This window comes from Pseudomonas putida W15Oct28, assembly GCF_000708715.2.
GTDB classification, from domain to species: Bacteria; Pseudomonadota; Gammaproteobacteria; order Pseudomonadales; family Pseudomonadaceae; genus Aquipseudomonas; species Aquipseudomonas putida_R.
The window spans coordinates 1-84,576 of the sequence record NZ_JENB01000026.1 but is presented as its reverse complement, the minus strand read 5'-3'; the positions used below and the strand labels follow the sequence as shown (position 1 = coordinate 84,576).

The 84,576-nt window shown below is 58.9% G+C and carries 69 protein-coding genes and 2 pseudogenes; 23 read left to right on the top strand and 48 right to left on the bottom strand.

Translation table 11 applies throughout. The features are described from left to right. Positions 1-110 (bottom strand): annotated as a pseudogene (locus tag AK81_RS30840) (helix-turn-helix domain-containing protein); the annotation flags it as partial. 228 nt (positions 111-338) lie between these two features. On the opposite strand from AK81_RS30840, the gene AK81_RS18520 reads away from it, so the two are divergent. The 3 genes from AK81_RS18520 (at position 339) to AK81_RS18510 (ending at position 1,946) form a co-directional block, all read left to right on the top strand. Next, entirely contained in the window at positions 339-899 is a 561-nt protein-coding gene (locus tag AK81_RS18520) for a Smr/MutS family protein (protein WP_043201135.1), read from the top strand. 70 nt (positions 900-969) lie between these two features. Continuing rightward, positions 970-1,515: a GTP cyclohydrolase I FolE gene (folE, locus tag AK81_RS18515; RefSeq protein WP_012271077.1), complete on the top strand. Its 546-nt coding sequence runs from the start codon at positions 970-972 to the stop codon at positions 1,513-1,515. Between the two features lie 59 nt (positions 1,516-1,574). Continuing rightward, a complete protein-coding gene (locus AK81_RS18510) occupies positions 1,575-1,946 on the top strand; it encodes a glutaredoxin family protein (protein ID WP_043201132.1) in 372 nt (123 codons plus the stop codon). A gap of 130 nt (positions 1,947-2,076) precedes the next feature. Here AK81_RS18510 and AK81_RS18505 read toward each other — a convergent pair whose 3' ends face one another. Beyond that, positions 2,077-2,679, bottom strand: a complete 603-nt coding sequence (locus AK81_RS18505) for a glutathione S-transferase family protein (protein WP_043201129.1) — start codon at positions 2,677-2,679, stop codon at positions 2,077-2,079. 145 nt (positions 2,680-2,824) lie between these two features. On the opposite strand from AK81_RS18505, the gene AK81_RS18500 reads away from it, so the two are divergent. Further along, positions 2,825-4,015: a benzoate/H(+) symporter BenE family transporter gene (locus tag AK81_RS18500; RefSeq protein ID WP_043201126.1), complete on the top strand. Its 1,191-nt coding sequence runs from the start codon at positions 2,825-2,827 to the stop codon at positions 4,013-4,015. Positions 4,016-4,173: 158 nt separating this feature from the next. Here AK81_RS18500 and AK81_RS30835 read toward each other — a convergent pair whose 3' ends face one another. The 3 genes and pseudogenes from AK81_RS30835 to AK81_RS18490 all read right to left on the bottom strand — a co-directional run bounded on the left by AK81_RS30835 (position 4,174) and on the right by AK81_RS18490 (position 7,629). Next, positions 4,174-4,878 (bottom strand): methyl-accepting chemotaxis protein, encoded by a 705-nt coding sequence (locus AK81_RS30835; RefSeq protein WP_430298391.1) that lies wholly within the window; start codon positions 4,876-4,878, stop codon positions 4,174-4,176. A 204-nt stretch (positions 4,879-5,082) separates the two neighbouring features. After that, positions 5,083-5,562 (bottom strand): annotated as a pseudogene (locus AK81_RS30830) (methyl-accepting chemotaxis protein); the annotation flags it as partial. A gap of 669 nt (positions 5,563-6,231) precedes the next feature. Further along, on the bottom strand, positions 6,232-7,629 hold the full coding sequence (locus AK81_RS18490) for a PLP-dependent aminotransferase family protein (protein ID WP_043201120.1): 1,398 nt from the start codon (positions 7,627-7,629) through the stop codon (positions 6,232-6,234). Positions 7,630-7,836: 207 nt separating this feature from the next. Here AK81_RS18490 and AK81_RS18485 point away from each other — a divergent pair, with 207 nt between their 5' ends. Then, on the top strand, positions 7,837-9,012 hold the full coding sequence (locus AK81_RS18485) for an MFS transporter (RefSeq protein ID WP_043201117.1): 1,176 nt from the start codon (positions 7,837-7,839) through the stop codon (positions 9,010-9,012). Between the two features lie 49 nt (positions 9,013-9,061). On the opposite strand, the gene AK81_RS18480 is transcribed toward AK81_RS18485, so the two are convergent. Continuing rightward, positions 9,062-9,823, bottom strand: a complete 762-nt coding sequence (locus AK81_RS18480; protein WP_043201114.1) for an SDR family oxidoreductase — start codon at positions 9,821-9,823, stop codon at positions 9,062-9,064. 174 nt (positions 9,824-9,997) lie between these two features. On the opposite strand from AK81_RS18480, the gene AK81_RS18475 reads away from it, so the two are divergent. Together AK81_RS18475 and AK81_RS18470 are read left to right on the top strand one after the other, a co-directional pair. After that, a complete protein-coding gene (locus AK81_RS18475) occupies positions 9,998-10,999 on the top strand; it encodes an NADP-dependent oxidoreductase (RefSeq protein WP_043201111.1) in 1,002 nt (333 codons plus the stop codon). Positions 11,000-11,161: 162 nt separating this feature from the next. After that, complete coding sequence (locus tag AK81_RS18470; protein ID WP_043201109.1) at positions 11,162-12,187, top strand: acyltransferase; 1,026 nt, start codon at positions 11,162-11,164, stop codon at positions 12,185-12,187. A gap of 96 nt (positions 12,188-12,283) precedes the next feature. Here the strand turns inward: AK81_RS18470 and pyrF are convergent, their stop codons facing one another. Further along, complete coding sequence (pyrF, locus tag AK81_RS18465; protein ID WP_043201107.1) at positions 12,284-12,985, bottom strand: orotidine-5'-phosphate decarboxylase; 702 nt, start codon at positions 12,983-12,985, stop codon at positions 12,284-12,286. Between the two features lie 183 nt (positions 12,986-13,168). Here pyrF and AK81_RS27675 point away from each other — a divergent pair, with 183 nt between their 5' ends. Next, positions 13,169-13,336 (top strand): DUF2897 family protein, encoded by a 168-nt coding sequence (locus AK81_RS27675; protein WP_016500979.1) that lies wholly within the window; start codon positions 13,169-13,171, stop codon positions 13,334-13,336. A 258-nt stretch (positions 13,337-13,594) separates the two neighbouring features. Here AK81_RS27675 and AK81_RS18460 read toward each other — a convergent pair whose 3' ends face one another. Beyond that, on the bottom strand, positions 13,595-13,930 hold the full coding sequence (locus tag AK81_RS18460; protein WP_043201105.1) for a ComEA family DNA-binding protein: 336 nt from the start codon (positions 13,928-13,930) through the stop codon (positions 13,595-13,597). Between the two features lie 685 nt (positions 13,931-14,615). Here AK81_RS18460 and wecB point away from each other — a divergent pair. The 9 genes from wecB (at position 14,616) to AK81_RS29675 (ending at position 27,980) form a co-directional block, all read left to right on the top strand. After that, a complete protein-coding gene (gene wecB / locus AK81_RS18455; RefSeq protein WP_043201102.1) occupies positions 14,616-15,758 on the top strand; it encodes a non-hydrolyzing UDP-N-acetylglucosamine 2-epimerase in 1,143 nt (380 codons plus the stop codon). Beyond that, positions 15,755-17,017, top strand: coding sequence for a UDP-N-acetyl-D-mannosamine dehydrogenase (gene wecC / locus AK81_RS18450; RefSeq protein WP_043201101.1), 1,263 nt, complete (start codon positions 15,755-15,757; stop codon positions 17,015-17,017). The genes wecB and wecC overlap by 4 nt, the downstream gene beginning before the upstream one ends. Positions 17,018-17,185: 168 nt before the next feature. Next, positions 17,186-18,421 (top strand): glycosyltransferase family 4 protein, encoded by a 1,236-nt coding sequence (locus tag AK81_RS18445; RefSeq protein WP_043201099.1) that lies wholly within the window; start codon positions 17,186-17,188, stop codon positions 18,419-18,421. Further along, entirely contained in the window at positions 18,418-19,665 is a 1,248-nt protein-coding gene (locus AK81_RS18440) for a glycosyltransferase family 4 protein (protein WP_043201097.1), read from the top strand. Before AK81_RS18445 ends, AK81_RS18440 begins: the two co-directional genes overlap by 4 nt. 133 nt (positions 19,666-19,798) lie before the next feature. After that, positions 19,799-21,892 carry a CgeB family protein gene (locus AK81_RS28510; RefSeq protein WP_081042103.1) on the top strand — a complete coding sequence of 698 codons (2,094 nt, stop codon included), beginning with the start codon at positions 19,799-19,801 and terminating at the stop codon, positions 21,890-21,892. Further along, entirely contained in the window at positions 21,892-24,051 is a 2,160-nt protein-coding gene (locus AK81_RS18425; protein WP_206542915.1) for a glycosyltransferase family protein, read from the top strand. The genes AK81_RS28510 and AK81_RS18425 overlap by 1 nt, the downstream gene beginning before the upstream one ends. A 17-nt stretch (positions 24,052-24,068) precedes the next feature. Continuing rightward, on the top strand, positions 24,069-25,661 hold the full coding sequence (locus tag AK81_RS28505; protein ID WP_081042102.1) for a heparinase II/III family protein: 1,593 nt from the start codon (positions 24,069-24,071) through the stop codon (positions 25,659-25,661). 49 nt (positions 25,662-25,710) lie between these two features. Beyond that, complete coding sequence (locus AK81_RS18415) at positions 25,711-26,148, top strand: hypothetical protein (RefSeq protein WP_043201094.1); 438 nt, start codon at positions 25,711-25,713, stop codon at positions 26,146-26,148. 74 nt (positions 26,149-26,222) lie between these two features. After that, the gene (locus AK81_RS29675; protein ID WP_154100813.1) at positions 26,223-27,980 is read left to right on the top strand and encodes a hypothetical protein; all 1,758 of its coding nucleotides are present in this window, start codon (positions 26,223-26,225) and stop codon (positions 27,978-27,980) included. A 47-nt stretch (positions 27,981-28,027) separates the two neighbouring features. Here the strand turns inward: AK81_RS29675 and AK81_RS28500 are convergent, their stop codons facing one another. The 3 genes from AK81_RS28500 to AK81_RS28495 form a co-directional block, all read right to left on the bottom strand. Further along, the gene (locus AK81_RS28500; protein ID WP_160325560.1) at positions 28,028-29,503 is read right to left on the bottom strand and encodes a heparinase II/III domain-containing protein; all 1,476 of its coding nucleotides are present in this window, start codon (positions 29,501-29,503) and stop codon (positions 28,028-28,030) included. Positions 29,504-29,678: 175 nt separating this feature from the next. After that, entirely contained in the window at positions 29,679-30,767 is a 1,089-nt protein-coding gene (locus tag AK81_RS18410) for an acyltransferase family protein (protein ID WP_043201092.1), read from the bottom strand. Positions 30,768-30,961: 194 nt separating this feature from the next. Then, the gene (locus AK81_RS28495; RefSeq protein WP_081042100.1) at positions 30,962-32,869 is read right to left on the bottom strand and encodes an acyltransferase family protein; all 1,908 of its coding nucleotides are present in this window, start codon (positions 32,867-32,869) and stop codon (positions 30,962-30,964) included. Between the two features lie 308 nt (positions 32,870-33,177). Here AK81_RS28495 and AK81_RS28490 point away from each other — a divergent pair. Next, positions 33,178-34,034 (top strand): IS5 family transposase gene (locus AK81_RS28490; RefSeq protein ID WP_154100812.1). Its coding sequence is split into 2 segments (ribosomal slippage): positions 33,178-33,516 and positions 33,519-34,034, totalling 855 coding nucleotides; the frame shifts between segments, so codons are not numbered across the junction. Between the two features lie 1,136 nt (positions 34,035-35,170). Here the strand turns inward: AK81_RS28490 and rfbA are convergent. The 28 genes from rfbA to mtnA all read right to left on the bottom strand — a co-directional run bounded on the left by rfbA (position 35,171) and on the right by mtnA (position 68,748). Beyond that, positions 35,171-36,046, bottom strand: coding sequence for a glucose-1-phosphate thymidylyltransferase RfbA (gene rfbA / locus AK81_RS18390; RefSeq protein WP_043201141.1), 876 nt, complete (start codon positions 36,044-36,046; stop codon positions 35,171-35,173). Between the two features lie 5 nt (positions 36,047-36,051). Then, positions 36,052-36,948 (bottom strand): dTDP-4-dehydrorhamnose reductase, encoded by an 897-nt coding sequence (gene rfbD / locus AK81_RS18385; RefSeq protein WP_043201086.1) that lies wholly within the window; start codon positions 36,946-36,948, stop codon positions 36,052-36,054. Then, entirely contained in the window at positions 36,945-38,015 is a 1,071-nt protein-coding gene (rfbB, locus tag AK81_RS18380; RefSeq protein ID WP_043201084.1) for a dTDP-glucose 4,6-dehydratase, read from the bottom strand. Before rfbB ends, rfbD begins: the two co-directional genes overlap by 4 nt. A gap of 102 nt (positions 38,016-38,117) precedes the next feature. Then, entirely contained in the window at positions 38,118-40,115 is a 1,998-nt protein-coding gene (locus AK81_RS18375; protein WP_043201083.1) for a polysaccharide biosynthesis protein, read from the bottom strand. A 58-nt stretch (positions 40,116-40,173) separates the two neighbouring features. Next, the gene (locus AK81_RS18370) at positions 40,174-41,187 is read right to left on the bottom strand and encodes an MraY family glycosyltransferase (RefSeq protein ID WP_043201081.1); all 1,014 of its coding nucleotides are present in this window, start codon (positions 41,185-41,187) and stop codon (positions 40,174-40,176) included. Continuing rightward, a complete protein-coding gene (locus AK81_RS18365) occupies positions 41,184-42,173 on the bottom strand; it encodes a UDP-glucose 4-epimerase family protein (RefSeq protein WP_043201080.1) in 990 nt (329 codons plus the stop codon). The genes AK81_RS18370 and AK81_RS18365 overlap by 4 nt, the downstream gene beginning before the upstream one ends. Then, positions 42,173-43,282, bottom strand: coding sequence for a DUF1972 domain-containing protein (locus tag AK81_RS18360; RefSeq protein WP_016500996.1), 1,110 nt, complete (start codon positions 43,280-43,282; stop codon positions 42,173-42,175). Before AK81_RS18360 ends, AK81_RS18365 begins: the two co-directional genes overlap by 1 nt. Then, positions 43,272-44,363, bottom strand: coding sequence for a glycosyltransferase family 4 protein (locus AK81_RS18355; RefSeq protein ID WP_043201078.1), 1,092 nt, complete (start codon positions 44,361-44,363; stop codon positions 43,272-43,274). The genes AK81_RS18360 and AK81_RS18355 overlap by 11 nt, the downstream gene beginning before the upstream one ends. Next, positions 44,360-45,067 (bottom strand): acyltransferase, encoded by a 708-nt coding sequence (locus AK81_RS18350; RefSeq protein WP_043201077.1) that lies wholly within the window; start codon positions 45,065-45,067, stop codon positions 44,360-44,362. Before AK81_RS18350 ends, AK81_RS18355 begins: the two co-directional genes overlap by 4 nt. Further along, entirely contained in the window at positions 45,064-45,912 is an 849-nt protein-coding gene (locus tag AK81_RS18345) for a hypothetical protein (RefSeq protein WP_043201076.1), read from the bottom strand. The genes AK81_RS18350 and AK81_RS18345 overlap by 4 nt, the downstream gene beginning before the upstream one ends. Beyond that, positions 45,872-47,137 (bottom strand): hypothetical protein, encoded by a 1,266-nt coding sequence (locus tag AK81_RS18340; protein WP_193393771.1) that lies wholly within the window; start codon positions 47,135-47,137, stop codon positions 45,872-45,874. Before AK81_RS18340 ends, AK81_RS18345 begins: the two co-directional genes overlap by 41 nt. A gap of 2 nt (positions 47,138-47,139) precedes the next feature. Beyond that, complete coding sequence (locus AK81_RS18335) at positions 47,140-48,573, bottom strand: hypothetical protein (RefSeq protein ID WP_043201073.1); 1,434 nt, start codon at positions 48,571-48,573, stop codon at positions 47,140-47,142. 3 nt (positions 48,574-48,576) lie between these two features. After that, a complete protein-coding gene (locus AK81_RS18330; protein WP_043201072.1) occupies positions 48,577-49,848 on the bottom strand; it encodes an O-antigen translocase in 1,272 nt (423 codons plus the stop codon). Positions 49,849-49,855: 7 nt separating this feature from the next. Continuing rightward, positions 49,856-50,962 carry a DegT/DnrJ/EryC1/StrS family aminotransferase gene (locus tag AK81_RS18325; RefSeq protein ID WP_043201070.1) on the bottom strand — a complete coding sequence of 369 codons (1,107 nt, stop codon included), beginning with the start codon at positions 50,960-50,962 and terminating at the stop codon, positions 49,856-49,858. Then, positions 50,955-51,425: an acyltransferase gene (locus tag AK81_RS18320; protein WP_043201069.1), complete on the bottom strand. Its 471-nt coding sequence runs from the start codon at positions 51,423-51,425 to the stop codon at positions 50,955-50,957. Before AK81_RS18320 ends, AK81_RS18325 begins: the two co-directional genes overlap by 8 nt. Then, positions 51,418-52,389 carry a dTDP-4-dehydrorhamnose 3,5-epimerase gene (rfbC, locus tag AK81_RS30680; RefSeq protein WP_043201067.1) on the bottom strand — a complete coding sequence of 324 codons (972 nt, stop codon included), beginning with the start codon at positions 52,387-52,389 and terminating at the stop codon, positions 51,418-51,420. Before rfbC ends, AK81_RS18320 begins: the two co-directional genes overlap by 8 nt. A gap of 130 nt (positions 52,390-52,519) precedes the next feature. After that, positions 52,520-53,566, bottom strand: coding sequence for an LPS O-antigen chain length determinant protein WzzB (locus tag AK81_RS18310; protein ID WP_043201065.1), 1,047 nt, complete (start codon positions 53,564-53,566; stop codon positions 52,520-52,522). 221 nt (positions 53,567-53,787) lie between these two features. Continuing rightward, positions 53,788-55,218 (bottom strand): MBL fold metallo-hydrolase RNA specificity domain-containing protein, encoded by a 1,431-nt coding sequence (locus AK81_RS18305; RefSeq protein WP_043201062.1) that lies wholly within the window; start codon positions 55,216-55,218, stop codon positions 53,788-53,790. Positions 55,219-55,319: 101 nt separating this feature from the next. Next, entirely contained in the window at positions 55,320-55,583 is a 264-nt protein-coding gene (locus AK81_RS18300; RefSeq protein ID WP_043201060.1) for a lipopolysaccharide assembly protein LapA domain-containing protein, read from the bottom strand. A 19-nt stretch (positions 55,584-55,602) separates the two neighbouring features. Further along, positions 55,603-55,899, bottom strand: coding sequence for an integration host factor subunit beta (ihfB, locus tag AK81_RS18295; RefSeq protein ID WP_003252675.1), 297 nt, complete (start codon positions 55,897-55,899; stop codon positions 55,603-55,605). Positions 55,900-56,086: 187 nt separating this feature from the next. After that, complete coding sequence (locus tag AK81_RS18290) at positions 56,087-57,151, bottom strand: acyltransferase family protein (RefSeq protein ID WP_043201140.1); 1,065 nt, start codon at positions 57,149-57,151, stop codon at positions 56,087-56,089. Positions 57,152-57,232: 81 nt separating this feature from the next. Further along, entirely contained in the window at positions 57,233-58,909 is a 1,677-nt protein-coding gene (gene rpsA, locus AK81_RS18285; protein ID WP_003252673.1) for a 30S ribosomal protein S1, read from the bottom strand. 124 nt (positions 58,910-59,033) lie between these two features. Further along, the gene (gene cmk, locus AK81_RS18280) at positions 59,034-59,720 is read right to left on the bottom strand and encodes a (d)CMP kinase (RefSeq protein ID WP_043201059.1); all 687 of its coding nucleotides are present in this window, start codon (positions 59,718-59,720) and stop codon (positions 59,034-59,036) included. Further along, on the bottom strand, positions 59,717-61,936 hold the full coding sequence (locus tag AK81_RS18275) for a bifunctional prephenate dehydrogenase/3-phosphoshikimate 1-carboxyvinyltransferase (RefSeq protein WP_043201137.1): 2,220 nt from the start codon (positions 61,934-61,936) through the stop codon (positions 59,717-59,719). The genes cmk and AK81_RS18275 overlap by 4 nt, the downstream gene beginning before the upstream one ends. A gap of 197 nt (positions 61,937-62,133) precedes the next feature. Beyond that, a complete protein-coding gene (gene pheA, locus AK81_RS18270; RefSeq protein WP_043201057.1) occupies positions 62,134-63,228 on the bottom strand; it encodes a prephenate dehydratase in 1,095 nt (364 codons plus the stop codon). Beyond that, complete coding sequence (serC, locus tag AK81_RS18265) at positions 63,228-64,313, bottom strand: 3-phosphoserine/phosphohydroxythreonine transaminase (protein ID WP_043201054.1); 1,086 nt, start codon at positions 64,311-64,313, stop codon at positions 63,228-63,230. Before serC ends, pheA begins: the two co-directional genes overlap by 1 nt. A 227-nt stretch (positions 64,314-64,540) precedes the next feature. Next, entirely contained in the window at positions 64,541-67,306 is a 2,766-nt protein-coding gene (gene gyrA, locus AK81_RS18260) for a DNA gyrase subunit A (protein WP_043201052.1), read from the bottom strand. Positions 67,307-67,671: 365 nt separating this feature from the next. Beyond that, positions 67,672-68,748: an S-methyl-5-thioribose-1-phosphate isomerase gene (mtnA, locus tag AK81_RS18255; protein ID WP_043201049.1), complete on the bottom strand. Its 1,077-nt coding sequence runs from the start codon at positions 68,746-68,748 to the stop codon at positions 67,672-67,674. A 110-nt stretch (positions 68,749-68,858) separates the two neighbouring features. Between mtnA and ubiG the strand changes: the two genes are divergently transcribed. The 3 genes from ubiG to AK81_RS18240 all read left to right on the top strand — a co-directional run bounded on the left by ubiG (position 68,859) and on the right by AK81_RS18240 (position 71,115). Next, complete coding sequence (gene ubiG / locus AK81_RS18250) at positions 68,859-69,557, top strand: bifunctional 2-polyprenyl-6-hydroxyphenol methylase/3-demethylubiquinol 3-O-methyltransferase UbiG (protein ID WP_043201046.1); 699 nt, start codon at positions 68,859-68,861, stop codon at positions 69,555-69,557. A gap of 2 nt (positions 69,558-69,559) precedes the next feature. Continuing rightward, entirely contained in the window at positions 69,560-70,231 is a 672-nt protein-coding gene (gene mupP / locus AK81_RS18245) for an N-acetylmuramic acid 6-phosphate phosphatase MupP (protein ID WP_043201044.1), read from the top strand. 143 nt (positions 70,232-70,374) lie between these two features. Beyond that, complete coding sequence (locus tag AK81_RS18240) at positions 70,375-71,115, top strand: YciK family oxidoreductase (protein WP_012271032.1); 741 nt, start codon at positions 70,375-70,377, stop codon at positions 71,113-71,115. Positions 71,116-71,233: 118 nt separating this feature from the next. On the opposite strand, the gene AK81_RS18235 is transcribed toward AK81_RS18240, so the two are convergent. From AK81_RS18235 to AK81_RS18205, 7 genes are all read right to left on the bottom strand, one after another. Further along, on the bottom strand, positions 71,234-72,019 hold the full coding sequence (locus tag AK81_RS18235; protein ID WP_043201041.1) for a TenA family transcriptional regulator: 786 nt from the start codon (positions 72,017-72,019) through the stop codon (positions 71,234-71,236). Between the two features lie 30 nt (positions 72,020-72,049). Next, positions 72,050-74,506, bottom strand: coding sequence for an EAL domain-containing protein (locus tag AK81_RS18230; protein WP_043201038.1), 2,457 nt, complete (start codon positions 74,504-74,506; stop codon positions 72,050-72,052). A gap of 270 nt (positions 74,507-74,776) precedes the next feature. After that, positions 74,777-76,609, bottom strand: a complete 1,833-nt coding sequence (locus AK81_RS18225) for an ABC transporter ATP-binding protein (protein WP_043201037.1) — start codon at positions 76,607-76,609, stop codon at positions 74,777-74,779. Then, positions 76,602-77,234, bottom strand: coding sequence for a DsbA family protein (locus AK81_RS18220; protein ID WP_043201035.1), 633 nt, complete (start codon positions 77,232-77,234; stop codon positions 76,602-76,604). The genes AK81_RS18225 and AK81_RS18220 overlap by 8 nt, the downstream gene beginning before the upstream one ends. A gap of 3 nt (positions 77,235-77,237) precedes the next feature. Beyond that, a complete protein-coding gene (locus tag AK81_RS18215) occupies positions 77,238-78,170 on the bottom strand; it encodes a rhodanese-related sulfurtransferase (RefSeq protein ID WP_043201032.1) in 933 nt (310 codons plus the stop codon). A gap of 227 nt (positions 78,171-78,397) precedes the next feature. Next, a complete protein-coding gene (locus tag AK81_RS18210; RefSeq protein WP_043201029.1) occupies positions 78,398-78,694 on the bottom strand; it encodes a BolA family protein in 297 nt (98 codons plus the stop codon). A gap of 10 nt (positions 78,695-78,704) precedes the next feature. After that, complete coding sequence (locus AK81_RS18205; protein ID WP_043201028.1) at positions 78,705-79,229, bottom strand: DUF2059 domain-containing protein; 525 nt, start codon at positions 79,227-79,229, stop codon at positions 78,705-78,707. 154 nt (positions 79,230-79,383) lie between these two features. Between AK81_RS18205 and AK81_RS18200 the strand changes: the two genes are divergently transcribed. Then, entirely contained in the window at positions 79,384-80,778 is a 1,395-nt protein-coding gene (locus AK81_RS18200; RefSeq protein ID WP_043201027.1) for a class II fumarate hydratase, read from the top strand. 128 nt (positions 80,779-80,906) lie between these two features. On the opposite strand, the gene AK81_RS18195 is transcribed toward AK81_RS18200, so the two are convergent. Together AK81_RS18195 and pap are read right to left on the bottom strand one after the other, a co-directional pair. Next, complete coding sequence (locus AK81_RS18195) at positions 80,907-81,872, bottom strand: DMT family transporter (protein WP_043201026.1); 966 nt, start codon at positions 81,870-81,872, stop codon at positions 80,907-80,909. Positions 81,873-82,128: 256 nt separating this feature from the next. After that, positions 82,129-83,622, bottom strand: a complete 1,494-nt coding sequence (gene pap, locus AK81_RS18190; protein ID WP_043201025.1) for a polyphosphate:AMP phosphotransferase — start codon at positions 83,620-83,622, stop codon at positions 82,129-82,131. 214 nt (positions 83,623-83,836) lie between these two features. Here pap and mnmD point away from each other — a divergent pair. Further along, positions 83,837-84,576: tRNA (5-methylaminomethyl-2-thiouridine)(34)-methyltransferase MnmD (gene mnmD / locus AK81_RS18185; protein WP_043201023.1), on the top strand; the 740-nt coding region annotated here is incomplete at its 3' end.

Sequence of the window (84,576 nt, the reverse complement as noted above, 5' to 3'; positions counted from 1 at the left end):
CGGCTGATGTTGTACCGATGAGCAAGCTGACTCTTGGTGTAATCACCGGAAAGCCATTCGCCGATCAATCTGACTCGTTGATCCATGGGGGACTCTTGATTCCAGGGCATGATCAGATACCTCCTGATCATGCGTATTAGCCTGTAAACCATGTCCCCGGCTTGGAATGTAAACGATGTCTCCGGTTTGTACCGCGGGCAAGCCCGCTCCCACAGGGATATCACTGGGCCTGAGGGCTGCGGGGAACCTGTGGGAGCGGGTTTACCCGCGAAGAGGCCCGGCACAGGCTGCACATGGCCCCACAGTCGCGTAAACTACGCCGCCCACGTGGAGGCATCATGCAAGACGACGATTTTTCCCTGTTCAAGGCCGAAGTGCGTGGCGTAAAGCAAATTCGCCACGACCGCGCCGAAGTCGGCAAGCCCAAGGCCGACCGCCAGAAGCTGGCCGGCCTGCGCCAGGCAGCGACCGTGCGCAGTGACAAGGCCCTGGTCATCGACGGTATGTCTGACCAGTTCGTCATCGACGTTGGCGCCGAAGACGAGCTCATGTGGCGCCGCGACGGCGTGCAGGAAGGCCAGCTGCGCAAGCTGAAGCTGGGGCAGATTCCGTTCGAGGGCAGCCTCGACCTGCACGGCATGACCGTGGAAAAGGCCCGCGAAACCCTGTGGGACTTCATCGCCGAAGCCACCAAGCTGGAAGTGCGCTGCGTGCGGGTTACCCACGGCAAGGCCGCACGCCTGGACGGCAAGCGCCCGATGATCAAGAGCCACGTCAACACCTGGCTGCGCCAGCACCCGCAGGTGCTCGGTTTTGCCTCGTGCAGCGCCCGCCATGGCGGCACCGGGGCGGTGTATGTGATGCTCAAGCGAACCATGCTCGAAGGCCGCGACGAGTAACGCCGCGCTTGCAGCGCCGCCCTCACCGCCGTAACCTTCGTTTTTGCGATTTTTTCCCACAGGTAGATCCATGTCCCTGGAACAGAACTACACCGAGATCCTCAGCCAGATTGGCGAGGACGTCTCCCGTGAGGGCCTGCTCGACACGCCCAAGCGGGCTGCAAAGGCGATGAAGTACCTTTGCCGCGGTTATGAGCAAACACTGGAAGAAGTCACCAACAACGCGCTGTTCAGCTCTGACAACAGCGAAATGGTGCTGGTCCGGGACATCGAGCTGTATTCGATGTGCGAACACCACATGCTGCCGTTCATCGGCAAGGCACACGTGGCCTACCTGCCCAAGGGCAAGGTACTGGGCCTGTCGAAGGTTGCGCGCATCGTCGACATGTATGCCCGTCGCCTGCAGATCCAGGAAAACCTCAGCCGCCAGATCGCCGAAGCCGTGCAGCAGGTTACCGGCGCCGCCGGTGTAGCCGTGGTGGTCGAGGCCAAGCACATGTGCATGATGATGCGCGGTGTCGAGAAGCAGAACTCGACCATGATCACCTCGGTGATGCTGGGTGAGTTCCGCGAGAACGCCGCCACCCGCAGCGAGTTCCTCAGCCTGATCAAGTGATTGGCTGCTGACCCCAAGCCGACCCCGACGGGTCGGCTTTTGCATTTCAGGAGTTGCCCATGATCGTCAAAGCCCTGCGGGTTGGCCTCGGCCAGCTCATCGTGTTCGCTGACTGGATCAGCCGCCCGGCCAAGCGCAAGCGCGACGCCGCTGCCCAGGCCCGCGTCGAGCAAGCGGCCAAAGGCCTGGCGCTGTACCAGTTCCATGCCTGCCCGTTCTGCGTCAAGACCCGCCGCACCCTGCACCGCCTGAACGTGCCGGTAGCGCTGCGCGATGCCAAGAACGACCCGGTGCACCGCCAGGCCCTGCAGGAAGGTGGCGGCCGGGTGAAAGTGCCGTGCCTGCGCATTGAAGAAGCCGGCAAGGTGACCTGGATGTATGAATCCAAGGCCATCATTGCCTACCTGGATGAGCGGTTCGCGTCGGCCTGATGGTTTTTAATTGTCCTGTTCCGGCCCCTTCGCGGGCTTGCCCGCTCCCACAGGGTTATCACAGGCCCTGAGGGCAGCGGGGTACCTGTGGGAGCGGGCAAGCCCGCGAAGAGGCCAGTACAGGCTGAAACTAACCCACCATCGGCACATGCCGCGGGTGGTTGCTGACCCGCTCCAGCCAGGCCCGTACCGCCGGGTATTCGGCCAGATCGAACCCGCCCTGCTGCGCCACATGGGTGTAGGCATACAACGCCACATCGGCAATCGAGTACTGCTCACCCACCAGGTACGGCGTCATCTGCAACTGGCGCTCCATCACCCTCAGCGCCTTGTAGCCGCCCTTGTGCAGCTTGCGGTACTCCTCCAGGCGCTCGTCCGGCAGCCCCAGGTAAAACTGGATGAAGCGCGCCACGGCAATGTAAGGCTCATGGCTGTACTGCTCGAAGAACTGCCACTGCAACACCTGCGTGCGTAGGCGCGGCTCGCTGGGCAGGAACTCGCTGCCATCGGCCAGGAAGTTGAGAATGGCATTGGACTCCCACAGGTAGCTGCCGTCCTCCAGCTCCAGCACGGGCACCTTGCCGTTGGGGTTCATCGCCAGAAACTCGGGCGTTTCGGTCTCGCCCTTGAGGATATCCACCGGGTGCCATTCATACGGCCGGCCCAGCAGGCTCAACATCAGCTTGACCTTGTAGCAGTTGCCCGACTGGTAGTCGCCATAGACCTTGTACATTGCCCCTCCCCTTCCAAGCAGTTTCGCGTTTGCGCCCAATAGTTGGCGACTGTACGGCTAAAAGCAATGGCCGCTGTATGGCAAGGATCAATCTTGCTCGCTGTAGTCTGAAAAAACTGCTTACACCTTTACAAGGACTTTGTTCATGACCGATGCCACTTCCGCACGCCTGCGGCCCCTGGCAGATACCTCCCCGTCGGCGGTGGTCGCCGGCTTCATCGCCATGCTCACCGGCTATACCAGTTCGCTGGTGCTGATGTTCCAGGCCGGCCAGGCGGCCGGGCTGACCACCGCGCAGATTTCGTCATGGATCTGGGCCCTGTCGATCGGCATGGCGGTGTGCAGCATCGGCCTGTCGCTGCGCTATCGCACCCCGGTCACCGTGGCCTGGTCCACCCCCGGCGCCGCCCTGCTGATCACCAGCCTCGGCGGGGTGAGCTATGGCGAGGCCATTGGTGCCTACATCACCTGCGCCGTACTGGTGCTCATCTGCGGCCTGACCGGCAGCTTCGAGCGCCTGGTCAAACGCATCCCGGCCTCGCTGGCCTCGGCGCTGCTGGCGGGCATCCTGTTCAAGATCGGCAGCGAAATCTTCGTTGCGGCGCAGCATCGCACATTGCTGGTGCTGGGCATGTTCTTCAGCTACCTGCTGGTCAAGCGGCTGTCGCCGCGTTACTGCGTGCTGGCGGCGCTGCTGGTGGGCACGGCGTTGTCCGGCGCCCTGGGCCTGCTGGACTTCAGCGGCTTCCACCTGGAAGTGGCCAAGCCGGTGTGGACCACACCGAGCTTCTCGCTGGCGGCCACCATCAGCATTGGCATTCCGCTGTTCGTAGTGGCCATGACCTCGCAGAACATGCCCGGCGTGGCCGTGCTGCGCGCCGACGGCTACCAGGTGCCAGCCTCGCCGCTGATTTCGGCCACCGGCTTTGCCTCGCTGCTGCTGGCGCCTTTCGGCTCGCACGGGGTCAACCTGGCAGCGATCAGCGCGGCGATCTGCACCGGACCGCACGCCCATGAAGACCCGAGCAAACGCTACACCGCCGCGGTGTGGTGCGGGATTTTCTACGGCATTGCCGGGGTGTTCGGGGCGACCTTGGCGGCGCTGTTTGCAGCATTGCCGAAAGAGCTGGTGCTGTCGATTGCCGCACTGGCGCTGTTCGGCTCGATCATGAACGGGCTGACCGTGGCCATGAGCGAAGCGCGCGAGCGGGAGGCGGCAGTGATTACCTTCATGGTGACCGCCTCGGGGCTTACGTTGTTCTCGATTGGCTCGGCGTTCTGGGGGATTGTGGCGGGGGTGCTGGCCTTGCTGATCCTCAACCCACGCAAGGCCTGAGTGCGATGCGGTAAATGTGGGAGCGGCCTTGTGTCGCGAAAGGACCGCAAAGCGGTCCCGGCGATTTCAAGGCGCCTGCAATATCCTGGGGCCGCTTTGCGGCCCTTTCGCGACACAAGGCCGCTCCCACAAAGGCCGTATTCACGAAGCCTGCTGAATCACAACCTGAAATGCCCCACCATCCCCTTCAGGTCGGTGCCCAACTGCGCCAGCTCCACACTCGACCGGGCATTGTCCTGCATCGCCAGCGCCGCCTGGTCCGCACTGCCGCGAATCTGCGTGACACTGCGGCTGATCTCTTCCGCCACCGAGCTCTGTTGCTCGGCTGCCGCGGCAATCTGCTGGTTCATCTGCTGAATCAATGAAACCGCAGCAGCAATGCTGCCCAGCGCGCTTTCGGTCTGCAGCGCATCACTCACTGCCAGGCGAACCAGTTCAGTGCTGCCACGAATCTGCGCCACCGACTGCTGCGCGTTACCGCGCAGGCTGACAACCAGCACCTCGATCTGCTCGGTAGACTGCCGGGTACGCCGCGCCAACGCACGCACCTCGTCGGCCACCACGGCAAAACCACGCCCCTGCTCGCCAGCCCGGGCGGCCTCGATGGCGGCGTTCAGCGCCAGCAAGTTGGTCTGTTCGGCCACGCTCTTGATCACTTCCAGCACGTCGCCAATGGTGTGGATTTCGGCACTGAGGCTGTCGATGCCGGCGCTGGCGGTTTCTGCCGCCGCCGCCAACTGCTCGATGCGCTGCATGCTCTGGCGCACCACCTGTTGCCCCGACTCGACCTTGTCGTCCGCCGCCTGGGCCGCCTGCGCCGCTTCCTCGGCATTGCGCGCCACATCGTGCACGGTGGCAGTCATCTGCTGCATGGCGGTGGCCACCTGCTCTGTTTCCTCCTTCTGGCTGCCCACCTCACGGTTGGTCTGCTCGGTCACAGCCGACAACGCCTGGGCGCTACCCGCCAGTTGTTCGATGCCTTGCTGCAAGCCACTGACAATGCCCGAAAGGCCCGCGGCCATCTGCTGCATGGCCTGCATCAGCTGCCCCACCTCGTCACGCCGCGGTGCCTGGGCGTCAAAGCCCAGCTCGCCAGCGGCAATGCGCTGGGCGCGGGCGATCACATGCTTGAGCGGGCCGACCACCGCGCGAGTGATCAGCCAGGCGGCCAGCACACCCACCAGCAGCGCCAGGCCGGTGGCCAGGGCAATGGCCACGGCATTGCGTTGCAGTTCGCCCTGCAGGGCCTGCTCCTGCCCCAGGTAGGCCTGGTCGACCCTCCCGGTAGCTTGCTCGGCACTGGCCTGCAACTGGGCTTTCAGCCCTTGCTCGCGGGCCAACTGGTCGGTGTATTCGTTGAGTTTTTCCGAGAAGCTGCCGATGTGCCCCGCCACCTCGCCCAGCACGCTCTGGTAACCGGCATCACTGACCGCGCCCTGCAACTGGCCAACCAGGCTGGCGGCCTCCACGGTCTGGGCAATGCGCTCCTGGTTTACGCCCTCCTCGCCCTTGCGGCTTTTTTCCAGGCGCACCCGCGCTTCGTCCATGGCCTGCAACATCAGCCGCGACACCTGCGCCACCTGCGCAGCCTGCTCAAGAAACTCGCCCCCCTGCTGACCTTGGGACTGCTTGAGTGTGTATACGCCGTCGTCAGCCAGGCCGGCCTGCAGCACATCAAGGTTATTGGCGACGCTGGACACCGACCAGCTGGCCATGTCCAGCGCCAGCTCCTTGGCCTGCACCGCCGCGACAAAAGCCTCGAACGCCTGGCCGTAGGCAGCCAGATCGGTTTCGGCCGCCACCAGCGCCGGCAGGCCACGGGCGCGCTCGGCCAAGCCCTGCAGGCCGCTGCGCAAGGCCTCGGCCTGCTGGATGTCGGAGCGCAGGGCAAACGCCTGCTCATGCTGACGCAAACGCAGCAGGTCGGTATTGAACTGTGCCAGCTGGCGCAAACTGTCGAAGCGCTGGCCCACGCTGTGCAGCGCGGCGATGCCGATGGCCGCCACCGCCAGGGTCAGCACCAGCACCAAGGCAAAGCCCAGGCCGAGTTTGCGGGCCATGCCCAGGTTGGCCAGCACACTGTGCTTGCTCGCGCCCATCGCCGATTCCCCTTCTGCTTGCGAGGTTATCCCGAAGGCCAAGGGTGGCAACGTTGCCCGCCGATGAACAAGGGCTTGGCGTCAGAATAGTGTCAAATAGCTATGAGCGTGTCGTTTTCAGATTGCCGGAGGTCGCCCTGCATGCTGGAGGAAGGCCTGGGCGCGGGAATCCTGCCCGTAGGCGACATTGATGCGCAGCCAGCTGCTGGGCGCACCTTGATAATCGAATGCGCTGCCGGGGGTAAGCAGCACCGCATGCTCCCGCGCCACCTGCTCAAGGCTGGCGAAATCCCGCCCTGGCACCCGCGCCCAGACGAACATGCCGCCACAGGGCTCACAAAATACCTGCCAACCCGTCTGCTCCAGCTGGCCGAGCAGCTTGGCCATGTGCTGGCCCAGGCGCACGCGCAGGCGCTGCACGGTCTTGCGGTAGCTGCCATTGGCGAGCATCTGCCCCACCACCTGCTCGGCAAAGCGTGATGTGCCGATACCGCTGACCATCTTCAGCTCGGCCAGACGCGCCAGCAACGCGGGGTCGGCGACCAAGTAGCCGACCCGCAGCGAACTGCTGAGGGTTTTCGAGAAGCTGGCCATGTAGATTACCCGTTGCTCGCTGTCGAGGGTGGCCAGGCGGGTGGCCGGCCCCTCCTGGAAGTCGGCGTAGATATCGTCCTCGATTATGCGCAGGTCGTGCTCGCGGGCCAGCTCCAGCAGGCGGTAGGCGACTTTGGGTGTCAGGCTGGTGCCGGTAGGGTTCTGGTAAAGGCTGTTGATGAACAGGCAGCGCGGCTTGTGCGTGGCCAGCAGGGTTTCGACGGCGGCCAGGTCCGGGCCCTCTGCGGTACGCGGTACCGGCAGCATGTGCACCTGGTGCTGACGCAGCAGGTTGTACAGGTTGTAGTAACCGGGGTTTTCCACCAATACCGTGTCGCCTGGGTGCAGCAGGGTGCGCACCAGCAGGTCGAGACCGTGGCTGGCGCCGTGGGTGGTAAGGATGTGCTCGGGGCCGGCAGCGATGCCCAGCTGCCCCAGGCGCTTGTGCAATTGCTGGCGCAGGCTGGCCAGGCCCAAGGGTGGGCAGTAGTCGAACAGGTCCTGCGGATTGCCGCGGCTCACCTGCCGCACCGACTGGGCCAGCTCGGTGGCGGCGCGCCAACTGCTGGGCAGCCAGCCGCAGCCCAGCTTCAGCAACTCGTCATGGCCCTCGCGAAACTGCCGCCAGTCGCCGTCGCCAGCCTCGCCCCAGGGTTGCGTGTCGTCCATCACGAGCCCGGGCTTGCGCTCGGCGACAAAAAAGCCGGTGCCATGACGGGCCTCCAGCCAGCCGCTGGCGACCAGGCGGTCATAGGCCTCGATCACACACGACGCGCTGACCGCCTGGCTGCGGGCCAGCGCGCGGATCGATGGCAGGCGTGCGCCGGGGCGCAGGCGTTGCTGGTCGATCCAGGTTTGCAGGTGGTCGGTGAGTTGCTGCACCAATGGGGTGGGGCCGGTGCGATCGAGGGGGAGGTGCATGGGTGAGTGTTCGCTGATTTTGAGCGAACAGTTAACCATAAATGGGCGGTAGGTGTGTCTGGTGAGGGAATTGAGCTGATTGCAGAGTTGGCAGGCCCGGCCCTTTCGCGGGCACGCCCGCTCCCACAGGGACCATGCAATACCTGTGGGAGCGGGCGCGCCCGCGAAAGGGCCGGTACAGCCACTACATAACCAGGACCCCTCCCCATGCCTTCCGCCCCGGCCCGTCTGGCCTTCGCCCTCTGCCTGATCACCCTGGCCGTCAACCTGCAGGCCCCGCTGTACATCACCTACGCCGACCTTTCCGGCCAGGGCGCCGCTGCCACCGCGGTGGCGTTCTCCGGCTATGTGCTGGGCGTGCTGCCGGTGCTGCTGGCCTTGGGCGGCCTGGCCGACCGGGTCGGGCGCCGGCCTCTGATTGTGGCGGCACTTGCCCTATCAATGGTCGCTACCGTGCTGATGCTGCTGGCTCCCAGCCTGCAAACCCTGGGCTTTGCCCGGCTGTTCCTGGGCCTGGGCACCGGCCTGGCTTCGGCCACGGCCACCGCCTACATGAGCGAACTGATGGGCGGCGAGCACACGACTCGCGCGGCCAACTGGGTTACCGCCAGCACCTCGCTGGGCTTTGGCCTGGGCGCAGCATTGACCAGCCTGTTCCTGCTGCGCGGTCCCAGCCTGACCCCCGGCAGCTTCCATCTGCAACTGCTGTTGGCGGCCCTGGCCATCGTGCTGGTATGGCGCCTGCCCGACCCGCGCCCGGCACAGCGCAACCCCATGCTGCGCCTGCCCTGCTACCCGCGTGGCAGCGTGGTCTATGGCCTGGCCATTTTGCTGGCATGGGCCTGCGTGGGGCTGGTGATCGCCTTGCTGCCGGGCATCCTGCGCCAACATGGCCTTAGCGCCTGGTCGGGGTTCTCGACCTTCTGCGTCATCAGCTGCGGGCTGTTGTTCCAGCCGATGGCCCGGCGCCTGAGCAGCCGCACGGCCACGCTGCTAGGGCTGCTGATACTGCCGTGCAGCTATGCGGTGCTGGCCTGGGGTGCGGACAGCGGGCAACTGAGTGCGGTGTTGCTGGGGGCGGTGGCGGCCAGCAGTGCGTGCTACGGGTTTATCTACCTGGGTGGGCTGGCGGCGGTGAACCAGCTGGCCGGCAACGAGAAGACACGGGCCAGCGCCGGGTTCTTTTTGCTGGCGTACCTGGGGTTCAGCTTGCCGGTGATCTTTACCGGGTTGTTGAGTGACCGGTTGGGGTCACAGCTGGCTTTGCTGGCGTTTGGTGGGGTGTTGGTGGTGGGATGCGCAGCGGTTGGGCTGGCCTTGTGGTGGTCCGCCAGGGCCTCTTCGCGGGCTTGCCCGCTCCCACAGGAATATCACAAGACCTGATGCCAGCGGGTACTTGTGGGGGGGCGCGCCCGCGAAGAAGGCTATCGGCTCAGATCGCCGTGGCCCCGCCGTCCACCGTCAAGCAATGCCCGGTGGTGAACGCCGCGCCGTCGCTGCACAGGTAGAGCACGGCGCTGGCGATTTCCTCGACCTTGCCAATGCGCCCCACCGGGTGCATGGCGGCGGCGAATTCGGCCTTGCGTGGGTCGGCCTCGTAGGCACGGCGGAACATGTCGGTGTCGATCACCGCCGGGCATACGGCATTCACGCGGATACCCTTCTTGGCGTACTCGATGGCAGCCGACTTGGTCAGGCCGATCACCGCATGCTTGGAGGCACTGTAGATACTCATCTTCGGCGCTGCCCCCAGCCCCGCCACCGACGCGGTATTGACGATCACCCCACCGCCTTGGGCCAGCAGCAAGGGCAATTGGTACTTCATGCACAGCCACACGCCCTTCACGTTCACACCCATGATGGCATCGAACTCCGCCTCGCTGCCTTCAGCCAGACGGTTTTGCTCTATCTCGATACCTGCGTTGTTGTAGGCGTAGTCAAGCCGGCCGTAAGCGGCGATCAGGCGCTCGTGCAACTGGCGCACCTCAGCGTCGCGGGTAACGTCACAAGCGATGTACAACGCCTGGCCGCCGGCGGCGTGAATCTGCGCCACGGTGGCCTCGCCGCCAAGCGGGTCGAGATCGGCCACTACCACCTTCAGGCCCTCACGGGCGAACGCCAGGGCCGTTGCCCGGCCAATGCCGGCAGCGCCGCCGGTGACCAGCGCTACCTGGCCGGAAAAGGTCATGCTCATTGCGTGCTCCTGAGGGGATGGTGGGGTTCAGAGCATAGTCAGCCACCGTCTGGCCTGGCAGCATCATCACACCAACGGTTGGGCTACCATGCTTGTCAGTGATGTTAAGGACCTACCTACATCAACAAGGTAGATTGAACGCCTGTCATCTTCCACTGCCTCCAAGGACCTGCCATGACCCAGACCAACCGCCGCTTCCTGCTCGCCAAACGCCCGGTCGGCGCCGTGCGCCGTGACGACTTCACCTTCGAAAGTGTGCCTGCCGAACAACCCGGCGAAGGCCAGGTGCTGGTGCGCAACCTGTACCTGTCGCTGGACCCGGCGATGCGCGGCTGGATGAACGAAGGCAAGTCCTACATCCCACCCGTCGCCCTGGGCCAGGTAATGCGGGCCCTCGGCGTGGGCGAAGTGGTTGCCTCCAACCACCCGGCATTCAAACCGGGCGACCACGTCAGCGGCGCCCTTGGCGTGCAGGACTACTTCACCGGCGAGCCCCAGGGCCTACACAAGATCGACCCCAACCTGGCGCCCCTGCCCCGCTACCTGTCGGCACTGGGCATGACCGGCATGACCGCCTACTTCGCCCTGCTGGAAGTTGGCCAGCCCAAGGCCGGCGAAACCGTGGTCATCTCCGGCGCGGCTGGTGCGGTGGGCAGCATTGTCGGGCAAATTGCCAAGGTCAAAGGCTGTCGCGTGGTCGGCATTGCCGGCGGCGCCGAGAAGTGCCAGTACCTGAAAGACGAACTGGGCTTTGACGGGGTGATCGACTACAAGGCCGAAGACGTGCTGGCCGGCCTGAAGCGCGAATGCCCCAAAGGCGTGGACGTGTACTTCGACAACGTCGGCGGCGATATCCTCGATGCCGTGCTGACACGCATCAACTACAAGGCCCGCATCGTGATTTGCGGCGCGATCAGCCAGTACAACAACAAGGAAGCGGTGAAAGGCCCGGCCAACTACCTGTCGCTGCTGGTGAACCGTGCGCGCATGGAAGGGTTTGTGGTGATGGACCATGCCAAGGACTACGGCAAGGCCGCGCTGGAGATTGCCGGGTGGCTGGCCAGTGGGCAGGTGAAGAGCAAGGAAGATGTGGTGGAGGGGCTGGAAACGTTCCCCGAGACCTTGCTGAAGCTGTTCAGTGGGGAGAATTTTGGCAAATTGGTGCTGAAGGTTTAAACCCTGTAGGCCTGCGCCGCCCTCTGAGGCGCGGCGTAGGTCCTGAAATCGAGCGCCAGCCCTTTTTGTGGCACTTTCGCCGCTTGCAGTTTTCCCCTTCCACCGTACATTCAGGCATCGACAAACACCCATTACGCAAGGTAGCGACAAGGTGGGCAACCGATGCAGCAACGCTTGAATGCCGGACTCGACTTTTGCAGGCTCGCCGCCTGCTTCATGGTGGTACTTCTTCACATCGCATCAGCCGGGGCGATCCAACTGGATGACAACTGGATGTCCTCCAACATCTACAACTCCTTGGTCAGGTCATGCGTCCCGCTGTTCCTGATGCTGTCCGGTGCCCTGTTGTTGAACCGAACAGAGGGTGCAATCACGTTCTACCAGAAGCGCTTCTTGCGCATACTACCGCCGCTAATGTTCTGGTCAGTGTTCTATGCACTATGGCGGGACACCATGGGCGTCGGGCATGGCAGCTTGTGGCAAGCGACAGTGGCGATGCTTCACGGCCCTGTCTACTACCACCTCTGGTACCTGTACGCGATCATCGGCATCTACCTGTTCATGCCGTTCATGGCCAAGGTCAACCAACACTGCGGGCTGCAAGAGAAGCGGGTGTTCCTGAGCCTATGGCTGGTAATCAGCTGCCTGCTGCCCACCGCCGCACAGTTCAGCCCTGCACTGGCGAGCATGGTCCATACTTATGAGTTGTTTTCGTTCGTGGGGTTTGCGGGTTATGCATTCCTCGGGGCTTACGTCTACGAACAGATTCGGCAGCACGGCCCTGGCAACCCTTGGGTAAACCTTGGCGGCTTCGCCATTACCGGCGCCCTGACCGCCGCCGCCACACACACCATGTCCATGCAGCAAGGCGAGCCCAGCCAGATTTTCTATTCCTACGTATCCCCGTTGGTGGTACTGGCCGCCATCTTCGCCTTCCGCCTGCTGCTTGCACTGGGCGGGCAACTGGTACGGCACAGCAAGCTGCTGGCCGAGCTGTCTGGTTGCACGTTGGGCCTGTACTGCCTGCACGTTTTCGTCATGAACAGGGCCAGTATCTTCTACGGCCCGCTGATCGAGGGGCACTCGCTGGCGTGGTTGATACCGTTACTGGCGGTGGCTGTGTTCGTGCTGACATTACTACCGATCTACCTGATCAGGCTGCTCAAGCCGGTGCGCGCCGTGATCTGACCTCAGCAGTCGCACTGTGCGTATTCTGCGAACATGCAGGCGGAAATAAAAAAGGCCAGCACGCTCGTGCTGGCCTTTTTCATTAACGCGGGCTATTTAGCCACGGATTTCCGCCACCACAGCAGCCAACGCCTGCGCCGGGTCTGCGGCCTGGCTGATCGGCCGGCCGATCACCAGGTAATCCGAACCCGCATCCAGCGCCTGGCGCGGGGTGAGGATACGGCGCTGGTCGTCCTGCGCGCTGCCCGCCGGGCGAATGCCCGGGGTTACCAGTTGCAGCGACGGGTGCGCCGCCTTCAACGCCGGGGCCTCCAGCGCCGAGCACACCAAACCGTCCATGCCCGCCTTCTGTGCCAGCGCTGCCAGGCGCAGCACCTGCTCTTGCGGGTCGACGTCCAGGCCGATGCCGGCCAGGTCTTCACGCTCCATGCTGGTGAGCACGGTCACGCCAATCAGCAATGGCTGCGGGCCGCTGCGCTTGTCCAGCACTTCACGGCAGGCGGCCATCATGCGCAGGCCACCGGAGCAATGCACGTTCACCATCCACACACCCATCTCGGCGGCAGCCTTCACTGCCATGGCCGTGGTGTTGGGGATGTCGTGGAACTTGAGGTCCAGGAACACTTCGAAGCCCTTGTCACACAGGGTTTCGACAATGCCCGAAGCGCTGCTGGTGAACAGCTCCTTGCCAACCTTCACCCGGCACAGCGCGGGGTCTAGCTGGTCAGCCAGCTTCAGGGCGGCCTCACGGGTAGGGAAATCCAGGGCTACGATCAGGGGCGTCTGGCAGGCGGACATGGGCAGGGTCTCTTGGCAAGTCGAAAACGGCGCGCATTGTAAACGAAGTCACGCAGGCTTTGGGGCCCGCGGATCACCGAATTGGCCCGACGGCCGCTGGCTTCTATAATTGAACCAACGGAACGGGTTACTGCTCAAAATTCGTACAAGCACTGCCCCACCACCCGTTTAAGGAGAACGACAATGCCCTGGTATGCCTGGCTGATCCTCATCATAGCCCTCGGCTCCATCGTCGGTGGGCTGATGATGCTGCGCGATACGGCAAAAAAATTGCCACTGACTGACGAGCAACTGCGCAAGGTGCATGAGCGCAATGCCGAAGCGGATGCCAAGGATGCGCAAGACCGCTAAAAGATTTAAGCATAGGGTTTTACAGCCATTTCTTCAGACGGCTTTTTGACGCCTACTGAAAGCAACTTTTAACCCATTGTTTTATAGTATTTTTACTTCACCAAACGCTATCCCTTCTAAACACAAAGCCGCCCCTGCACAAACCACCCCTTCAACAATGAACGTGGTCCCTGTAGGAGCGGCCTTGTGTCGCGATGGGCTGCAAAGCAGCCCCAATTTCTGAAAGGCAACCCCACCCGCAGGCTGCCCTACTGCCCCTTACTCCACCATCACCTTATCCCGGTTCCGCTCCAGCAACGCGTTCCCGATTCCCTTGATCTCCAGCAGCTCATCCACCGAAGCAAACGGCCCATTGGCCTCGCGATAAGCCACGATGGCCTCGGCCTTGGCCTTACCTATCCCGTTCAGCTCCTTCTGCAAAGTCAGCGCATCGGCCTTGTTCAGGTCCAGCCGCGGCGCCTGCTGGGCCTGCACCTGGGCCACCACCGGCACCGGTTCGAGCACCGCAGCAGTGCTGGCAGGGGCCGCGCTAAGGGAGAAAGACAGGCTGGCGAACAGCGGCAGCAGCAGGTACGACAGAACGTTGTTACGCATTGATGAACACTCCTTGGGTTAGTCATTTTCCAGCAGCCGTTTTCCTTCGGCTGCGCAACAAACCCTAGCGGTTCTGCGATTCTGCAAACAGCGACTCGGCCCATTTAATCGTTACCGAATCCAACAGTAAAAAAAGCAACTTTGGCCACACGAAAATGATGGCGTTACGCCATATTTCAAGTTAACTTCATGAAAAAAAAGCGATAGCAAATCGCCGCCAGGTAAATTCCCGTTTAACCTGGGTTTCATTCAGACAAAACGCTGTTGTTTTTCCCACAAGCCTTGCCGGCCAAGGCCCCCACCCGTTCGTCGTATACCTTAGTGATATTGACTTCGTTGGCATGATGTCTGAATAACATCAAACAATCGTTTTTGTTGATCATTTAAACGAAAATAGGATCCAACCCATCGATACTTATCGGCATTTTCCTACGATCAGGGGAAAAAAACGTGCCAGATGGGATGTCATATTGATGACGAAATGATAAATTTGCGGACTTAGGACAACCGCTTCGCTTGAAGGATCCGAGCAGAATGAATTTTTTTTCATCTCCCCCACTGGCCTTGCCCGATTTCCATCGTGCTGCGCCAGCAGGCCACCCCCGGCCGACCTGAGTAACACCCGAGATCCTTACCGTTAGCACCAGTTCCAACCGCCTTCACTCTCATACAGAAGACCGTCGCCGTGTCCCTCAAGACCCTCATCGTATTTGGCACCCGCCCAGAAGCCATCAAAATGGCACCGCTGGCCCTCAACCTTGCCCAGGACGACCGTTTCGAGTCGCGCGTCTGCGTAACTGGCCAGCACCGCCAGATGCTTGACCAGGTTCTGGAACTGTTCGAGATCACGCCCGACTACGACTTGAACATCATGAAGCCCGGCCAGGACCTGACCGACGTGACCACTGCCATTCTGCAGGGTCTGAAACCTGTGCTGGCCGAGTTCAAGCCCGACGTGGTACTGGTGCACGGCGACACCGCAACAACCCTGGCCACCAGCCTGGCCGCCTACTACCAGCAGATTCCGATCGCCCACGTGGAAGCAGGCCTGCGCACCGGCAACCTGTATTCGCCTTGGCCAGAAGAAGGCAACCGCCGCCTGACCGGCGCCCTGGCCGCCCTGCACTTCGCGCCTACCACCAACTCGCAGGACAACCTGCTGCGTGAAGGCACCGACCCCGCGACCATCTACACCACCGGCAACACGGTGATCGATGCGCTGCTGGAAGTAGTCCGCAAGCTGGAAAGCCCGGCCCTGAAAAGCCAGTTCGAAGCCCAGTTCAGCTTCCTGAACCCGGAGCGCCGCATGGTGCTGGTCACCGGCCACCGCCGCGAAAACTTCGGTGATGGCTTCGAGCGTATCTGCCAGGGCCTGGTACAGACCGCGCGTCAATTCCCTGACGTGGACATCGTCTACCCGGTCCACCTGAACCCGAACGTACGCGAACCGGTGAACCGCCTGCTGGCCGACGTCAACAACATCCACCTGATCGAGCCGCTGGACTACCTGCCGTTCGTCTACCTGATGACCCGCTCGTACCTGATCCTCACCGATTCCGGCGGCATCCAGGAAGAAGCCCCTGCCCTCGGCAAACCCGTGCTGGTCATGCGTGACACCACCGAGCGCCCGGAAGCCGTGGCTGCCGGTACCGTGAAGCTGGTGGGCACCAATGTGGAATCGATCACCGAAAACCTGGCAAAGCTACTCACCGACGACGCGATCTACCGTGAGATGAGCTTCGCCCACAACCCTTACGGCGATGGAAAAGCGTGCACGCGAATCCTCGACGCACTCTCCGCATTCTCTAACTCCAAGGACGCAGCATGAGCTTCAACAAGATTTCCGTCGTAGGCCTGGGCTATATCGGCCTGCCAACCGCCGCCGTTTTCGCCGCCCGCAAGAAGCACGTGATCGGTATCGATGTGAACCAGCACGCGGTCGACACCATCAACCGCGGCGAAATCCACATCGTTGAGCCTGAGCTGGACATGGTGGTTCACGCTGCCGTAACCGAAGGCTACCTGCGTGCCTCCACCGTGCCGGAAGCCGCCGATGCCTTCCTTATCGCCGTGCCGACCCCGTTCATGGATGACCACCAGCCGGACCTGAGCTACATCGAGTCCGCCAGCAAGGCCATCGCGCCAGTGCTGAAAAAGGGTGACCTGGTCATTCTGGAGTCCACCTCCCCGGTCGGTGCCACCGAGCAGATGGCGTTCTGGCTGGCCCAGGCTCGCCCGGACCTGAGCTTCCCACAGACCCACGGTGAAGACTCCGACGTGCGCATCGCCCACTGCCCTGAGCGCGTACTGCCAGGCCACGTGCTGCGCGAGCTGGTGGAAAACGACCGTATCATCGGTGGCATGACCAAGAAGTGCTCCGAAGCGGCCGTACGCCTGTACCGCACCTTCGTCGAAGGCGAGTGCATTGTCACCAACGCCCGCACCGCCGAAATGTGCAAGCTGACCGAAAACAGCTTCCGTGACGTGAACATTGCCTTCGCCAACGAACTGTCGATCATCTGCGACAAGCTGGACATCGACGTGTGGGAGCTGATTCGCCTGGCCAACCACCACCCGCGCGTCAACATTCTGCAGCCCGGCCCAGGTGTTGGCGGCCACTGCATCGCCGTGGACCCATGGTTCATCGTCAGCCAGACTCCAGAACAAGCTCGCCTGATTCGCACCGCCCGTGTGGTCAACGACAGCAAGCCTGAGTGGGTAATCGACAAGGTCAAGATGGCCCTGGCCAACTTCCTGATCAAAAACCCGGGCAAGTCGGCCCAGCAAGTGAAAATCGCCTGCTACGGCCTGGCCTTCAAGGCCGACATCGACGACCTGCGCGAAAGCCCGGCCCTGAGCATTGCCGAGCGCCTGGGCAACGAACTGGAAGCCACCCTGCAACTGGTCGAGCCGAATATCGAAGCCTTGCCACAGCGCTTGGCGCACCACGAGCATGTCGATTTCGTCTATGCCCAAGACAGCGCAGATATTCACGTGCTGCTGGTTAAACACCGTGAATTCAAAGAAACCTTCAACGTTCGTGACGCTGCATTCGTAATCGATGCCGCCGGCGTTACTCAAAACTGAAGTCTTTGCTGCGATGGAACGTTTTGATCCCGCCCTCACGCTATACCGGTTAACCCGGCGTGCCGTGGTGGCTGGTCAAAATGTTCAAGCCTCTGCGTTGACGCAATGTGGCAGATCCCGTTCCTCAGTGCGGATTGTTTCTGCCACTTCGATGCAGGTGTCACGATCATGAAAAAAATTGCCATGATCGTATGGAATGAGTTTCTGAATGATGCCCGCGTGCTCAAAGAAGCTCAGACCCTTCAAAAAGCAGGTTATCAGGTTCGAGTGTTCGCACTGCACAAGCCTGGTGTTACCCAGCCACGTGAGACCCTGGAAGACGGCATTCAAGTAATACGCGTTAGTCCTGACATGGTCTCGCTCTGGCCAACAAGAAAGCAGGCCCCGCAAGATGCAGCAGCCAAGGCGCTGCCGCAAAAAGGCTCCCGCTCATCTGCACCCGTGCTGATGCTCCGCGCCTGCGGTAGAGTTTGGGCACATCTCAAGTTCTTTGCCAATGTAGTGAGCTATCGGCCAGACGCCGTTCACGCTCATGATGTGAATACATTGCCTACCGGCTGGCTAGCGGCGATCACTAGCCGGGCACCGCTGATCTACGATGCTCATGAAATAAGTACTAGCCGTGAAGGCTACAAGGGCATCCGGCGAATAGTCGGCTTCATCGAAAAGCATCTGATGCCTCGCGCCTCGGGTGTGATTACCACTACTGAAGCTCGCTCAAAATTCTTTGCCAGGGCGTATGGTGTCGTACGCCCTACGGTTCTTCAGAACAGACCACGCTACCTGTCGCGTTCTAACACCCACCGAATTCGCGATGAACTGGGCCTGGAAAAACAATGGCCTATCATCCTTTATCAAGGTGGCCTGCAGCAAGGACGCGGCTTGCACAAGCTGGTGCATGCTGCGGTGCTAGTTCCCGACGCCTATTTCGTGTTTATAGGCGGTGGTCGCTTGGCACAATCACTGATCAACCTGAGCCAGTCGCTGGGTGTGAGTGATCGTGTGCACTTTATTCCAACCGTAAAATTGGCTGAGCTACCTGAATACACGGCTTCCGCAGACATTGGTGTTCAGCCCATTGAAAATACTTGCTTCAACCACTTCACTACAGACTCAAACAAGCTGTTTGAGTATTTGATAGCCGGCCTTCCAATTGTCGCGACCAACTTGCCTGAGATCAGAAAAGTTGTTGAAAAACATGAGGTCGGTTTGCTCCTGAACGGAAAGGATATCCAAGCACTCGCAACCGCATTGAAAACCTTGATTGAAAACCCAGACATGCGAAAAATCATGGCGGGCAACTCAGATCGTGCGGCATTGGAACTTAACTGGGAAGAGCAGGAAAATAAATTGGTTGAACTGTACAACCAGTTACTGGGTAAAAATGTTGGGGTCCGTTCATGAACCCTAGAATCCTGATTCTTAGTTTTTATTACACACCTGATCTTTCCGCAGGGGCATTTCGGGCAGAAGCACTGGTGAAGTCGCTTCAGCATGAGCTTGGGGACAGTGCTCAGATCGATGTAATTACGACACGCCCGAACCGCTATCATAACTATGTAAAAGACGCACCACAATTTGAGCAAAATGGGGCTATCAGCATCCGCAGAATAGACCTTCCCAGCCATCAAAGCGGGATAGTTGATCAAGCAATTGCATTTGCTGCCTATGCTAAAGCAGTGTTTTCCTCGGTAAAACATAAAAAATATGATTTAGTTGTAGCTACTTCTTCTAGACTAATGACTGCCTCCCTTGGGGCTTTGGTAGCAAAGCGAGTTCGAGCTAGTCTGTACCTGGATATTCGCGATATTTTTGTCGACACTTTGCCAGAGCTATTCCCTTATCGACTTGGCAAGTTAGCCGCGACTGTTTTTTCGCCAATCGAGCGGTGGACAATTCGCCAAGCAAGTCGTGTCAACCTGATTTCACCAGGATTTCTACCGTACTTTTCAAGGCGATATCCGGAGCTTGAGTTTGCACAGTACACCAATGGTGTTGACGAATTATTTTTGCGAATGAAGCCCTCTGAGCCTCGCTCGATGGATACTGATGAGAAGACAAAGCTACGCATTGTCTATGCCGGAAATCTTGGCATTGGCCAAGGCTTGCATATCATCATACCTCAGCTGGCTAAGCGCTTAGAAAATCGTGTTGAGTTTCATTTGATCGGCGCAGGCGGGGCATCGGATCGATTGTTTCGAGAACTGCAGTTACATGGTGTTTCCAACGTTTTGATTAGCCCTCCAATGAAACGTGACAAGTTACTTAAGGCTTACGAATCGGCGGATGTACTATTCCTACACCTGAACGACTTGAAGGCGTTTCGAAAAGTACTGCCATCTAAGCTCTTCGAGTACGCAGCAACAGGTAAACCTATCTGGGCCGGGCTGACCGGCTATGCGCGTCGATTCGCCAACCACCGTATAAATAACATTGCAATTTTCTCTCCCGGCAATATAGAAAGCGCCATTGAAGCTCTTGAAAAACTAATTTTAGAGCCGGTTTGCCGGAAGGAGTTTGTCGCCGAATACTCCAGGTCATTTATCAAGCAAAAAATGGCGCAAGATATATACCAGACCCTCCCTGCAAAGCGCAAAAATGATCATGCATCGGAGAGCCCGAACAAGCTTGCGAACACTGAAACATGACTCAATTTTTTCATGGAAGATTATATAGAGCACATAAATTTATTAAATTGATTAGCGCCGAGCAATCAAGTAAATCTCAAACCAGTTTACACTTAATTAATATTTCAGTTTCTAAGTTTTACGGGGAAGGCAAATGAAAAAATGGGGGCGTCGATGGTTAAAAAAAATGGCGCAAAGTCTAGGTATCTACGAGTCTTTGGTGAAAAACCGAAAGGTAGCTGTTCGCATTGGAATGGAGAAGAACGAGCCGCTTCCAACTGTCGAAGTGGTTGAAAGCAACCGCATCACCTTGACTGCCTCCCCACAGTGGAACAGTGCCGCTGTCAAATCAGGTGATACCGTTTCCGTTCGGGTCGCAGTGACGTATGAAAATACTGCCGACGTAAACCGTAAAGCGCTGCTGCTGGTTAAACTGCTGGACCTTGATGGAGACGAGATTGTCGAGCTAGGCGGCAAGCTCGCACGCTCCAAAAAGCTGAACTCGTATTATAAATACCTGCCTTGCACCCTAGGTAAAGTAGTAACACTTCACGAATTTAAAGTACCTGATGGCGGTGTCAGCCTTGAAATTGGATTCTGCACCTTCAACGCAGCTGCTAACGATGCCATCCATATCGATCAGATTGAAATAATCTCTCGGCAACTCAAGGAAGAACTGATTCAACTGATCCCTCCGTCTGCTGAGGTTCAGGCTATCAGTATCTTGGGCTGGCCAGAATACCCAGAAAACGGCAAGCCATATGTAATCGGTGTCATGGATGAATTCACTACCGGTTGCTTTGAGCAGGAAGTTAATCTGATCCAACCACGGCCGGATAACTGGTATGCCCTGGCTGAAAAATACAAGCCTGCCGCGTTCTTTATCGAGAGCGCTTGGAAAGGTAATCAGGGCAGCTGGCAGTTCCGAGTCGCAGAATACTCTAACAAGCCTGGCCCAGAAATCGCGTTAATGTCCCAATACGCCAGAGAACGTGGAATCCCCATGGTTTTTTGGAATAAAGAAGACCCTGTACATCATGACAAGTTCATGTGCAGTGCCAAACTAGCCGATCATATTTTTAGTACGGATGCTAATACTCGCCCTTCGTATCGCAAAAAAACGGGCAATTCGAATGTTCATGCGCTCCCCTTCGCTGCGCAGCCAAAACTGCATAAGCCCGCACCTTTGGAAGGACGTCTTCCGCGTGCTTGTTTTGCAGGTAGTTGGTACGGAAATCGACATGCGAAGCGTGGCCGTGCAATGCGCTGGTTACTTCAAGCCGGCAACAAACACGGGCTGGATATCTACGATCGCAACTTTGGCACCGGACTATTTTCTTTCCCGGAAGAATATCAGGCTGGAATCAAAGGCAGCCTTCCGTACAAAGAGCTTTGTGCCGAGTACAGCAGGTATCGCGTGTTCCTCAATGTAAACTCCGTGACCGATTCACCTACAATGTTTTCCCGTAGGGTGTTCGAGCTGATGGCTTGCGGTACGCCTGTGGTAAGCACCTATGCTAAAGGCATTGAGGAACTTTTCGAGTCAGACGCTGTTTGGATGGTGAGCAGTGAACAAGAAGCTGAAGAAGCTATTCATACACTGCTGACGGATGACAAAGAGTGGCGCAGACGTAGCTTGCTTGGTATCAGAGAAGTATTCAGCAATCATACCTATGCACATCGAATCAACCAAGTATTCACGAGCGTTGGCTTGCCGCCCGTGAGCAACGTCAACCCCAATATTTTGTTGGTTGCGAAGGCGTACGATGAGATTGATGTGCACAGCTTGGTAAAATTGTGTGACCAACAGATTTATCGTGAATTTTCGATAATTATTGAGTGTCACGGCGGCCCAGAACTCCTTGGGCTACCAAGACCAAACGGTGTTGAACTGGTTCCACCAGGATATCTCGCTAGCGCTTCGTTCGAAAAGAAAGCACTGGAATTTAGCGCTCTTGGCTGGTTGAACCCGCTGGCTGGCTATGGGCGTTACTACCTGCGCGACTTGGCGAACGCGATGAGCTATCAACCGGATGCTAAAGGTTGGGCCAAGTCTCTCAATCGGGACACTTTTGATTTCAATCAAGAGGCCCAATTAGACGGTGCAATTTGGGACCCTAAAGCTTTCCTGGACAGCTGGCGTTTTGCCGAAGCAGGCACGGTAGTAACTGCACCCCAGCTTTATTGTGCCGACAGCAGAGAGTTTTACAGGGCCATGAGTAATCAGAAGGTATCGGGGTTTAAATAATGACCATCAACAAGCGTGTACTTGTCTGCGCCGCCCCCGACTTGAACTTTATTGACGGCTCTTCAATCTGGGCTCAAACCATCACACTGGCGCTAGCGAGCACCCAATGTGCCATCGTAGACTTCGTAGCAAAGAGCAGACCAGAGCGACACGAACTCTTTCAACCATTAATAGATCATCCGAACGTAAATATTATCGATGGCACGCACTCGAGTTATTGGAAGGGCTCTTCTAAGCGGCGCCTTGACTTTACTCAAATGGCGGAGCTTGCTGTAAAGCTCTCAATTGAAGAAAAATATGACGTTTGCTTGGTACGCGGCCTTGATATTGCAAGCAGCCTTCTGAAGTATCCCGAAATATTCAGTCGGACATGGGTTTATTTGACCGACATCCCACAGGATGCTGAGCTTTACTCGCCTGAGCAGCGTGACCTCATGCGCAATATTGCTGCCGGCTGCTCAAAGGTACTGTGTCAAACTGAAGGCTTTGCCGCCTTATGGAAAGCGCTTGCCCCAGACCTTGATGACAGCAAGATTGATATTTACACACCTGTTATCAATGACTTTGAAATACCATCGAAACCGGTTTTCGAGCGAAATCGTATTGCGATATATGCAGGGAAATTCAAAAGCCAGTGGAAAACACTGGAAATGGCTGAAAGCTGGCCGAAAGTTCACACTCTCGTCACCGGCAGCCAACTCATCGTTATTGGAGATAAAATCCACAACGACGCCAAGACGAAAGAATATAGTGCACGAATGAAACATGCACTGGAGAACACTGCGGCGCTCAACTGGATTGGCGCAAAAAGTCGCGAAGGTGTATTTGATCAACTAAAGTTGGCCAAGGTCGGGCTTTCATGGCGCGACGAGAGCATGAATGACACCGTAGAATATTCTACAAAGATTCTTGAGTATGGCGCCGCAGGCTGTGCAGCCATTCTGAACCGAAACCCTTTGCACGAGCAACTGCTCGGTAAAGATTATCCTCTATTTGCCAACAGCATCGAAGAGTTCGAATCGGCTTTGGAAGTTGCGTTGCTGGATGACGAGAAATCGCAGCTGGCAGCTGAACGCCTTCAAGCACTAGCAAGCCGACATACATTCTCGGCCCGGGTTAAAACGATTCATGAGTGGCTAATGACCAGTCAAACGACTACCGCTAAAAAGCCATCCAGCACAAAAAAGCTGAAAGTTTTAGTAGCTGGACACGACTTGAAGTTTTTTGGCCCCTTGCAGCAAAAGCTTCAAGAGTCTGGGTCTTTTGAATTTATCGTGGACCAGTGGAAGGGTCACGATCTGCATGACAAACAGGCCAGCCTGAAACTGCTTAAAGATGCCGACGTCATATTCTGTGAGTGGTGCCTTGGCAATTTGAAGTGGTTCTCAAACAATAAACTCCCACATCAAAAGCTGGTAGCGCGATTCCATGCTCAAGAATCGAAGCTTCCATATGTAGCAGAGGCTAACTGGAAGAACATTGACCATATCGCTTTCGTAAGCGAGAGCATTCGTACAATTGGACTAAGCAACCTCAAAGGTTTTCCAATTGAAAAAACCAGTGTTATTCCAAATATTTTAGATAATTCAAAATTTACCGCCAAGAAGAAAACAGGCGATGCAGCATTTACTATTGGCATGATTGGTGTAGCGCCAAAGAGCAAAAGACTGGATCGAGCTATCGACCTTCTGGAGATCCTTCTTGAGCACGACTCGCGCTATTGCCTCCGCATTAAAGGAAAGCACCCTCTTGATTATGGCTGGCTTTTGAAGCGCAACGAAGAGCGAAATTATTACTCTGCCCTATTCCAAAAAATTAACAGCAACGCAAAACTCAGACATAAAGTTGTCTTTGATCCTCCTGGAGATAATGTCAATGACTGGCTAACGATGGTTGGATATGTACTTTCCCCGTCTGATGCTGAGTCGTTCCATATGGCAGTAGGCGAGGGAATGCTCAGCGGATCAGTACCAATTATCTGGAACTGGCACGGTGCTTCCCAAATATGGCCAACAGAAAACATAATTAACTCATTAGATGACGCGAGAAACTTGATTATCTCAGAGCGAAACAATATCGGCACAATCAAGCATGAGATGTTATTGAGGAACTATTCACCAGAATTGGTATCCAATCAATGGACAAATATTCTTCAATAATTCAATGAGCTGAGTTAATGCTTATCAAACGCCCATCCGATCTGACTTATCTAGCCGAAAAAAGCGCGATCGATTTTATTAAAAAGAATCTTACGACCAATAATCGTAACGATCTAAAAATACTCGAGTCCTGCGCAAAAAATAACGTAGTGGAGCTGCGCGGATTCGCGCGCGAGACTATTAATCTGCGTAATTTCGACTGGAATGAGTTTGGAAAAGATCGCAGTTGGTGGTGGCAAATTCAAGCATTGCCATTCTTAACCTGGTTCATTTCAAGCTATGATCTTCAGACACCCGAAGAGCGAGAGATATATTACAGTTACTGCCTTGATTGCCTGAACAACTGGCAAACAAATAGCATGACCAATAAAGCTTCTCCACTCGCCTGGCATGATCATGCCGCTGCGTTTCGGGTACGTAACATCGTAAATTGGGCGATATTCACTTCGTATGCAGGTCTCGTCCCTTCAGATGAGAGCATCAGAAAAAATATTCTGAATTTGATTGAGAAGCATCTGAAGTGGCTGGCGGAGAGCAGCAACTATTCCAAGCATACAAATCATGGGTTTGATCAGTCCTTGATAATGTATACAATCGCAATGTATTTCGGTGGCAATTATCCGAAATACATAGAGCTTGGTCAAAGACGCTTGATTGATGAGCTTGACTTCGCCTTCACTGAGCAAGGTGTGCATAAAGAAAATAGCCCTGGCTATCAAAAATTTATGCTGTCTCGACTTAATAACCTCTTGTCGCTCGCCGACCTTGGGGACCAAAAGATTTCATCGCGCGCGGAAGAGTTTACCGACAAGGCAACTGCATTTTTAAATGCAATTACGATGCCCAACGATTTACTCCCAATGATTGGAGATACTCGTTGGGATGATAAAAGCGAAAGCGAGCTCCTTTCGGAACATTTAATCGTCCACGATTATTCAGCCTCCGGGTACCTGATTGCCAAAGGAAAAGACTTAAAGTCAAAGGACTTCTATCTCGCCTTTAAAAACTGTCATGATTCAAACTATCATCGCCATGACGACGACCTCTCCATCATATTCTACTATGATGGAAAAATTGTATTTGGGGACGGCGGGCTTTTGAGCCACAACGAAAAGGATGAGAAGAGGATATTTGTAAGATCTCCTCTCGCGCATTGCCTGCCAATATTGCCATTCAAAGCTGAACGTGATCGCTCAAAATTAGTTTCCCCCCCAACACTCAGGATCGATGAAAAGGGACGATTCTGTGGCACAAGCCATATGTACGGAAAAAAAGTTCAGCGCTCAATTGATATTTCTAAAATCCAATTGGGACAGATAGTCATTAAAGACTCGAGCTCTACGGGCGTACCAATAAATTCAAATTTTCTTATCCCAGAACAATCCAGCATGCTGTTCAGAAACAGCTCAGTGACATTAAACTTTGATAACTTTGAAGTTCACTTGGACACAGGTGATAAGCACCTCGAAGCGTCCACATGCCTTGGATGGAATGCAAACGCCCCTGAGTTTAGTGCCATTATCTCTAAACATCTCGGTGTAACTGAAGATGTTAGTCGCCTATGGATTTCTACAGGGGAAGAAAATATTATAACAATAAATTTCAGATAATTAGTATCAACCTTTAACGCCAACTTAACTACTAAATAGCGTAAACATCATGAAAAAACACATTGTACCAGCCCTTCTCGTTGCCCTCTTCGTTGCCGGTTGCGGAGAAACCAAAGCTCCAGAGACTACTCAGCATCAAGAATCTAAATCAAAGCAGTCACTGGTTAGTGGGCCGGACAGCAAGCAAACCTTGACGCTTGCAGACGGTACTGTACTGAACTTCAATGGTAAGCTCATTCGTGAAACCGTGTCGAAAAAGGAAGACGGTGATTTTCAACGGTATATTTTCGAGCTGCCACAGGATTCTATGGCTGTTGAAGGTGAAGTCTTCGCCGCTCTCGCAAAATCTGGTTACGCTCGGATTGTAAAAAGTAGCGATAAAGACGTGTACTCCGTGCATTACAAGAAAAAAGGTCAAGCCCCTATTGGTGCAACATACACAAGTGCTGATAAAAGCACTCAGTTGATGCTGCTGTGGAAAATCTGAGCTAAATCTAGTTCTAGCAAGGTCGCGCATAAAGCGCGACCTTGCCATAATACTTACACACAACCAGGAGCTGAGTGTCTGGTATGTTTTCATTTTATGCAGACGCAAAAAACTTTATTTTCTGGCTTAAATCTGTAGGCCTGAAACTTACACGGATCGTTCCACTTCAGACCCTGATTGTGGTTACTGCCACACTTGTTTCGCAAGCATCATTGCTTATTTCATACTTCCTTCCACTAAAAGTAATTATCATAATAGGGTCCGGCAAAACACCTAACTATTTCCCTTCTTACTTTCAAAGCGTTGACCATAAACACTTGGTCATAGCACTAAGCATTGCGACCGTCTTTTTCTACGGCCTCTATGCGTTAGCGGAAAATATTATTGTGAAATTTTCCGAACGCGGAGCGTTACAGTTAATTCAAAGAAGCCAAAAGATTATTTTATTTAATAATCAAGACGAACTGGCTGCACAAGCGTATCAGCGTTACTCCCGGAGCCTGGCAGCGGGAATATTTATTTCCGCCGCAAGCACAGGCCTTTTAATTATCAACCCATATCTCTTCGCCACTTTAGCGGTCTACGGCATAATTTTTACAATCATAATAGCTTTCACTTATCATAAGTTTGAATTTTTTAGCTCCATCGGAAATACAAGCAAGCTATCTAATCTTGCCGCTTCACTCGGCTTCTTGCTAACTTTCTTCTACATCGTTGGGGAATACCTTACCTTAGGTAACTCGAGCGCTTTGATCGCAATTGTTTCAATTCTAATTGTTAGGCAAACACTACAACGCCTCAGCAACTTAATAGTTGACCTCAACTATCTACACCTAAATCGCATACAGGTGAATGCACTATTCTTCCACGGACACGCGCTAGCGTCACCTGACCAAGTTAAAGATCAAGATTTTTGGAAAGCCTTAGAGTTATCTGAAAGAAACACTTGGATTCAAAGCGCACTGAATGAAATCACTGATGATTCTATTGACGTACTATCATCCAAATGGTTTCAGGTCGCCACTACTGACACAGCGGCCTTTGAGGTCACTGCTCGCTCAGCGAAGAACAAAAACGATAGCGTGTATCTTGTTAAACTTTTCAATAAATCAAGAAGAGACTTGGCGCTACAAGAGGCTACCATCTTGGCGGCATGCAGAGATCTTAAACTTCCAACCCTGCAGTTTTCTGGTACCACGATGGTCCAGGGCTTTCATTGCATAGTTTTTCTCATGGATGGTGAGAGTTCAATTACATTCCGGGAAGTTAAAGCAAAAAAGCTAGAGCTGTTTGGAAGTCTGCTTGCTATTGAGCCCCCTGCGTCACTTATTTCTCGGTTCTTACGTTCGAAACCTTTGCTCTGGGACCGTTTGAATGATGCAATGATTGACAGGATCATTGTAGCCGCCAGTGATGAATCTACACGCGAGAATATCAAGGTATTCAAATCAGAACTGCCAATCATCAAGGCCACCCTACAAAGGCTGCCGTTACAGTTTATAAATACAGACATTACGCCTGACACAGTAAGAATAGACTGCAGTGGCCATGCAAAGCTAAGCCAATGGGGAAGGTGGACGCTAGAACCTATCGGTGCATGCTGGCCTGTAACGGAAAGCGAGCTTAAATGCATTTCACCCTGGATAAAGAAATCTAGGGCATCTAGAAAGTCACTAGCCAATATTGATAACAAAGAGATTTTATTGGCTGCTTTTGTACACTCATTTGAACGTTGCGTAGTACGTCAACAATTTTTGGCAGCTAACGAATTGGTACCGGACATATTAAGAATCAACTCCGAAATCCAAGCTCTGGCGCCCTCGCTGGCTTGAGATAGCAAATTTGGCAGAAAGAGACTATCTCTTTCTGCCAATACTGCTCAGAAATTAATACCCGAAAAATTGAATGCAAACTTACGTTCGAACTTTATTGGCGCTCTGTATGCCAGTCGTAAAGTCTGCGCTAGATTATGTCTATCACTGCCAATGTAGTGAATCCTGGTAACAACCCATTCGCCATCAAGCTCGTCGGGCTTTATTATTCCCAAAACGGAATAGTCTCGGTATAGCCACACCCCCCCCCCTTCAAAGCGAACATGGATATCTGGCGCAAGCACAAAACCATGCTCACCAACTGATTTATCAGCTGTAGAAATCTGATCAGAAATTCGCAGGGAATTGTTATTCAACTCAAATCGGCGACTAAATTTCACACCCGGCATGCGCTGCTGTTGCCCTTCAAGGACAAAGCCTTCATCTGTTTCACGCCATTCGGTAAACTTAGATTCACCGTTAGTTCTACCACGATTTGAGTACTGAACGCTATCTAAACATACCGTGCTATGGTGGTCGGCATTCCTAAGTGCGTTAGTTGTCTCTTTATCCACTTGATCCGAATACCCAGGGTCATCGAAGATCATTTGGCCGTCAAGCTCAAGACAGAACGATAAATCATCATCCTGTTTGTGGTTCGCTGAATGCCAGGCGCAAACAGAAACAAAATGAATACGGCGCCTTGAGTCTGCCTGTTTCACATAAGAGAAAAAACCATTTTCACAGAACAGCCTATTGTTTGGCATCCCTAAAGAAACAACGTCTTCTTCAGACGGTACCATTTCAGGGCATAACTTCCGAATACTTGCATTCGGACGCCTAAAGGAATCACCAACTGGAATATATTCATCGTTTGTACGAGTAAAAAACTTAAGCAGCTTCTGTGTCGCACCCGACAAATCTATATTGCCAAAGTTTTTGTCAAGGCCATCAAATTTCGATGCTGCCTTTAAAAACTTATTAGCAACAGGATAATTATACTCCTGATATGATATAGAATGCTCTTGAGTCAAGCCGCCGGAATCAAATATACTCTGAAGCGACTTCATCCCCCTACTCACAACGTACTTCGGGATACTCTTATCTGGATGACCGATAATCGAAATTGCGTTGAGAAGCGATATATCTGCCATCACCCCGTGGTTATGCCCGCTCCGATATACTTTTTCCGACAAAAGCGTTGCCATATCAGCACGCAGTATCTCTTCGCAAAGCGCTGATACTGGATGGTCATCTGCCGCTAGGAATTCATATCTAAGCCGTAATAGTTCATCAATGCGTATCGACGTTGTGTGGTCACCAATGCGTGAGCCAACCATATCGTTAGCTTGCCTTGCCTTACAATGGAAGTCATAAAAACTAACAATTACCGCTCGCTTGGTTTCCAAAGGCACGCTTTTGATCAACCAGCGCAAGCTCAGAAAATTGTGACGCCAGTTAAGCACTTTGAAAGGGTCCATAGCCCAATCTATGGGCTCAACCAACTGAACGTTATCAAACTTTCCATATTTAAGTAAATGCACAGATCCATCCACACCGTTGCCCACTAATTTAACCCCACTGATTTCGCAAGCTGAACACACACCATGCAAACTCAGATTTTAACTCATGCAGAGATCAGATAACACTCCACACATAAACAATTGAGCAAAATTTGATATTATATCAGCCCAATCATTTGAATTCAGCCAACCGGACTCAAGTCAACTGAACCTTTCCTTCAACCATCTCACGACGAAAGTACTTATTGTGCACATTTTTACCAATCCTGATGAACGGCTTCTCCACAAAAGTATAAATCATTGTAGCCACAAAGATCGTGATCACCGTGGCCAAGAGCATCCTTGAGAAGCCTAACGTCTCGCTCCAAACCGGGGGGTTGTACTTCAATAGGATTTTAATAATCAGGAAGTGCGATATGTACATCGAATAGGAAATATCACCCAAAAAACTCAATATACTGCTCTTGAAAATTTCAACATTTGCCTTTTCTAAGACGACAATACCCGAGACCAAAACCAGTGCTCTTATCCCATATCCCTGCGGACCAAACCCTGGCTTATAGTTCGCGGCGAACATAACTAGGAACAAACCGAGGCAGCTCCAGAAATAGATCAATGCGGGCGCTCGAGGTATACTGATGCTCTTATTCATGTAAAAACTAGCAAACATCATACCCACTACAAACTCAAGTAAGTAGGTTGAAGAAAGCATTTTGAGAATCCCAGTCCACTGAGATGTTGTTTCTAAATCTAATGTTTTGGCGGCGCTGATTTCTACAGAACCATTAAAAATAAGATTGAGCGAAACAATACTCGCCACCAACAACGCCGAAGCTACTAACGCCCGATGTTTGTGGCTTATTGAAATGGCTAAGCAAAATACAGCATAAAACAAAATCTCATAAGTCAGTGTCCACGGCGGACCCATTAGGTTAAATCCAAATGTGGGCGCCGGCATGTTATAGTCTTTATTAAGGGGTATAACTGCTTTCAGCAGCTCTACGACCGGCTGATTACTGTAGATTGTGAGACTACCCACCACCCAGCATATAATCAATGCGGGGTATATTCTAAACACCCTTCGCGTGAGGAAGGAGCCTGGTTTATTTGCTTTTTCATTGGCGGATGCAACCATGATAATGAAACCGCTAATCATGAAAAATATATCAACGCCTGACGCACCCGACTGTAACAGGCTCCTGCCTAAGTTTGCATCAGCATAGACATTGTTCAATAATCCACGAAAGTGAAAAAGCACAACAATAAGCGCAGCTATGCCACGCATGTAATGAATTCCAAGAAGCACTCATTTCTCCCCAAGTTTCAATCGCACCAAAATCCCACAGTGCCAATTATTGTATTATCTGGGCTGCAACTGCATCTACACCGTCCAGACAAGAATCAAAATTCATATTCGCGTACAAGGAGACGACCAGGTTCGGCATACCCCTTAACTCCAATATGCCGCCGCGCTTTCCTTCAGCTTCTATCCAAACCAGTCAGCACATTTGGAATTTTTTCATAGAGCTTAATAGAACCCACTTTACTCAAGTGACCACCATCTCTATAGAGCGGCACACCATCCAGGCTGGTTCTGCAAGTTTCCTTGTCACAGATATAGTCAGATAGATACACAACTTTCACACCATAGTTCTTTTCGACGTCCTTTAGCAGAGCATTGACAGCCCTGTGTGTACGTTCAAATGTTGGTCTGTCCGCAATACACTTAGCTGACTGCAGCGTGGAGACCCCGCTTGCCACCTCATTTTGGAGGCATGAAAGCGTTTTTCTGCTAATAGACGGCGGCGGCGAAATGACCACGACCTTTTTCCCCATCGCCTTTAGCTTGGATACGATAATACCCATATCTTTCTTCGCTCGCGCAAGCCCTGACTTCTCAACTTGCATCCTACCATCAGCGCCAAAAGAAATTGTTTCATAGGTGTCAACTGTATACTGCCAGTATGAGCCAGCCAGAATTACAGTATCAATAGACTTCGTCTTTTCAATAAACTTTAGCGTGCTATCATTAAATGCCACACACTGACGAGCCTCGCTTTCAAACTGAGCTCTTTTAGTATTTGGCGCGGCATTTAAAAAAGGCGCACAAAAACTTCTCGTGGCCTGTCGAATATCAATCTTTTGCGACAATGAAATACCAGGAACATTATGCATTGCAAACGAATCGCCCCAAACAATCACGGACGGATCATCTGAAGTCTTGCAACTTGCAGAATCCGTGTAGACTCGCGCACCGCATTTTTTATCCAGCCCGTAGTTCGGAGAAAATATTTCACTTACCCTTTCTGTGGAGTTGGCCTGAAGAAAGAAGTGCATGCAGAGCACCAAAACAAAAGCAGAAGATGGAAATATCATTAACGACGGCTTTATCCCGTAGTTAAACTTCCTGAAAGGCTCTTCTACTAAGCGATACATAGCAATTGCCAGAACCAAAGATGCGGCCAGCAATGTAATCTTAGATGACAGACTGAGACTATCGCTTGAAACATTGACAAAAGCAATCAGAGGCCAATGTACTAAGTACAAGGAATAGGATAAATTACCAAGCCTGTTCACAAATAGCATGCGCCCCTCAATATTCAAGAGACGATGATTTGCGATTAACACTACTGCAGTAGCAAAGCACACAACTAGCGCATCGATACCTGGGTGTGGCAAGTTAGAATTAACGAACGGCGTTGCAAGCAAAATAGCAAAAGCAGGCAAGGCCAGCTTTAAACAACAACGCTTAACGTAATCATTAGACACCAGCATGGATGCAATGCTACCAATCAGTAACTCCCATGCCCGGGTCGGAAGCAAATAGAATGCCACCGACTGATTACTGGCTGAAAGATACAAGCAGCCAATAAAGCTAGCAGTAGCCAAAACAACAAGCGCATTTCTTCTATATTTTAGAGAAACACATGCAAGCAACGCAGGCAATACAAAATAAAATTGCTCCTCCACCGCAAGTGACCACATGTGTAGAAGCGGCTTTGTCGCAGACTCAATATCGAAATACCCGGCTTGGCTAAGCAATACAAAATTAGTCGAGAAAGTCAGTGCACCGATGACTTGTTGCTTCATCGACTCGACTTGCATGGCCGGAAGGAAAAACTTTGCTGCCACTATAGTCGCAAGAATAGTGACGAATGAGGCAGGCAGTAATCTTTTAGCCCGACGGAGGTAGAACTGCCTGAACGAAAAGTCATTTCGCTCCAACCCCTTGGATACAATCGATGTAATCAGAAATCCTGAAATTACAAAGAATATATCGACACCCAAATATCCATATTTAAATCCAGGCAACGCCAAGTGCTCAAAAACTACAAACGCAACTGCCAGCCCTCGAAGAACTTGTATATCAACCCTGACTGTAGACATCGAAATCCCGATTTGTTTTTTTGCGATAGGCGCGAATTATATATCTAAAGCTCACGGGAACCAAGGGCACGAAAAAGGTGTCACGTGGCATGCATCCACTCCGAACGGGCTCTCATACCTACAATGGGGACATCGGACAGACAATTGAAAAAACTTTTGCGCACAGCATGGAGTCCAGGCTTCAAGCTAACCTCATTTGGCTTTTCGGCGCGCTAGGCTCTGTACGAAATCCCGTGAAATCCAATCGCGGCGCCGCGAACGCTGAGGTTTTGTAGAGTCCCACGCCATCGACGGAAAGGAATTCTGTGATGGCAAAGCGTTATGAACTCTCGGACGAGGCCTGGACTGTGGTCGCCGATCTTTTCACTGAAACCCATAGTCGGGGGCGGCCCCGCCTGAGCGACCGCCTGATGCTGGATGGCGTGCTCTGGGTGCTCTGTTCGGGCGCTGCGTGGCGAGACATGCCCGAGCGCTTCGGACCTTGGTCAACGGTGTATCAACGGTTTCGCGGCTGGCGAAATCAGGGGACGTTCGATCAGATGCTCAAACGCTTGCATCTGAGACTGAATGAGGAAGGCTTGATCGATCTGCAAACCTGGATGATCGACTCAACCGCAGTACGCGCAACCCGAGCCTCATCTGGCGCTCGGAAAAAAGGGGGCCTGACGAGCCTGCCGATCACGCTCTAGGCCGCAGTCGCGGCGGCCTGACAACCAAAATTCACATGCTCTGCGATGCCAACGGAACTCCGTTGCGCTTCCTTCTCTCTGGCGGTCAAGCCAGTGATATCAGCTACGCCCAACCACTGTTGGATGGGGTCAGCATTCCGTCGAGCCAACGAGGCCGCCCGCGTAAACGCTGCAAATGGCTACTTGCCGACAAGGGCTACGACGCTGAAGCGCTACGCCGCTACTGCGACCAATATCGAATGCAGCCCGTCATCCCGATGCGCTCAATGAAGCGCAAACCCAAGCCTGGCTTACCCAGACTGTTTGATCGGCCCAAGTACCGACAGCGCAACATCATCGAGCGCATGTTTGGCTGGCTGAAAGAGAACCGCCGCATCGTGACACGCTTCGACAAGCTCGCAAAAAGCTATGCCGCTATGGTCTCGCTGGCTTGTTCCATGCGGTGTTTGCGACATCTCTTTTCGTACAGAGCCTAGGAAATGGGTTGACGCAGCCTAGCAGGCAGCTGACCTTACGCCGTAAGCAAGCGCGCCTTGTCTCTCACGAAGAGCTAGGTGCAATGAGATGGCTATGGGTTGTCTAGCAGATTCTCGCCACGGTGATGTGACTAGCTTGGCTGCCAGCAAGCAGAGAATGCGATAGGGGGCTCCCGTTACGCGACTGACCGACCCCCTACACTCGGCCATTACATGACGAAAAGTGCATTTATGACCAAAAAAAGACGCCATCTTGGGGCGCGGCACGAATTCCTCGGTATCTCGCGCGAACTGACGGCTCAGTTTGTTAACAGGCCGATGAGCGCTACAGCTATCTAAAACGCCTTGTAGCGTCTACATTGTCGACCGTGAAAACGACATGCTCATACCTCCGAACAAGCCACCGACAACCCATGCCATCGCTCACTCGTCGCGATATACAACTGGTCTACAGCACCGAGTACAGCCAGAGGTACCAACACCATAGATCGCCACTGCCACCCGGTTACGCTGGAAGTGCTGTATGCCCGCCAGAATCATCGCTCAGTTGATCATCGGAACGGCGTGCTGTTTATCGATAACTTCGAAGCTGTCAACGCCCGCAGTCATACGCAGTGTCGCCTTGGCGACGTGGTTGCTACTTGTGTCCCATTAGCAGGTGCGAGGGCGCAGTCGATAACAGCGGACCCTCTGGAGAGTCTGCTCATCACCCCACACCAGTGCCACAATCAGCTTCTGTCTTCATTCTGTATCCAGCTAGCCCAGGAAAATGAAGATGGCCTCAGGTCATACACCCTGACCGTGCCGCATGGACTGCCGTCAAGCTTTCCAATAATGAAATAGAACTACTTGTTCGCCACCTCGTCCTGTTTGTTATTTCTTATCTTCTGCCGCTGCGCCTCAACGTCATCGCCAACGAATACAGGTGCTTATTGTACTTGTCGCCAGTACGCAACTGGATGATAAAGGCTGCATCAACTTCGTTAACCAGACGAATCAAATAGTTTTTCTGGTAAAAATTATCAATAATCCCTTTCGTGGATATTGACATAGCCAATGAGCTGTTCAATACCCACGAAACGTACGCAGTATTTACGATGGCAACGGGTGCCATTTGTCCAATCGCCGCTGCTAACTCATTGCTGTTTCAGCAAGCCCATCAGGTACTGGCCGTAACCATTTTTCGTCAGCGGCTTGGCCAGGGCTTCCAACTGCTCAGCGCCGATCCACTTCATACGGAAGGCCAACTCCTCAGGACAGGCGACCTTCAGCCCTTGCCGATGCTCGATCGTGGCAATGAACTGGCTGGCTTCGAGGAGCGATTCGTGGGTACCTGTATCCAGCCAGGCGTAACCACGCCCCATGATTTCAACCGACAACTTGCCCTGTGAAAGGTAGGTCCTGTTGACATCAGTAATCTCGAGTTCGCCGCGGGACGAGGGCTTGATGTTCTTGGCTATGTCCACAACTTCGTTGTCATAGAAATACAGCCCGGTGACCGCATAGTTCGATTTAGGTAGCGTGGGCTTTTCTTCCAGGCTCACTGCCGTGCCCGCCCCGTCAAACTCCACGACCCCGTAACGTTCGGGATCATGCACATGGTAAGCAAACACGCTGGCGCCTTCTTGCCGCACCATTGCGCTGGCCAACAACTCGTGGAAGTTGTGCCCGTAATAGATATTGTCACCCAACACCAGCGCGCTGGGATGGCCAGCAATAAACGACTCCCCGATGATGAACGCCTGCGCCAGGCCATCAGGAGAAGCCTGCACGGCGTAGGTGATGTTGATGCCCCACTGGTGGCCGTCGCCGAGCAGTTGCTCGAAGCGTGGGGTGTCTTGTGGGGTGGAGATGATCAGGATGTCCTGGATGCCCGCCAGCATCAGCGTGGTCAGCGGGTAGTAGATCATCGGCTTGTCGTACACCGGCAACAGCTGCTTGGAGATTGCCAGGGTCGCGGGGTGCAGGCGGGTACCCGACCCGCCCGCCAGAATGATGCCTTTACGGTTCATAGTGGTCATTTCTCGTGTATTTCCGTGAGCATGCGGGCCACTCCCTGGCGCCAGTCTGGCAGGGTCAGGGCAAAAGCCTTCTGCAGTTTGTGGGTATCAAGACGTGAGTTGGACGGCCGCTTGGCAGGCGTCGGGTAGGCATCGGTGGTCAACGGGTTGACCTGTTCGGCCTGGGCTTTCAACGCTACCCCTTGTGCCGCCGCCTGCTCGAGCACGAAGCGGGCGTAGCCGCACCAGGTGGTTTCGCCGCCGGCCGCCAGGTGGTACAGGCCGGCCAGGGCCGGGTTGCTGCGGGTGGCGGTGATGGCGTGGGCGGTGATGTCGGCGATCAGTTCGGCACCGGTCGGGGCGCCGTGCTGGTCGTCGATCACACCCAGGCTGTCGCGCTCGCCGGCCAAGCGCAGCATGGTCTTGGCAAAGTTGTTGCCGCGGGCGGCATACACCCAGCAGGTGCGGAAGATCAGGTGCTGGCAGCCGGCAGCCTGGATGGCTTGCTCGCCAGCCAGTTTGCTTGCGCCGTAGGTGTTCAGCGGGCCGACGCTGTCGTCTTCGCGCCAGGCCTGGGTGCCCTGCCCTGGGAACACGTAGTCGGTGGAATAATGCACCAGCAGCGCGCCGCAGTCGGCGGCGGCGCGGGCCAGCACGCCGACGGCTTCGGCGTTTACCTTGAAGGCTTGCTCGCTGTCGCTTTCGGCTTTGTCGACGGCAGTGTAAGCGGCGGCGTTGACGATGACATCTGGGGCATAGGCGCGCACGGTTTCGGCCAGGCCTGGCAGGTTGGCCAGGTCACCGCAGTGCGACTGGCTGCGGCTGTTCAGCGCCAGCACCTGGCCCAGGGGGGCCAGGCTGCGTTGCAGTTCCCAACCTACCTGGCCGTCCTTGCCCAGTAGCAGAATCTTCATGCCGAGCGCCCTGCGTAGTTTTTCTCTACCCAATCGCGGTAGCTGCCGGACTGTACGTTCTGCACCCAGTCCTGGTTGTCGAGGTACCAGGCTACGGTCTTGCGAATGCCGGTCTCGAAGGTTTCGGCGGGTTTCCAGCCCAGCTCGCGCTCCAGCTTGCGGGCGTCGATGGCGTAGCGGCGGTCATGGCCTGGGCGGTCGGTGACGTAGGTGATCTGGTCGGCGTAAGGCTTGCCGTCGGCGCGGGGGCGCAGCTCGTCCAGCAGGGCGCACACGCGGTTGACGATTTCCAGGTTGGGCTTTTCGTTCCAGCCGCCCACGTTGTACACCTCACCGGTGGTGCCGGCTTCCAGCACACGGCGGATGGCGCTGCAGTGGTCTTTGACGTACAGCCAGTCGCGGATCTGCTGGCCGTCGCCATACACCGGCAATGGCTTGCCAGCCAGGGCGTTGACGATCATCAGCGGGATGAGCTTTTCCGGGAAGTGGTACGGGCCGTAGTTGTTCGAGCAGTTGGTGGTCAGCACCGGCAGGCCGTAGGTGTGGTGGTAGGAGCGCACCAGGTGGTCGCTGGCGGCCTTGCTGGCCGAGTACGGGCTGTTGGGCTGGTACTGGTGGGTTTCGGTGAAGGCCGGTTCGTCGGCAGCCAGCGAGCCGTACACTTCGTCGGTGGACACGTGCAGGAAGCGGAACGCCTGGCGGGCCTGTTCATCCAGGCCGCCCCAATGGGCGCGCACGGCTTCCAGCAGGCGGAAGGTGCCGACGATATTGGTTTCGATGAAGTCTTCCGGGCCATGGATGGAGCGGTCGACGTGGGACTCGGCAGCAAAGTTGACGATGGCGCGCGGCTGGTGCTCCTTCAGCAGGCGGGCTACCAGCTCGGAGTCACCGATATCGCCGTGCACGAAGATGTGGCGCTTGTCGCCTTGCAGGCTGCTCAGGGTTTGCAGGTTGCCTGCATAGGTGAGCTTGTCGAGGTTGACCACGGGCTCGTCGCTAGCAGCCAGCCAGTCCAACACGAAGTTCGCGCCAATGAAGCCCGCACCACCAGTTACCAGAATAGTCATCGTTCAGTTCTTCCCAATTGCCGCATTCAAACTTCACTGCGTTTGAAGTTCATGTGGGCGTTGCTATGCCGGCAACGCCCGTTCTGTTTGTCAGTACAGCGTTCAGGGCTCCAAGCGCCGACGCTGGTACAGCCAGTCCACAATTTCGCCGCCCGGCACGTAGCCGCTCACGGTGTCGCGCAGCAACTGGCGCACGGTGGCAAAGTCGTCGGCCGCGGTCGCGGCACGCAGTGCATCCAGGCGCTGCTTCAGCACCTCCCAGGTCAGGTAGTCTTCGTTGGCGCTCATGATCATGGGGTGGCGCGTGGCAATCACGTTGTCGCCGATCAACAACTCTTCGTACAGTTTTTCGCCCGGGCGCAGGCCGGTGAAGTTGATGGCGATATCGCCCAGCGGGTTGCGCTCGGAGCGGATGCTGAAGCCGGACAGGTGAATCATTTTTTCTGCCAGTTCCACGATCTTCACCGGCTCGCCCATGTCCAGCACGAACACGTCGCCGCCCTGCCCCATGGAGCCGGCCTGGATCACCAGTTGCGCAGCCTCGGGGATGGTCATGAAGTAGCGGGTGATTTTCGGGTGGGTGACCGTCAGTGGCCCGCCAAGCTTGATCTGTTTGTGGAACAACGGGATGACCGAGCCCGACGAGCCCAGCACGTTGCCGAAGCGCACCATGGTGAAACGGGTCTTGTTAACCTGTGACACATTGCCGGTTTCACCCATCAGCACCGGCGCCAGCTCGTTGCTAAGGGCCTGCAGCACCATTTCGGCCAGGCGCTTGGTGCTGCCCATCACGTTGGTGGGGCGTACGGCCTTGTCGGTGGAAATCAGCACGAAGTTCGACACGCCAGCCTGCAGCGCCGCCTGGGCGGTGTACAGGGTGCCGAACACATTGTTCGACAGGCCTTCGGCAATGTTGTGCTCGACAATGGGCACATGCTTGTAGGCCGCGGCGTGGTAGACGGTGTCTACCTGCCAGGCGCGCATCACGTCGAGCATCTTGGCCTGGTCGCGGACCGAGCCCAGTATCGGGATCAACTGCACGGCCAGGCCTTCGCGCAGGATGCGCTGTTCCAGCTCGCCGGCGATGGTGTACAGGTTGAATTCGCTGTGCTCGAACAGCAGCAGAATACGCGGCGTCTGCCCCAGGATCTGGCGGCACAGCTCGGAGCCGATCGAGCCACCGGCACCGGTCACCATCACGGTCTGGTCGATGATGCAGTGCTGCAGCAGGTCACCTTGTGCAGGCACCGCGTCGCGGCCCAGCAGGTCGGCGATGTCCACTTCCTGGATGTCGTCCACCTTGACCCGGCCACTGGCCAGGTCCATGAAACCGGGCACACTGCGTACGTGCAGCGGGTAGCCTTCAAGCAGGTTGAGGATTTCGCGGCGGCGGCTGCGGCTGACCGAGGGCAGCGCCAGCAGGATTTCCTCGGCGCCGGTGTCGTCGATCATGCGTTGCAGTTGTTCTGGCTGGTACACCTGCAGGCCGGCGATCACCCGGTCGGTGATGCTGCCATCGTCGTCGATGAACGCTACCGGGCGCATGGCCTTGCCCATGCGCAGGGCCGCAACCAGCTGGTTACCGGCCGAGCCGGCGCCGTAGATGGCAACCCGTGGCAGGCCATCGTTGCGGTTGGCAAAGGGCACATGCTGTACGGCGGTGGCGAACCAGTCACCGAGGAAGTACTGGCGCATGGCCAGGCGCAGGCCGCCGACCATGATCAGGCTCAGCCACCAGTAGTTGAAGGTGATCGAGCGAGGCACCACGTTCTGGTGGTTGCTGGCCCAGTAGATGATGAAGCCCAGGATCAGCGCCGACAGTGTCACGGCCTTGATGATGGCGATCAGCGCGTCATTGCCGAAATAGCGCATGACTGCCCGGTACAGGCCAAAGCGGATGAACAGCGGGATCGAGATGATCGGCGCGGTGATGAACAACCAGGTGTGGTCCAGAACAGGGTTGGCCAGGTCGTCGATGCCCAGGCGCACGACAAACGCCAGCCACAGCGCGAACCAGACCAGAATCACATCAGCCGCTACCTGAATCAGCCGTTTGTGGCGTCGAGGTAGTCCAAGCAGTCTTGAGCGCAGCTTATCCATAGAACCTCTTAGGGCTTTCCAACGTGACATGTCTACTGTCTTCGTCCTATCACTTTAGCTAGTGTTCGAGCTCACCGGCGCGCCAGCGCACGGCCAGATATGCCAATGGCAGGTAGGCAATGATCACGCCCCACACGCCGTCCAGGCCCAGCAACAGCACACACAGGGCTACCGGCAGCAGCCAGAACAGGTTGATCGCGGCCACCGCCAGGGTTACCGGCAGGTGCTTGCCACAGTGGCGAGAGGCAAACTGGTAAGCGTGGCTGCGGTGCGCTTCGTACACCTTGTCACCGCGCAGCAAGCGGCGGATCAGGGTGAAGGTGGCATCTACCACGAACACGCCCAGCAGAATCAGCCAGCACCAGAACAATTGCGGCGAAGCCCAGGCAGCCTGCAGCGACAAGCCCGCCAGTACAATGCCAAGGAAGCCACTGCCGGCATCGCCCATGAAGATCTTGGCCGGCGGGAAGTTCCAGAACAGAAAGCCCAGCGTGGCCGCAGCCAGCAACAGCGGCAGTGCCATCAACTGCGGCACACCGGCCAGGGCCGACAGCAGCATTATGCTCAGGCAGGCGGTGACCGCTTCGACGCTGGCAATGCCATCGATGCCGTCCATGAAGTTATACAGGTTAAGCATCCACACGGTGTAGAACGCCGCCAGAATGAAGCCGAACCACTGCAGGTCGAGGGTGAAGCCGAACACCTGCAACGGCGCCAGGCCGCCCAGCCAGTACAGCATCCACGCGGCTGCGGCGAAGTGGCCAAGCAGGCGCCAGCGGGCAGCGATGTGGCCGTGGTCGTCCATGAAGCCGATTACCGCGATCAACGCCCCTGCCCCACCAATGGCGACCAGCGGCGCCAGCGGCACGGCACCGGCCATACCCAGTAGCGGCAGGCAGGCCAGGAAGCTCAGCACAATGGCCACGCCACCGCCCCGCGGGGTAGGCACAGTGTGCGAACTACGCGCATTGGGCACGTCGATGATCTGCTTGTTCAGGGCGTAGCGCCGTAGCGCAGCAGTCAAAAGCAGGGATGCCCCTGCGACGAGGGGAATAAGCCACCAAACCGTCATTGGTCTTGCCCTTTCAAGAAATTGAGTGCCGTGGCCCGCAGGGCCTGGTCCACATCCAGCGGGGGCTGCCAGCCCAGCAGTTCACGGGTTTTGCCACTGTCTACCTGCAACGACCCGCACAGGCGCTGCGCCAGGCCGCCTTTGCCGGCCAGGGTCGCCGCCCCCTTCAGCCAGCTGGCGGGCACAGGCAGCAACCTGGCGGGCTTGCCCAGTGCCTTGCCCAGCCGCTGCAGCAATTCGGTGGTGGACAGGTCGTGGCCATCGCTGGCCAGGAAGGTCTGGTTGGCGGCGGCCGGGTGGTCGATGCAGGTCACCAGCAGGTCCACCAGGTTGTCCAGGGCCACCAGGCTGCGCTTGTTGTGGATGGCGCCAAACGGCAGCGGCACGCCTTTGCTCAGCCAGTTCATCATGCTGCGGAAATTGGCTTTCACCCCGGGGCCATAGACCAGCACCGGGCGCACGATCACCACTTCCAGCCCGGTATTCGCTGCCAGTTCACGCAGGCCGTCTTCGGCTTCGCGCTTGGAGATGCCGTACGGGTCTGATGGCGCAGGCACCTCGTCAGCGCTGAAGGGCTGGCGGCCGTCGGTGGTTTCGCCATTGACCTTCACCGAGCTGACAAAGATGAAGCGCCGCACACCTGCCTGGACCGCAGCCCGAGCCAGGCTCAGGGTGCCTTCAACGTTTACCCGGCGGAATTCGGCCAGTGGGTCGGTGGCGGTTTCGTGCATGACGTGCACGCGGGAGGCCAGGTGGATGACGGTGTCCACCCGCTCGAAGTGCCCGGACGCAACATCCACCGCCGACAGCTCGCTGAATGCACGGTAATCCACGCCCTCCAGCGGCTGGCCGGGTAATTTCCGCACCAGGGCCCGCGGCGCCCGGCGCGCGTCTGCAGCAAGGCGCTGCAACAGCACCTTGCCGACAAAACCGCTGCCGCCGGTGACCAGGACGCCTGGGCATTGTGCGTTGCCTTGCCCGGCCATCAACCTCTCCCCGCCCGGCCCAGCAAGCGGGTGAACACGCTACGGTACTGCTCCGCCACCACCGACCAGCGGTAACGGCGGTTGGCAATTTCATGCAGGCGCGTCGACAGTTGCGCACGGGCGTCAGCATCGCCCAGCAGCGCCTGTACGTGGTTGCGCAGCGACGTGCTGTCGGCAAAGTACAGCGCCTGGTCTTCGGTAGTGGCGCGGTTGAACGACACATCGAATGCCACCACCGGCAGGCCCAGCCACATGGCCTCGACCAGCGACGGGTTGGTACCGCCGGCGCTGTGGCCGTGCAGGTACACCGTGGCATTGCTGCGCAGTGGGCTCAGTTGTTCCACATCGTAGATCGGGTCCAGCAGGTGAATGTTGCTCACCCCTTCATACTGCTTGCGCAGTTGCACGCCGTATTCGCTGTGGTTCCAGTTGCCGATGATCGCCAGCGGCATGCCAGACCCGGCAAAGGCCTCGAGAATGACGTGGATGTTGTTTTCCGGCTCGATGCGGCACACCGTGAAGGCGTAAGGCGCGCCAAGGAACGGGTACGCCTGGCGGGCTTGCTCGCTTGGCTGGCCGGCCCGGGCCTGGTCACCACCGTAGGCAATCAGTTCGCTGGGTTTGTTGTATTCGGCGGTCACATACTCCTGCAGCACCTTGTTGTCGGTGATGACCGCGTGGGCGAAGCGCACGGCCACGGCTTCAGACAGCTTCAGGAACCAGCGGGCGAAGTTGGACCATTTGGCGCGCTTCCATTCGTAGCCGTCGATGTTCACCACGATCGGCTTGCGCGTCAGCAGGCGCATGAATGGCAGGGCGATGCAGCCGGAAACACCCAGGATCAGCATCAGGTCATGCTTGCGGTAGGCGTGCAGCATGCTCAGCACGTCGTACGGAATGCTCTGCACGCCATTGGCCTTGAGGTTCAGGTAAACCAGGCGGGCACGTTCGAAAAACTTCGGGCGCTCGGGGTAATGCGGCGCGCTGCAATACACGGTGAGCTCGCAGTCACCCGGCAGGTTGCGCACCAATTGTTCGGTCAATGTTTCCCAGCCACCGTATTGGGCGGGCAAACCTACCGTACCAATCACTGCAATCTTATAGGTCATCAAACACCATCACGATATTTTTCTGGAAGTTGGCGGTGGAAAACTCACTCGCTTTCATGCGTGCGCGCTCGGACAATGCCTGGCACAGCTGTGGGTCCTGCGACAGGCGCGCTACCGTGCGCACCAGCTGTTGGTGGTTTTTCGAGTCGATCTGGTAGCCCTCTACCCCATCACTGACCAGCTCCACGGGGCCGCCAACCGGGGGCACGATGGTCGGGATGCCAAAGGCCATCGCCTCGAGAATGGTCAGGCCAAACGTTTCGACCCAGCCATCCACATGGGACAGGTTCAGCACCAGGCTGGCCTCGCGGTAGAACCTCGCCACGTCGGCGCTGGCCGGGCTGAGCTCAAGGTTTTTCGGCAATACCTTGCCGGCGAAATACGTGTCTACTTCCTGGGCGCTGGCATTGAGTACCAGGGTGAACTTGAGCATAGGGTCCGCGGCCAGCGCCGTAGCCAGTGCGACGAACTCGTCCACGCCCTTGTAGCCCTTCAGCGACGCCAGCATCAGCACATTGAAGCAGCCGCCATGAAGGTGCTGGTACGGCGTGGCCATCGCCTGCTGCTGAAAGCTCTCGGCCAAGCCGTTGTACACGGTCACCGCTGGCACCCCGGCAACGCCCTCCTGTACCTGCAGGTACTTCGACACGTAGACCACCTTGCTGGCACAACCGGCAATCACCCGGCGCAGAAACGCCTTGAGCAGCGCAGGCCGAATGGAGGTTTCGTGCACGTGGTAAACCACTTTGGCACCGCGCAAGCGGGCAGCCAGCGCCGCACCAAAAGGCAACATGGTATTGATCAGCACAACCTGCCCCGGCCGCACCTTGCGCAGCAGGCTGAAAAACAGCGTCACTTGCGAACCGGCATACGCCAGCAGGGTCAGCCAGCGGTTGTCGAAACGCTTGTAGGCAAACTTGCAGGTGCGCACCTGCAGCTCGTCAAGCACGCCGTGGCCGCTGCTGCCCACATGCAAGGTGCAGTCGGCACCACTTTGCTGGAGTGCGGTGATGGTCTGGTTCAGTACCCGGGGGCTACCACTGTAGTCATTCAGCAAATGGACAAAGTGCAACGTTTTCATGCCACCCCTTCTTCTGCGATGCGCGCCTTCAGGAACTTGGCCGGCACACCGCCATAAATCGAGTTCTTGCGGTACACACCCGCAGCCACCACCGCCCCCGCGGCAAACACGCAACCGTCTTCGATCACCGCGCCATCGAGCACGGTCACCTTGGCACCGATCCAGCAGTTGCGGCCAACCTTGATACCTTGACGGGTCACGCCCTGCAGGCGGATGGGTTGCAACGGGTCTTCGAAATTGTGGTTTTCAGAATGAAAGCTGACAAAATTGCCGATGATGGTGTCGCTGCCAATTTCGATGCCGCCGGCGCAACCCAGGAAGCAACCGGCGCCCAGGCCGACGTTGTCACCAATCACCAGGCCCTTGCCGATGTTGGCCAGGCTGCCAGTGCACTCGATGATGATGTGCTTGTTCAGCGATACCGCGGTACCGAAGCGGATGCCGTCATTGGACAAGGCATCGACGAAGCAGCCCTGGTCGATCACCAGACCCGGGCCGTACTGGATCTTGCTCACTTCATTCAGTGTCACCCCCGAGCCGATGAACGCCAACCGCCGCTGGCGAAGCCGGATCACGCCGCGGCAGGCCATCACCAGCTTGGTCACAATCAGCCCCAGCAGATAGCCCGACGAGATACGTCGGTCGATTACCATTGGGCGCTTTTTAACCAGCAGCACCAGTTTTTCGAGCAAGGCATGCATCATTTCACGGCCCTCACCTGGGTAAACAAGGCCTTGATGAAGGCCGGGCGGCGATAGGCCAGTGCTTTGCGAAAGGCAGCATAGACCAGGTACAGGTCCAGCAGGCCCCGTTGCAGCAGGCCGTGGGAACGAAAACTGATACGCAACCCGTGGATCATTTCCTCGAAGCGGAACAAGGCACGCTCGGGGGTATCGGCGCTGTGTTCGGACAGGTCGTGGGCAATTTCCACATCCAGCACGCAAGCCTTGGGGAAATACCCCTCGTAGCGGATGAAAAAGTCGGTATCGGTGGCATAGAAGCGCAGCCGCTCGTCATAGAACGGCGTCATGCGCTGGAAGCACTGGCGGGTAAAAATCAGCCCGCTGTTGATGCCAAGCAGGTTTTTCGAGTCCACCAGGCCGGGGGCCACATCGGGGGTAAGACGGCCCATGAACAACCAGCGCTGACCGGGGCTGACCAGTTGCCCATGGCTGACCAGGCGGGGCATGAACACCCCCACCTGGTCGCCGCCCGGCGCACTGCGCACCTGGCCAATCTGCGCCAGGCAGCTGGACAGGCGTATGTTCGAGTAGTTGGTGTCGTCGTCCGAGATCATGAACAGCTCTACGCCGGCGGCAAATGCCTCTTCGGCCACCTGGTTGTAGATTACCGACAGCCGCTGGTTTTCGGCCTCATACCAGCGCACGCCCGGGCACGGCTGCGCCATGCCGGGAGAGTTGTTCCAGACGTACAGTTGCAGGTCGACCCCTTCATCATGCAGCAGTGCCTTTTGTGCCAGCAGGGACTGCAGGGCGATCGAGTCCTGGCTAGTTTTCCGATACAGAACGATCAGTACGGCCAAGCTCAACTTTTGTTCTTCTGTTTTCACCAATGATCACCATCACCACGATCGCGAATATGTAAAGGACCACACTGTTCGTATAGGACTGGAAAAAGAACGAGCTCAGGAAAAACGGGTAACTGGCAATCACGAAGTTGCCCAAACCGTTTTTCCACGCGCTGGCATGCGGCCTGTCCCGGACGATGATCGTCACCAGTTTGTGATACCACAGAATCAGCCCGGCCATGATCAGCGCGCCAACCCAGCCGCAGGTGGCCAGCAGATTGAGCCAGAACGAATCGAACCAGTACGGCTGGCCTGGGCCCACCGAGCCAAAGCCATAGCCCATGGGGTGCGCGTTCAGCACCTCGTACATGTGCAGCCACTGGCGCTCACGGTCCAGCGCGGACAAGTCCTGGGTGTAGCCCATCGACAGGTACACGAAGATCGCCACGGTCAGGCCAACGAACTGCAGGTAGCCCAGCAGCGAAATCAGCCAGGCCGTGCGCAGCACCCGGGCCACCACCAGCATGGCGCAGATGCACACCAGGCCGATCATGGCCGTGCGCACCGAACCGATCGCAATCAACCCGCACAGCAACACAAACGCGGCGCTCAGCAGCAGGCGCCGGGTAAGCGACCAGTTGCGCCCGCTGAGCAACACGGCCAGCGTCATGGCGGCGGTGTTGAGAATGACGGCGGAAAACTCCAGGGTGCCGGTAAAGAAGCCGGAAACCCGCGGCAACCCGTCACGCATCGAGTTGTAGGGCTGCAGCTCGTAGCCTTTGGCGGTAAGCAGCGGCCAGTACCAGAACTGCTCGGCCGAGGCGATGGTCAGGTATTGGTACAACGCGTACCCGCCGGTGAGCACGCTCATGGCCAGCACCGACCAGTACACATGGCGCAGCTTCTTCTCGGTCGACACCGCCTGCGCCCAGATGGCCACAGCCATGCCGACGAACACCGGCACGGCCAATGCACGGAACATGCGCACCGACCCTGCGCTCAGGTCGCCGAACAGCAGGTACAGGAAGGCGAAGAACAGAAGGATCAGCAGCGACCGCCCCACTTCGAGGTTGACCGTGCCACGCGCCGTGATACTGGCCAGCGCCCGCAGCAGTAGCCACATGATCATCAGCAGGCTGATCATTTCGCGCCAACCGGCAAAGGCACTGCCCAGCCCGAGCGTCAGCACGGCAAAGTCGCTGAAGAACAGCAGGCCGAACAACACGCCGATAAAGATCTTGATCACACTCACCCTCGCGCTTTGGCAAACCTGGCCAGCCGCAACAGCGCGACCTTGATCAGGATCTTGATGCGCGGCACCCAGGCGTAGGAAAGCAGCGCTCGCAACGCCAGGTTTGTGTCCATACGGCACAGGGCGTCGAAGACATCCGCAGGGATCATGCTAGTGACCTTACCTGTCGGTTTCATGAAATCGAGGTTGCCCGACCACGGCAGCATGGCCGCCAGCTGGTTTTCGCTGTATTCGCCCCGTTCGATGCACGCCAGGTAGCGCGCTTTCACGGCCTCTACCGAGTTCACCTGTTGCACGGCTTCGACCACCGGTGCACTGGGCTGCGGTTGGTCGATGCTGGCCAGCAACTGGTCGACGCTGGCCACCTTCAGGCTGTCTGCGGGTGAATAGCCCTGAATCGGCGCAACCAACCCGACACAGCGCCGGCCCTTGAGCAGTTGCTCCGCGAACGCGGTGCCACCGGGTATAGGGTAGCTGTCCAGGTAGAAGTCGGCTTTTTCCGCAAAGGCCAGGTAGTCCTTGTACGGCAGGTGACGGCGGATGAAAAAGCGCGTGGGGTAACGCAGTTTCACCGTCCACCACCAGGTATTGGTCAGCGGGTTGGCACCAATGATCCAGCACTCGGCGTTCGGGAACCTGTCGAGAATAGCCGTGATCGACGGGCGCATGTCCAGGCCGCCATGGGGCTTGTACTTGGCAGCCGAGGCGGCACTGAACACCTTGATCCGCTCATGCGCGGGCGCGGCATCCGGCACTTTTGCGCCGCTGGTTTCGATCGGGATTGCCAGGAAGCTCTTCTGGCAGGTGAGGTGCTTTTTCTTGTCCAGGTGGTGCCCGTAGGCGCTGATCTCGAAATACACATCGGCCACTGAAGCGCCAAAACTGAACACATGGTCGGCGTGGTTGACGAAATATACCGTCACCGCCGCGCCACGCTGCTGCTTCAGCAGGCCACAGGCAACCGTGGTAATGATGTCGTCCGGGTGGATGTGCAGCACCACCTTGTCGTACTGGGCAAGGGTGTCGACGATGGATTGCAAGCGGGCGCACGGGTCATCGCCACGCGCCACCTCGATATGGGCAAAATAGCCATTCAGGCGTTCGAGTACCTGAGGTTTGGCGCTGCGCGTCACCAGCAGGTCCACAGGGCCCTCGTGCATGTGCGCCAGGCGTTCCATCAACCGGGTGTGCCCGCCTTGCAGGTAGGGTTCGCTGACAACATGAAGGCAACCCCGCGATGTGCCGCTGGCGACCGGTACCGTGACCAGGCTGGCGCACTGGGCCACCAGGTGGCGTTCCAGCGCCGCTGCCTCGTAGATATTCAGGTCCACGGCCCACAGCAGCGCACCATAGACTTGCGCCTGAGCCAAGGCCGGCCCTGGTGCTGCCTTCAGTATCCGGGCGTGCAGCTGCTCTACCACTTGCTTCATTGCTCAGCTCCGTGCCGAATCAGCGACAATCGACGACAACCGCCGGAATACCGTGAAATACATGACGATCGCGTACAACAGGTAATTAACGGCGTAGGCGAGTGTGACCTTCTCGTATCCCCAGAGTTGCGTGAGGTAAACCGTCAAGGCATAAAGCGACAGGGTGGCGAGGATTTCCGTCACCAGGTACAGCCGCGTCAAGGCCTTGCCCAGCATCAGGTAGGCCATCAGCCAGCTGGCAATCTTCAGGCTGTCACCCACCATCTGCCAGGCGAACAACTCGCGCATTGGCAGGAACGATTCGGAGAACAGCACCAGGATGATGAAGTCGCGCAGCAGGTAGATAACCAGCCCGGCCACAATGGTCATGGGCAGGATCAGCTTGTAGCCCTGCAAAATCTCCCTGCGCAGCTCACCGGCATCCTTCAGTTCGGACAACCGCGGCAGGTAATACACCGCCAGGGTGGTGGTGATCAGCATCAGGTACGCCGAACTCAGGCGCCACATGGCTTCCCAGTATCCCGCTTGCTCCCAACCGAAGGTATTGCCCAGGTAGTCCCGCAGGAACACGTGGCAAACCGGCAGGGAACAGGCCGTGACCACGGCCATCAGCGCAAACTTCGACAGCCGTCTCAGGGCTGGACGGTCCAGCCCGCCAAAAAAGTCGCCAAGGTGGAACCAGGGCGTGCGCATGCAGATAACCAGGGTGGCCACGAAGCTCAGCGACTGATACACCGCCAGCGCCACGAGCGCACCGTACAGCCCAAGCTGGATGGTCAGCGCACAGGTGACCACCAGCGAAATGAGGCTGCCAAGGATATTGGCCAGCACATAGCGGGGCACATCCTTCTTGCCGTTGAGCACGCCAAGCAATAACGAGTTGAAAGCAAAGAACACCAGCGTGGCAGCAAACCAGACCAGCACCGACGCCAGCGATTCGTCATTGAAAAACCAGCTGGCCAGGGGCTTGCGCAGCACCATGATCAGCACTGCGAGCAGCAGCGAAACCACCACCGACAGTGTGCCGGCGGTTCGCCATATCTTGCGTTGCTCGTCGGGCTGTTCGGCGAATTCCGCCGTGTACTTGGTAACGCCGGTGCTGACAGCGCCACTGGCCAGGGTGGTGAACATGGTCACCGCATTCTGCAGTTGGCCGATGGCCGCGTAGCCGGCTGGCCCCACATACAGGGCCAGCACTTTGTTCAGGCCAAGCAAGGTGGCCATCTTTACCGCAACTGCTATCGCATTGAGCAGGCTAGTTCTGATCAGGGTCATACGGCACTCAAGGACGCGAGAAGCTGTTGCAGGCGTCAATGACGTGCTGGATAGAGGCCACGGTCAGGGTCGGGTCCATAGGCAGGCTCAATACCTGCTCATGCAGCCGCTCGGTCAGCGGAAGCGAAAGGTCGGCCAACTGCGGGTAGGCCTGCTGCCGGTGCGGCGGTATCGGGTAGTGCACCAGGGTTTGCACGCCCTGTTGAGCCAGATGCTGCTGCAATTGCTCACGGCATTCACTGCGCACCACGAACAGGTGCCAGGCGTGCTGGCCGGCAGCACCTGGGTCGGGCAGCTGGATGGCCGGGTTGTCGATGCCGGCCAGATACTGCTGCGCAACTTGCTGGCGCAGGCGGGTTTCGTTGTCCAGGTACGCCAGCTTCACGCTCAACAGCGCGGCTTGCAGCTCGTCCAGGCGGCTGTTTACCCCTTGGTACATGTTCATGTACTTCACGTGCGAACCATAGTTGCGCAGCGATTTCAGGGTGTCGGCCAGCGCATCGTCGTTGGTGGTGACTGCACCGGCGTCGCCCAGCGCGCCAAGGTTCTTGCCTGGGTAGAAGCTGAAGCCCGAGGCATCGCCCCACGCCCCTGCCCGGCGCCCGTCCAGTTCGGCACCGTGCGACTGGGCAGAATCTTCCAGCACCAGCAGGCCATGCTGCCCGGCAAACACATTGATCGCCGGCATGTCGGCAAGCCGGCCGTACAGGTGCACCGGCATGATTACACGGGTACGCGGGGTCAGCGCTTGCGCCAGGTTGTGCGCACCCAGGTTGAAGCTGCCTTCATCAGGCTCCACCAGCACGGGTACCAGTTTGTTCTCGGTAATCGCCAGGATGGTTGCAATGTACGTGTTGGCAGGTACCAGGACCTCGTCGCCCTCGGCAATACGCCCCAACAGCTTCCAGGCCCGCAAGGTCAGGGTCAGCGCGTCCAGGCCGTTCGCCACGCCGATGCAGTGCTTTACCCCGCAGTAGCTGGCGAACTGGGTTTCAAACTGCTTGAGCTTCTCGCCCATGATGTACCAGCCCGAGTCGATGACGTCGGTGCAGGCATCGATCAACGCCTGACGGTATTGCGCATTCACACCTTGCAGATCGAGAAACTTAACCATTGCGGTCTATCACCCTGATAATTTTTGCTGGATTCCCTACAACAACGGCATAAGGCGGGACATCTTTGGTCACCACTGCCCCTGCGCCCACCATGGCGTACTCGCCAACGACAATGCCTGGCAGCAAGGTGGCATTGGCACCAATGCTGGCGCCACGCTCTAGCGTAATACCGTTGAATTGCTCCGGGTAAACCTTGGAGCGCGGCATTGCGTCATTGGTAAAGGTGGCATTGGGGCCGATGAACACGTCATCGGCAATGCGGGTACCGTCCCACAGATAAACGCCGGACTTGACCGTCACGTTATCACCCAGCACCACATCACCTTCAATCAGGGTATGCGCACAGATGTTGCAATTGCGCCCGATCTGCGCACCTTTCATGATCACTACGAATTGCCACACCCGGGTACCTTCGCCGATCACGTCGCTTTTCACATCGGCCAGTTGATGAATGCTAGGCATTGCGCTTCAGCTCCGTGAACGAGGTGTAGTCACGAATGTAGTCGGCCTCGTCGTAATGGGCGTCGGCCAGCACCAACAGCACGCAGTCCGGGCTGAAATCATGCATTTCGTGCCAGACCATGGGCGGAATCAGGATGCCCTTGTTGAACGCGTCCAGCCAATGGTCCGTGCGGGTGGTGCCGTCATCCATGACCATCCGGCAACGCCCGGACACGCAGATGGCCAGCTGATTGAGCGCCTTGTGGGCGTGGAAACCACGGGATACCCCTGGCAGCGTTTCGGTCAGGTAATACACACGCTGTATGGCGAACGGTACGTTATCCAAGGCTTGCAGGGCTACCAACTGGCCACGGTGATCACCCAGCACCTTGAACAGCTCGGTCTGGGCAAGCGCCCCTTCCTCGGCGACGTTCAGGTGGTGCCGGAACGACGGGGCCTGGTTGTCCTTTTCGCTGACAATGAGGCCGTCGCGCATTGGCCAGTCAATCGCCAGATCAGGGTCATCCCAGTGGATACTGCCTTCGGCGTCCTTGTTGTAGACATCCGTGGTTTTGTACAGGAAGTGCGTTTCGTCCTCGAGGGCAATAAACCCGTGCGCGAAACCTTCGGGAATCCACAGCATGCGGTTGTTGCGCTCGGTCAGCTCAACCCCTACCCACTGCCCGAATGTCGGCGAGCCAGGGCGGATATCGACCGCCACGTCATAGGCTGCACCACGCACTACCCTGACCAGCTTGCCCTGGGCATTCGGTGCACGCTGGAAATGCAGCCCGCGCAGCACACCGCGATGGGACATCGAGTGATTGTCCTGGACGAACGCACGGGGCTTGCTCAAGCCAAGTTCAAGCAATGCGCCATGAAAGCGGGTTTCATTGAAGGTTTCCGTGAACCACCCGCGATCATCCTCGTACACGGCGGGCTCGACTATGACTACATCGGGAATGTTCGTTTGAACAAGCTTCATCGGTAAACCTTTGGCATGATTTTTTGTCGGGGCCAGTCGCGCCGCCCCCCTTTATTACTGCAGTTTCACCGTTTGCACGGCAAATGTCTCGCGCTAAATGTGGCGTGCGCGTTGCTGTTCGTTTCCTGGGTCAGGCCCGGCGCCTTTGCAAATTCTGCACGGCATATCTCAGAGTGGCGATCAGGCAACCGAGGCCCAGACCAACAATCACACCCAAGGCAATGATCAAGTTACGCTTTGGTTTAATCGGCACATCCGGTTGCTCTATCGTGCCGTCAAGCTGATACACACTCACATTACGCTTCGCTGCAACCAGGCCTTGGTAAAACTGCTGTCTGGTTTTTAAGTCGCTGAGTTCAGGAATGAACGGGTCTTCACTTTTACGTTGCTGCAAATTGGCAATCTCGGCAGCCAGCGCCTTGCTGCCGCGCATGTAAGTCAGCTCGCCGTCCATTTTTGACGACAGCGCCTTGGAGATCTCGCCGTTTATCAGCGGCGGGTTTTCCAGGCCAATGGCATTTGCAATACGCAGTGCCTCTTGCAAGCGGGTAATCTTGTCTTCACGTTGCCGCTGGCCGTTTTCACGCAAGTTGTCGAGCTCCAGCTGCAGCGCGCTGGCGCGGACCTCGGCCTCTCGGGTGGCATCCTGCAATAGCTCGGCCTTGGCGGCGGCGCTGGCTTTCTCGACATAGGCAGCAGCCCATTGTGACGCCACGGCAGGATCACGCCCACGGAAGGCTACATAGGCACGCGGCGGCTCACCCGCCAGTTGCACGACATCAAAGGAGCCATTGAACGCGGCATACAATGCACCTTGTGCCCCCTGCCCCGCAGTTGCGGAAGGCAAGTAAACTTCTTTGAAGAACTGACGGCGCAGGGTTTCACCGTTCAAATGTTCGACGAAGATATCAAAAACCTTACGCGAAGTGAAAGGTTCCAACCCAGTCTGGTTGGTACGGCCATAGTTGAGGTCGGCGATATCACTGGACGCAGGTGCCGCCAGAAATACTTTTGCCTCGTAAACCGGCTTGGCCAACAGTGCATAAGCCAGTGCAACTGCAGTGACGACAAGCGCTACCAGAAAGATGAGAAGCTTTTGCCGCCACACCCCTTCCAGAAACTCCAACAGGTCAACTTCTTCACTATCGCTACTGCGGCGCTCAAGGTCATTGCGCATTTCTTGTGTTTTTCCTTGGGTCTGACTGTGTACACGGTGTCTGGCATACCACAACATCACGAGCGACGGCATGGAACCCGAAAAGGCGCGGCCCTCCTGAGTGTAGCGGCATTATGCCAACATCTTACACATCCAGCGCCAGGGTTAGTCGCAGTAGATAAACGCTACCGGCATTAGTTCCCGCCTTGCGTCGGCCAGCACACCATTGTCAGACCAAGGGTTCAGGGTATCGAGACCTCCAGGGCTGCGCCCGCCCGCTCGGCGCGCTGCATCAAGGCTTTTTGCAAAGCGGCTTTTGCGCCCTGTTCACCATGCACCAACAGCACCTTGCCTGGCTGCTCCTGGCCACCCAGCGCGAACTGCAGCAAGCCCGCCTGATCAGCATGTGCCGAGTACCCCGACAGCGTCATCACTTTCGCCCGCACCTCGTACATTTGCCCACCCAGAGCAACCTGCGCAAGCCCTTCAAACCTTTCGCCGGCCTGTATCACCGCCCCTGGCGTGCCCTTGGCCTGGTACCCCACAAACATCACCTCATGCCGCACATCCGCCAGCATGGCCTTGAGGTAATTGACAATGCGCCCACCCGAGCACATCCCATTGCCGGCAATCACGATTGCCGGCCGCCCGGTGCTCTTGAGGTAGTTGACCACCTGCTGGTGCCGGGCATGGGTGTCCACGCTGATCAGCTGGCTGAAGCCGAGCGGGTCGCGCCCCTCTGCAAGGCGCGCCCTGGCCTCGGCATTCCAGTAGTCGTGCAGCTCCCGGTACACGCTGGTGATGCGTTGAGCTAGGGGTGAGTCGAGGATGATGGGCAACTGCGACCAGTCGAGCGGGTCGCCATCCGGCGCAGCGCCCCCGTTAATCAACAAAGCCTTGCGATGAAGTATGCCTTCAAGCTCGTACAGCAATTCCTGGGTGCGACCCAGGCTGAAAGCCGGGATGAGGAGGGTGCCCTTGTCAGCCAGGGCGCGATCGATGGCATCTTCAAGACGCTGCCTGCGGTCGCCTGCATGCGCATGCAAGCGGTCGCCATAGGTGCTTTCCAGCACCAGTACATCAGCCCGCTCCGGGCGCTGCAGCGGGCGCAGCAACGGGTTGCCACATGCGCCCAGGTCGCCAGAGAACACATAGCGGCTATTGGCTTGCCCATGCTGCATGTCGCATTCGACGTAAGCCGAACCCAAAAGATGGCCGGCGCGCTGCAGGCGGATACGACAAGCAAGGCCGGGACGCTCGACCAACGTGTGCCACTGCTCGAAAGGCAGCGGCACGATAAGGTCGCGGACAAAATCGAGGTACCGCGCCACCTGCACGGGCTCACTGCTGATGTTCAGCCTGTAGGCATCCTCCAGCACTAACGGCAGCAGCCGGGCGGAAGGCTCGCTACACAGGATGGGGCCACGGTAGCCGGCAGCCAGCAGCGCAGGAATGCGGCCAACGTGATCGAGGTGCACATGGGTGACGACCAGAGCCTGGATGCCCTGTATGCCGAAGCCGAGCGCCGCACTTTCCGCACCTGGCGCTGCCTCGTTCCCCTGCTCAAGGCCGCAATCGATCAGCAGGCTGATGGACGGATCGAGGTATAACTGGTGGCAAGACCCCGTGACGCCGCGAGTACCACCGTGATGGGAAAGGCTGGGATATTCCATGTCGCACGCACTCGCCGGGGCCGAAAATGAAGTGGGCTATTACTCCATGACTGCCAGTGCATGCATAGGTGAGACTTTCCTAAGGGGCGCAGGAAATTTCCTCAGTTGCTGCTGAGTGCCGCCTGACGGGCAGACTCCCTGATCTTGCGCTTGCTGCGCTGCACGCCGTAGGCACCCAGCAAGGGGCCAACTGCCAGGCCAATGACCAGGGCAGCCAATACCAGCACGGCAACCGGCATGGCTGGCGCCGCCCAGCCGAACAGGACCAACGACACGGCTTGCTGGTTCTCCAGCACGAAGAACAGCACCACAGCCGCCAACAGCAGCAGGAACACCGCCGCCAGGGCGCGCTTGAGGTTACGCATCAGAATGCTCCTTGGATGATCAGGCTTCAGCCTCGTCTTCTTCGTTGACCCGGTCACGCAGCTCTTTGCCGGGTTTGAAGTGCGGCACGAACTTGCCCTCAAGGCTGACCGACTGGCCGGTCTTCGGATTACGGCCCACGCGCGGGGCGCGATAATGCAGCGAGAAGCTGCCAAAACCGCGAATCTCGATGCGATCGCCAGTGGCCAGGCATTGTGACATCTGCTCAAGCATGGTCTTGATGGCCAGCTCCACGTCCTTGGACGAGAGCAGCCCCTGATGGGTGACAATACGTTCGATCAGCTCCGACTTCGTCATATTTTTCCCTTCGTTATCAAGCAGCTAGATCATTGCTTAACCAGTTTGTAGCACGCCGGGAGGGATTTGAACAGGGTGGTTCTTGACTTAATAAAAAAATTCAAGATTGAAGTTTTACAAGAATGGTCTAGCCGAAGGGGTTGCCACGGCCCGCTTCATGGCCGGCAAGCCAGCCCCCGCAGCACCCTCATGCCAATTGCTGCCGAGGGCTTTCCTGCGAAAAGCGCTTTCGTATCGCCAGCGCAGGCTTCTCCACCAACTGCCAAGACGCATACCCCGCTAACCAGGAGGCCGGCACTGCAGCCAGCATTAGCCAATATGGCCCAGCCCACGGCATCGCCCCCGCCAAAATCTGCTGGATCGGAAATGCATACAGGTAGATACCGTAGGAGTAGTCCTGCACCACCGAAGGCAACTTCAACTGCGGGCAATACGCAAAATAAAGCGTGGCGTAAATCGTCAGGGTGGCGAACGCGAACACCTCAAAACGCCCTCCCTTGCTCAGCAAGAACAACGCGACGCAGGCAAGCAGCAGCCACCCGGTGTGCGGAATCACCGCTCGGCACGAATAGAACGCCGACCCTGCCAGGAAACACACCACCAGCTTGAACGGGTACGCTGCAAATGCCGGATGCCAGGCATGCAACCCCAACGCAACCAAGAGTGCCGCAAGCGTCAGCCCCGACATTGGCCACCGGAAAAGCCTGGCTACAAGCACCACCACTCCCAGTACCAGGTACATGCGCATTTCCAGCGGAATGGTCCACAAACTGCCATTGACCGAAACCCCTTGGAAACGCGGGGTAAAGGTCACCCCAGGCAGCACGAACTGGGCATCTTTGAAAATCAGCAGCGGGCTGTAGAAGTATTTGTATACCTGGGCCTGCGAAAAATACTCGGCAAGCGGCAGCGAGGTAACGGCAGGCCCTAGTACAAAGGCCATGAGCAACAGGCACACCACCAGGCCAGGCAGGATTCTGAGCGCACGTGCCAGGTAGAAATCCCTGGCGCTATTGCGTTCACCACTGGCAGCGATCAAGAACCCGCTGACCACGAAGAACACTTCCACCCCCAGGCTATGGACGGGCACCGGCATGCCCAGCTGCATTGCCGGGTCCGCGCAGCTCAGGCACTCCAGGTAGGAAAGCGCAAAGGAATGCCCAATCACCACAGCGGTCGCCGCCAGCAACCTGATGATCAGAAAATTATTATCACGCCCGCGACCTTTCATAACGTCGCCAAACATCAACATGAACACCCCCACGGCTGACGCATTTCAGACACAAAAAAAGGGCGACCCGAGGGTCGCCCTTTTTTACCGATCAAACAGAACTCAGTTCTGCTTGGCCATTGCTTCGCGCAGCAGCGCAGCCATGGTGGTGTCGGCAGCCGCTTCCGGAGCGTTTTTCAGGCTCTGGATGGCTTCACGCTCTTCAGCGTCGTCTTTCGATTTGATCGACAGGCTGATAACGCGGGACTTGCGGTCAACGCTGATGATCTTGGCTTCGATCTCTTCGCCTTCCTTCAGAACGTTACGCGCGTCTTCAACGCGGTCACGGCTGATTTCGGAAGCTTTCAGAGTGGCTTCGATGTCGTCGGCCAGGGTGACGATGGCGCCTTTGGCGTCAACTTCTTTCACGATGCCCTTGACGATAGCGCCCTTGTCATTGACAGCAACGAAGTTGGAGAACGGATCGTCTTCCAGCTGCTTGATGCCCAGGGAGATGCGCTCGCGCTCTGGGTCGACCGACAGGATGACGGTTTCCAGCTCGTCGCCCTTCTTGAAACGACGTACGGCTTCTTCGCCGGTTTCGTTCCAGGAGATGTCGGACAGGTGAACCAGGCCGTCGATGCCGCCGTCCAGGCCGATGAAGATACCGAAGTCGGTGATCGACTTGATGGTACCGGTGATCTTGTCACCCTTGTTGAACTGGCCGGAGAAGTCTTCCCATGGGTTGGACTTGCACTGCTTGATGCCCAGGGAGATACGACGACGCTCTTCGTCGATGTCCAGAACCATGACTTCCACTTCGTCGCCAACCTGAACGACTTTCGACGGGTGGATGTTCTTGTTGGTCCAGTCCATTTCGGAAACGTGTACCAGACCTTCAACGCCTTCTTCCAGCTCAGCGAAGCAGCCGTAGTCGGTCAGGTTGGTAACGCGCGCTTGTACGCGAGTACCTTCTGGGTAACGGGCAGTGATAGCTACCCACGGATCTTCGCCCATCTGCTTCAGACCCAGCGAAACGCGGTTGCGCTCGCGGTCGAACTTCAGAACGCGTACGTCGACTTCGTCGCCAACGTTAACGATTTCCGAAGGGTGCTTGATGCGCTTCCAGGCCATGTCGGTGATGTGCAGCAGGCCGTCGATACCGCCCAGGTCCACGAATGCGCCGTAGTCGGTGAGGTTCTTGACGATACCTTTGACTTGTTGGCCTTCCTGCAGGGTTTCCAGCAGGGCTTCGCGCTCGGCGGAGTTCTCGGCTTCCAGCACGCTGCGACGCGAAACAACAACGTTGTTGCGCTTCTGGTCCAGCTTGATGACCTTGAATTCCAGCTCTTTGCCTTCGAGGTGGGTGGTGTCGCGCACAGGGCGGACATCAACCAGGGAGCCCGGCAGGAACGCACGGATGCCGTTAACGTCGACAGTGAAGCCGCCTTTAACCTTACCGTTGATAACGCCCTTGACCACTTCTTCGGCGGCGAAAGCTGCTTCCAGAACAATCCAGCACTCGGCGCGCTTGGCTTTTTCACGGGACAGTTTGGTTTCGCCAAAGCCGTCTTCGACCGCGTCCAGCGCAACGTGAACTTCGTCACCGACCTTGATGGTCAGCTCGCCAGCTTCGTTGTAGAACTGCTCGAGCGGGATGACGCCCTCGGACTTCAGGCCAGCGTGTACGGTAACCCAGTCGCCGTCGATGTCGACAACGATACCGGTGATGATGGCACCCGGCTGAAGATTGAGGGTTTTCAGGCTTTCTTCAAAGAGTTCTGCAAAGCTTTCGCTCATTTTAATTCCTGTAGATTCGGGCGAAACAAACGCCCATAACCACATTCCAGACAATGTGGGTTCGTTTTAAGTAAAGGAAAGCCGGCAGGACGTTGACTGGTGCCCCTGCCTGCTTTCCTGGCGATCAGGCGAGGTCGCGCAGGGCGATCTCGCTTCTGATACGTTGCAACACCTGCTCGATGGACAACTCGGTAGAGTCCAACTGAATGGCATCGGCCGCTGGCTTCAGCGGGGCCACTGCACGTTGGGTGTCGCGCTCATCACGCGCACGAATCTCATCCAGCAGACTCGACAGACTAACATCTTCACCCTTGCCCTTCAACTGCAGGTAACGGCGACGTGCGCGCTCTTCTGCGCTGGCGGTCAGAAAGACCTTCAACGGCGCGTCAGGGAATACCACGGTACCCATGTCGCGGCCGTCGGCGATCAACCCCGGCACATCGCGAAACTCGCGCTGACGCACCAGCAGCGCGTCACGCACGGCTGGCAGCGAGGCAACCATCGACGCGCCGGCGCCGACGGTTTCGGTGCGGATGACATTGCTGACGTCCTCACCCTCAAGGATGATCTGTTGCAGCTTACCGGGCTGGGCGGCGATGAACTGCACGTCCAGATGAGCGGCCAACTTGGTCAGCAGCTCCTCGTTGGTCAGGTCGACGCCGTGGTTGCTGGCGTTGAACGCCAGCAAACGGTACAGCGCGCCGGAGTCCAGCAGCTTCCAGCCCAGTTCGCGGGCCAGCAGGCCGGCGACCGTGCCCTTGCCCGAACCGCTTGGCCCGTCGATGGTGATGACCGGTGCCAGCGAATTCACGACTTGCCCTCTTCCGCCACGCGGATACCCACTTCGGCGCAGAGCGCCAGGAAGTTGGGGAACGAGGTGGCGACGTTGGCACAGTCGTGGATACGGATCGGCGCGGTGGCGCGCAGCGAGGCGACGCTGAAGGCCATGGCAATACGGTGGTCACCGTGGCCATGCACTTCGCCACCGCCCAGCTGGCCGCCGTCGATGATGATGCCGTCCGGGGTCGGTTCGCATTTGATGCCCAGGGTGATCAGGCCGTCGGCCATCACCTGGATACGGTCGGACTCCTTCACCCGCAGCTCTTCGGCGCCACGCAGCACGGTACGCCCTTCGGCGCAGGCAGCGGCCACGAACAGTACCGGGAATTCGTCGATGGCCAGCGGCACCAGCGCTTCCGGGATGTCGATACCTTTCAGCCTGGCACCGCGCACGCGCAGGTCGGCCACTGGCTCGCCGCCGACTTCACGCTGGTTTTCCAGGGTGATGTCGCCGCCCATCAAGCGCAGGATGTCGATTACACCGGTGCGGGTCGGGTTGATGCCAACGTGCTCCAGCACCAGCTCGGAACCTTCGGCGATGGAGGCAGCCACCAGGAAGAATGCAGCCGAGGAAATGTCGGCCGGCACTTCGATGCGGGTAGCGGTCAGCTTGCCGCCGGACTGCAACGAGGCCACCGGGCCGTTCGACTCGACCGCATAGCCAAAGCCGCGCAGCATGCGCTCGGTGTGATCACGGGTAGGCGCAGGCTCGGTAACGGTGGTCTTGCCTTCGGCGTACAGGCCGGCCAGCAGCAGGCAGGATTTGACCTGGGCGCTGGCCATCGGCAGCGTGTAGGTCAATGCCTTGAGCTTGCTGCCACCACGAATGGTCAGCGGCGGGCGGCCTTCCGGGCCGGTCTCGACCACAGCACCCATTTCGCGCAGCGGGTTGGCCACACGGTTCATCGGGCGCTTGGACAGCGAAGCGTCGCCAGTCATGGTCACGTCGAACGACTGGCCGGCCAGCAGGCCCGACAGCAGGCGCATCGAGGTACCCGAGTTGCCCACGTACAGCGGCCCGGGCGGCGGCTTCAGGCCGTGCAGGCCAACACCATGAATGGTCACGCGACCGTGGTTGGGGCCTTCGATGACCACACCCATGTCCCGGAATGCCTGCAGGGTCGCCAGCGCGTCTTCACCTTCGAGGAAGCCTTCGACTTCGGTGGTGCCTTCGGCCAGCGAGCCGAGCATGATCGAGCGGTGGGAAATCGACTTGTCGCCCGGTACGCGGATTCGCCCGGACAGGCGGCCACCCGGTTGGGCCAGGAAAATCAGATCGTTGGCGTTCATAGCGTCCACATAGGCCCGACGGGCCAGGATTTTACTGAAATGCTCGCGGGCAACACGCGCACGGGTGAATACACCCAGCAACTGGTGCCCGTCCCCTTCTGCGATCGCGTCGCGCAAGGCGTCGAGATCGCTGCGATATGTATCGAGTGTGCGCAGGACAGCGTCGCGGTTGGCGAGGAAGATGTCGTGCCACATGGTCGGGTCGCTGCCGGCGATTCTTGTGAAATCGCGGAAGCCTCCCGCAGCGTACCGGAAGATCTCGAGGTTTTCATTGCGCTTGGCCAGCGAATCGACCAAGCCAAAGGCCAGCAGGTGCGGCAAGTGGCTGGTGGCTGCCAGCACCTCGTCATGGCGCTCGACCGACATGTGCTCCACGTCGGCACCCAGCGCACGCCACAGGCGGTCGACCAGGGCCAGCGCGGCCGGGTCGGTTTCGGCCAGCGGCGTGAGGATCACCTTGTGCCGACGGAACAGGGTGGCGTTGGAGGCCTCTACCCCGCTCTGCTCGGAACCGGCTATGGGGTGGCCGGGGACGAAGCGCGGCAGGCGCTGACCGCTCTCGTTTACAAAAACAGAACGCGCCTCACGGACGACGTTACCCTTGGCACTGCCGACATCGGTAATGATCGCATCGCCCAGATCAAGCCGGGCCAGGAGGGCCAGGACCTTTTCCATGGCCAGGATCGGCACGGCCAGCTGGATGACATCGGCACCGATACAGGCTGCGGCGAGGTCTTCTTCGCAGCGGTCGACCACGCCCAGGGCCACGGCCTGCTTGCGCGAGGGGGCATCCAGGTCGACACCGACCACTTCGCGGCACAGGCCGCTTTCACGCAGGCCTTTGGCGAACGAGCCACCGATCAGGCCGAGACCGACCACGACCAGGCGATTGATGATTGGCGCGGGTTTGGTTTTTGCTGCATTTACCACTGGTGTGAACCCTGTTCAGAAATCGAGACAGTCTGTGAGGGCCACTGGGGCCGCGTCGCGGCCCTTCGCGGGCACGCCCGCTCCCACAGAGATCGGCATCACACGTTCACTGTGGGAGCGGGCGCGCCCGCGAAGGGCTGCAAAGCAGCCCCAAGGGCCTTGAATCAAAGCACCGCCTTTGGATAAGAGCCCAGCACCTTCAGCGCCACAGCCTCTTGGCTGATCTGCTCGAGCACCGCCTTGATCAGCGGGTCGCGGTGGTGGCCAACGAAGTCGATGAAGAACACGTAGGTCCACTTGCCACTGCGCGACGGGCGGGTCTCGATGCGGGTCAGGTCGATGCCGTTCTGGTGGAACGGCACCAGCAGCTCGTGCAAGGCACCTGGCTTGTTGCTCATCGAGACAATGATCGAGGTCTTGTCGTCGCCGGTCGGCGGCACTTCCTGGCTGCCGATCATCAAAAAGCGCGTGGAGTTGTCCGGGCGGTCTTCGATCTTTTCCGCCAGGCGGGTCAATCCATACAGGTTTGCCGCCATGTCGCCGGCAATCGCCGCCGAGTTCCACTCGCCCTTGACCCGCTTGGCCGCCTCGGCATTGCTCGAAACCGCCACGCGCTCCACGTTCGGGTAGTGCGCGTCCAGCCACTTGCGGCACTGGGCCAGCGACTGGGCGTGGGAGTAGATACGCGTGATGCTGTCGGTCTTGGTGCTCTCACCTACCAGCAGGTGATGGTGGATTCGCAGCTCGACTTCGCCGCAAATGACCATGTCATGCTCAAGGAAGCTGTCCAGGGTGTGGCTGACAGCGCCTTCGGTAGAGTTTTCCACCGGCACCACGCCGAAGTTGACGGCACCGGCCGCCACTTCGCGGAACACTTCGTCGATGGCCGCCATCGGCCGGCTGATCACCGCGTGACCGAAGTGCTTCATGGCCGCGGCCTGGGTGAAGGTACCCTCAGGGCCGAGGTAGGCGATTTTCAGCGGATCTTCCAGGGCCAGGCACGACGACATGATTTCGCGGAACAACCGCGCCATCTCTTCGTTGCCCAGCGGGCCCTTGTTGCGCTCCATGACGCGCTTGAGCACAGCAGCTTCGCGCTCCGGGCGGTAGAACACCGGCTTCTCGCCTTCTTTCAGCGAGGCGGTCTTGACCCGGGCCACTTCTTCGGCGCAACGGGCGCGGTCGCTGATCAGCTCAAGGATCTTCTCGTCGAGGCTGTCGATGCGTACGCGCAGCGCCTTGAGTTCCTGTTCGGACATCAGCCGTGCTCCTTCTCGAATTCGGCCATGTAGCCCACCAAGGCTTCTACAGCCTCAAGGCCCAGGGCGTTGTAGATGGAAGCGCGCATGCCGCCCACCGAACGGTGGCCCTTGAGGTTGAGCAGGCCGCGGGCATCGGCGCCGGCGAGGAAGGCCTTGTCCAGGCGCTCGTCAGCCAGGCGGAACGGCACGTTCATCCACGAACGGGCGTTGACGCTGATCGGGTTGGTGTAGAAATCGCTGTTGTCGATAAAGCCGTACAGGCGCTCTTTCTTGGCGCGGTTGCGCTGCTCCATGGCGTCGACGCCACCCTGCTCTTTCAGCCACTCGAAGACCAGGCCCGAGAGGTACCAGGAGTAAGTGGCCGGGGTGTTGTACATCGAGCCGTTGTCAGCCGAAACCTTGTAGTCGAGCATGGTCGGGCAGCTGCTGCGGGCATTGCCCAGCAGGTCTTCACGCACGATTACCACCACCAGGCCGCTTGGGCCGATGTTCTTCTGCGCGCCGGCGTAGATCAGGCCGAACTGCGACACGTCGATGGGGCGCGAGAGGATGTCGGAGGACATGTCGACCACCAGCGGTACATCACCAGCCTGCGGCACCCAGTCAAACTGCAGGCCACCGATGGTCTCGTTGGACGCATAGTGCACGTAGGCAGCGTTCTTGGTCAGGTTCCAGTCGTTCTGGCCCGGGATATTCAGGTAGTCGTAGGGCTTGGCGCTGGCGGCGACATTGATGTTGCCGAAGCGGCGCGCTTCCTCGATGGCCTTTTTCGACCAGATGCCGGTTTCGATGTAGTCGGCAGTGCCGTTTTCCGGCAGCAGGTTCAGCGGAATCTCGGCGAACTGCTGGCTGGCGCCGCCCTGCAGGAACAGCACCTTGTAGTTGGAGGGGACGGACAGCAGGTCACGCAGGTCCTGCTCGGCCTTTTCGGCGATGGCCACGTAGTCGTCGCTGCGATGGCTCATTTCCATCACCGACAAGCCCTTGCCGCGCCAGTCCAGCATCTCGGCCTGGGCGCGCTGCAACACAGCATCAGGAAGCGCGGCAGGGCCTGCGCAGAAGTTAAAGGCTCGTTTGCTCACATCCACTCTCGCTCTGCCAAATAGAACAAAATCGTAATTCGGTGCTACCGGGACCCTGTGGGAGCGGGTTCACCCGCGAACACCGGCGTTGCCGGTGCCATGCACCGCGTCGCATGCTTCGCGGGTGAACCCGCTCCCACAGGGTAAGGCACCGCCCTTGAGGACGTTGCCTGCTGTAATCAGTCAAACGGGGCGACCTTGGTCGCCCCGTTCGGGTTTACGCTTGCTTACTCCTGCGGGGCCTCTTCGGCACCCGCAGCTTCTTCATTGTCTGGCGCTTCAGCCTCGACGCCCTCCTCGTCCGTCTCGATCACATCATCGAGTTCGTCCTCGGATGGCTCCTGGATACGCTCCAGGCCTACCAGTGTTTCATCAGCCGCCAGCTTGATCAGCGTAACACCCTGGGTGTTTCGGCTCAGGCTGGACACCTCGCCAACCCGGGTGCGCACCAGCGTGCCCTGGTCGGAGATCAGCATGATCTCTTCGCCTTCCTGTACCTGAATAGCACCGATCAGCAGGCCGTTGCGCCCTTTGGTACCCATGGCGATCACGCCCTGGCCACCACGGCCGCGACGCGGGAACTTGGACAGCGGGGTGCGCTTGCCAAAGCCACGCTCGGAAGCGGTGAGGATCTGCGAGCCGGACTCCGGGATCAGCATCGAAATGATCTGCTGGCCTTTGCCCAGTTTCATGCCGCGCACACCACGGGCCGTACGACCCATTTCACGCACCACGCTCTCGGCGAAGCGGATGACCTTGCCGGCGTCGGAGAACATCATGACTTCTTTGGCGCCGTCGGTGATGGCCGCCGCAATCAGGGTGTCGCCTTCCTTCAGCTTCAAGGCGATCAGGCCGTTGGAGCGCGGACGGGCGAACTGCACCAGCGGGGTCTTCTTGACGGTACCGGAGGCGGTGGCCATGAAGATGTAAGCGCCAGTCGGCTCTGCCACCCACTCTGCAGTGTCGCCGTCTTCTTCGTCGACTTCCTCGGCCTCTACCAGCTCACCCTCGAGCACGGTGTCGTCAGCGTCTTCCAGCTCTTCGTCGAGGTCGGCGTTCTGCTGCAGCGCTTCGAGGTCGATCTGCAGCATGGCGGTGATGCGCTCACCCTCCTCCAGCGGCAGCAGGTTGACCAGCGGACGACCACGGGCAGCGCGGGACGCTTCGGGGATTTCGTAGGTCTTCTTCCAGTACACCTTGCCCTTGCTGGAGAACAGCAACAGGGTGGCATGGCTGTTGGCGACCAGCAGGTGCTCGATGTAGTCCTCGTCCTTCACGCCGGTCGCCGACTTGCCTTTGCCGCCACGGCGCTGGGCCTGGTAAGCGGACAATGGCTGGGTCTTGGCATAACCACCGTGGGAGATGGTGACCACGCGCTCTTCTTCCGGGATCATGTCGCCGTAGTTGAGGTCGTGGCTGGCATTGAGAATTTCGGTGCGGCGGACATCGCCGTATTCGGCGCGGATGGCTTCCAGCTCTTCGCGAATCACTTCCATCAGGCGCTCGGCGCTGCTGAGGATGCGGATCAGCTCGCCGATCTGCTCAAGGATTTCCTGGTACTCGGCCAGCAGCTTCTCGTGCTCCAGGCCGGTCAGGCGGTGCAGGCGCAGGTCGAGAATGGCCTGGGCCTGTTCCGGCGACAGGAAGTACTTGCCGTCATGCAGACCGAACTGCTCCGGCAGGTCTTCAGGGCGGCAGGAGTCGGCACCGGCGCGCTCGACCATGACCTGCACGGCGCTGGATTCCCACGGCGTTGCAATCAAGGCTTCCTTGGCCTCGGACGGGGTCGGCGAGGCCTTGATCAGGGCGATGACCGGGTCGATGTTGGACAGCGCAACCGCCTGGCCTTCAAGGATGTGGCCACGCTCACGTGCCTTGCGCAGCTCGAACACGGTACGGCGGGTCACCACTTCACGGCGGTGACGGACGAACGCTTCGAGCAGGTCCTTGAGGTTGAGCAGGCGCGGACGACCGTCGATCAGGGCGACCACGTTGATGCCAAACACGCTCTGCAGCTGGGTTTGCTGGTAGAGGTTGTTGAGCACCACCTCCGGCACCTCGCCGCGGCGCAGCTCGATGACGATGCGCATGCCGTCCTTGTCGGACTCGTCGCGCAGCTCGGTGATGCCTTCGATCTTCTTCTCTTTAACCAGCTCGGCGATCTTTTCGATCAGGCGCGCCTTGTTCAGCTGGTAAGGCAGCTCGGTGACCACGATCTGCTGGCGGCCGCCGACCTTGTCGATGTCTTCGATCTCGGAGCGGGCGCGCATGTAGATGCGGCCACGGCCGGTGCGATAGGCCTCGATGATGCCTTGGCGACCGTTGATGATGCCGGCAGTCGGGAAGTCTGGCCCAGGAATGAACTGCATCAGCTCATCGATGGTGACTTCCGGGTTGTCGATCAGCGCCAGGCAGCCGTCGATGACTTCACCGAGGTTGTGTGGCGGAATGTTGGTCGCCATGCCCACGGCGATACCGCTGGAGCCGTTGACCAGCAGGTTGGGAATACGGGTCGGCATGACTGCCGGGATCTGCTCGGTGCCGTCGTAGTTGGGCACCCAGTCGACGGTTTCCTTGTGCAGGTCGGCCAGCAGCTCGTGCGCCAGCTTGGTCATGCGCACTTCGGTGTATCGCATGGCGGCGGCGTTGTCGCCGTCCACCGAACCGAAGTTGCCCTGGCCGTCGACCAGCAGGTAGCGCAGCGAGAACGGCTGGGCCATACGCACGATGGTGTCGTAGACCGCAGTGTCGCCGTGCGGGTGGTACTTACCGATCACGTCACCGACCACACGGGCGGATTTCTTGTACGGCTTGTTCCAGTCGTTGCCCAGTTCGCTCATCGCATAGAGAACGCGACGATGCACGGGCTTCAAGCCGTCACGCGCATCGGGCAGCGCTCGCCCGACAATCACGCTCATCGCGTAGTCGAGGTAAGACTGTCTCAGTTCGTCTTCGATATTGACCGGGAGGATTTCTTTGGCCAGTTCGCCCATGAGAAGCCTGATTCCTTTTTCTGGTGAAACTTCGCAGCTCCATCAAGGGCCGAACGAAGCTCGCCGCCGCAGCGTATAAGCGTGCGACGACTTACGACAAATCAATGAGTTGTGCCATGGATCTGCGCAATGAAGGCCGCCGTGATGGGCGGTCTTGGAAACTGCCGGATGTTATCACAAAGGCGGGGGCGGTGGGGAGATGTGCCAGGTGGTCTCAGAGGGGTTTGAATCTTGATTTTTTATTGCCTGTACCGGCCTCTTCGCGGGCTCGCCCGCTCCCACAGGTTCACCTACTGCCCTCAGGCCATGAATATCCCTGTGGGAGCGGGCAAGCCCGCGAAGAGGCCGGTACAGGCAGCACAAAATCAGTGCAGGCGCTTGCGGCAGATCAGCTGGGCCAGCTTGGCAGCATCCGGGCGCTCGACGATGCCGCGCTCGGTCACGATCACGTCGATCAGGTCGGCCGGGGTTACGTCGAACACCGGGTTGAACACCTCGACATCCGCCACCGCCGGGGCACCGCCAAAGTCCAGCCACTCGTCGGCGTCACGCTCTTCCAGCGGGATATCCTCGCCGGTGGCCAGGTTCAGGTCGATGCTGGTGCTCGGCGCCACTACCATGAAGCGCACACCATGGTGCATGGCGCTGACCGCCAACTGGTAGGTGCCGATCTTGCTGGCCACGTCGCCGTTGGCAGCGATGCAGTCCGCGCCCACCACCACCCAGGTGATGCCCTTGGTCTTCATCAGGTGCGCCAGCGCCGAGTCGGCGCACAGGGTCACCGGAATGCCCTCGTTGGCCAGCTCCCAGGCCGTCAGGCGCGAGCCTTGCAGCCACGGGCGGGTCTCGCCGGCATACACCCGCTCGACCATACCCTCCAGGTAGCCGGCGCGAATCACCCCCAGCGCGGTACCGAAACCGCCACTGGCCAGGGCACCGGCATTGCCGTAGGTAAGCAGGGTCTGGGCATTGCCCTGGTGACGGCGAATCAGCTCGATGCCTTGCTGGGCCATGGTCAGGTTGGCTTCACGGTCGCTTTCGTGGATGGCCACCGCTTCTGCCTCCAGCGCTGCCAGCACGTCTTCATCCGGGCGCAGGCGCAGCAGGCGCTCACGCATGCGGTTCAGCGCCCAGAACAGGTTGGCCGCCGTGGGGCGTGCCTCGGCCAGGGTGAGGAAGTCTTCTTCCAGGTCCATTTCCCAGTCGCCACCCTCTGCCAGCCGCTCTTCCAGGGCCAGCACCAGGCCGTAGGCGGCAGCAATGCCGATGGCCGAGGCGCCGCGCACCGCCATGTCGCGGATTGCCGCCGCCACCTGCGCAACATTGTCGCAGGCCAGCCAGCGTTCTTCCGACGGCAGCAGGCGCTGGTCGAGCAGGTGCAAGATGCCGCCCTGCCAGCGGATCCCGGTCACCTTCTCCGCCGCCAAAAGTCGCTCGCGCATCGCCTCTCCCCGTCGTTCGCATGTCAAAAGCCGGCGATTATAGCGACCCTGGGGGCCGAGCGCTCGGGTATACTCCGGCGCAATTTTGCGAAGTTTCAGAGGACTGTTCAATGAGCAACGTCGACCGCGCCGAAATCGCCAAGTTCGAAGCGCTGGCCCACCGCTGGTGGGACCGCGAAAGCGAGTTCAAGCCGCTGCACGAAATCAACCCGCTGCGCGTCAACTGGATCGACGAGCGGGCCAACCTGGCCGGCAAGAAAGTGCTGGACGTAGGCTGCGGCGGCGGCATCCTCAGCGAAGCCATGGCCCTGCGCGGCGCCACGGTGACCGGTATCGACATGGGCGAAGCTCCACTGGCCGTGGCCCAGTTGCACCAGCTGGAGTCCGGCGTGCAGGTGGAATACCGGCAGATCACCGCCGAAGACCTGGCCGAAGAGATGCCTGAACAGTTCGACGTGGTCACCTGCCTGGAAATGCTCGAACACGTGCCCGATCCGTCCTCGGTCATTCGCGCCTGCTACCGCATGGTCAAGCCAGGCGGCCAGGTGTTCTTCTCCACCATCAACCGCAACCCCAAGGCCTACCTGCTGGCCATCGTCGGCGCCGAGTACATCCTGAAGATGCTGCCGCGCGGCACCCACGACTTCAAGAAGTTCATCCGCCCGTCCGAGCTGGGCGCCTGGAGCCGCGTTGCCGGCCTGGAGGTGAAAGACATCATCGGCCTGACCTACAACCCGCTGACCAAGCACTACAAGCTCAACAGCGACGTCGACGTCAACTACATGATCCAGACCCTGCGCGAGGAATGAGCATGCGTTTGCGAGCAGTACTCTTCGACATGGACGGCACCTTGCTCGACACGGCGCCGGACTTCATCGCCATCTGCCAGGCCATGCTCGCCGAGCGCGGCCTGCCGGCCATTGACGATAACCTGATCCGCGGTGTGATCTCTGGCGGCGCCCGCGCCATGGTTGCCACTACGTTTGCCATGGACCCGGAAGCCGAAGGCTTCGAGGCCCTGCGCCTGGAGTTTCTGGAGCGCTACCAGCGCGACTGCGCGGTGCACAGCAAGCTGTTCGACGGCATGGCCGAGCTGCTGGCCGACATCGAGAAAGGCAACCTGCTGTGGGGCGTGGTCACCAACAAGCCGTTGCGCTTCGCCGAGCCGATCATGCAGCAGCTGGGCCTGGCCGAGCGCTCGGCACTGCTGATCTGCCCGGACCACGTGAAAAACAGCAAACCCGACCCCGAGCCGCTGACCCTGGCCTGCACGACGCTGGGCCTGGACCCTGCCACTGTGCTGTTCGTCGGCGACGACCTGCGCGACATCGAGTCTGGCCGCGACGCCGGCACCCGCACGGCAGCGGTGCGCTACGGCTATATTCATCCAGAGGACAACCCCAACAACTGGGGCGCCGACGTGGTGGTGGACCACCCGCTGGAACTGCGCAAAGTGATCGACAGCGCGTTGTGCGGCTGCTGAGTCGCAACGGCTGACTCCAGACCCTGTGGGAGCGGGCATGCCCGCGAACACCGGCGAAGCCGGTGCCATCCACCGCGGTGCCTGCTTCGCGGGCATGCCCGCTCCCTCAGAGGCTGTGTTGCGCCATACATAGGGAATTTACAATGTTCGACTACACCGCCCGTCCCGACCTGCTGCAAGGCCGGGTCATCCTGGTTACCGGCGCCGGCCGCGGCATTGGTGCCGCGGCTGCCAAGGCCTACGCTGCCCTGGGCGCCACCGTGCTGCTGCTGGGCAAGACCGAGGCCAACCTGAACGAGGTCTACGACCAGATCGAAGCTGCCGGGCACCCGCAGCCGGTGGTCATCCCGTTCAACCTGGAAACCGCCCTGCCCCACCAGTACGACGAGCTGGCCGTGATGATCGAAGACCAGTTCGGCCGCCTGGACGGCCTGCTGAACAATGCCTCGATCATCGGCCCGCGCACGCCGCTGGAGCAGTTGTCGGGCGACAACTTCATGCGCGTGATGCACATCAACGTCGATGCCACCTTCATGCTCACCAGCACCCTGCTGCCACTGCTGAAGCTGTCGGAAGACGCCTCGGTGGTGTTCACCAGCAGCAGCGTCGGGCGCAAGGGTCGGGCCTACTGGGGCGCGTATGGCGTGTCGAAGTTCGCCACCGAGGGCCTGATGCAGACCCTGGCCGACGAACTGGAAGGCGTGGCACCCGTGCGTTCCAACAGCATCAACCCGGGCGCCACGCGCACGGCGATGCGGGCCCAGGCCTACCCCAGCGAAAACCCGCAGAACAACCCGCTGCCAGAAGAGATCATGCCGGTGTACCTGTACCTGATGGGGCCGGACAGCAAAGCAGTGAACGGGCAGGCGCTCAACGCCCAGTAAACCTGCTCCGGCCTCTTCGCGGGCTTGCCCGCTCCCACAGGATCACCGCAACCCTCAAGGACTGCGCCCTACCTGTGGGAGCGGGCAAGCCCGCGAAGAGGCCGGTACAGGCGAAAGGTCAGCCCGCCGCCAACGCCGGGCGCAAACGGCCTTGCTGGCGCCCTTCCAGCTGCATGCACCGTTCCAGAAACAGGTACATGCAGTCATAACTCTTGCAAATAGCCCTGCGCAATTCGGTACGCAGCCCCAGGGTCGGGTTCTCGCCGGCCAGGGTGCAGATGATCTCCAGCGCCTCCCACGGGTGCGCGTCGTCATACTGGGCATGCATCTTCAGCCACTTCATCGCCCGCTTGCGCCCTTCCTCGGGGAAACCCTGGGCATAGGTATCGGTAGAGCACACCACCGCCGACCATTCCCCCGTCGCCCCTTCGATGGCGTAGTTGGTCGCCGCCATCGAAATGGCCAGGTTCTCGGTGGCGCACACGCGCCAGCACCAGTCGTTCAGGCCGTTCAGCTCGGGGGGCACTTCCTGGGCCTGCAGCTCATGCAGGTGCACGCCATGGGCCTGGCACCAGTTCACCCAGTAGTCGGCATGGTTGAGCTCGACGCGGATGTTGCGCATCAGCCAGCGCCGCGCCATGTCTTCGCCCTGATGGCGGCCGTAGCGGGTCTTGGTCAGGTTATGGGCCATGTACAGCGAAAACTGTTCCACCACCGGCCAGCCACCGATCAGGTACTGACGAATGGTCGACTGCTTGAGCTGGCCGTCGCGCAGGCGCGCGTAGAACTCGTGTTCCACCACCCGGCGCTTGCTCTCACGGCAGTCTTCAATCAGTTGCTGGGCCCATTGGGGATAGCTGGCGGGGTCCATCAAAGGCCCGATACGAACGAATGCATCAATCACTTTCAGCTCCTTGATCCTTGTGATTTCTCGCTAGCGAAACGTGCCAGGCGCCCGCTGCAACAGAGGCCGGGCGGCGATCCGTTGGCGCTGCAGACTGTCACAGGTGAACACCTGGGGGCGTTCGATCAGGTAACCCTGGGCGTAATCCACGCCTATTTCCTGCAGGGCCTGCTCGATCAAGGGAGTTTCGACGAACTCGGCGATGGTGCGCTTCCCCATGACATGACCGATGTGATTGATGACCTCGACCATGGCCCGGTTGACCGGGTCGTCGAGCATGTCCTTGACGAAACTGCCGTCGATCTTCAGGTAATCCACGGGCAAATGCTTGAGGTAGGCGAACGACGACATGCCGGCGCAGAAATCATCGAGCGAGAAGCGGCAGCCCAGCCCCTTCAACTCGTTGATGAAGCGAATGGCACTGCCCAGGTTGGCAATGGCGCTGGTTTCGGTAATTTCGAAACAGATCATCCGCGGCGGGATGGCGTACTCGACAAACATCCGCTGCAGGTATTCAAGGAACTTGTCATCGCCGATGCTGGAGCCCGACAGGTTTATCGCGCAGATCGACAGCGGCCCTTCGCGGCCTTCGTCCAGGCATTGGCGCACCACCTGGAACACATTGCGCACAACCCAGCGGTCCAGCGCAGTCATCAGGCCGTAGCGCTCGGCCGCAGGGATGAAGCTGCTGGGCAGGATGGTGCGACCACTTTCGTCGTACAGGCGCAGCAGGATTTCGATGTGGCCTGGGCCTTCGAAGGTTTTCAGCGGGGCAATTTCCTGTGCGTACAGGCAGAAGCGGTTTTCTTCCAGGGCCACGTGCAAGCGCTGGATCCAGGCCATTTCGCCAAAACGCATGGACAGCTCGCTGTCGTCGGCGTGGTACACCTGCACGCGGTTGCGCCCCTTCTCCTTGGCCATGTAGCAGGCCATGTCGGCGGCGCGCAGCGAGGTTTCGAGGGTGCCAGGGGCCTGGGCCATGTGCACCAGGCCGATACTGACCGTGGTGACGAACGGCCGCCCCTTCCACACGAAGTGCAGGCTTTGCACCATCTGGCGCAGTTGCTCGGCAATGCGCTCGGCCTGGTCAGGCGGGCAACTCTCCAGCAACACCCCAAACTCGTCGCCACCCAGCCGGGCCAGCGTGTCACCTTCGCGCAGGCCAGATTGCAGCACGGCGCAGATGTGCCGCAGCAATTCGTCGCCCGCGGCATGGCCGCAGGTGTCGTTCACCAGCTTGAACTGGTCGAGGTCCAGGAACATCAGCGAATGCCGCCCGGCCTGGCGCGCAAGGCCGTTCAGCGCCTGCTCCAGGCGGTATTCGAACTCACGGCGGTTGGCCAGGCCGGTCAGGGCGTCATGGGTGGCCTGCCAGGACAGGTTGGCGATGTACTGGCGCTCCTGGGTCATGTCATGCAGCACCAGCACGATGCCACTGAGCTGGCCGTCACTGACGATCGGCGAGCCCACCAGGTTGATCGACACGGTGCTGCCGTCCAGGCGCTGGATCAGCCGGGCATGATCGGAGCCACCCTTGAGGCTGCCGCTAAGCACCTGTTCGACCAGGCTGCGGCCATCTTCCTCGGCCTGCTCGTCCACCAGGCTGAACAGCGCCGACAGTGGCAGGCCCTGGGCCTGGCCAGACTGCCAGTGGGTCAGTTGCTCGGCGGCCGGGTTCATGTAGCCGATGCAGCCATCCACGTCGGCTGTAATGACCGCATCGCCAATGGCCTGCAAGGTGGTCTGTGCGCGCTCTTTCTCTGCCTGCAGGGCGGTGGCAAACGCCTGACGCTGGGCCAGAAGCTTGCTGGAGCGCCGCCAGGCGATGGTAATGAGAAACATCGCTGTCAGCAGGTTGGTGATCAGCAGCACCCGCAACAACATGCGCGAGCCTTCGCCCAAGGCATCGCTGAACGCTTTGGCAGCGGGCGTGACCCCTTCGTTGATGGTGACGATGCGGGCCTTCCAGGCATTGACGGCCTGGGCGCCGACCGGGCCACTGGCAAAGCTCTGGCGCATCTCGCCGGCCAGCACATCCAGCTTGGCCAGGTAGTCGTCGCCAATATCCCAGTAATCGATGGCTGTCTGCATGTAGCTGATGTTGCGGAAGTTACGGTAGAACCAGATGATCCGCTCGACATCGTCGGGATGGTTGCCGCCTTGCAGGACGGCTTGGCGAGCAGCTTCCAGGTCGGGGATGGGTTGGTCGAGCACCTCGCGCAGCTGGTGGTCGCCCTGGGGCACGGTGATGGCCTGGCGATAGCGCTGGTAAGTGCTGTCGTCGCGGGTGTCGGCGTACAGGTTGAGGTAGTAGATGGCGTCTTTCTGCGCCTTCGACCACAGGCTTTCGCCCGCGACATAGGCGCGCACAGCCGAGAGCGTATAAAGGCTGAGGCTGCCCAGTGCCACCTGGAAGACCACAACGGCGATGAAGGGCCAGGTAATGCCGAGCAACTTCGGCGCTTCGAGTGTGCGATGTCCCTTCATGGAGTCCCTGTCACAGAGCAGATAAGGCGCAAATCAACCCAGACAAGCACAGCGTAGGCCATCTGCCATCAACGTGACGGGGTTTTTTATGACAGGAACAACTCCATTTCCGATTCCGGCGCGGCGCTTTTTGTAGGAGCGGCCTTGTGTCGCGAAAGGGCCGCAAAGCGGCCCCCGGGAAATCAGCGTCGATGCAGAAATCCTGGGGCCGCTCTGCGGCCCATCGCGACACAAGGCCGCTCCTACACCGAGCGTGATTGCCTTTCAGGATCAGCTTTGCTGCAGGTGCCCATAAAGCTTGGCGTACAACCCACCCTCGGCAATCAGCTGCTGGTGGTCGCCATCTTCGGCCACATGCCCGCCATCGAACACCAGCACCCGGTCGGCCTGCTTCACCGCCGACAGCCGGTGGGCGATGATCAGTGTGGTGCGGCCGCTGAGGAAGCGCGCCAGGGCCAGGTGCAGGTTGTACTCGGTGGCGGCGTCCAACGCCGAGGTGGCTTCGTCGAGGATGACCACCTTGGGCTCGGCCAGCACCATGCGGGCGATGGCCAGGCGCTGGCGCTGCCCGCCAGACAAGCGCACGCCGGAGCGCCCCACCACACTGTCCAGGCCCTGCGGCAAGGCGGCGATGGTGGCGTCCAGCTGGGCGATGCGCAGCGCCTGCCAGCAGGCGTCGTCGCTGCTGTCGCGGCCCATGGTCAGGTTGGCGCGTACGGTGTCGTTGAACAGCGAGGGGTGCTGCAACACCACCGCGACGTTTTCGCGCAGGGTTTCCAGGCCGATTTCCTGCAGGCTGGCACCGCCAAAGCGGATGGTCCCGGCCTGGGCGCTGTAAAGGCCCAACAGCAGTTGCACCAGGGTGCTCTTGCCGCCGCCACTGGCGCCGACAATCGCCACCTTTTCGCCAGGGGCGATAGACAGGTCGAGGTTTTCCAGCACCGGCTCGTCAGCATAGGCAAAGCGCAAGTCGCGCACCTCGATGCCCACCGTCTCGCGGCCGGCGAACGGGTCGCTGGCGGCCGGGTACTGCGGTTCGTCATCGCGTGCCAGCAGTTCGTTGAGGCGGCTCAGCGCACCGCCGGCGGCGTAGTAGGCATATTGCAGGTTGAGCAGCTGCTCCACCGGGCCGATCATGAACCACAGGTAGCTGAACACCGCCAGCATCTGGCCGATCGACAAGTCGGAGAACAGCACGGTCAACATGGCGGCGGCGCGGAAGATGTCGATGCCGAACTGGAACAACAGGCCACTGGCACGGCCACTGGCATCGCTCTTCCATTGCGAATCCACGGCGTAGTCACGCACTTCGCGGGCGCGCAGGCCCAAACGGCCAAGGAAATAGCCCTGGCGGTTGCTGGCACGGATTTCCTGGATGGCATCGAGGGTTTCCGTCAGCGCCTGGGTAAAACGCGCGGTGCTGTCGTTTTCAAGCTTTTTCAGGTGTTTGACGCGCTTGCCCAGCTGCACGGTGAAATAGATCACCAGCGGGTTGAACAGCAAGATCAGCAAGGCCAGCTGCCAGTGCATCCAGATCAGGATCGCCGCTGTGCCGGTCAGGGTCAGCATGGCCACCAGGAAGCGGCTGAGGGTTTCGCCAACGAACTTGTCCAGGGTGTCCAGGTCGGTGACCAGGTGGGTGGTTACCGTGCCACTGCCCAGGCTTTCGTATTCCTTAAGCGAAATGCGCTTGAGCCGCTCGATCAGGCGGATGCGCAGGCGGTAGACGATATCCTTGGCCAAACCGGCGAACAGCTTGGCCTGGATCACGTTGAATGCCAGGGCAGCCATGCGCAGGCACAGGGTAAACGCCAGCATCAGCCCGATATAACCGGCTGCCACCTGCCAGTTGGATGGGAGCAGGTGGTTCATCCACTTCAGCGCAGCATCACCATGGCCCAGCAGGACTTCGTCCACCAGCAGCGGCAACAGCAACGGAATGGGCACGCTGCAGCAAGCCGCCAGTACGGCGATGAGGTTGGCAGACCAGAGGTTTTTCTTGTGATGCAGGGCCAGGCGGCGGATTTCCGCCCAGCTCAGTCGATCGCCCGCAGTGTGAGGCTTGCCCGGCACCGGGTCGGGTGACCCAGGCACATCAAGCACAGGCGGCCTGCTGCAGCCAGCGGCCGAGCAAGGGTTGCAGGCGCTCCAGCGGCTGGTAGCCGTTGGTCAGCAGGGCCAGTTGGCCATTGCGCTCGGCCAGCAGGGTCGGAAAACCGGCGATACCCAGGTCCTGGGCCCAGCTGAAATCGGCTGCGGTGGCGGCGCGGGTCTCGGCGCGGGCGAAGGTTTCGGCAAACACGGCGCGGTCGAAGCCGCACTGCGAGGCCAGCTCGACCAGCTGCGGCGCCGTGGTCACGTCCACGCCCTGCTCGTAGAACGAACGCTGGATCAGCGCCAGCAGCGGCCAGACGCGTTCGGCGTCCAGCTCGCGGGCCGTGACCAGGGCGCGGCAGGCCGGCTCGGTGTCGTAGACGAAGCCGTCAGGCATGGCCCCCTCGAAACGAAATGGCTGGCCGGTGGCGTCGGCCACCGCCTGCCAGTGTTCGAGGATGTACTTGCGGGTGGAGCTGTCCAGGGCGCTGCCGCCGGTGCGCAGCCCGCCCGGCACCACGCGGGTGGCAACGCCCGCCTCACGCGCCTGGGCGATCAGGGCCGCGGCTACCGGCGCGAAACCCCAGCACCAGGAGCACATCGGGTCCATCACATAAATCAGGCGTGCAGACATGCATCAGGCCTCGGCTTTGTAGTTGTAACCGATCGGGTGCGGCAGGTTGCGGGCCTTGGCCAGCTCGATCTGCTTCTGCCGGTCGATGGCACTGCGCCGGGTCTTCTCGCTCAGGGTGTCCCAGCAATGCGGGCAGCTGACACCTGGCGAATAGTGCTCGGACGCGCGCTCCTCTGCATTGATCGGGTGGCGGCAGGCGTGGCACTGGTCGTACTCGCCTTCGCTCAGGTCATGGCGCACCGTGACGCGGTTATCGAAGACGAAGCAGTCGCCGTCCCACAGGCTTTCTTCCTGAGGCACTTCCTCGAAGTACTTCAGCACGCCACCCTTAAGATGATAGACCGCCTCGAAGCCTTCACCGAGCATGTAGCTGGAGGCTTTTTCGCAACGAATGCCGCCGGTGCAGAACATGGCCACTTTCTTGTGCTTGCTGGGGTCGAAGTTGGCCTTGATGTACTCCGGGAACTCGCGGAAGGTTTCGGTCTTCGGGTCCATCGCGCCCTTGAAGGTGCCGATGGCCACTTCGTAGTCGTTGCGGGTGTCGATCAGCAGCACTTCCGGGTCGCTGATCAGCGCGTTCCAGTCCTTGGGCTCGACATAGGTGCCGACCGCCTGGTTCGGGTCCACGCCCGGCACGCCGAGGGTGACGATCTCTTTCTTGAGCTTGACCTTGGTGCGGTAGAACGGCTGCTCGTCGCAATACGACTCTTTATGGTCGACATCGACCAGCCGCGGGTCGTTGCGCAGCCAGGCCAGCAGGCCGTCGATGCCTTCGCGGGTGGCCGACACGGTGCCATTGATGCCTTCGTGGGCCAGCAGCAGGGTGCCTTTGACGTCGTTGTCGAGCATGGCCTTGAGCAGCGGCTCGCGCAGCTCTACGTAATCTTGCAGGGTGACGAACTTGTACAGCGCCGCGACGACGATAGGTTGGGACATGAAGCAGGTTCTCCAGGTGGTTGCCCTCGTAAGGGGCGGACCGGGTTTGACAGGTGTAGAAAAAGCATGGGGGCGCTTTGCGCCCCTTTCGCGACACAAGGCCGCTCCTACAGGGACCGCGTAACCCGATGGCTAGTGCGGTGCCTGTAGGAGCGGCCTTGTGTCGCGAAAGGGCCGCAAAGCGGCCCCCGGATTCTGCAGGATTCTACCAGAACAACAGAAAGGTTTCAGTGCCCGCCGCCGGCGCACACCGGCGAGGCCGGAGCAACGCCGACCTTGGCCCACTCGTCTGCGGTGTAGGTATGAATGGCCAGGGCGTGGATCTGGCCCATCAGCTCCCCCATGGTGGCGTACACCTTCTGGTGGCGCTTGACGCTGTTCAACCCGGCAAACTGCTCGCTGACGATCACTGCCTTGTAGTGGGTCTCCTGACCACGACTGTGCATGTGGCTTTCGTCGAGCACTTGCAGGTGCTGCGGCGCCAGGGCGCCCAGCTGTTGTTCAATGCGCTGTTGCATGGTCATCGCGGCGTGCTCACTTCTTGGCAGGGACGGCGGCCTTGCCAGCGTTAGGGTCCAGTTCCTTGGTCATGTCTTCCAGCAGCTTGTTCACCACCGGCACCGCTGGCTCCAGGCTCTGCTGGGTCAGCTGGGCCGACTGCTGGGTAACCTTGGGCATTTCACGCAGGACTTTCTTGCCCAGCGGCGATTCGTAGAACTTGACCAGGTCTTTCAGCTCTTGCTCGGTGAAGGTCTGGGTGTACAGGTCGACCATCTTCGGCTTCAGCTTGTTCCAGCCAATGGCGCTGTCCAGCGCGGCGTTGGCCTTGGCCTGGTAGCTTGCCAGCACCGGCTGCTTGGCGGCCGGAGCCTTGGTTTGCGCGAAACGCTGGGCGAACATCTGTTGGACCTGCATGTACACCGGGGTGCCCAGCTTGTCGGCGTTGGCCAGGGTCAGGAATCTCTCGGCAGCAGCGTTGTGGCTGGGGGTGGCAGCGAGCACCTGGCCGCTGGCGCAAGCCAGGGCAACGGCGGCACAAAGGACACGGAGACGGGTCATTGCATTTCCTTCAAGAAGAGGGAGGCGGGTACCTCAGGGTAGAGCATTCTGCGCCGTGGTGGCGATGTGCTCAAGTGGCACGACGAGCGACGGAACCGCTCGGTCGAATCAGGGCCTAAACTGCGATTTCGAACTACACAGGAGTGAGTACAGAATGAGCCGTATCGAGACAGACAGCCTGGGCCCGGTCGAAGTTCCTGATGGCGCCTACTGGGGTGCGCAAACCCAGCGTTCGCTGATCAACTTCGCCATTGGCAAGGAACGCATGCCCCTCGCGGTGCTGCACGCCCTGGCGCTGATCAAGAAAGCCGCGGCACGCGTCAACGACCGCAACGGCGACCTGCCGGCCGACATCGCCCGGCTGATCGAACAAGCCGCCGACGAAGTGCTGGATGGCCAGCACGACGACCAGTTTCCGTTGGTCGTGTGGCAGACCGGCAGCGGCACGCAAAGCAACATGAACGTCAACGAAGTGATCGCCGGGCGCGCCAACGAACTGGCCGGCAAAGGCCGTGGCGGCAAAACGCCAGTACACCCCAACGACCACGTCAACCGCTCGCAAAGCTCCAACGACTGCTTCCCCACGGCCATGCACATTGCTGCGGCGCAGGCGGTGCACGAGCATCTGCTGCCGGCAATCGCCGAGCTGTCGTCGGGGCTGGCCGAGCTGTCGGCGCGCCACCACAAGCTGGTGAAAACCGGCCGCACGCACATGATGGATGCCACGCCGATTACCTTCGGCCAGGAGGTGTCCGCCTTCGTCGCCCAGCTCGACTATGCCCAGCGCGCCATCCGCGCCACCCTGCCGGCGGTGTGCGAGCTGGCCCAGGGCGGCACCGCCGTAGGTACCGGGCTAAACGCACCGCATGGTTTTGCCGAAGCCATCGCCGCCGAACTGGCGGCGCTGTCCGGCCTGCCGTTCGTCACGGCGCCGAACAAGTTTGCTGCCCTCGCCGGCCACGAACCGCTGACCAGCCTGGCGGGCGCCCTGAAAACCCTGGCCGTGGCGCTGATGAAAATTGCCAACGACCTGCGCCTGCTGGGCTCCGGCCCACGCGCAGGCTTGGCCGAAGTGCGCCTGCCGGCTAACGAGCCGGGCAGCTCGATCATGCCCGGCAAGGTCAACCCTACCCAGTGCGAGGCGCTGTCGATGCTGGCCTGCCAGGTACTGGGCAACGATGCCGCCATCGGTTTTGCCGCCAGCCAGGGGCATTTGCAGCTGAACGTGTTCAAGCCGGTGATCATCCACAACCTGTTGCAGTCGATCGAACTGCTGGCCGATGGCTGCCGCAACTTCCAGCTGCACTGCGTGGCGGGCATCGAACCCGATGCCGAGCAAATGGCCGCGCACCTGGAGCGCGGCTTGATGCTGGTGACGGCGTTGAACCCGCATATTGGCTATGACAAGGCGGCGGAAATTGCCAAGAAGGCTTATAGCGAGGGCAAGACCTTGCGTGAGGCAGCGCTGGAGTTGAAGTACCTGACCAATGAGCAGTTCGACCAGTGGGTGCGGCCGGAGAACATGCTGGCCCCGGGTGGCAAGGGCTGACAGCTCATTTATCGCACCCCTGTAGGAGCGGCCTTGTGTCGCGATGGGCTGCGCAGCAGCCCCAGAAATCTCGGCAGTGACATGGATTTTGGGGCTGCTGCGCAGCCCATCGCGACACAAGGCCGCTCCTACAGAGAACGCGCAACTTTCTTGAACTTGCGGGCACGCCAACTGGCCACCAGCGATGGCCCCAACGCCACCAGCGCCGAGCCGAACACCACGGTCACCGCCCCTACATAACCCAGGGCATTGATGTCCTCGGCCTGCACATACTCCGGCCACACCAGCGCCGCCAGCGCCACCGCGACAAAGGTCACCAGCGGTGTCAGCGCCAGGGTGGCACTCACCCGCGATGCCTCCCAGTGCGCCAGCGCCTCGGCAAACGCGCCATAAGCCACCAGGGTGTTCAGGCAGCAGGCCAGCAGCAGCCAGCCCTGCACCGGGGTCAGTTGCAACGCCTCCAGCGGGTGTACCCAAGGCGTGAGCAGCGCAGCACAACTGAGGTAGATCACCATCATCACCTGCTGTGAATGCCACACGGTCAGCAGTTGCTTCTGGCTGAGGGCGTAGAACACCCAGATGCTGGTGGCCAGCAGAATGGTCAGCACGCCGGTGGTGTAGGTGCCCAGTGAAGTCAGCAGCTCTTCGAGGCGCTGGTTGAAGAACAGGCCAAAACCCGCCAGCAGAATCAGCAGGCCCACGCCCTGCCCCAGGCTGAAGCGCTCGCGGAACACGAACACGCTGGCCACCAGCAACAGCACCGGGCCGACCTGCACCACCAGTTGCGCCGTACCGGGGCTTAGCAGGTTGAGGCCGATCAGGTACAGCACGTAGTTGCCCATCAGGCCGAGCACCGCCACCACAACCAGCCCCTTGCCCTTGGGCGCCAGCCGGGTGAACGACGGCAAGCGCCGCCTGGCTGCCAGCCAGGCGAACAGCAGGCCGCCGGAAACCAGCAGGCGGTACCAAGTGACGGTGATCGGGTCGACCACTTGCAGCACCTGCTTGAGCTTGATCGGCAAGATGCCCCACAGCAATGCAGTCAGAAGTGCCAGGAACAGGCCATAGCTCCAGCGGCCGGAAGTGGTGTGCATAAAGTCCTCGATCAGGCCCGTGGTGGGGGGTGACTGAATTCTACGGGCTTGGAGGGCAGTGACGGGGAAGAGTGCCGAGAAAAGAATTCATCAGGTCATTCTTGTGGGGCATGGCTTGGCAGGTGTGCAGCCTGTTCTGGCCTCTTCGCGGGCACGCCCGCTCCCACAGGGGCCCCACAGGTTTCAGAATGGGTGCAAATCCTGTGGGAGCGGGCGTGCCCGCGAAGAGGCCAGAACAGCCAATCAAGAGCCTGGGTTATTTCTTGTCCTTGGCAAACGCCGCTTCAAGCGCCTGGTTGATGGTGCGCAGCACCTTCACCCGCGCCCAGCGCTTGTCGTTGGCCTCCACCAAGGTCCATGGTGCAATTTCGCTGCTGGTGCGGTCGACCATGTCGCCCACCGCCTGGGCATAGTCGTCCCACTTGTCGCGGTTGCGCCAGTCGTCCTCGGTGATCTTGTAGCGCTTGAACGGGATCTGCTCACGCTCCTGAAAACGCTCCAGCTGGGTCTGCTGGTCGATCGCCAGCCAGAACTTCACCACCACCACGCCGGCGTTCACCAACTGCTCTTCAAAGTCGTTGATCTCGCTGTAGGCACGCATCCAGTCGGCCGGGCTGCAAAAACCTTCCACCCTTTCCACCAGCACCCGGCCATACCAGGAGCGGTCGAAGATGGTGAACTTGCTGCGTGCCGGGATGTGTCGCCAGAACCGCCACAGGTAGGGCTGCGCGCGCTCTTCTTCTGTGGGCGCGGCAATCGGCACGATGCGGTACTGGCGCGGGTCCAGCGCCGCGGCCACGCGGCGGATGGCACTGCCCTTGCCGGCAGCATCGTTGCCTTCGAACACGGCCACCAAGGCGTGCCGGCGCATGCGCTTGTCGCGCAGCAGGCCGGCCAGGCGGGCCTGTTCGGTGACCAACTGCTCCTGGTAATCGGCCTTGTCCAGGCGCAAGGTCATGTCCAGGGCGCCGAGCAAGCTGCGCTGGTCGATGCTGCGGCCCAACGGGGCCACGTTGCCCTTGTGCTTGCCCTTGGGGTTGTTGGCGAGCGCGGCTTGCAGGCTTTCCAGCAGAATGCGCCCCACCGCCAGGCTGCGGTAATTCGGGTCTACCCCTTCGACGATATGCCACGGCGCGTAGTCGCGGCTGGTGCGGCGCAGCACACGCTCGCCAAAGCGCACGAAGCGGTCGTAGGTTTGCGACTGCTGCCAGTCCAGCGGGCTGATTTTCCAGCTGTGCAGCGGGTCGTCCTTGAGCGATTTCAGCCGTGCCTTCATCTGTTTCTTGGACAGGTGGAACCAGAACTTGATGATCAGCGCACCTTCATCGCACAGCATCTGCTCCAGGCGCTCGGCGCCCATGATCGCCTGATCGAGCACGGCATCCTTGAACACCCCGTGCACCCGCCCCTGAAGCATCTGGCTGTACCAGTTGCCGAAGAACACGCCCATCCGCCCCTTGGGTGGCAAAGCCCGCCAGTAGCGCCAGGCGGGTGGGCGGGCCAGCTCCTCGTCGGTCTGCTGATCGAAGGTGAGCACATCGATCATGCGCGGGTCCATCCACTCGTTGAGCAGTTTTACCGTCTCGCCCTTGCCGGCGCCTTCGACACCGTTGATCAGCACGATCACCGGGAAGCGCGCCTGCTGCTTGAGTTCGTACTGGGCTTCGAGCAGGGCCTCGCGTAAAGCGGGTACCTCGGCGTCGTAAGCCTCCTTGTCGATGCTGTGGCCGATTTCGGCGGATTCGAACATGCACTGGCTCCTTCAATGGATAAGCAAGACTAGCGGATTTATGCCGTGCCTGTACCGGCCCTATCGCCGGCAAGCCAGCTCCCACAAAGGCCCCTCAAGCTTCTGGCCTGTGGTGATCCTGTGGGAGCTGGCTTGCCGGCGATAGGGCCGGTACAACCAGCGCAAATTCATCAGATGGCATAAAATCCCGCCATCCGCTGCAACCGAGCCAACCATGTCCACCCTCCTCCAGCACGCCCAGATCGACTGGGACGACCAGGGCCGCCCCCATTCGCGGCAATACGACGATGTCTATTTCGCAGTCAACGAAGGCATCGAAGAAACCAAACACGTATTCCTCGGCCAGACCCGCCTGGCCGAGCGCTTTGCCAGCCTGGCGCCGCACAGCTGCATGGTGATCGGCGAAACCGGTTTTGGCACCGGAATGAATTTTTTCTGCGCCTGGCAACTGTTTGAAGAGCACGCGCACAGCGACGCGCGCCTGCACTTCGTCAGTGTCGAGAAATACCCCCTCGGCCACGACGACATGGCCCGCGCCGTGCGCCTGTGGCCTGAACTTGCCGCCTACACCGAGCCCCTGCTGGAACAATATGTGGCGGTGCACCCGGGCTTTCAGCAATTCACCTTCGCCGATGGCCGGGTCACCCTGACCCTGTTGATCGGCGACGTGCTCGAGCAGCTGCCACAACTCGATGCGCAGATCGATGTGTGGTTCCTCGATGGCTTCGCCCCCGCCAAGAACCCCGACATGTGGACCCCAGAGCTGTTCGCGCAGCTGGCGCGGCTATCGCACCCGGGCACTGTGCTGGGCACCTTCACCACCACCGGCTGGGTACGCCGCAGCCTGGTCGAAGCCGGTTTCGCCATGAAGAAGGTGCCAGGCATCGGCAAGAAGTGGGAGGTGATGAGCGGCGCCTACGTCGGCCCCCTGCCCGGCCCCGGCGCCCCTTGGTA

What these genes read in the sequence shown, in the direction of transcription:
- AK81_RS18520 (WP_043201135.1), top strand. Translation starts at nt 339, where the DNA reads ATGCAAGACGACGATTTTTCCCTGTTCAAGGCCGAAGTGCGTGGCGTA.
- folE (WP_012271077.1), top strand. Translation starts at nt 970, where the DNA reads ATGTCCCTGGAACAGAACTACACCGAGATCCTCAGCCAGATTGGCGAG.
- AK81_RS18510 (WP_043201132.1), top strand. Translation starts at nt 1,575, where the DNA reads ATGATCGTCAAAGCCCTGCGGGTTGGCCTCGGCCAGCTCATCGTGTTC.
- AK81_RS18505 (WP_043201129.1), bottom strand. Translation starts at nt 2,679, where the DNA reads ATGTACAAGGTCTATGGCGACTACCAGTCGGGCAACTGCTACAAGGTC.
- AK81_RS18500 (WP_043201126.1), top strand. Translation starts at nt 2,825, where the DNA reads ATGACCGATGCCACTTCCGCACGCCTGCGGCCCCTGGCAGATACCTCC.
- AK81_RS30835 (WP_430298391.1), bottom strand. Translation starts at nt 4,878, where the DNA reads ATGACTGCCACCGTGCACGATGTGGCGCGCAATGCCGAGGAAGCGGCG.
- AK81_RS18490 (WP_043201120.1), bottom strand. Translation starts at nt 7,629, where the DNA reads ATGCACCTCCCCCTCGATCGCACCGGCCCCACCCCATTGGTGCAGCAA.
- AK81_RS18485 (WP_043201117.1), top strand. Translation starts at nt 7,837, where the DNA reads ATGCCTTCCGCCCCGGCCCGTCTGGCCTTCGCCCTCTGCCTGATCACC.
- AK81_RS18480 (WP_043201114.1), bottom strand. Translation starts at nt 9,823, where the DNA reads ATGAGCATGACCTTTTCCGGCCAGGTAGCGCTGGTCACCGGCGGCGCT.
- AK81_RS18475 (WP_043201111.1), top strand. Translation starts at nt 9,998, where the DNA reads ATGACCCAGACCAACCGCCGCTTCCTGCTCGCCAAACGCCCGGTCGGC.
- AK81_RS18470 (WP_043201109.1), top strand. Translation starts at nt 11,162, where the DNA reads ATGCAGCAACGCTTGAATGCCGGACTCGACTTTTGCAGGCTCGCCGCC.
- pyrF (WP_043201107.1), bottom strand. Translation starts at nt 12,985, where the DNA reads ATGTCCGCCTGCCAGACGCCCCTGATCGTAGCCCTGGATTTCCCTACC.
- AK81_RS27675 (WP_016500979.1), top strand. Translation starts at nt 13,169, where the DNA reads ATGCCCTGGTATGCCTGGCTGATCCTCATCATAGCCCTCGGCTCCATC.
- AK81_RS18460 (WP_043201105.1), bottom strand. Translation starts at nt 13,930, where the DNA reads ATGCGTAACAACGTTCTGTCGTACCTGCTGCTGCCGCTGTTCGCCAGC.
- wecC (WP_043201101.1), top strand. Translation starts at nt 15,755, where the DNA reads ATGAGCTTCAACAAGATTTCCGTCGTAGGCCTGGGCTATATCGGCCTG.
- AK81_RS18445 (WP_043201099.1), top strand. Translation starts at nt 17,186, where the DNA reads ATGAAAAAAATTGCCATGATCGTATGGAATGAGTTTCTGAATGATGCC.
- AK81_RS18440 (WP_043201097.1), top strand. Translation starts at nt 18,418, where the DNA reads ATGAACCCTAGAATCCTGATTCTTAGTTTTTATTACACACCTGATCTT.
- AK81_RS28510 (WP_081042103.1), top strand. Translation starts at nt 19,799, where the DNA reads ATGAAAAAATGGGGGCGTCGATGGTTAAAAAAAATGGCGCAAAGTCTA.
- AK81_RS18425 (WP_206542915.1), top strand. Translation starts at nt 21,892, where the DNA reads ATGACCATCAACAAGCGTGTACTTGTCTGCGCCGCCCCCGACTTGAAC.
- AK81_RS28505 (WP_081042102.1), top strand. Translation starts at nt 24,069, where the DNA reads ATGCTTATCAAACGCCCATCCGATCTGACTTATCTAGCCGAAAAAAGC.
- AK81_RS18415 (WP_043201094.1), top strand. Translation starts at nt 25,711, where the DNA reads ATGAAAAAACACATTGTACCAGCCCTTCTCGTTGCCCTCTTCGTTGCC.
- AK81_RS18410 (WP_043201092.1), bottom strand. Translation starts at nt 30,767, where the DNA reads ATGCGTGGCATAGCTGCGCTTATTGTTGTGCTTTTTCACTTTCGTGGA.
- AK81_RS28495 (WP_081042100.1), bottom strand. Translation starts at nt 32,869, where the DNA reads ATGTCTACAGTCAGGGTTGATATACAAGTTCTTCGAGGGCTGGCAGTT.
- rfbA (WP_043201141.1), bottom strand. Translation starts at nt 36,046, where the DNA reads ATGAACCGTAAAGGCATCATTCTGGCGGGCGGGTCGGGTACCCGCCTG.
- rfbD (WP_043201086.1), bottom strand. Translation starts at nt 36,948, where the DNA reads ATGAAGATTCTGCTACTGGGCAAGGACGGCCAGGTAGGTTGGGAACTG.
- rfbB (WP_043201084.1), bottom strand. Translation starts at nt 38,015, where the DNA reads ATGACTATTCTGGTAACTGGTGGTGCGGGCTTCATTGGCGCGAACTTC.
- AK81_RS18375 (WP_043201083.1), bottom strand. Translation starts at nt 40,115, where the DNA reads ATGGATAAGCTGCGCTCAAGACTGCTTGGACTACCTCGACGCCACAAA.
- AK81_RS18370 (WP_043201081.1), bottom strand. Translation starts at nt 41,187, where the DNA reads ATGACGGTTTGGTGGCTTATTCCCCTCGTCGCAGGGGCATCCCTGCTT.
- AK81_RS18365 (WP_043201080.1), bottom strand. Translation starts at nt 42,173, where the DNA reads ATGGCCGGGCAAGGCAACGCACAATGCCCAGGCGTCCTGGTCACCGGC.
- AK81_RS18360 (WP_016500996.1), bottom strand. Translation starts at nt 43,282, where the DNA reads ATGACCTATAAGATTGCAGTGATTGGTACGGTAGGTTTGCCCGCCCAA.
- AK81_RS18355 (WP_043201078.1), bottom strand. Translation starts at nt 44,363, where the DNA reads ATGAAAACGTTGCACTTTGTCCATTTGCTGAATGACTACAGTGGTAGC.
- AK81_RS18350 (WP_043201077.1), bottom strand. Translation starts at nt 45,067, where the DNA reads ATGATGCATGCCTTGCTCGAAAAACTGGTGCTGCTGGTTAAAAAGCGC.
- AK81_RS18335 (WP_043201073.1), bottom strand. Translation starts at nt 48,573, where the DNA reads ATGAAGCAAGTGGTAGAGCAGCTGCACGCCCGGATACTGAAGGCAGCA.
- AK81_RS18330 (WP_043201072.1), bottom strand. Translation starts at nt 49,848, where the DNA reads ATGACCCTGATCAGAACTAGCCTGCTCAATGCGATAGCAGTTGCGGTA.
- AK81_RS18325 (WP_043201070.1), bottom strand. Translation starts at nt 50,962, where the DNA reads ATGGTTAAGTTTCTCGATCTGCAAGGTGTGAATGCGCAATACCGTCAG.
- AK81_RS18320 (WP_043201069.1), bottom strand. Translation starts at nt 51,425, where the DNA reads ATGCCTAGCATTCATCAACTGGCCGATGTGAAAAGCGACGTGATCGGC.
- rfbC (WP_043201067.1), bottom strand. Translation starts at nt 52,389, where the DNA reads ATGAAGCTTGTTCAAACGAACATTCCCGATGTAGTCATAGTCGAGCCC.
- AK81_RS18310 (WP_043201065.1), bottom strand. Translation starts at nt 53,566, where the DNA reads ATGCGCAATGACCTTGAGCGCCGCAGTAGCGATAGTGAAGAAGTTGAC.
- AK81_RS18305 (WP_043201062.1), bottom strand. Translation starts at nt 55,218, where the DNA reads ATGGAATATCCCAGCCTTTCCCATCACGGTGGTACTCGCGGCGTCACG.
- AK81_RS18300 (WP_043201060.1), bottom strand. Translation starts at nt 55,583, where the DNA reads ATGCGTAACCTCAAGCGCGCCCTGGCGGCGGTGTTCCTGCTGCTGTTG.
- ihfB (WP_003252675.1), bottom strand. Translation starts at nt 55,899, where the DNA reads ATGACGAAGTCGGAGCTGATCGAACGTATTGTCACCCATCAGGGGCTG.
- AK81_RS18290 (WP_043201140.1), bottom strand. Translation starts at nt 57,151, where the DNA reads ATGTTGATGTTTGGCGACGTTATGAAAGGTCGCGGGCGTGATAATAAT.
- rpsA (WP_003252673.1), bottom strand. Translation starts at nt 58,909, where the DNA reads ATGAGCGAAAGCTTTGCAGAACTCTTTGAAGAAAGCCTGAAAACCCTC.
- pheA (WP_043201057.1), bottom strand. Translation starts at nt 63,228, where the DNA reads ATGTCCGAACAGGAACTCAAGGCGCTGCGCGTACGCATCGACAGCCTC.
- gyrA (WP_043201052.1), bottom strand. Translation starts at nt 67,306, where the DNA reads ATGGGCGAACTGGCCAAAGAAATCCTCCCGGTCAATATCGAAGACGAA.
- mtnA (WP_043201049.1), bottom strand. Translation starts at nt 68,748, where the DNA reads ATGCGCGAGCGACTTTTGGCGGCGGAGAAGGTGACCGGGATCCGCTGG.
- ubiG (WP_043201046.1), top strand. Translation starts at nt 68,859, where the DNA reads ATGAGCAACGTCGACCGCGCCGAAATCGCCAAGTTCGAAGCGCTGGCC.
- mupP (WP_043201044.1), top strand. Translation starts at nt 69,560, where the DNA reads ATGCGTTTGCGAGCAGTACTCTTCGACATGGACGGCACCTTGCTCGAC.
- AK81_RS18240 (WP_012271032.1), top strand. Translation starts at nt 70,375, where the DNA reads ATGTTCGACTACACCGCCCGTCCCGACCTGCTGCAAGGCCGGGTCATC.
- AK81_RS18230 (WP_043201038.1), bottom strand. Translation starts at nt 74,506, where the DNA reads ATGAAGGGACATCGCACACTCGAAGCGCCGAAGTTGCTCGGCATTACC.
- AK81_RS18220 (WP_043201035.1), bottom strand. Translation starts at nt 77,234, where the DNA reads ATGTCTGCACGCCTGATTTATGTGATGGACCCGATGTGCTCCTGGTGC.
- AK81_RS18215 (WP_043201032.1), bottom strand. Translation starts at nt 78,170, where the DNA reads ATGTCCCAACCTATCGTCGTCGCGGCGCTGTACAAGTTCGTCACCCTG.
- AK81_RS18210 (WP_043201029.1), bottom strand. Translation starts at nt 78,694, where the DNA reads ATGACCATGCAACAGCGCATTGAACAACAGCTGGGCGCCCTGGCGCCG.
- AK81_RS18205 (WP_043201028.1), bottom strand. Translation starts at nt 79,229, where the DNA reads ATGACCCGTCTCCGTGTCCTTTGTGCCGCCGTTGCCCTGGCTTGCGCC.
- AK81_RS18200 (WP_043201027.1), top strand. Translation starts at nt 79,384, where the DNA reads ATGAGCCGTATCGAGACAGACAGCCTGGGCCCGGTCGAAGTTCCTGAT.
- AK81_RS18195 (WP_043201026.1), bottom strand. Translation starts at nt 81,872, where the DNA reads ATGCACACCACTTCCGGCCGCTGGAGCTATGGCCTGTTCCTGGCACTT.
- pap (WP_043201025.1), bottom strand. Translation starts at nt 83,622, where the DNA reads ATGTTCGAATCCGCCGAAATCGGCCACAGCATCGACAAGGAGGCTTAC.